This window comes from Clavibacter michiganensis (assembly GCF_002151125.1).
GTDB lineage: Bacteria > Actinomycetota > Actinomycetes > Actinomycetales > Microbacteriaceae > Clavibacter > Clavibacter michiganensis_C.
Genome location: NZ_MDJZ01000012.1, coordinates 1 through 112,639, shown reverse-complemented (window position 1 = coordinate 112,639; position 112,639 = coordinate 1). Strand labels below are relative to the sequence as shown.

The window sequence follows — 112,639 nt, the reverse complement described above, 5'->3', positions numbered from 1 at the left end:
CCACGTCGTCGACGGTCACCAGCCCGTCGGGGTCGCCGGGGCCGCGCCCGGTGCGGATGCCGTCTGCCTGGTCGTCTCGGTCGCTCATGCCCCCACCCTACGAGCGCTCCGGCGATGCGGCACGGCCGGTCGCGCCCCCGAAGCGGGGTCGCGGCATCGCCTCGCGGAGGGTCCCCGCGAGTCGTCGTCGACCGGGTTGCGTTCCCGTCCGAGCGCCCCCATATTAGGTGAGCCTTGCCTAACCATTCCTGATGCTCGTGACCCGGACACGGCTCCCCATCGAACCGACGAAGGACCCATGACCCTCTCCCCGCACGCCTCCCGCCCGACCGACCAGACCCTCGCGGACGCCCGCGCCGACCCGCGTGCGGAGGGCGCGGATCCCGCCGGCGAGCTGTTCTCCGACCGGACGCTCCCCGGCTGGGAGGCCGCCCTCCGCGCCGCCGCCGCCCACGTGCGCGCCGCGGCCCGCCGCGCCGATGGCCCCTTCACGGGGATCACGCCCGCGCGCCTCCGCGGATCCTTCGCGGGCCTCGACCTCGACCGTCCGCTCGGCGGCCTCGACGACGCCCTCGACGAGCTCGACGACCTGTACCTCCGCGACGCGGTCTGGTTCCACGACCCGTCGTACGTCGCGCACCTCAACTGCCCGATCCTCATCCCGGCCATCGCGGGCGAGCTCATCCTCTCCAGCGTGAACACGTCGATGGACACCTGGGACCAGAGCGCCGGCGCGACCCTCATCGAGCGTGCGCTCATCGACTGGACGACGGGCCGCGCCGGCCTCGGCGACGACGCGGACGGCGTCTTCACGAGCGGCGGCAGCCAGTCGAACCTGCAGGCGCTGCTGCTGGCGCGCGACGAGGCGGCGGCCGTGCACGGGCTGGCGCCGGCCGACCGGCAGCGCATGCGGATCCTCGTGAGCGAGGTCGGGCACTTCAGCGTCGAGAAGAGCGCCCGGATCCTCGGCCTCGCCCCCGACGCGGTCATCCGCGTCCCCGCCGACGACGCCATGCGGATGCGCGTCGACGCCCTCGAGCGCGAGCTCGCGCGCTGCTACGCGGCCGGGCTCCTGCCCGTCGCCGTGGTCGCGACCGCGGGCACCACCGACTTCGGCAGCGTCGACCCGCTGCCCGCGATCGGCAACGTCTGCCGGCGCGAGGGGATCTGGCTGCACGTCGACGCCGCCTACGGCGGCGGCCTCCTGACGTCGCTCCGGCACCGGCACCTGCTCGACGGGATCGAGCGCGCCGACTCCGTGACCGTCGACTACCACAAGACCTTCTTCCAGCCGGTGAGCTCCAGCGCGGTGCTCGTGCGCGACGGCCGCACGCTCCGGCACGCGACGCTGCACGCCGACTACCTGAACCCGGCGGATCGCGCGCACGAGGAGATCCCGAACCAGGTCGACAAGTCGCTGCAGACCACGCGGCGCTTCGACGCGCTGAAGCTGTGGCTCACGCTCCGCACGGTGGGCGCGGACGGGGTGGGGCGGATGCTCGACGACGTGATCGCGCTGGCCGACCGCGCCTGGCACGCGATGCGGCGGGATCCGGCGCTCGAGGTGGTGGTGCGCCCGGAGATCAGCGCGCTCGTGTTCCGGTACGTGCCGGCGGGCGAGCGGGACGGATCCGCGGGGCCGGACGCGGGGGCCCGCTCGGACGCCGTGAACCGCGGCATCCGGCAGGCGATCCAGGACTCGGGCCGGGCGATGGTCGCCGCCACGCGCGTGGACGGCCGCGCGCACCTGAAGCTCACGCTGCTGAACCCGGCGACGACGGACGCGCACATCGACGAGATCCTGCGCATGGTCGTGGCCGCGGGCGACGCGCTCGACGCCGGGCCGGGCGACGCGGAGGCTGCCGGCGTGCCCGCCGCCGCCGCCAACACCAGCGCCGGCGCGGAGGCCGGCCGATGACCGCCCCCGGCGCCGACACCGCCCCCGACCGCATCCGCGACGTCGTCGCCGTGGGCCTCGGCCCCGCGAACCTCGGCCTGGCCTGCCTCGCGGATCCCCTCGACCTCGACCTGGTCGTGCTCGAGCGGAAGCCGCGCTTCGACTGGCACCCCGGCATGATGCTGCCGACCGCGCACCTGCAGACGCCGTTCCTCGCCGACCTCGTCACGCTCGCGGATCCCACGTCGCGGTTCTCGTTCCTCGCGTACCTCAAGGACACCGGGCGGCTGTACTCCTTCTACATCCGCGAGGACTTCTTCCCCCTCCGCAGCGAGTACGTCGCGTACTGCCGGTGGGCGGCGGAGCGCGCGCGGGGCATCGAGATGGACCGCGACGTGCAGGCGATCTCCTTCGACGAGGCCGGTGGCGCGTACGTCGTCGAGTCGGTCGACGCCGCGGGCGATCGGCACGTGCACCGCGGCCGGGCCCTCGTCGTCGGCGTCGGCACCCCGCCCTGGCTGCCGGACGCCGTGCGCGACCTCCCGGGCGTCGTGCACAGCTCCGGGTACCTCGGCGCGAAGGCCGCGCTGCAGGAGCGGGACGCGATCACGGTGGTCGGCAGCGGGCAGAGCGCGGCGGAGATCTACCGCGACCTCCTCGAGGACGTGGACTCTCGCGGGTACCGGCTCGACTGGATCACGCGCTCGCCGCGGTTCTTCCCGCTCGAGTACACGCGGCTCACGCTGGAGATGACGAGCCCCGAGTACAGCGACCACTTCTTCGGCCTGCCCGCGCCCACCCGCGACGTGCTCCTGCGCGAGCAGCGGGCCCTCTACAAGGGCATCGACTCGGAGCTCATCGACGACGTCTTCCACGCGCTCTACCGGAAGCGGCTCGCCTTCGACGCGCTGCGGGCGGAGGGGCGGCTCGCGCCCGGCGGCGACGCGGGATCCGGCGTGCCCACCCGGCTGCTCACCAACGCGGAGGTCGTGTCGGCGCGCGTGACGCCCGACGGCGGTGCGGTCCTCGGGCTGCGGCACGCCGAGACCGGCGCGGAGCGGGAGTGGCCGACGGGCGCCGTGATCATGGCGAGCGGGTACGACGCACGGGCACCGCGGATCCTCGACGGGCTCGGCGACCGCGTGCACCGCGACGCCCGAGGCCGGCTCGACGTGGCGCGCGAGCACACGGTCGACGACGCCGGCAGGCTCTTCGTGCAGAACGCGGAGGTGCACACGCACGGCTTCGTCGCGCCCGACCTCGGCATGACGGCGCACCGCAACTCGCGGATCCTGCGCGCCATCACCGGCCGCGAGGCGTACCCGGTGGAGGAGCGGATCGCGTTCCAGGAGTTCGGGCTGCCGGACGACGTGCCCGCGGCCGGATCGGGGGTGCTCGCGTGAGCGCGCCCGCCACCGAGGCGCCCGCCGCGGAGTCCCCCGCCTACGGGCTCGACCTGAGGCCGCTCGACCCGGACGCCGACGCCGCCCTCGTGCACGCCTGGGTGACCGCGCCGCGCGCCCGCTTCTGGCAGATGGAGCACGCGACGCTCGACGAGGTGCGGGCCGAGTACCGGTCCATCGCGACGGATCCCCGGCGCGGGGCGTGGATCGGCCGGCACGACGGGGTCCCCGCGTTCCTCGTGGAGGCGTACGACCCGGCCGGCGACCCCATCGGCGCGCACCTGGATCCGCTCCCCGGCGACCGCGGCATGCACCTGCTCGTGGCGCCGCCCACGGGTGATCCGCTGCCCGGCTTCACGACCGCGGTCATGCGGCACGTCGTCCGGCACCTGCTGCGGGATCCGGACGTGCGGCGCCTCGTCGTCGAGCCGGACGTCCGCAACACCCGGATCCACCGACTCAACGAGCTCGTCGGCTTCCGGCCGCTCCGGGTCGTCGACCTCGGCGCGAAGCACGCGCTCCTCAGCGTCGCCACGCGTGACGACGCCCTCCTGCACGCCACCCCCACGGACGGACACGACATGACCCTGACCCACGACCGCCCCGCCGACCCCGACGCGGCATCACGAGCCCGGACATCGCTCGAGCCCGTGCCCGGCCCGGCGCCCGAGACCGCCGCCGAGCCGGATCCGCGCGTCCACCGCGCCGCGCACCTCCGCCCCGACGTCTGGGCCGCGGCCACGCGCCACCTCGTGCGCAAGGCGCTCGCCGAGTTCGCGCACGAGCTGCTCATCGAGCCGGAGCGCGTGGATCCGGAGAGGCCGCCCGGTGCGCCTCGCCGGATCCACGACCCCCGCGCCTGGGCCGACTACCGCGTCGCGAGCCCCGACGGCCGGAGCGCGTACGCGTACCGGGCCCGGATCCTCGAGCTCGACCACTGGGACATCGAGGAGCGGAGCATCGCCCACACGGTCGACGGCGCCCCCGCCGAGCTCGACGCGACCGACCTCGTGCTCGACCTCCGTGACCGGCTCGGGATCACCGACGAGGTGCTGCCCGTCTACCTCGACGAGATCCAGAGCACGCTGTCGGCCGCAGCGTTCTCCCGCCTCCGCGACGTGCCCGACGCCTGCGGCCTCCTCACGGCGTCCTACGCCGAGGTCGAGTCGACGATGGACGAGGGCCATCCCTGCTTCGTCGCGACCAACGGCCGCATCGGCTTCGACCTCGACGACCACGACCGGTACGCGCCCGAGGCGGGGGAGGACGTCCGGATCCTCTGGCTCGCCGTGCATGAGCGCCTCGCCCGCTTCACCGCGATCGAGGGCCTCGACCGGGAGGCGTTCCTCGATGCCGAGCTCGGCGGATCCGCCCGCGCCCGCTTCCGCGCGCGCATGGAGCGGCTCGGAATCGACCCCGCGGAGCGCGTGCTCGTGCCGGTGCACCCGTGGCAGTGGGAGAACGTCGTCACGGTGACCTTCGCGGGCCTCGTCGCGCGCCGCGACATCGTGCTGCTCGGCACGGGCGACGACGAGTACGGCGCGCAGCAGTCCATCCGCACCTGGGCCAACCGCACGAGCCCCGAGCGCTGCTACGTGAAGACGTCGCTCTCGATCCTCAACATGGGCTTCACCCGCGGCCTCTCGCCGGCGTACATGGCGGTCACCCCGGCGATCAACGACTGGGTGCACGCGCTCGTCGCGGGCGACGAGGAGTTCGCGCGGCTCGGCTTCGGGATCCTCCGCGAGGTCGCCGCGGTCGGCGTGCGCGAGGAGCGGGTCGAGTCCGCGCTGCCGCCCGGCCACTCCCACGGCAAGATGCTGTCCGCGCTCTGGCGGGAGTCGCCCGTACCGGGCCTCGCGGAGGGCGAGCGGCTCATGAGCATGACGAGCCTCCTGCACATCGATGCCCACGGGAGGACCGTGCTGGGGGAGCTCATCGACGCGTCCGGCATCGGCGCGGCCGCCTGGCTCCGCCGCTGGCTCGACGCGTACCTCGTGCCGCTCGCCCACGCGCTCCTCGCGCACGACCTCGCGTTCATGCCCCACGGCGAGAACGTGATCCTCGTCCTCCGCGACCACGTCGTCGTCCGCGTGCTCATGAAGGACATCGCCGAGGAGGTGGCGCTGTTCGACACGGAGCGCGAGCTGCCCGAGGACGTGCGGCGGATCCGCCTGGACGTCCCCGAGGACGAGCGCACCCTCACGGTCTTCACCGACGTGATGGACGGCTTCCTCCGCTTCGCCGCCGCGCTCCTCGAGGACCGCGACGACCTCGGACCCGACGGCCTGTGGCGCGTGGCGGCGGAGGCGCTCACCGACCACGAGCGCGCGCACCCGGAGCTCGCGGACCGCGTCGCCCGGTTCGACCTGTTCGCGCCGTCGTTCGACCGCTCCTGCCTCAACCGCCTCCAGCTGCGCGACAACCGGCGGATGGTGGACCTGCAGGCGCCGGTCATGCAGATCCACGGGTCGCTCCGGAACCCGCTCGCGATCCACGCGGGGCTCCGGCCGCGCATCGGCTGACGACGCGCGGCCCGCACGTGCGAGGAGCCGCCGCCCGCTGGTGCGGACGACGGCTCCTCGTGGTGCGGTGCGGGGATCAGCTCGCGGCGGGTGCGGCCTGCTCCACCCTCAGCGTCTGCGGCGACGCGTCCTGCCCGTTCGGCTCGTCGGACGTGACCTGGATCTTGCGCGGCTTCGCCCGCTCGCTCACCGGGATGGTGACGCTCAGCACGCCGTTGGCGTAGTGCGCCGAGATGCGCTCGGTGTCGATGCCCTGGCCGAGGGTCAGCTGGCGGAGGAACGTGCCGGCGACGCGCTCGCGCGTCAGCCACCGCACGTTCTGGTCGCCCGCGAGCGTGCGCTCGGCGCGGATGGTCAGCAGCTGGCCGTCCACGTCGATGTCGACCGATCCCGGGTCGATGCCCGGGAGGTCGGCGGCCAGCACGTAGGTGTCGCCCTCGCGGTGCAGGTCGATGGGCATGGGCCGGTTGGACTGGCGGGTCTCGGCCAGTGCGCCCATGGCGCGGTCCAGCTCGCGGAACGGATCGAAGGTCATGTTCATGCTCGACTCCTCTGATCGATGATCTGTGGATTGAGCCCCCTCGGCTCAACTGCGTCGAGATTAGCACTCGGCATGGGGGAGTGCCAAGGCGTTCGCCGACGGCGAATGCTGCTCTCACCACCTGTTCGTCAGCGGCGGCGGAGGTCCCGCTCCATGCGGCCGATGAGCGTCCAGACCGCGCGCGACAGGTCCGGGTGCTCGAGCGCGATGCCCCGCAGCAGCCGGTATTCGAAGCGCGCCACGACGCCGGGCTCGGTCGACGGGTGCCGCACCCGGGCCAGCTCCTCGGCCATCCCGTCGGCCTCGAGCGCGTCCTGGCGGAGGGTCGCGACCACGTGCTCGTCCACGGTCGGCAGCTGCGGGATCACCTCCCACGGGTCGTCGCCGTTGCGGCAGCGGTGCTCGATCACGGCGTCCAGCTCGTCGCGGGCCTCCTGGCGCAGCACCTCGAGGCTGGCGGGGAAGCGGGCGTGCACGGGCGGATCCTCTCGGGCGGCGGGCCGACGCGCCGGGCGGCCGCCGTCCCCTCACGGTACGTCATGCTCCCGGCGGCGCCCGACGGGTGCCCGGACGCCGTCGGTAGCCTGGAGGACCGCGACCCAGGAGGATCCATGACCGACCACGCCCGCCCCGTCGCCCTCGTCACGGGAGCCACCCGCGGCATCGGCCGCGCCATCGCGGAGGACCTCGGCCGCACCCACCGCGTGATCGTGCACGGCCGCGACCGCGACGCCGTCGACGCGCTCGCCGCGTCGCTCCCCGACGCCGCGGGCTGGGCCGCCGACCTCGCCGCGGGCGGCCTCGACGGATCCGTCCCCGCCCTCGACCGCCTCGACGTGCTCGTGCACTCGGCCGGCGTCATCGGCGGCGACGCGGTGGCCGAGACGCCCGTCGACGAGTGGCGCCGCGTGTTCGAGGTCAACGTGTTCGCGGTCGCCGAGGTCACGCGCGTCCTCCTGCCCGCGCTCCGGGCCGCGAAGGGGCAGGTCGTGCTCGTGAACTCCGGATCCGGCTTCACGGCGAACCCGACGGGCGGCGTCTACGCAGGATCCAAGTTCGCCCTCCGCGCGCTCGGCGACGCCCTGCGCGAGGAGGAGCGCCCGCACGGCGTGCGCGTCTCGAGCGTGCACCCGGGCCGCGTCGCCACCGACATGCAGCGCGAGCTCCGCGCCAAGGAGGGCGGCGAGTACGACGAGGCGCGCTACCTCGAGCCCGCGTCCGTCGCGCGCGCCGTGCGCCTCGTCGTCGACCAGACGCGCGACGGCACGCTCGAGTCGGTGTCGCTGCGGCCGTTCGGCGGCTGATCCGCCGGGCTCAGCGCCCGCGGAACGTCGCCCGGATGTCGTCCACCAGGGCCCCCGGCTGCTCGAGCAGCGCGAAGTGCCCGCCGCGCTCGACCTCGTGGAAGAGCACGAGGTCGGCGTACCGGCGCTCGGCCCAGCGGCGCGAGCGGCGCACGTACTCGCCCGGCATGACGCTGAGCCCGGTCGGCACCGTGATCGGCTCCTCGATCGTGCCCGGCGTGGCCCAGCCGACCTGCGCGGACTCCCAGTAGAAGCGGGCCGCGGAGGCGGCCGTGCCGGGAAGCCAGTGGAGCATCACGTCGTCGAGGATCTCGTCGAGCGGGAAGAGGGCCTCGGCGTCGCCGTGCTCGTCATGGGATCCGCCGACGTCCTGGAACATCGCGTAGATCCAGGCCGCGAGGCCCACGGGGGAGTCCTGCAGCGCGTAGCCGACGGTCTGCGGCCGGGTCGACATCTGCTGCGAGTAGCCGGACAGCTCCTGCCGGTAGCGCACGGTCTCCGCCATCATCCGCCGCTCCTCGTCGGTGGCGTCGCGCATCTCGTCGTCCGTCGGCATGAAGGTCGCCATGTTGAGGTGGATCGCCCGGAGCCCGATGCCCTCCGCGGCCTCGAGCGCCGCGAGCTCCGACGTGACGGTCGCCCCGAGGTCGCCGCCCTGCGCGTACCAGGCGTCGTAGCCGAGCCGGCGCATGAGCTCGGCCCACGCGCGGGCCGTGCGCCGCGCTCCCCAGCCCGTGCCGGTCGGCTTCCCGGAGAAGCCGAAGCCGGGGAGGCTCGGGATGACGACGTGGAAGGCGTCCTCCGCGGATCCGCCGTGTGCGACGGGGTCCGTGAGCGGCCCGATCGCGTGCCGGAACTCCAGCACGGAGCCCGGCCAGCCGTGCGTGAGGATCAGCGGGCGTGCGCCCGGCACGGGGGAGCGCACGTGCAGGAAGTGGATGTCCAGCCCGTCGATCCGGGCGGTGTGCTGCCCCCACCCGTCCAGGAGCGCCTCGGTGCGGCGCCAGTCGTAGCCGTCGATCCAGCGGTCGACGAGCCGGCGCATGCGCGCGAGCTGCGGCCCCTGCGACGTGTCGTCGACGGTCTCCGGCTCGGGCCAGCGGGTGGCGAGGAGGCGGCGGCGGAGGTCGTCGAGGTCAGCCTCGGGGATGTCGAGGCGGAAGGGGGTGATGGCGGGCATGCGGGCTCCGATCGGGTCGAGGAGCGCGGCTGATGCCTGCGCTCGAAGATGATCTTTGCACAATACGATCTCCTGGGTATACGATCTCGGCATGATCTCCTCCGCCTCGACCCGCGCCCGTGACCGCGCCGACACCGACGCGGACGCGTCCGGCATCGACTGGGGATCGGGCGGCATCGAGACGCAGCTCGGCTGGTCCATCCAGGCCGTCTACCAGGGCTTCGTGCGCACCGCGCAGACCGCCGTCGCCGACGTGCCCGGCGGGCCGCGCGGGTACCAGGTGCTCGTCGCGATCACCACGGAGGAGCCGTCGTCGCAGCTCGCGCTCGCGCAGCGGCTCGGCATCGACAAGACGCAGATGACGTACGTGGTCGACGCGCTCGCCGAGGGCGGGCACGTCGAGCGGCAGCCGCATCCGCGGGATCGCCGGATCCGGCAGGTCGTCCCGACCGACGCCGGGCGCGCCCTGCTGGCGACGGCCCGCGTCGCGCTCGGCGCGGTGGAGGACGGCCTGATGCGCGACCTCGCACCCGCCGAGCGCACCGCGCTCCGGCGCCTCCTCGCCCGCGTCGCGCTCGGCATCGGCGAGGCCCCGGCGGCCGCGCCCGACGCCGCCACGCCCGGCTCCGACGCGCCCGACGCCGCGCGGCTCGAGCAGCCCGTCGCCGCCCCCCACCGCTCGCGCCGCTCGGCGCGCCGCACCACCCGAGATGGAGAACCCGCATGAGCAGCTCGACCCCCGCATCCGCATCCGCGCCCGGCCCCGTCGTCGTCGCCGGCGCCACCGGCGACCTCGGCCGCCGCATCGTCCGTGAGCTCCTCGCGCAGGACGTGCGCGTCCGCGTCCTCACCCGCCCCGGCAGCACGGCTGCCACCGAGGCGTGGGGCGGGGATCCGCGCGTCGAGGTCGCCGAGGCCGCCTACACCGACCGGGCTGCGCTGATCCGCGCGGTCGCCGGCGCCCGCGTCGTCGTCTCCGCGGTGAGCGGCGCCCGCGCCGTGATCGTCGGGGCGCAGCGCGCGCTCCTCGCCGCGGCGGTCGCGGCCGGCGTGCCGCGCTTCATCCCCTCGGACTACTCCGCCGACTACCGCAGGGTCACGCCCGGCAGCAACCGCAACTTCGAGCTGCGGCGCGAGTTCGCGGCCGACCTCGACGCGGCGCCGATCCGGGCAACCTCGGTGCTCAACGGCGCGTTCGCCGACATGCTCACCGGGCAGGCGCCCATCGTGCTGTTCGACCGGCGCCGCGTCCTCTACTGGTCGTCCGCCGACCAGGTGCTCGACTTCACGACCAAGGACGACACGGCGCGCGTGACGGCGCTCGTCGCGCTCGACGACGACGCGCCCCGCGTGGTCGAGGTGGCGGGGGACCGGGTCACCGCCCGCGATCTCGCGAGGACCATGACGGAGATCACGGGCGCGCCGTTCGCGCTGCAGTGGGCGGGCTCCACGGGCGTCCTCTCCACGGCGAGCAAGGCGATGCGCCGCGTGGGCCGCGACGAGCAGGAGACCTTCCCCGCCTGGCAGGGGATGCAGTACCTCGTGAGCATGTACAGCGGCGAGGCGGAGCTCCTCCACGTGGACCGCGAGCGGTTCGGCGCGCACACCTGGACGAGCGTGCGGGACGTGCTGGCCGCGCACGTCGCCGCGCGCTCGGCGACGACCGCCGCGTAGCCGCGCGCGGATCGGACGGCCGGGCGGCGCGCCCGGCCGTCGCGTCACGAGGCCACGGCTCGCTGGATGCCGCGTCCAGCGGGCGGTGGAAGGGTGGGGCCGCGCCACGAGCGCCGCGGGCCGGCCGTCCGACCGCCCGCACCCGAGAACGAAGGAGACCCATGTCTGCACGCAGCATCCAGTGGCAGCTGGCGAAGCGCCCCACCGGCGAGCCCACCCCCGACGACGTCCGCCGCGTCGAGGTCGACCTCCCCGACCTGCAGGACGGCGAGGTCCGGGTCGAGAACGAGTTCATCTCCGTCGACCCGTACATGCGCGGCCGCATGAACGACGTGCCGTCCTACGTGCCGCCCTTCCAGCTCGACGAGGCGATGACCGGATCCGCGGTCGGCCGCGTCGTCGAGTCCCGCTCCGACGACCTCGCCGTCGGCACGCTCGTCAGCCACATGCTCGGCTGGCGCGACGTCGCCCAGGGCGACGCCGGCGGCTTCCGCCCCGTGCCCGAGGTCCCCGGCGTGGCGTCCTCCGCCCACCTCGGCGTGCTCGGCCTCACCGGCCTCACCGCCTACGTCGGGCTCACCCGCATCGCGTCCATCACGGAGGGCGACGTCGTCTTCGTCTCCGGCGCGGCCGGCGCGGTCGGCTCGATGGTCGGCCAGATCGCCCGCCTGCTCGGCGCCTCGCGCGTCGTCGGCAGCGCCGGATCCGCGGAGAAGGTCGAGCGCCTCACGTCGCACCTCGGCTTCGACGCCGCGTTCGACTACCACGGCGGCGACCTCGAGCGGAAGCTCGCGGAGGCGGCGCCCGACGGCATCGACCTCTACTTCGACAACGTCGGCGGCGACCACCTGTCCGCCGCGCTCGGAGCCCTGAAGGACTTCGGCCGCGTCGCCAACTGCGGGTCGATCTCGACCTACAACTCCACCGGGGAGGAGGTCGCGATCCGCAACACGGGCCGCATCGTCACGCGCGGCCTCACGCTCCGCGGCTTCACCCTCGGCAACCACCAGGACCTCGCGCCCGAGTTCGCGTCGAAGATGGGCCCGTGGCTGGCCGAGGGCCGCATCACCGCCGACGAGACCGTGATCGACGGCATCGACCGCGCGTTCGACGCCTTCACCGGCCTCATGCGCGGCGAGAACGTCGGGAAGATGGTCGTGCGGACCAGCGCCTCCGCCTGACCCGCACCTGACGGGCGTCGTCCTCGGGGAGCGTCGGCGGGGCATCCGCCCGGCGTTCCCCGTCGGCCGTCGCGTCGTCACCCGACCGCGCCTCGCGCAGGCGCCGCCCCTCGTCCTCGAGGAGGGCGCGACGCCGGGCGAGCCGGTCGGCGCGCGTCGTGTCGCGGACCGGCAGCCGCAGCGCGTGCTCGGCGGGGATCCCCGCCTGCAGCTGCCTCGCCCGGATGATCTCCACGTCGAGCTCGCCGCCGAGCACGAGCGACAGGTTCCCGATGTAGAGCCAGAGCAGCAGCACGATCACCGCGCCGAGCACCCCGTAGGTCGACTCGTAGCTCGCGAGCGACGTCACGTACCAGACGAAGCCCGCCGTGCCGAGGCCCCAGGCCACGATGGCGACGATGCTGCCCCACGTGAGCAGGTCGACGCGGCGGCGGCGGAGGTTCGGGGTCGCCGCGTACAGCACCCCGATGATCCCCGTGAGCAGCACCAGGAGCAGCGGCCACTTCACCACGGCCCACACCACGAGCGTCGTGTCGCCGATCCCGAGGTGCTGGCCGAGCGCGCGGGCGCCCTCGTCGGTGAGCAGCAGCATGCCGACCATCACGACGCTGACGACGAGCAGCGCCACCGTGACCCCGAGCATCAGCGCCCGGTACTTCACGAGCGGCCGGCCCTCCTCGGTCTCCTGCACGCGGTTCATCGCGCGGCCGAACGCCGTGACGTAGGCGGCCGAGGTCCAGAGCGCGCCGAGGAAGCCGACCGTGAACGCGATGCCCGAGCGCGGCCCGTCGGCGAGCTGCTCGACGGGGTCGCGGATCACGTCGACGGCCGAGTCCCCGAGCACCGCCGTGAGCACGCGGAGCACGCCCTCGACGCCGGCGCGCGTGTCGCCGACCAGCCCGATGAGGCTGAGCACCGCGACCGCGGCGGGGACGAGCGAGAGCGTGGAGTAGAACGTGAGGCTCGCGGCCATGTCGATGCCGCGGTGCTTCATGAAGCCGTACACCGCCCGGCGGCACGCGTACCAGCCGAGCTCGCGGCCGATGCGCTGGCGCCGGTGGAGGGCGGCCTCGTCGAGGTCCGCCTGGTCCGGGACGCCTTCGGGCGCGGCGCGGCGCGGACGGGTGGGCATGTCCGCCAGTCTGACCCACGCCCGGCGCGCGGACGGACCCGGCGGCCCTCGGCGGCTGGCCGCGACCGGCCGGGTGCGCTACACAGGGGGGATGGTGCACACATCCTCCGTCGAGATCGAGCGCAAGTACGACGTGCCGGAGGGGGTGCCGGTCCCGGCCTTCGAGGGCATCGAGGGCGTGGCCGAGGCGCGCGCCGCGGAGCCCGTCACGCTCCTGGCCGTCTACCTCGACACGGCGGACCACGCGCTCGCCGACCGCCGCATGATCCTCCGCCGCCGCGAGGGCGGGCACGACGCGGGCTGGCACGTGAAGCTCCCGGCCGACGGCGGCGAGGGCCGCACCGAGCTCGGCTGGCCGCTCGCGGACGGCGACGACGGCGACGGCGCGATCCCCGGCCCCGTGCTCGACCAGGTCGCCGTGCACGTGCGCGGCCGCGAGCTCACGCCGCTCGCGCGGCTCGAGACCGTGCGCACGACCGTCACGCTGCACGACGCCGACGGGCGGGCGGTCGCCGAGTTCGCCGACGACCGCGTCACCGGATCCGACGTGCGCGGCGGCACCGTGCGCGCCTGGCACGAGTGGGAGGTCGAGCTCCTGCCGGACGCGCCCGCGAAGCGGAAGCAGCGCACCGCGCTCCTCGACCGGATCGAGCGGCACCTCCTCGACGCCGGCGCCCGCCCCTCGGACAGCGCCTCGAAGCTCGCCCGCGCGCTCGGGGCCGACGCCCTCGGCCGGCAGGCGCCCGCGGGACCCGCCCTGCCGGATCCCGCGACCCTCACCAAGGAGAGCCCCGCCGCCGACGTCGCCCGCGCGGTCCTCGCCCGCGGCGTGCGCGACCTCGTGGCCGCCGACCCGCACGTGCGCGCCGACGAGCACGACGCCGTGCACCGCATGCGCGTGGCCGTCCGCCGCCTCCGCAGCGCCCTCCGCACGCACCAGGACGTCATCGACCCCGCCGCCACCGCGCCCGTGCGCGCCGAGCTCACCGCCCTCGGCGCCGTGCTCGGCGACGCCCGCGACATGGAGGTGCTGCGCGACCGCGTCGTCTGGTCCGTGGTGGAGCACGACACGGGGACCGTGCCGGACCACGTCGGCGACGCCCTGCACGACGTCCTCGACGAGCGCTACCACCGGGCCCGCGAGCGGGTGATCCGCGCGCTCTCGTCCGCGCGCTACGTCGCGCTGCTCGACGACCTCGACCGGCTGGTCGCGGATCCGCCGCTCACCCACGATGCCACCGCCCCCGCGGGCCCTGCCCTGCACGCGGCCCTCCGCCGCGACGCGGAGCGCGTGGGCCGCCGGGCGGCGGTCGCGCAGGAGGCGGTGGGCGAGGCCGCGCGCACCGAGGCGCTGCACGAGGTCCGCAAGGCCGCGAAGCGCCTCCGGTACGCGGCCGAGGAGGTCAGCGGACGCACGGTCACGGTCCTCGGGCGGAAGACCATGCGGCTCGCCACCGCGGCCGAGGAGGTGCACGACGAGCTGGGCGAGCACCGCGACGGCATCGCGATGCAGCGCCTCCTCCGCGAGGAGGCCAAGCGCCTCGCGGCCCGCGGAGAGGACTCCTTCGCGCTCGGCGTGCTGCACGAGGCGGAGCGGCTGCGCACCGAGTCCGCCCTGTGGCGCGCCGAGCGGGCCCTCGAGCGCCTGCTCGCGACCGCCGTCCCGGGAGCGTGAGGGCGGACCGTAAACTCGACGGGTGACCCCCGACGCCGATCCGCCCGCCCCGGCGTACGACCCGTCGGAGCTCGACGTGCGGGTCACGGGCGGCACCGTCCGGGGCGTGCGCGAGCGCGGGATCGAGGCCTGGCGCGGCATCCCGTTCGCGGCCCCGCCCCGCGGCGACCTCCGCTTCCGTGCCCCGCAGCCCGTCGTCGGCTGGGACGGAGCGCGCTTCGCGCAGCACTTCGGCAGGGTCGCACCGCAGGTGAGCGCGGGCGCCTTCATGGGCGCGCCGCAGGGCACGCCGATGGGGGAGGACTGCCTCACCGTCAACGTCATCGCGCCGTCCGGGCTCAGCCCCGACGCCGCGCGCGTGAACCGCGAGTCGCAGCTGCGGCCCGTCATGGTCTTCATCCACGGCGGCGCGTACGTCGTCGGATCCTCCCGCGAGAACCCCGTGCAGGGCGAGGGCCTCGTCCGCCAGGGCGGCATCGTCTACGTCAGCTTCAACTACCGGCTGGGCGCGCTCGGCTACCTCGACTTCAGCCGCTACTCCAGCCCCGAGCGCCCCATCGAGTCGAACCTCGGCCTCCGCGACCAGGTCGCGGCGCTCCGCTGGGTGCGCGAGAACATCCGCGCGTTCGGCGGGGATCCCGACAACGTCACGGTCTTCGGCGAGTCCGCGGGCGGCAACGCCGTCACCACCCTCATGGCGGTGCCGTCGGCGCACGGGCTCTTCGCGCGCGCCATCGCCCAGAGCTCGCCGACGAACGCCGTCTACCCGGCCGAGCAGACCGCGCGGTGGGCGGAGGAGTTCGTGGGCCTCCTCGCGGACCGGGCCGGCCGCGCGCCCGACGACGCCGAGGCCGTCCGCCTCCTCACCTCCGCGAGCGCGTCCACGCTCGCCGCGGCGGCGAACGAGCTGATGGTGCGGACGCCCGACGAGGAGCCCGGCACCATCACCTTCAGCCCCGTCATCGACGGCGACGTGCTCCCCGAGCGCCCGCTCGACGCGTTCAAGCACGGCCGTGCCGCCCGGGTGCCGCTCATCATCGGCACCAACGAGCGCGAGGGATCCCTGTTCACCGGCCGGCTCGACATCCTCGCGACCACGCCCGAGCGCATCGAGGCCGTGTTCGCCAAGACGGACGAGGAGCACCGCGAGGAGCTCGCGTCGCTGTACCCGGGCCTCCCGAAGCGCCGCGCCGCCCTCGACTTCGGCGGCGACTACGCCTTCTGGTTCCCGTCGATCAAGGTCGCCGAGCGCCACGCCCGCTACGCGCCCGTGCACTTCTACCGCTTCGACATCGCGCCGCGCCTCGTGCGCGTCATGGGCCTCGACGCCACGCACGGCCTGGAGCTGTTCGCGCTGTTCGACCGCATGGACACCCTGCTCGGCCGCGGCATGACCCTGCTCGGCGGGCGGCGCGCCTTCGTGGCCGCGGGCGAGCGGATGCGCATCGCGTGGCTCCGCTTCGCGCAGGACGGCACGGTCGACGACTCGTGGCCCGCGTACGTGGGCGGCGACGACGAGGCGCCGGGCGCCGGCCCGTCGGCCCCCGGGCAGCGGGCGACCCTCGTCTTCGACGTGGTCGACCGCGTCGAGCACGACCCGCACGCCGACCGCCGCGTCGCGTGGCGCGACTTCGTCCCGCACATCTGAGCCGCGGGACCCGGCGCCGGCTGTTCACCGGATCGCCATGCGCCGGACGCCCGTTCGAGGCGCCCGTGTGCAGGCCGTTAGGATCGACGACTGTGACATCCGCTCGAGGGATCCGGTAGTGGATCTCACCCTCATCGTCGTCCTGGTCATCGCCCTGGCCCTGTTCTTCGACTTCACCAACGGCTTCCACGACACGGCGAACGCGATGGCCACCCCCATCGCGACGGGTGCCCTGAAGCCGCGGGTGGCCGTCGCGATCGCCGCGGTCCTCAACCTCGTGGGCGCGTTCCTCAGCACCGAGGTCGCGAAGACCGTCTCCGGCGGCATCATCCGCGAGGGCGACGGGGGCGTGCAGATCACGCCCACCATGATCTTCGCGGGGCTGATGGGCGCCATCGTCTGGAACCTCGTCACCTGGCTCCGCGGGCTGCCGTCGAGCTCCAGCCACGCGCTCTTCGGCGGCCTCATCGGCGCGGCCGTCGTGGGCGCGGGCCTCGGGTCGGTCGACTTCGGCGTGGTCCTGTCGAAGGTCATCCTCCCGGCGATCCTCGCTCCCGTCATCGCGGGGCTCATCGCGTACGCCGCCACGAAGCTCGCGTACTCGATCACGCGCCGCTCGAGCGGACCGAACGAGCGCGGCGGCTTCCGCTACGGCCAGATCTTCACGTCGTCGCTCGTGGCCCTCGCGCACGGCACGAACGACGCGCAGAAGACCATGGGCATCATCACCCTCACGCTCATCGCGGGCGGCTTCCAGGCGGCCGGCTCCGGACCCGAGTTCTGGGTCATCGCGGTGTGCGCCGTCGCCATCGCGCTCGGCACCTACATGGGCGGCTGGCGCATCATCCGCACGATGGGATCCGGCCTCACCGAGGTCAAGCCGGCGCAGGGCTTCAGCGCCGAGGCGTCGACCGCGGCCACCATCCTCGCGTCCAGCCACCTCGGCTTCGCGCTGTCGACCACGCAGGTCGCCTCCGGATCCGTCATCGGCTCGGGCCTCGGCCGCCGCGGCGCGTCCGTGCGCTGGAACACGGTCGGCAAGATCGCGCTCGGCTGGCTGCTGACGCTGCCGTCGGCCGCCGTCGTGGGCGCGGTCGCGGCGCTCGTCGCGAGCACCGGCACGGTCGGCTTCCTCATCGACGCGGTCGTCGGCGTGGCCGTCATCGTCTGGATCTTCTGGCGCTCGCGCCGCAACGCCGTCGACGCGCGCAACGCCATCGTCGAGGTCGACGCCGCCGGCTTCGCCGTGCGGGGACGCAAGGCCACCAAGGCCGCACGGAAGGCCAGGGAGGCCGCATGATCGACTGGAGCGCGTTCCTCGTCGTGGCCGTGGCGGCCCTCATCGGCGCCGTCCTGGTCGTCTGCCTCTTCTCCCTCGGCGTCCGGCTGCTCGCGGTGGGCACCGAGTACGACGACGAGGGCGACAAGGTCTCGGTCACGGGCATCCGCCCGCAGGCCGCGACCGTGGGCGGCTACGTCTGCTTCGCCCTCAGCGGCATCGCCGTGCTCTACGGCGTGTACCTCATCGTCCCGGCCCTGCACTCCTGAGCCCGGGGGCGCGCATCCGCGGCTGGTGCCCGGCGCGCGCCCGCCCCTAGGCTCGACCCCGTCCCGACAAGGTAGTCGGCTCCTCTCCCTCCCGTCGCCCGACCCGACCCCTCGCGGAAGAAGCCCATGACCGAAGCGCGCACGTCGTCCCCCGCCCCCGAGACCCACGGCGAGCGCGGCGCGCTCGACCGGTTCTTCGAGATCACGAAGCGCGGATCCACGTACGCGCGCGAGATCCGCGGCGGCGTGCTCACGTTCGTGACGATGGCGTACATCGTCGTGCTCAACCCGCTGATCCTCGGCGGCTTCAGCGCGGACGCCGCGACGCTCGACGTGGAGGGCAACTGGCTGCAGGCCACGCAGGTGGGCGCCGCGACCGCCCTCACCGCGGGCGTCATGACGATCCTCTTCGGCCTCGTCGCCCGCCTGCCGTTCGCGTTCGCGGCGGGCCTCGGCATCAACTCGTTCCTCGCGGTCAGCGTGGTCGGCGAGGTCACCTGGCCGGAGGCGATGGGCCTCGTGGTCATCAACGGCCTCGTGATCGTGCTGCTCGCCACCACGGGCCTGCGCACGCTGATCTTCCGGGCCGTCCCGCGCGAGCTCAAGACGGCCATCACGGTGGGCATCGGCCTCTTCATCGCGTTCATCGGCTTCGTCGACTCCGGCTTCGTGCGCGGCACCGGCGTGCCCGCGTCGCCGCTCGCGCTCGGGATCGACGGCTCCATCGCGTCGCTGCCGACCGTCGTCTTCATCCTCGGCCTGGTGATCATGGGGGTGCTCATGGCCCGCCGCGTGCCCGGCGCGCTCCTCATCGGCATCGTCGCCACCACGCTCATCGCGATCGTCGTCGAGCAGGTCTTCCGCATCGGCCCGTCGAACACCTCCGGCGCCACCGGCTGGAACCTCAACGCGCCCGTGCTGCCCGCCACGCCCGTGTCGCTCCCGGACCTCGGGCTCGTCGGCGCCTTCGACTTCGGCGCCTTCGGCCGCATCGGCGTCATCTCGGCCCTCATGCTCGTCTTCACGCTGGTCTTCACGAACTTCTTCGACGCCATGGGCACCATGACCGGCCTCGCCAAGGCGGCCGACCTCTCCGACGAGCGCGGCGACTTCCCCCGCCTCAAGGGCGCGCTGGTCGTCGAGGGCTTCGGCGCGGTCGCGGGCGGCGCGACGTCGAGCTCCTCGAACACGGTCTTCATCGAGTCGGCGTCGGGCATCGGCGAGGGCGCCCGCACGGGCCTCGCGTCGATGGTCACCGGCGTGCTGTTCCTCCTGGCGATGTTCTTCACTCCGCTGACGCAGGTCGTGCCGCTCGAGGTCGCGGCCGCGGCCCTCGTGATCGTCGGCACGCTCATGGCGTCGCAGATCCGAGACATCGTGTGGACCGACTTCTCGGTCGCGCTGCCGGTCTTCCTCACCGTGCTCGTCATGCCGCTCACCTACTCGATCGCCAACGGCATCGGCGTGGGCTTCCTCTCCTGGGTGCTCGTCCGCTCGTTCTCCGGTCGCGTGCGCGAGGTGTCGCCGCTGCTCTGGGTCGTCTCGGCGGGCTTCCTGGTGTTCTTCGCGCGCGGGCCGATCGAGCAGCTGCTCGGCGTCTGATCCGCGGCGTCGCGCGGCCGTCGGGTCGGCGGGAGGCGCCCAGCCCTGCGTAAGGTGGACGGGACCCCCTTTCGACGACGCACGGGAGCCCGCACATGACCGACCTCGACAGCCGCGGCGACGTCCGCGAACCCCAGGAGTCGGCCAGGCGCTGGCGCGTCGTCGGCCCCGGCCTCGTGGTCGCCGCCACCGGCATCGGTGCGGGTGACCTCGTCGCGACCCTGGTGGCGGGATCCCGCTTCGGCTACGCCCTGCTGTGGGCCGCCGTGCTCGGCGTGATCATCAAGATCTTCCTCGTGGAGGGCGCCGGCCGGTACTCGCTCGCCACCGGCCGCACGATCTTCGAGGGCTGGCGCAGCATCGGCCGCTGGACCACGTGGTACTTCGGGCCCTACATCCTCATCTGGGGCCTCGTCTACGGCGCCGCGGCCATGAGCTCCTCGGCCCTCCCGCTCGCGGCGCTCTTCCCGGGCGTCGACCTCAAGGTGTTCGCGATCGGCTGCGGCCTGGTCGGCGCCGTCGTGGTCTGGTTCGGGCGGTACTCGGCGTTCGAGAAGATCATCGCGGTGTTCGTCGGGCTCATGTTCGTGACCGTCGTGGGCGCCGCGATCGTCACCGTGCCGAACGTGCCGGCGCTCCTCTCGGGCCTCGTGCCGACGATCCCCGAGGGCGGCCTCGTCGTCGCCCTCAGCATCGCGGGCGGCGTCGGCGGCACCATCACGCTCGCGGCCTACGGCTACTGGCTGCGCGAGAAGGGCTGGGTGGCGCCCCGCTGGATGAAGGTCATGCGCATCGACAACTCCGTCGCCTACGTGATGAGCGGGATCTTCGTGCTCTCGATGCTCGTCGTCGGCGCGGAGCTCCTGTACTCCGCGGACATCGCGCTGGCCGACGGCGAGGGCGGCCTCGTGCAGCTCGCCGACGTGCTGGGGGAGCGCTACGGCGCCTTCATGACGTGGTTCTTCCTGCTCGGCTTCTTCGCCACGTCGTTCTCCTCGATCCTCGGCGTGTGGAACGGCGTCTCGCTGATGTTCGCCGACTTCCTCGGTACGATCCGCGGTCTCGACGTCGACGACCCGCGCCGCCGTCTCGGCGGCAGCTACTACAAGGGGTTCATCCTCTGGCTGACGATCCCGCCCATGGGCCTGCTGTTCCTCGACCAGCCGATCGGCCTGATCATCGCGTACGGCGTGCTGGGCGCGCTGTTCATGCCGTTCCTCGCGATCACGCTGCTGGTGCTCCTCAACACCGACCGGACGCCGCGCGCCTGGCGGAACCGCCCGCTGAGCAACACGGTGATGGGCCTCTCGGCGCTGCTGTTCGTGGTGCTCGGCGTGCAGCAGCTCGTGACGGAGATCGGCAAGCTGCTCTGACGCCGGCCCCGCGCGGCCGTCAGTCGGCGGAGGCGGCCGCGCGGACGGCGGTCGGGCCCTCGACGTCGGATCCCGCGGGCGTCCGGAACACCACGAGCCGGTACAGCGTGAAGTTCCACACGAGGCCGATGAGGACCGCGGTGGCCTTGGCGATGTTGATCTCGAGGAACTCCTGCTCGGCGCTCGTGCCGAACATGATGAGCGAGCGGCCGAACGTCGTGTCGAAGCCGCGCTCGAAGAGCCAGATGACGCCGCTCTGCAGCAGCAGCGAGCTGAAGCCCGTGACCGCGAAGAAGCGGAGGAAGCGTCCCGCCGTGACGGGCTCGCCGTGCCGGAAGACGAAGAAGTGGTTGAGGAAGTAGGAGATGGTGATGCCGACCGTCACCGACACCAGGTTGGCGCCGAGCACGGGCATGGCGGCGACGAGGATCAGCAGGTTGAGCAGCACGAAGTCGAGGCCCGTGTTGAGGAGGCCCGCGAGGAGGAAGCGGACGCGGCGGTCGGCGAGGAGCTTCGTCACGCTGATCCTCCCGGCACCCGGCGCGCCCGCCGGTCGTTCCGGCGTGGGCGCACGGCGTCAGGGCGCCGGGCCTGGAGAAGCGTAACAAGCGGACGACGGGCGGCGGCCGTCCCTCGCGGCCACGTCGTCGGTCGCTGGCTAGACTCGACGAGGCCCGGATCCGGGTCGATCCCCGACTCGGAGACGGAACCACCAGCTTGAGCAGTCTCACGATCGTGATCCCCACCTACGAGGAGGCGCGCAACGTCGGGGAGCTGCTGCCCCGCCTCGCGGCCATGGCGGCGGAGAACCCCGACTTCACGATCACCGCGATGATCGTCGACGACTCGTCGCCGGACGGCACGGCCGACCTCGCCCGGTCGATCGCGCCGAGCGTCGAGACCGGCACGTTCCGCGTGCGCGTCGAGACCCGCGCGGAGAAGGCCGGCCTGGGCGCCGCGTACATCTGGGCCTTCGAGCTGCTGCTCGGCGCGGACGAGCCGCCCACGCACATCCTGCAGATGGACGCCGACCTCTCGCACGACCCCTCCTACATCACCGAGATGCTGCGCCGGGTGCGCGGGGGCGCCGACCTCGTGGTCGCGTCGCGCTACATCCGCGGCGGCGCGACGCCCGACTGGGACTTCAAGCGCCGCTTCCTCAGCGTGGGCGGCAACCTCTACACGCGCCTGTTCCTCGGCTCGCGGATCACCGACTACACGGGCGGCTTCAACCTCTACGAGACCGGGCTGCTGCGCAGGATCACGCCGTCCACCATCACGACGACGGGCTACGGCTTCCAGATCGAGATGAAGCAGCGGGCGCTGACGCACGCGAAGCGGCCCACCGAGGTGGCGATCGTCTTCATGGACCGCACCGAGGGCGAGTCGAAGATCCCGAGCGACACGCTGGTGAAGAACCTGCTGCTCGTGCTCCAGCTGCGCTTCGGGCTGCGCCGGGGCTGACACGCCCGATCCGCTCAGCCCCCGGGTGCGAAGAACGGATCGCCGGGTGCGCGCTGGTGGGGCCTCGCCGGCGCGATGATCGTGCCGCGCCGCCCGCGCTCGTCGACCACGGGATCCGCGGCGCCCAGCACCTGCGAGCGCGCGAGCCCGTGGCGGGCCCAGTACGCGGCGGTCCACGCGCAGATCAGGCCGTCGAGCAGGTCCTCGAGGTGCTTGTGCTGCCGCTCGACGATCGCGGGGCCGTCGGCGACGAGGGCGGCCGACCGCGGGTGCGTCGTCACGTCGAGCGGCGGATCCGCGTGGGCCAGCCCCGCCACGGCGTCGAGCACCGCGCGGAACTCCGCGGCCCGGTGCGGCCGGCGTTCGGCCGTCGCGAGCAGCGGCGCGAGGCGCTTGTACCGGGGCTTGGGGCCTGCGAAGCCGAGCTCGGGCGCGCCGACGAGCGTCGTGTAGGGGTAGCACTCGAGCATCGTGCGGGCGTCCGCGTCGCGCGCGGCGCCGGATCCGTCGTCGTACTCCCAGCCGGCGTCCTCCAGCCGCCGCCGGAGGGCGACCGTGCCCTGCGCGGGCAGACCCTGGTTCGACGGGTAGGCGGAGATGCCGAGGCGCCCGTAGCGGGACGCGACCTCCTTCTCCGCCAGGCGGCTGCCCGTGGCGTTCGCGACGACGAGCGGCCCGTCGACCGCGGCGACCGCTCCCGGGCCCTGCCAGCGGTCCACCCAGTCGACGACGGCGTCGATGCCGCGTGCCGTCGCGAGGTCGAGCACCCGGCCCGACGCGTCGATGCAGGCGAGCCCCGTCTCGCGCGCCGGGCGGGTCGCGGTGCCCTCCGCCCAGGCGAGGTCGATCCCGAGGAAGCGGCGCATCCGCCGAGCCTATCCGCGGGCCCGGGCGGCCTCGGCGGGGCCCGGGGCCGCTAGTAGGGTCGAGGGATCCTCATGCCACGAGCGACGAGACGATGGAGCCTCCCATGACACCAGTGAGCCCGAACGACGACCGCATCCCGCACCCGGACGGCCACCCCGTCCGCACCGAGACCGACAGCCTCGGGAGCCTCGACGTCCCCGCGGACGCGTACTGGGGGATCCACACGGCGCGGGCGCTGGAGAACTTCCCCATCAGCCTGCGGCCGTTGAGCGTGTACCCGGAGTTCGTCGTCGCGCTCGCGCAGGTGAAGCAGGCCGCGGCCCGCGCCAACGTGCAGATCGGCGTGCTGGACGCGCGGAAGGCCAAGCAGATCGACGAGGTCTGCTCCGAGATCATCGCCGGGCACCTGCACGACCAGTTCGTGGTCGGCGTGATCCAGGGCGGGGCCGGCACGAGCACCAACATGAACACCAACGAGGTCATCGCGAACCGCGCCCTCGAGAAGGCCGGCCACGCGCTCGGCGACTACCGGCACATGCACCCGCTCGACGACGTGAACCGCAGCCAGTCGACCAACGACACGTACCCGACCGCGCTCAAGGTCGCCCTCATCCACTCGCTCCTGCAGACGCTCGACGAGCTCGACCTGCTCCGCCGCTCGTTCCTCGCGAAGGGCGCGCAGTTCTCGCAGGTGCTCAAGGTCGGCCGCACGCAGCTGCAGGACGCGGTGCCCATGACGCTGGGTCAGGAGTTCCACGGCTTCGCGACCACGCTCGAGGAGGACCACGCGCGGCTCGGCGAGCTCGAGCCGCTGCTGTCGGAGATCAACCTCGGCGCGACGGCGATCGGTACGGGCATCACGGCGGATCCGAACTACGCCGCCGCCGTGCGCGGCCACCTCAGCGCAATCACGGGCTATACGCTCGTGACCGCGAGCGACCTCATCGAGGCGACGAGCGACGCGGGCGTGTTCATGACGCTGTCCTCGACGCTCAAGCGCGCCGCCATCAAGCTGTCGAAGATCTGCAACGACCTGCGGCTGCTGTCGTCGGGCCCGCAGGCGGGGCTCGGCGAGATCAACCTGCCGCCGCGCCAGGCCGGGTCGAGCATCATGCCGGGCAAGGTGAACCCGGTGATCCCCGAGGTCGTCAACCAGGTCGCGTTCTCGATTGCGGGCGCCGACGTGACGGTGACCATGGCGGCCGAGGGCGGGCAGCTGCAGCTCAACGCCTTCGAGCCGGTCATCGCGCACTCGCTGCTGCAGTCGCTGAGCTGGCTGCGGAACGCGGCGAAGACGCTGCGCGTGAACTGCATCGACGGGATCACGGCCAACACCGAGCGGCTCGCGGCGCAGGTGGAGTCGTCGGTCGGCGTCGTCACGGCGCTCACGCCGTACATCGGCTACGCGGCGTCCTCCAGCCTCGCGAAGACGGCGCTGATGACGAGCGCGTCGATCCCGGACCTCGTCGTCGAGGCGGGGCTGATGACGCGGACGCAGGTGGAGAAGATCCTCGCGCCCGACCGCCTCTCCGGGCTCGAGCCCGTGACGGCGGCGATGTCCGTGATCACGCCGGAGATGCTCGCGGCGCACGCGGCGGAGCAGAGCGGCGAGGCCGACTGAGACCTGCACGGACGACGACGGCGCGCCGCGGCCCGAGGGCTGCGGCGCGCCGTCGTCGGTGCGGGATGCGCGCGGGTCAGGCGTCCGGATCGGTGGACGTGCGGGCGGGCATGGTGCCGGTCGCGTCGTCGGTGGGGGCGGCGTGCGCGGGCTCCTCGCGGTGCACGGATCCGGCGATGTCGCCCGGGGTCGGCACGTGCGCGGCGTCGGACGGCTCCGCGGTCGACTTCGCCTTCGGCGCGGCCTTCCTCGCGGCGGCCTTCGGCTTCGCGGGGGTGGGAGCGGGGGCGGGCGTCGCCGTGGCGGTCTCGGTGGCGGTCTCGGTGGCGGCCTGCTCGTCCGCGGTCTGCTCGTCGGCGTCCGACGGCTCGCCCAGGTCGTCGGGGCCGAGCGTGTCGAGGTCCTCGTCGGCGTCGTCGGCGGTGCCGTCGGCGGAGGCGTCCTGCTCCCCGGCGCGGGCGGCCCCGTCCGCGGGGATGGCGACGGGACCGGTCTCGTCCTCGTCGTCGAAGGACGCGAGCGCCTCGTCGCGGGCCTCGGCCGCGGTGAAGACGGCACGGCGGCCGGCCTCCTCGCCGCGCTCGCGCAGGTCCTCGGCCGTGGCCTGGACGCGCGTGCGCGCCTCCTCGGCCGTCTCGACGACGCGGCCGCGCACGTCCTCCGCGGTCTCGGCGACGCGGTGGCCGACCTCGGTGGCCTGCTGGCCGACGCGATCGACGACGTGCTTGGTCTGGTCCGCCGTGCGGGTGCCGAGGTCCTTGGCGGTGTCGCCGACCCGGCCCGCGATGTCCTGCGTGGTGCTGCCGACGCGGCCCGCGACGTCCTGCGTGGTGGCACCGATGCGCTCGCCCACGGTGTGCGCGGTGCGGCCGACCGCGACCGCGGCGCCCTGCACCGCGTGGCCGACGAAGTCCGCGACCTCGCGGGCGGTCTCGACCGTGCGCTCGACGACGACCGGGCCCTTCTCGTCGAGCACGGCCTGCGCCTCGCGGACGCCGCGCTGGACGGGCTCGCTCGACCAGACGGTGCGCGACGTGCGGGCGATGCCCTCGTAGCGCTTGCGTCCGGCGCGCGCGCCGAGGACGTACCCGGTGCCGATGCCGGCGAAGAAGAGGAGTCGGTTGATCATGCGTCGAGCCTAGACGGGGCCCGCGGGGATCGGCCGGGAGCGGCTACGCGTCCTTCTCGCCCCGGCGACCGGTGGCGTCGTGCAGCTCGTCCGTCTCGGGATCCGCCGCGTCGGGCGCGGACAGGTCGGCGTCCTCCGGGATGGAGTGGTCGTGGATCGGGTCCTGCTGCTGGTCGGTCATGCGCTCGACCCTACGCGCGGGTCGCGCCTCAGAGGATGCGCGTGTGCGTCGTGAGCGAGCCGATGCCCTCGACCGACACCGTGACGGTGCTGCCGTCCTTGAGGAAGATCTGCGGGTCGCGCGAGTAGCCGGCCCCGCTCGTCGTGCCCGTGGAGATCAGCGTGCCGGGCTGCAGCGTGGAGGAGGTGGAGAGGTACGACACGAGGCGCGCGACCGTGCGGACCATGCCGCTCGTGCGGCCGTCCTGCACGGTCTCGCCGTCGAGGACCGTCGTGATGCGGAGGTCCTGCGGATCCGGCACCTCGTCGCGCGTGACGACGACGGGACCCGTGGGGGAGAAGCCGTCGAAGCTCTTGCAGCGGCTCCACTGCTGCTCCGAGAACTGCAGGTTGCGGGCCGTGATGTCGTTGACGACCGTGTAGCCGAACACGTGGTCGAGCGCGTCCTCCTCGGACACGTCGCGGGCCGCACGGCCGATGATCACGCCGAGCTCGACCTCGTAGTCGACCTCCTCGCTGAGCGAGCGCGGCCAGCTCGTGGTGCCCTCGTGGCCCGAGAGCGAGTTGGGCCAGAGCGCGAAGACGGTGGGGGCGGAGGCGCTCGTGATGTTGAGCTCCTCGGCGTGCGCGGAGTAGTTGAGGCCCACGGCGTAGACGGCCGGCGGGCGGAGGACGGCGGAGGCGTGCGTGAGGCCGTCGACCGGCGTGGTGCTGGTGCGGCTCGCGACGGCGCGCTCGACGGTGGCGCGGACGCGGGCCATCTCGTCGTCGCCGCGCTCGATGAGGTCCTGCAGGTCGCGCGGGGAGTCGTCGAGCACCTCGTCGAGGAAGAGCGCCTCGCCCTCGGAGACGATCGCGGCCAGTCGGGGGGTCACGCCGTCGTCGGCGAGCAGGTGGGCGAACTTCATGACCCGAGCGTATCGGGCGGGCGCGGCCCGCCGCGGTTGCGGTCATAACGTGCATGGGAAGGACCGCCTCACCCGCGGGTGGGCGCCATTCAGTCCTCGCGCACGACCTCGTCCGGGGACTTGTCGTGCCGCCAGCCGCGCCAGGACGCCTGGCGGAGGCGGCCCGTGGCGGTCCACTCGGCGAACTCGACCTCGCCGACGAGACGCGGCGTGATCCAGCGCGCGTCGCGGGCGTCGGCCGCGGGCACGTCGGCGAAGGGGCTCGTCTTCCGGGCGAGGGGACGGAGGCGGCGCAGCGCGTCGGCGAGGTCGCGCTCGGTGAAGCCCGTGCCGACGCGGCCCGCGTACTCGAGGCCGTCGGGTCCCGGGACGCCGACGAGCAGCGAGCCGATGCCGGAGGAGCGGCTGCCGGATCCGGGCCGCCACCCGCCGACCACGACCTCCTGCGCCCGATGGTGCTTGATCTTGATCCAGGCGCTCGACCGCCGGCCCGACTCGTAGGGCGCGTCGACGCGCTTGGCGACGACGCCCTCGAGACCGAGCTCGCGGCTGGTGGCGAGGGCCCCGTCGAGGTCGCCGTCGAAGGCGGGCGGGACCTGGATCCGGCCGCGGCCCGGCTCCCGGACAGCGTCGAGGAGCGCGGCGCGGCGCTCCCCGTACGGCTCCTCGACGAGCACGCGGTCGCCGACCGCGAGCGCGTCGAAGAGCATGAGGTGCACGGGCGCGGCCTTCCGGGCGCGCGCGACGTCCTTCTCTCCCGTGAGGCCGAGGCGCGTCTGCAGGAGGCCGAAGTCGGGGCGGCCGCCGGATCCGAGCACGACGATCTCGCCGTCGAGCACCGCGTCGTCGACGTCCAGAGCGTCGGGCAGCTCCGCGAGCTCGGGGAAGGCGGGCGTGAGGTCGACGCCGTTGCGGCTCGTGAGGGTGGCCCGGCCGTCGGCGACGACCGCGATCGCGCGGTAGCCGTCCCACTTCATCTCGACGGCCCACTCCTCGTCGGGGTCGAGGCCGGGGCCCGTCGCGGCGGTCGCGAGCATGGGCGCGGGGGCGGACGCGGCGCCGCCCTTCCGACGGCCGCCGACGCGCGTCCGGCCGCCGGCCCTCTCGAGCGCGGCGGGGCGTGCCGGCCTCGCATGCGGCTTCCCCGGGGCGTCGGCGGGCTCCATCAGGTGGATCAGCCAGTTCGCGTCGGCCTTCCCGTGGCCGCCCGTGTGGATGAGCGCGTACCGGCGCGGCCCGTCGATCCCGGTGCCGTCGCCCCGCCCGTGCAGCGTCGCGATGACCTCCTTCCCGTCGCGCCACTTCTCCAGCTCGAAGGTGCCGGCGTCCCAGATGGTCACCTCGCCGCCGCCGTACTCGCCCGCGGGGATCGTGCCCTCGAAGGACCCGTACTCCAGCGGGTGGTCCTCGGTCTGCACCGCGAGGTGGTTCGTGCCGTGCTCGGTGGGCACGCCCTTGGGGAGGGCCCAGCTCACGAGCACGCCGTCGTGCTCCAGCCGGAAGTCCCAGTGCAGCGCGCGGGCGTGGTGCTCCTGGATCACGAAGGACCGGCCCTCGGTGGGCGCCGGCGACTCCGCGGGCACCGGCTCGCTGGTCTTGGCGGCGTCGCGCTTGGCGCGGTACGTGGCGAGGCGGTCGTCGGCGGGTTCCGCGTCGGCGGGGTCCTTCCGCTCGAAGCCGGCGAGCCGCTCGCGCGTGGGCTCGAGGCTCTCGCGGTGGCCCTCCTCGACGGGGGCGAGCGGATCCGCGCGCTTGCGCACGCGCGCGACGACCTCGTCCATCTCCAGGTGCCGGAGCGTCGGCGACGACAGCTCGCGCCACGTGCGCGGCACGGCGACGGTGGGCCGGGACCGCCCGCGCAGCGAGTACGGCGCGACCGTCGTCTTGGCCGGGTTGTTCTGGCTCCAGTCGACGAGCACCTTGCCCTGCCGCAGCGCCTTCTTCATGTCGCTCACGACGAGGTCCGGGTGGTCGGCCTCGAGCGCGCGGGCGAGCTCGTGGGCGACCTCGGAGATGGCGTCGGCGTCGTGGCTGCCGTCGAGGGCGGCGTAGAGGTGGATGCCCTTGGATCCGCTCGTCACGGGGTGCGGGTCGAGGCCCATGTCGCGGAGGATCCCGCGGGCGGCCTTCGCGACCTCGACGCACTCGGGGAGGCCGGTGCCGGGCCCCGGGTCGAGGTCGAGCACGAGCCGGTCGGGTCGCCGCACGTCGCCCGTGCGGCCGAACCGCCACTGCGGCACGTGCAGCTCGAGCGCCGCGATCTGCCCGAGCCATGTGAGCGTCGCCACGTCGCCGACGAGGGGATAGTCGTTCGCGTGGTCCCTGTGCTGGATCGCCCGCCGCTGCACCCACTCCGGCGTGTGCGCGTCGAGGTCCTTCTGGAAGAACATCTTCCCCGGCTGCTCGTCCGTGCCGACGCCGTCGACCCAGCGCTTGCGCGTGACCGGCCTGTCGCGGAGGTGCGGCAGCATGTGCGGCGCGACGGCGGCGTAGTACGCGATCACGTCGCCCTTGGTCGTGCCGGTGGCCGGGTACAGCACCTTGTCGAGGTTCGTGAGCGCGATCCGGTGCCCGTCGACCTCGACCTGCTGCTTCGCCCCCGCCATCGCTCCAGCATGGCCCCGCCGGTGTTCACTTGACCCATGAGAGCCATCTGGAAGGGCGCCGTCACCTTCGGCCTCGTCAACGTGCCCGTGAAGGTCTACAGCGCCACGCAGGATCACGACGTGCCGCTGCACCAGGTGCACGACGCCGATGGCGGGCGGATCCGCTACCAGCGCCGCTGCGAGGTGTGCGGCAAGGTCGTGGACTACGCCCACATCGACAAGGCGTTCGACGACGGCGACCGCACCGTCGTGATCACCGAGGAGGACCTCTCCGCGCTGCCGGAGGAGAAGAGCCGCGAGATCGACGTGGTGGAGTTCGTGCCGAGCGACCAGGTGGATCCCGTGATGCTCGACCGCAGCTACTTCCTCGAGCCCGACTCGTCGAGCCCCAAGTCGTACGCGCTCCTCCGCCGGACGCTGCAGGAGACGGACCGCACGGCGATCGTGCACGTGACCCTCCGGCAGCGCACCCGGCTCGCCGCGCTGCGCGTGCGCGGCGACGTGCTCATGCTGCAGACGCTGCTCTGGGACGACGAGGTGCGCGAGGCCGACTTCCCGTCCCTCGACGCCGCGCCCAAGGTGTCGCCCCGGGAGCTGAAGATGTCGGCGCAGCTCGTGGAGGGCTTCGAGGAGGACTTCGACCCGTCGAAGTTCAGCGACGAGTACCAGGAGCAGCTGAAGACGCTCATCGACGCGAAGCTCGCGCAGGGCGACTCGCTCGACACCGACGCGACGTTCGGGGAGTCCGACGATGACGACGAGGGCGAGGGCGGGGAAGTGCTCGACCTCATGGACGCGTTGAAGCGCAGCATCGAGCGGAGCCGGGGCGGGGGAGGCGCGGCGAAGACGGCGCCCGCGCGGAAGACGGCGAAGACGGCGTCCGCGACGGGGAAGGCGGCGGCGTCCGACGACGTGAGCACGACGCGCGCGACGAAGAGGAAGTCGGCTGCGAAGAAGCCCGACGCGAAGAAGGCGGCGACCACCGGGAAGACGACGACCGCGAAGAAGACGACGACTGCGAAGAAGGCGGCGGGCGGCACGCAGAAGGGCGCCGCCGCGAAGGGCGCCGCGGAGCGGAGGAGCGCGTGATCGTCAGCCTGCCGCCGGCATCCCGTCGGTCATGACGCGCCAGAGGTGCAGGGTCGCGTAGGAGCGCCAGGGCGACCAGGCCGCGGCGCGCGCGTCGAGGGCGCGCGCCTCGTCGGGGAGCCCGAGCGCGGCGGCGCCGCGGCGGACGATGAGGTCGCCGGAGAGCAGGATGTCGGGCTCCCCGAGGGCGCGCATCGCGACGTAGTCGGCGGTCCACGGGCCGACGCCGTGGAACGCGACGAGCGCGGCGCGCAGCTCGGCGCGCGGCATGCCGTGCTCGACCACCAGCTCCCCCGTCTCGAGGGCCTCGGCGAGGCGGATCAGCGTGGCGGTGCGCCGTGCGGGTCCGCGCAGCAGCTCGGCGCCGTCGCGGGCGATGCGCGCGGCGGTCGGCGGGAGGCGGGTCACGGATCCGTGCGCCACCGACACGGGCAGGTCCTCCCCGAGGTCCGCCGTCATGCGGCCGTGGGTGGCGCGGGCGGAGGCGACGGAGATCTGCTGGCCGACGATGGTGCGGAAGAGGGTCGAGCGCGGATCCAGGGTGCCGGGGATGCGGAGGCCGGGAGTCGCGCGCACGGCGCCGGCGAGCGCGGGGTCGCGGGCGAGCTCGGCGTCGATGCGCGCGGCGTCGACGTCGAGCCCGAGCAGGCGGCGGGTGCCGGCGAGGAGCTCGGCGGCGTCGGCGGGGTGCTCGACGCGGGTGGTGACCTCGACGCGCGTCGACGCGTCCGGCGCACGGGTCGCCGCCTCCGCGTCCACGAGCCGCACCGTCACGGTCCCCGCGCCGTGCGCGAGCCGTGCCGACTGGGTGAACGACGTCGCGTCGCCCTCCTCGGCTCCCGTCACCGCGTGCCAGGAGAGGAAGCGGATCACGCCGCCGCCGTCGAAGGGCGCGGGGACCTCGATCACCGTCCGCTCGACGTGCGCGGGCGCGGCGGCGGCGTCGGCGGGGGAGTCCATGCGCCCAGCCTGCCCGACGCCCCCGACCGCGGCGGGCGCGCGACCTAGGGTGGATCGCATGATCGACGACGAGGTCCACACCCCCGCAGCCGGCGCCGCAGCCGCCGCCGTCCGCGCGCAGCTCGTCGCGGCCCTCGGCGACGTCGTCGCCACCGACCCGGCCTCCCTCGACGACGCGCGCTCCGACCGGTCCGGCTACCGCAGCCCGGCGGATCCGATCGCCGTCGTGCGGGCGACCGAGGTGGATCACGTCGTCCGGACGCTCCGCATCGCGAGCGCCACGGGCACCCCGGTCGTCACGCGCGGCGCGGGCACGGGCCTCGCGGGCGGTGCGACGGCGACCGCGGGCGAGATCGTGCTGTCGGTGCGGGGCATGGACCGGATCCTCGAGATCAGCGAGGCCGACGAGCTCGCGGTCGTGGAGCCCGGCGTCCTCAACGACGACCTCAACGCCGCGCTCGCGCCGCTCGGCCTCTGGTACTCGCCGGATCCCGCGAGCAAGGCCATCTCCACCATCGGCGGCAACATCGCCACGAACGCGGGCGGCCTCCTCTGTGCCAAGTACGGGGTCACCCGCGAGGCCGTCCTCGCGCTCACGGTCGTGCTCGCCGACGGCCGCGTGATCGACACAGGGCACCGCACCGTCAAGGGCGTGACCGGGTACGACCTCACGGCGCTCATGATCGGCTCCGAGGGCACGCTCGGCGTCATCGTGCGCGCGACCGTGCGCCTCCGCGCGCTGCCGACCGCGACGCCGTCGACCGTCGCCGCCTTCTTCCCGGACTCCACCTCGGCGGCGGCCGCTTCGTCGGCGATCACGGCCGCGCGCATCCGTCCCGCCGCCATGGAGCTCATCGACCCGGGCGCGCTCGTCGCCATCGACGCGTTCCTCGGCACCGACCACTCCTCCCGCGGATCCGCCCACCTCCTCGTGCGCTGCGACGGCCCGGACGCCGCGGACGAGGCCGCGCGCGTGGTCGACGTCGTCGTCGCGGGCGGCGGCACGGCCGACGTGACCGACGACGCCGACGAGGGCGAGCGCCTCCTCGCGATCCGCCGCGCCTTCCACCCGGCGCTCGCCGCCCGCGGCCGCGTGCTCATCGAGGACGTCGCCGTGCCGCGCTCGCGCCTCGCCGACATGCTCACGCGGATCCGCGAGATCGAGCGCGAGACGGGCCTGGAGATCCCGACCGTGGCGCACGCGGGCGACGGCAACCTGCACCCGAACTTCCTCCTCCCCGAGGACCCGACCACGCCCGACGGCGACGCGACCGGGATCCCGGACGACGTCTGGCGCGCGGCCGACCTCCTCTTCCGCGCGGCCGTCGACCTCGGCGGCACGCTCACGGGCGAGCACGGCGTGGGGCTCCTCAAGCGGCGGTGGCTGGCCGACGAGCTGGGCGAGGACGTCATGGGGCTCGCGGCCGGGATCCGCCGCGTGTTCGACCCGCAGGGGATCCTCAACCCGGGCAAGGCCGCCTGATCCGCGGGTCGCCCGGCCGCGTGTCCGCGTGCGTCGCAGCCCCGGACGGCCGCGGATCCCGCCGGTAGGCTGGCGACGCCGATCCGCCGAAGAGAGGGCCGTCGTGACCGACCCGTCCGTCCCCGTGACCGTCCACCGCCCCTCGCCGGCCGCGCCGCCGCCGTCCATGGAGCTGCCGACCCCGCAGCGGCCCTCGCGCATCACCGCGTCGGCCGTGCTCGGCGTGGCGGGCGTCGCCGTGCTGCTGCTCGTCGCCCTCGTCGTCGCGGCCTACCTCGTGCTCAGCCTGGGGATCGAGGCCGTCGCGATCTGCGCGCTCCTCGCCCTGATCCCGCTCGCCGGCGTGCTCCTCGCCATCCGCTGGGTCGACAGGTGGGAGCCCGAGCCGCGGCTGGCGCTCCTGTTCGCGCTGCTGTGGGGTGCGGCCGCCTCGGTGGCCATCGCGCTCGCCTTCGACCTCGTCGCGCAGTACGCGCGCCTCGCGATCGGCGTGCCCACGCGGTACACGGAGTTCCTGCAGCTCGCCGTCCAGGCGCCCGTCGTGGAGGAGTCGGCCAAGGCGATCGGCCTGCTCCTCATCTTCTGGGTCGCGCGCCGCCACTTCGACGGTCCGGTCGACGGCATCGTCTACGGCGCCACCATCGCGGCCGGCTTCGCCTTCACGGAGAACATCGTCTACTTCGGCGGCCCCCTCGTCTCGGGGACGACCGGCACGCTCGTCGGGACCTTCGTGCTGCGCGGCCTGTTCTCGCCGTTCGCGCACGTGACCTTCACGATGATCACCGGCATCGCCATCGGCTACGGCGCGCGCCGCGGTCCGGGCGCGGCCCTCGGGTTCGGCGCGCTCGGGCTCGTCGGCGCCATCGTGCTGCACGCGCTCTGGAACACGGGCGTCACCATCACGGGCGACTTCCTCTCCTTCTACGTGCTGCTGCAGGTGCCGATCTTCGCCTTCCTCGTGACCGTGGTGATCCTGCTGCGCCGCTACGAGATCCACCTCACGCGCCGCCGGCTCCGCGAGTACGCCGCCGTCGGCTGGTTCACTCCCGCCGAGGTCGAGATGCTGAGCACGTGGCAGGGACGGCGTCGCGCCCGGCTCTGGGCGCGCACCCGGGGCGGCGACGCCGGACGCGCCATGAGCCTGTTCACCCGCGACGCGACGCGGCTCGCGTTCGCGCGCCAGCGCATGCTCTCGGAGCGGCCCGCGGCGTCCGGGCGCTCGGAGGCCGGGCACCTCGACGACGAGCGGCGCCTGCTGCAGGCCGTCACCGGGCACCGCGAGGCGCTCCTGCGCGGCGGCCGGCGCTAGCCGCCCAGCGTCGGGGGAGGCGGCGGCACCCCGTCCGGTGTCGCCCGTCGCGAGTAGCGTCGGAGGCACCATACGAGGAGGCACCACCATGAGCGATGCGAACCAGGACACCACAGGCGGCGACGACACGGAGATGCTCGGCTCCTCCACGCCGACGCCGCCCCAGAGCGCCGAGAAGGACCCGAGCACGTGGGTCACGGGCGACGAGCCGATGACGGGCGCGCAGCGCAGCTACCTCGACTCGCTCGCCACGCAGGCCGGCGAGGAGATCCCCGCCGACCTGAACAAGGCGGAGGCGAGCGAGCAGATCGAGCGCCTGCAGGACAAGAAGGACACGGCGTCGCCGCAGTCCGACGACGCGAGCTGATCCGCGCGTGCACGGGACGGGCGGGCGCCTCACGGGCACCCGCCCGTCGTCGCGTGACGCGGGAGCGCACGCCATGAGGGGGGACGCATGACCACGCTCGTCGGATACGTCCGCGTCGCGCGCTCCGAGGAGCCCTACCAGGACCAGGTCGACGCGCTCGACGCCGCCGGATGCGAGCGGATCTTCGTCGACGTCGCCGGCGGCCCCAAGGCCCCGCGCCCCGGCCTGCAGGACGCGCTCGACTACCTCCGCGAGAACGACGAGCTCCTCGTCGTGAGCCTCGACCGGCTGGGTCCCGGCACGTCGGACGTGGTGCGGATCCTCAACGGGCTCGAGGCGCGCGGCATCGCCTTCCGCGCCGTCCGCGACGGGCTGGAGGCCGGCACCGAGGCCGGCCGCGGGCTGTTCGCGGCCACGCTCGCGCTCGCGACCGTGGAGGCGACGACCGAGGCCGAGCGGCACCGCCGCCGGTCCGGCGAGCGGTCCGCGCGCTCCGAGCCCGAGGCCGAGCCCGCGGCGCCCGCGGCGCCGGCCCTCCCGTCGCTGCCGAAGGGCATCACGCGGCGGAAGCTGCAGATCGCGGTCGAGGAGCGGTCCAAGGGACGCGACACCGCCGAGATCGCGCGCGTCCTCGACGTGAGCGAGCGCGTCGTCACGCGGGCGCTCGCGTGGGCCGAGTCGGGGCGCCAGGGCGGGCTGCTGCGCTGACGCGCGCCGATCCGCCGCGGGCCACCCGCGCGCTCGTCCGCGCGGCGGAGCGCGTCGGCACCCGCGGCCGACGTCCCCGCGCCCGCGGCTTCCTAGCCTGGGGACATGACCGGTTCCCACCCCGCGCCCGCCCGACGACCCACGGGTCGCTCCCGGTCGGTCCGCCGTCGCCGCGACGCCGTGCTCGCGGCCGTCGTCGCGACCGCGGTCGTCGGCGCCGGGCTGGTCACCGGGATCCTCCCGTCTCCTGCGGGCGGCCCGTCGGCTGATCCCGCGTCCTGCACCGTCGACGCGCTCACCGCCGGCTGGTCGACCGGCACCCTGCACCTCGCGGCCGCCGAGGTCGACGGCGACGCGGGGACCGCCGTCCTCGACGTGCGCGGCGACGTGCCCGCGCCGACCGCCAGCACCATGAAGGTCCTCACGGCCGCGGCGGCCGTCGAGGCGCTCGGCCCCGACCGCCGCATCGCCACCCGGGTGGTCGCGGGGGAGCGCGCCGACGCCGTCGTCCTCGTCGGCGGCGGCGATCCCACGCTCAGCCGCCTCCCGTCCGGCCAGGACGGCGTCTACCCCGGCCCCCCGCACCTCGACGACCTCGCGCGCCAGGTGCTCGACGCCCGCCGCCAGGATCCCGACCTCGCCGACGTCCCGATCCGCCGCCTGCAGGTGGACAGCAGCCTGTTCACGGGGCCGGCCTGGCTGCCCGAGTGGCCGCTCGAGGCCCGGCGCGGCGGATCCATGTCGAACATCACGGCGCTCATGGTCGACGGCGACCGCGACGACCCCGCCGTCGCGTACTCGCGCCGAGGCGAGGCGGCCGTCGCCCGGGCGGCCGACGCGTTCGCCCCGCTGCTCGGCGACGACGTGGCGGCCGACGGCACGCTGGTGACCGCGGCACCCGGATCCGCCGTGCTCGGCACCGTGGAGTCCGCGCCCGTGCGGGACCTGGTCGGCTACATGCTCACCCACTCCGACGACACGCTCGCGGAGACGCTCGCGCGCCTGGTCGCGATCGAGACGGGATCCGGGAGCGCGGCCGCCGGCATCCAGCGCGGCACGCCCGCGGCGCTCGCCTCGCTCGAGCTGCCCGTGGACGGCCTGGTGCTCGTCGACGGCTCCGGCCTGTCGGACGCGAACCGCGTCCCCGCCGCGCTCCTCACCCGGCTGATGGTGCGGATCGCGGAGCACCGCGGCGACCTCGCGATCGTCGACGCCGGCCTCGCCGTCGCCGGGCGCACGGGCACGCTCGCCGAGGGCGGCCGCTTCACGGGCGGGGCCGACGCGGCGGCCGGCCGGATCCGCGGCAAGACCGGCACGCTCGAGCGGATGCACGGACTGACCGGCATCGCGGACGCGGCGGACGGCACCGAGGTGGCGTTCACGATCTGGGCCGAGGACGTGGATCCGTCCGTCCCGGCGGATTCCGCCCGCGCCGAGATCGACGCGCTGGCCACCGAGCTGCACCGCTGCGGCGGGGCGCTCGGCGGCTGACCGCCGACGCCGGCGAGGCCGGAGACGGCAGCGCCGCCTAGGCGCCCGACCGCTCCACGAGCCGGTGGTCGTGCGCGTAGACGACCAGCTGCACGCGGTCGCGGAGCGCGAGCTTCGCGAGGATGCTGCTGACGTGGGTCTTCACGGTCGACTCGCTCACGAACTCGAGCGCCGCGACCTCCGCGTTCGACAGGCCGCGCGCGACGTGCCCGAAGACGTCCTTCTCGCGCGCGCTCAGCGACCGGAACTCGGGCGGCGCCACGGGCGCGGGGGCGGCGGTCGCGTCCGGGCTGAACAGCTGCGTGAGCTCGTCCGGCGCGAGCACGGCGCTGCCCGCGTGCACGGCGCGGATCGCGGCGGCGAGGAACGCGGGCGTCGCGTCCTTGAGGAGGAAGCCGCTCGCGCCGCCGCGGATGGCGGTGGCCGAGGCGCGGTCAAGGGCGAAGGTCGTCAGCACGATCACGCGCGGCGGCGCCTCCCGCGTCCCGTCGAACAGCGCCCGGACGGTCTCGAGCCCGTCCATCACGGGCATGCGCATGTCGAGGAGCACGACGTCGGGCCGCACCTCGTCGATCACGGCGAGTCCCTCGCGCCCGTCGCCGGCCTCGCCGACGACCTCGAGGTCGGGCTGGGCGTCGAGGGCGACGCGCACGCCGCCGCGGAACAGCTCCTGGTCGTCGACGAGCACGATGCGGATCACGGGCGGCCTCCGGGCACGGTGGGGATGGGGTGGGCGCCCGGCAGCGGGATGCGGGCGCGCGCGGTGAAGAGGTCGTCGACGGGCTCGGCCTCGAGGTCGCCGCCGACGGCGGCGAGGCGGGCGCGCATGCCCTCGACGCCGGTGCCCGCGCGCCGCGACTCGAGGCCGGGCGGGTCGGCGCGGTCGGGCGCGATGCCGCGCCGGGCGACCGGGTTCTCGACCTCGAGCACGACGTCGGCGGCGCGCCAGGTCTCACGGAGGCGGATCCGCCCGCCCGGCTCGCCGTGCCGCATCGCGTTGGTGGTCATCTCCTGCGCGACGCGGCGGATGACGACCTGGCGCGCGGGATCCACCTGCCGCCGCATGCCGCGCACCTCGTGCGCGAGGTCGACGCCGGCCGCCCGCACCTGCGCGACGACGGCGTCGAGGTCCTCGGGCCCGTCGTCGGCGTCGGCGGTGCTCGTGCCGCTCAGCACCTCGCGCACCTCGGCGAGCGAGCGGCGCGCGGTGTCGGCGATGGTGGCGGAGACGCCGCGGATCCGCTCCTCGTCGTCGAGGAACTGCACGGAGTCGGCCTGCGCGATGATGACCGCGAGCGAGTGCCCGACGATGTCGTGCACGTCGCGCGCCATGCTCGCCCGCAGCGTCTCGGCCTGCGCGAGGTCGACGGCCTTCACGGCGGTGTCCTCCGCCTGGACGCGGAGTCGCGACTCGGCGGCGCGGGCGCGCACCACGCGGATCACGACGCCGGAGAGCCACGCGATGAGCAGGGCGAGGACGGGGGCGGCCGCGAAGAGCTCGCCCCCGGGTCCGCCGGGCTGCGTGAGCTCCGAGAAGCGCGCGCCGGTCTGCAGCAGGTAGGCGGTGGCGACGGTGCCGCCGACGAGGGCGGACGCGGCCCCCAGGACGACGGTCGCGCGCGATCCGCGCCGGGCCGTCGAGTACAGGACGAGGAGGAGCGCGACGTCGGCGAAGCCGGGCCGCTCGCCGAGCTGCCACTGCGCGAGCGCCATGGCCCACGCGAGGACGAGGGCGGCACCCGGGAAGACCGACCGCACGATGACGGCGACGAGCGCCAGCACCGCGACGAGGAAGCCGGCCTCCTGCACGTCCACCGGCGGGAGCATGGCGAGCCCTGCGATGAGGAGCCCGAGGATGGCGTCGACGGACACCTCGACGCCGTTGCGGTGCCGGGGAGCCCGCGTCGACGTCGAGCGCGTCGCGGCGGCGGTCCCGGTGTCCATCGGCCACAGCCTAGGCGCGGCCTCGGGGCGGGTCGCCCTCCGCGGGTACCGGTCGCCGGTACCCGCGGAGGAGCGCGTGCCTACTTCTTCTTCGTCAGCGCGGATCCCTTGTGGGCCGCGGTCTTGCCGGACTTGTCGCTCTCCACGATGTACGCGGGCTCGTCGGACGACGCCGTGAAGTGCTGCCCGTCGTGCTGGAAGTCCTTCGTCTTCTCCTCGACGACCTTCCCGTGGGTCTCGCCCTGGGGCGTGTTCCAGGTGACGGCATCGCCCTTCTTGAGAGAGGCCATCAGATCGTCGCCACCGATCCGGAGTCGACGCGGTAGTTGGATCCGTTCACGAACGACGCGAGGTCGGAGCAGAGGAAGGCGACGACGTTGGCGACCTCGGTCGCCTCGCCGCGGCGCTTGAGCTCCATGTACGGGCGCTCCTCGTCCAGGAACGACTCGATGGCCTCGTCCGTCGAGGTGCCCAGCTGGTCGGCGCGCTTCTCCATCATCGCGTCGGTCATGGGCGTGCGGATGAAGGCGGGCGACACCGCGTTCACGAGCAGCCCCTCCTTCGCGTAGCTGCGAGAGAGGCCCTTCGACAGCGCGAGGATCCCGGCCTTGGCGGCGCAGTAGGGGAGCTCGTCGTCGTACGGCTGGACGGCGTCCTCGGAGGCGAGGAACACGATCCGGCCCCAGCCGCCCTTCCGGAGCGACGGGAGGAACTGCTTGACGAGCCGGACGGGTCCGAGCAGGTCGACCTCGATGGTGTTCGTCCAGCCCTCGTCGTCGATCTCGTGGAAGAGGCCCTGCGCGCCGGTGATGCCGGCGGACTGCACGAGGATGTCGATGTCGCCGACCGCCTCCTGCACCCTGTCGTGCAGCGCGGCGAGGGAGTCGACGCTCGTCACGTCGGCCGCGAACGCGTGCACGCGGTCGCCCCCGTCGAGCTTCGCGGCGGCCTCGTCGAGCGAGTCCTGGTCCTGGTCGCTGAGGACGACGGTCGCGCCCTCGCTGAGGAGGATGCGGGCGGTCTCCCACCCGATCCCCGAGTCGGCGCCCGTGATGAGCGCGGTCTTCCCTGTGATGCCGAGATCCATCTGGGTCTCCTCACTGCCCCGTCGGGGCGGTCGATGCGGTGCGGTGCGTCGCGTCCGGGGACGCGACGAGGGCCGCACCTGGTGGTGCGGCCCTCGATCGTGGTGCGGTGCTACTCGGCGGCTGCGCCGACGCGGCGGTTCTCCGCGGAGACCATCCACGCGTACTGCTCGAGCGCGGTGATGAAGCCGTGGAGCAGGTCCGCGGTGGTCGGGTCCTCCTCGTCGACGTCGTCGTGGACCTCGCGCATGGTGTGCACGGCGGCCTCGAGGCGCTGGGTGACGAGGTCGACGGTCTCGGCCGTGTCGACCTCGCCCTGCGGGTACTCGGGGAGCGTCGTGTTCTCGGCGACGGTGTCGCTGCGGCCGTCCGGCGTGGCGTGCAGGGCGCGCATGCGCTCGGCCAGGTCGTCGCTGAACTCGCGCGCCGACTCGATGATCTCGTCGAGCTGGAGGTGCAGGTCGCGGAAGTTCTTGCCGACGACGTTCCAGTGCGCCTGCTTGCCCTGGATGTGCAGCTCGATCAGGTCGACGAGCACCTTCTGCATGTTCTCGTGCAGCTGCTCGGAGGCCTTGAAGCCGCGCTCGGCGTTCTGGCGCTTGGTGGGCTTGGAGCCCTCGGGCTGGGTGGCCTTCTCGGAGGTGCGGGTGGGGCGTTCGACGGTCGTGGTCATGTGCGACTCCTCGTTCTGTTGCGTCGTGGGTCCGGGGGTTCCCGATCCGTGCGAGGCGGCGTCCGGTGGGACGGGGCCCCGCGGGCCGGGCGCGCTCGCGCGCGTCATCCGGCCGCTCTCCGACCGTACGCCCGCTGCTTCCTCTACGCACGAACGGTGAGGGCGCTCACAGACTGCCCCCAGGGTGGCGGGACCTCCCTTCGCTCGGGGGACGGGCGCGCGGTCCCGGTGCTTGGCTGGATCCATGAGCGCCCTCACCTCCGACCTCCGCGTCCTGCGCGACGCCCGCGCGATCCTCGTCGAGAGCCTCTGGTGGGATCCGTCGGGCGACGTCATGTGGAACGACATCACCGCGGGCACGCTGCACCGGAGCCCCTGGACGGGCGCGGCCGACGGATCCGACGACACCGTTCTCGAGCTGCCGCCGCCGCTCGCGTCCTTCCAGCCGGCCGACGACGGCGGGTTCGTCGCGGGACTCGGCGACCGCATCGTGCTCGTCGACCGCGCCGGCCGGATCACGCGCGAGCTCGCCCGGGTCGAGCACGCGCACGACGGCATGCGCATGAACGAGGGCAAGGTCGACCCCGACGGCCGCTTCGTCATCGGGTCCATGGACGTCACCGAGGGCGAGCCGGACGCCGCCGTCTACTCGATCGACGGATCGGGGACCCTCCGCACCCTCATCGGCGGCTTCGCCATCACCAACGGCTTCGAGTGGACGGACGGCGGCCGCACCATGGTCCTCACGGACACGAGCGAGAAGACGGTCTACCGGGCCCCCTACTCGGCCGACGGCGAGCTCGGCGACCTCGAGCACTGGATCCACGGCGAGATGAGCGACGGCCTCACGCTCGACGCCGACGGCTTCGCGTGGAACGGCATCTACGGCGCGGGCAAGGTGATCCGCTGGGCGCCCGACGGCACGAAGGACCTGGAGTTCGAGATCCCCGCGCCCAACGTCACCTCGGTCGCCTTCGCCGGACCCGACCTCCGCACCCTCGTCGTCGGCACCGCGCGTGAGAACCTCACGGAGGAGCAGCACGAGGCGCACCCGCTCTCGGGGGCCGTGTTCGCCATCGACACGGCCGTCTCCGGACGCCCCGTGAACGTCTTCCGCACCGTGGTCGACGGCGCCGCGCGGGCGTAGCGTCGAACGCGCCGTCCGACCGGGCGGCGACACTCTCACGAGGAGGAACGCACATGACCGGAGAGAGCATCCAGGGCCGCAAGGTGGCCTTCCTGCTGACGGACGGCTTCGAGCAGGTCGAGCTGACGGAGCCGTGGAAGGCCGTCCAGGAGGCCGGCGGCACGCCCGTCCTGGTGTCCCCGAAGGCGGACACCGTGCAGGGCCTCAACCACATCGACAAGGCCGACACATTCGAAGTCGACGTCCAGGTGAAGGACGCCGACGCGGCCGACTACGACGGCCTCGTCCTGCCGGGCGGCGTCGTGAACGCCGACGACATCCGCGTGGACGCCGACTCGGTCGCCTTCGCGAAGGCCTTCTTCACGGCCGGCAAGCCCGTCGCGTCCATCTGCCACGCGCCGTGGATCCTCATCGAGGCCGGCGTGGTCGACGGCCGCCGCATGACCTCGTACCCGACCCTCGCCACCGACCTCCGCAACGCGGGCGCCGAGTGGGTCGACGAGGAGGTCGTGGTCGACAGCGGCTTCGTCACGAGCCGCAACCCCGACGACCTGCCCGCGTTCAACGCGAAGCTGATCGAGGAGATCGCCGAGGGCGAGCACGACGAGCAGCACGCCTGACCCGATCCGGCACCGGCGCGCCTAGGGTGAGGGCGTGACCACGCCCTCACCCGACGCGCGCTTCCGCCAGACCACGCCCGCCCCGCGCGCCGTCCGCGTCGCCGGGCTCGTGATCGCGGTGGCGGGCCTCGTGGTGCTGGTCGCCACCGGGGGCGGTGCGCTCGGCGTGCTCGTCGCCCTGCTGCTCGTGGCGGCGGGCGCCGTGGTCGGCTCGCTGCGGATCCGGATCACCCTCGACCCGGACGCGGTCGAGGTGGCGCTCGTGCCCCTGAGGCGCATCCGCGTCCCGTACTCCGCCATCGCCGACTGCGCGGTCGTCGACCACCTCCGCCCGCGGACCGTCGGCGGCATCGGCGTCCGGCGGCTGCCCGGCGGCGGCGCCGCGATCCTGCTCGACGCCGGGCCCGCCGTCTCCATCGAGTCGGCCGACGGCACGCGGCACCTCGTCCGCAGCACCTTCCCGCGGGAGGCGGCCACGCGGATCCGCGACCGTGCCGCCGCGGCGCCGCTCGCGCCGCCCGTCGCCGACGACCCGGAGGATCCCGCAGCGACCACCGCCTAGGCTCGTCGCGTGACCACCGCACCCCCCGCCGCACGCCGTCCCCGCCTCTCCCGCCCCGTCGTCGTGGCGCTCGCGGTCGTGGTCGTGGTGGTCGGCTTCGTCCTCGACCAGCTCAGCAAGCGCTGGGCGGTGGACGAGCTCGGCGGCGGCGAGACGATCCCGCTCGTCCCGACCGTGCGCTTCGCGCTCGTCTACAACCCGGGCGTCTCCTTCGGCATGGGCGCGGAGGTCGGCCCGGTCCTCACCATCGGGATCATCGCGCTCGCGCTGGGTCTCGCCGTGTGGGTGGGCTGGCAGATCCGCCACCGCGCGTCGCTCCTGCAGGTGCTGCTGCTGTCGGCCGTGCTCGCGGGCGCGCTCGGGAACCTCTTCGACCGCATCACGCGCGCCGAGGACGGACCGCTGTCCGGCCACGTGGTCGACTTCATCGCCGTCGAGTGGTTCGCCGTCTTCAACGTCGCGGACATCCTCACGGTCTGCGGCATGATCGCCTGGGCCCTCACCACCGTCTTCGGGCGCGACCAGGCGGCCGACGCCCGCGACGCGGACGCGGATGACGACTCCGAGGTCGCCGACGCGCCCGCCGACGCCGGATGCGCGCCCACCGACCGCGCCTGACGCCCGGGCGTAGCGTGAGGGGATGACCACGATCCCCACACTGGAACTGTCCGACGGCAACCGCATCCCGGCCATCGGCCTCGGCACCTACGGGCTCGACGACGACTCGGGCGCCGAGCTCGTCTCCGGCGCGATCGGCGCGGGCTACCGCCTCCTCGACACGGCCCTCAACTACGGCAACGAGGCCGCGGTGGGCGAGGGGATGCGCCGCTCCGGCGTCCCGCGCGAGGAGCTCTTCCTCACCACCAAGCTGCCCGGCCGCCACCACGGCTACGAGGAGACGCTCGCGTCCTTCGAGGAGTCGCGCGCGCGACTCGGCGTCGACTTCGTGGACCTCTACCTCATCCACTGGCCGAACCCGAGCGTCGACAGGTACGTCGACAGCTGGCGCGCGTTCATCGAGCTGAAGGAGCGCGGGCTCGTCCGCTCCATCGGCGTCTCGAACTTCACGCCCGCGCACCTCACGCGCCTCCAGGACGAGACGGGCGTGCTGCCCGTCGTCAACCAGGTCGAGCTGCACCCGACGTTCGCGCAGGAGGAGCTGCGCGCCGTCCACGCCGAGCACGGCATCGTGACGGAGAGCTGGTCGCCGCTCGGCACGCGCGAGCAGCTGATGCAGGACCCGCACGTCGTGGCCGCCGCCGAGGCGCACGGCGTGACCCCGGCGCAGGCCGTGCTGCGCTGGCACGTCCAGTCCGGCGCCCTGCCGATCCCGAGGTCCACGGATCCCGAGCGCCAGCGCACGAACCTCGACGTCTTCGGCTTCGAGCTCACCGAGGACGAGGTGCGCGCCATCGGCTCGGGCCCGCAGTCGCGCCTCTGGGACGGCGACCCGGACACGCACGAGGAGATGTAGCGGACGAATCCCCGTCCCCGTCGGCCACCGCGTCCCTCCCGGGCGCGGCGGCCGCGTCGCGTGCGGGCCGACGGCTCCGGTCAGGCGCCGAGGAGCGCCGGGATCCCGAGCAGCACGACGCCCGCGACCAGGCACGCCGCCGCGACGAGCACGAGGACGCCGACCCACAGGATCCCCGGCAGGTGCGTGAGCCGCCCGAGCTGGTCGGCGTCGGACGCGCCGCCGCCGCGACGGGAGCGCGACCGCTGCAGCTCCAGCGTCGCCCGCAGCGCGCCGAGCAGCAGGAAGAGCGCGAGGGCATGCGCCGCGACGCCCTGCACCACGATCGGCGCCGCACCGGCGATCACCCCGACCACCACGCCGGCCACGAGGCACGACCACAGCCCGAACCAGTTGCGCACCTGGATCACGACGAGCGCGAGCAGCAGCAGCCAGAGCCAGAGGACGGCGGCGGAGCGCCCCTCGCCGGCGAGCCACGCGGCGCCGAGGCCCGCGAGCGCGGGGGCCGGGTAGCCCGCGAGCAGCGTCACGACCATGCCGGGCCCGCGCGGCCGGCCGACGCTCACGGTGAGGCCCGACGTGTCGGAGTGCAGGCGGATCCCCGCGAGCCGCCGCCCGCTCAGCGTCGCGGCGAGCCCGTGGCCGCCCTCGTGCACGATCGTCACGGCGTGCCGGGTGAGCCGCCAGGCGGCCGGCAGGAGCACGAGGACCGCGGCGAGCGCGACGGCGGCGAGCGCGGGTCCCGCCTCCAGCGGCGCCTCGACGGCGGTCGCGCGCGCGACGACGTCCCGGACGATCTCGACGGGGTCCATGGGCTCCTCGGTGCGACGGACGGGACGGGCGGGAGGCGCCCAGCCCACCACATCCGCCTGACGGACCGCCGCCGCCCCGCCACCGACTACCGTTGTCGGGTGCCCGACACCCCCGCGTCCGACCTCGTCCGATCCCTGCTGCTCACCGTGCCCGACTTCCCGCAGCCCGGGATCCTCTTCCGCGACCTCACGCCCGTCCTCGCCGACGGCGCCGGGCTCCGCGCCGTGGTCGACGACCTCGTGGCCGCCGGCGGCCCCGTCGACGCCGTCGCGGGCGTCGAGGCGCGAGGCTTCCTGCTGGCCGCGGCGGCCGCGTACGCGTCCGGCGTCGGCACGCTCGCGGTCCGCAAGGCCGGCAAGCTCCCCGGCGAGGTGCTGCGCGAGACGTACGACCTGGAGTACGGCGAGGCGGCCATCGAGCTGCACCCCGGCCAGCTCGCGCCCGGATCCCGCGTGCTCCTCCTCGACGACGTGCTCGCGACCGGCGGCACCCTCGAGGCGGCCGCCCGCCTGCTGGAGCGGGCCGGCTACGAGGTCGCCGGCATCGGGGTCGTGCTGGAGCTCGAGGGACTCGGCGGCCGTGCGCGCCTCGCGGGCCACGACGTGCACGCGATCCTCTCGCTCTGACCCGTCCGCGCGACGGCAGGGCCGGACGCGCGACGCGCCCGGCCCACCGTCGTCGCGGATCCGGTCAGCGCCAGAGCCGCCGGGTCGCGATCTCCGCGCCCTGCGCCAGGCTCTCCAGCTTCGCCCACGCGATCTGCGGGTGGATCCGCCCGCCGAGCCCGCAGTCGGTCGACGCGATCACGCGCTCCCGCCCCACGAGCCGCGCGTAGCGCTCGATCCGGTCGGCCACGAGCTCCGGGTGCTCGACCACGTTGGTCGCGTGCCCCACGACGCCCGGCACGATGACCTTCCCGTCGGGCAGCTCCACGTCCTCCCACACGCGCCACTCGTGCTCGTGCCGCGCGTTCGCGCCCTCGAACGAGTACGCGCCCGCGTCGATGTCGAGCATGGTCCGCACGATGTGCCGGAACTCGATGTCGGTCGTGTGCGGCCCGTGCCAGGAGCCCCAGCAGAGGTGGAAGCGGATCCGCTCCTGCGGCAGCCCGCGCAGCGCGTGGTTGAGCGCCTCGACCCGGATGCGCGTGAACGCCAGGTAGTCCTCCACGCTCGGCTCCGGGTCGATCTGGTCCCAGTTCTCCGCGATGGACGGGTCGTCGATCTGCAGCACCAGCCCCGCGTCGACGATCGCGACGTACTCCTCGCGCATCGCGTCGGCGCACGCCCAGATGAACTCCTCCTCGGTCGCGTAGTGCAGGTTGCCGATGCGGGAGGCGCTGCCGGGGGAGAGGGAGGTGAGGAAGCCCTGCTCGTACCCGTTCGCCGCGAGCCCCGCCTTCAGGTGCGCGATGTCGGCCTGGATCGCCTCGTGCCCCGTGTAGGAGACGGGCCCGGTGGCGCTCGGGAACTCGATGGGCGCGTCGCCCACCGTGATGCCGCTCGCGGGATCCCGGTAGGCGTCGGCGAAGATCGTCCAGTCGCGGCGGTCGGGGAAGGTCGTGAGCTTCACGTCGCCCGGCGAGCTGCGCACGGGCGCGGAGGAGAACGGGCCGCCGGGCACCAGCTCCAACCCGCTCAGCCGCTGGAACGAGTACGACCACCACGCACCGTAGTCGATGGCGCTCGACATGGCCTTGCCGTACTCGCCGTCGCCGGGCACGGTGATCCCGACCTCGCGCTGGCGGGCGACGAGCCCGTCGACCGCGTCGGCGAGGACGGCGTCGAGCCCGTCGTCGGACGGGGCGGACGATGCGTCCCCGCCAGCGATGGCGGCCTTCCTGCGGTCGGCGCGCGCCGCGTTGGCGGCGATGAGCGCGTCCGTCCGCGGGAGGCTGCCGGCGTGGGACGTCCGGATCCGGTCGGTGCTGTCGAGCATGGGGACCTCCGCGGGTCTCTCGTGCCGTCGGGCGGCCTCGCACGACCGCCCGCGGCGAGCGGGAACTGATCGCAGGCGGTGTCCGGCCGCGGATGCGGGCGGACGCGAGGCTTCGCGGGATGCGCTGCAGGCACATGCTCGCACCGGGTCATCCTCGCGGAGGGGCGGGACGCAACAGGGCGTCACGGAACCGGCACCTCCGGCGGATCCGGCACCCAGGGGGATGCCCGGATGATGGACGGATGCTCCTCCGCCACCCCGTCCTCGGAACCGCGACGGCCCTGTACCTCGGGCTGGTCGCGTGGATCACCCTGTCGCCGGAGCCCTACGACCGCCGCCTCGACGGCCTCCTCTTCCGCGCGCTCCGCGTCCTCCAGCGGCATGAGGGCACCTCCTGGATCACCTACTCGTTCGTCGAGGGCGCCGCGAACGTCGCGATGTTCCTGCCCGTGGGCATGTTCCTGGTGCTGCTGCTCGGCCGCTCGCGCTGGTGGCTCGCGATCGCGCTCGGCGTCGGCCTCTCCGCCCTCATCGAGACGGCGCAGGTGTTCCTCCCCACCCGCGTCTCCGACGTCCGCGACCTCTTGCACAACGGCCTGGGCGCGCTGCTCGGCGTCGTGCTCGTCCTGATCCTCACCGCCCGCTCCGAGAACGCCCGCCGCCGCGCGCTCCGCCGGCGCCCGCAGCCCGCCGCGCCCGACCGGCGGCACCTCGTCGGCACCTCCCGCTGAGCCCGTCCCGCTGAGCCCCGCCCTGCCCCCCCGGTCGGCACCGTCGGGAGCCCGCACGCGGTCAGGGGAGCCCCCTCGGCTCGATAGGATTGACGCCGGAATTCCAAGGGGTGTGCAGGTGACCGGTACGGAGCTGGAACGCGAGCGGGAGTACGTGTCGCGCCTCTACGGACGACTCGACGCGGTGCGCGCGGAGACCCGGGAGCAGCTGACGGCGGTCCGCGACAGCCCCACCGGCGGCACGCACCAGAACCGCTCCGAGCGGGACGCGTTCGCGCGCATCTACGAGGACCGTCTCCAGGCGCTCCGCGAGGTCGACGAGCGCCTCGTGTTCGGTCGCCTCGAGTTCGAGGACGGCCACCTGCCGGAGGACGAGGCGCGCGACGGCGCGCCCGCGCGGGCCGGCGCCGACGGGGATCCCGTCGACCGCGCAGCGCCCGTGTACAGGTACATCGGCCGCATCGGCCTCCGCGACGACGACCTCCAGCCGCTGCTCCTCGACTGGCGCGTGCCGCAGGCGAGCGCCTTCTACCAGGCCACCGCCGCCACTCCGCTCGGCGCGCGCGCCCGCCGCCACCTCACCACGCGCGGCCGCGAGGTCGTGCACGTGGAGGACGAGGTGTTCGACCCGACCCTGCTGGACGAGGGCCGCACCAGCCTCCAGGGCGAGGGCGCGCTGCTCGCCGCGCTCGCCGCGGGCCGCACCGGCCGCATGAACGACATCGTCGCCACCATCCAGGCCGAGCAGGACCGCATCATCCGCTCCGACCTCCGCGGCGTGCTCGTCGTGCAGGGCGGGCCGGGCACGGGCAAGACCGCGGTCGCCCTGCACCGCGCGGCGTACCTCCTCTACTCGCACCGCGACCGGCTCGCGTCCTCGGGCGTGCTCGTGGTCGGCCCCAGCCGCTCCTTCCTGCAGTACATCGAGGCCGTGCTGCCGTCCCTCGGCGAGACGGGCGTGGTGCTCGCGAGCGTCGGCCAGCTCTACCCGGGCATCGACGCGGCCGGCGAGGACGCGCCCGAGGTCGCGGCCGTGAAGGGATCCGCCGAGATGGCCGGCCTCCTGCAGCGCGCCGTGCGTTCCCGGCAGATCGTGCCCACCGAGGCCGTCACGCTCGACGTGAACGGCGAGCGCATCGTGCTCGAGCCGTCGCTCGTCGCCGGCGCGCTCCGCCGCGCCCAGGACAGCCGGAAGCCGCACAACGAGGCCCGGGTGGTCTTCAACAAGGCCGCGCTCGGATCCCTCGCGCAGGTCCTCGCGTCGCAGATGCGCCGCAACGGCAGCGCCCTCGACGACAGCGACCTCGCCATGCTGCGCGAGGACCTCCGCACCTCCTACGACGTGAAGGTCGCGCTCAACACCGCGTGGATGCCGCTCACCCCCGAGAAGCTGATCCAGGACCTCTACGCGCGGCCGAACTGGCTCGCGTCGCTCACCCCGCGCTGGAGCCCCGAGAAGCGCGCGCTCCTCCGCCGCGACCGCGACGCGCCGTTCACGATCGCCGACGTGCCGCTCCTCGACGAGGCCGCCGAGCTCCTCGGCGAGTTCAGCGCGCAGGCCGACGCGAGCGCCCGCGAGCGCGAGCAGCAGCGCCTGCGCGACATCGAGAACGCCGAGCAGGCCATCGAGAACATGGGCGTCGGCGGCATGGTCACGGCCGAGCGGCTCGCCGAGGGCTTCGCCGAGCAGGCCGCGCGACGCACCACGGCGGAGCGCGCCGCATCCGACCGCACCTGGACCTACGGCCACATCGTGGTCGACGAGGCGCAGGAGCTCAGCCCCATGCAGTGGCGCGTGCTCCTCCGCCGCTGCCCGCTGCGCTCGTTCACGATCGTGGGCGACGTGGCGCAGGCGAGCTCCGCGGTCGGCGTCACGAGCTGGCAGGACGCGCTCGGCCCGGTGCTCGGGCGCGAGTGGCGCCTCGAGGAGCTCACCGTCAACTACCGCACGCCCGCCCGGATCGCCGAGGCCGCCGAGCGCATGGCCATCGCGCACGGCCTCCCGGTCACCCGCTCGCGCGCCGTGCGCGAGGGCGAGCATCCGATCGACACGGTCGAGGTGGACGCCGACGAGGTCGTGTCCGCCGTCGTCGACGTGGTCGACGAGGAGCGCGAGGGCGGCGACACGGGCACGCTCGCGGTCATCGCCCGCGACGACCGCGTGGAGGAGCTGCACCGCGCGCTCGCCGAGCGGTTCGGATCCGCCGTCGGCATCGGAGTGGGCGGCCTCGGCCGGCCCATCGCGGTGCTCGGCTCGCAGGAGGCGAAGGGCCTCGAGTTCGACGTCGTCGTCATCGCCGAGCCCGACGAGATCCTCGCGCACACCTCGCGCGGCGCCGCCGGCCTCTACGTCGCCATGACCCGTCCCACCCAGCGCCTGCACATCGTCACGTCGACGGGCTTCGCCGCCTGATCCGCGCGCCCCGCGGCACCCGCCGCACGGCGCGCGTGAACACTATGAAGACAAGTGGCATCGGGCGCCGCGCGCGCGGAGGATGGGCCGGTCATGACCCCTCCTCCCGCATCCTCCGGTCCCTCGTCCGCCCCCGGAACCGGGACGGATCCGGCCCCGGGCGGAGCGCCGCGGGACGAGGCGGATCCGGCGCCTGACGGCGTCGCGTCGGTCGCGGAGGCGCCTGCTCCCGGAGGCGGAGCCGACGAGGCCTCGTCCTCCGCCCGCCGTGCCCGCCGCGCGCGCCTGATCCAGGTCGTCGTCATCGTTGCCGTCGCGGTCGCCATCGCGCTCGTGCCGCCGCCCGAGGGCGTCGACCCGCGCGGCATGCACATGGCGGGGATCTTCGTCGGCACGGTCCTCGCCCTCATCCTGCAGCCGCTGCCGACGGCGCCCGTCGCGCTCGTGGGCCTCGCGGTCGCCATGCTCACGGGCACCATGACCACGGACGGCGAGGCGCTCGAGGGCTTCGCGAACCCCACCATCTGGCTCATCGTGGCGTCGTTCTTCATCGCCGACGGCTTCCTCGTCACGGGTCTCGGCCGCCGCATCGCGCTCGCGTTCGTGGCGCGGCTCGGCGGATCGAGCCTCGGCCTCGCCTACGGCATGGCGCTCACCGACCTCGTGCTCGCACCCGCGACGCCGTCCAACACGGCACGGGCGGGCGGCGTCGTCTACCCGATCGTCGCGTCGCTCAGCCGGGTGCAGGGATCCACGCCCGGGTCGGATGCGTCGCGCCGCCGTCTCGGCTCGTACCTCGCTCTCACGAGCGTGCAGGTCAACACCGTCACCTCCGCCATGTTCGTCACGGCCATGGCCGGCAACCCCGTGGCGCAGAAGGCGGCGGCCGACCTCGGCATCGAGATCACCTGGGGCGGCTGGGCGCTCGCGGCCCTCGTGCCCGGGCTCCTCAGCCTGGTGGTCGTGCCGTGGGCGATGTCGCGCGTGTACCCGCCGACGCTCACGCGCACGCCCGAGGCGCCGGCCCACGCGCGCGAGGAGCTGCACGGCCTCGGCCCGCTGTCGGGCCACGAGCGGATCATGGCGGCGACGTTCGTCCTGCTGCTCGTGCTCTGGTGCGGCGGATCCCTGCTCGGCATCCCGGCGACGGCCGCGGCCTTCGGCGGCATCGCCGTCCTGCTCGTCACGGGCGTCCTCAAGTGGTCGCACCTCGCCGCGAACGCGTCGGCCTGGTCGACCCTCATCTTCTTCGCGGTGCTCGTCGGCATGGCCGACCAGCTCGACGCGCTCGGCGTCATCGACCTCGTGGGCGGCGCCGTCTCCGGATCCGTCGGCGGCCTGCCCTGGCCGTGGGCGTTCGCGGTGCTCGCGCTCGTCTACTTCTTCTCGCACTACCTGTTCGCGTCGAACACGGCGCACATCGTCGCGATGTACGCGGTGTTCCTGGGCGCGGCCGTCGCGACCGGGACGCCGCCGCTGTTCGCCGCGCTCGTGCTCGGCTTCATCGGCAACCTCTTCGGCGGCATCTCGCACTACGCGTCCGGGCCGTCGGGCGTGGTCTTCGGATCCGGCTACGTGACGACGAAGGAGTGGTTCCGCGTCGGCTTCGCCATGGCCGTGGTGCTCATCGTCATCTGGGGCGTCGTGGGCACCGCGTGGATGGGCGTGCTGGGCCTCCTCGGCTGATCCGCCGACCGCGCGACGGCGCGGAGATGGGCCGACCCGATGACGGGCCGGCCCTGCGATCGTGGTCCCGGCGCCGAGACCCCTCTGCATGCGCCGTCCGTGCGACCGCTCTCCCCATGACATCCGGACCAGTGGTGCATCGCGTCTCTGATGGTCCGGCGCACTGCAGTGTGTTCGGACCGGGCGCGCGATCGGTTGGGGACACGAGGTGACGGATCCCTGTACCGGGGTCAGCGCGCGGGCGCGGGCCAGCGCACGTCGTCGGAGGTGAGGAGCGGCGCGTCCGCGCACCCGTCGAGCACGCGCGCCATGGCGTCATGCTCCGCGCGGGTCACGCTGAGCTCCGTGCGCACCTTGATCGCGACCTGCCGGGCCACGAGCGCGCACGCGTCGGTCTGATCCTCGGGCAGCCACTCGTCTGCCGTCGCGTCCGACTTCGCCGAGTTCTCGGCGGCGGACGCGGCCACCAGCTCCAGCGGGTCGTTCGCGAACGTCGCGCGGTAGTCGGCGTCCCAGCGCCACGCGCCGGACGACCACGCGTCGGACAGCGACACCACGTGGTCGATCTGCACGGCCTCCGGGTCCCTGGACCTGTCGAAGGACACGCGCGCGCCGGAGTACGGATCCTCCAGCACGCCGGACTCCACGACGCAGCCGTCCGTGCCGCCGCGGATCCCCACGTCGGCGAGGTCGCGCCGGAGCACGTCGTTGCGGGTGTCGCAGCCGTTGCGGTCCACGTCCGTGCGCCAGGCGAAGGACTCGCGGTCGTAGCCGGGCACGCGCTCCTCGGCGCGCACCTCGAGGGAGTCGAGGGCGAGGCGCGCGGATCCGGACGACCCCGGCTCCGCGCCGAGCCCCGACGTGCCGCCGACCTGGCCCGATCCGGCGCCGGGATCCCCCCGCCACTGCACGACCGCGGCGACGATCACGAGCACGAGCGCCGCCAGCGTCACGAGCGCGGGCGTCCGCCGCCGCCTCCGCCGGGTCACGGCGTCGGGTTCCGGGCGTCGTAGTGCTCGAACGATGGCAGCGAGCGGATCAGGATCCACACGACCACCGCGATCAGCAGCCCGCCCACGAGCGACGGCACCCACAGCGCCGCGAACAGCGTCACGATGCCGATGTAGGCGTCGCCGAGCCGCGGCCCGCCCGTCACGACGACGATGAAGATGCCCTGCAGCCGCCCGCGCATGTTGTCGGGCACCGCGGTCTGCAGCATGGTGTTGCGGAAGATCGAGGAGATGTTGTCGGCCGCGCCCGTGAGCGCCAGCAGCACGGACGCCGCGACGATGCCGGGGATGCTCGCGTCCTCGATGCGCGAGCCGATGCCGTGCAGCACGCCCGGCTTCGACGCGAGGAGCAGCACCACGCCGAAGCCCGCGGTGGAGAGGCCGTACGCGACGATCGCCCACCGGATCGCCCGGCCGTGGCGCGTGACCCGCCCGACGGATCCGCTCAGCACGCTGCTCACCAGGCTGCCGACCGCGCCGGCGGCCGTCAGGATCCCGACGGTGACCGGCCCGCCGCCGAGCACCACCGCGCCCACGGCCGGGAACAGCACGCGCGGCTGCCCGAGGGTCATGGCGATGATGTCGACGATGAACGACATGCGGATGTTCGGCGCGGTCCGGAGGAACCCGATCCCGTACCTGATCGACGCCAGCCCCGGCCGCTGCACCTCGCCCTCGGGCGCGATCCGCGGCAGCGCGAGCACCCCCGTGAACGCCGCGAGGAACAGCACCGCGTCGACCGTGTAGGTCCACTGGAACCCGACCGACGCCACGAGCACGCCCGCGAGCGCCGGCCCCACCGTGACCATGACGCCCAGGCTGATGCCGCCGAGCGCGCTGGCCGCGGGCAGCAGGTGGGGCGGGAGGATGCGGGGGAGGATCGCCTGCCTGCTGGTGCCGATCACGGTCGCCGCGACCGCGTTGACGATGCTCAGCGCGTAGAGCGACCCCACCGTCTCCGCGTGCGTCCACGCGAGGGCGGCCAGGACGATGGTCGAGCCCCACGCCACGCACGAGGCGACGAGCGCGACCTTCCGCCGGTCGAACGCGTCGGCGAGCATGCCGCCGTAGAGGCCCGCGATGATCATCGGCAGGAGCGACAGCACGCCCACGAGCGCGACCGAGCCGGTGGATCCCGTCAGCTCGTACACGTGCAGCCCGATCGCCACGACGGTCATCTGGCTGCCGATGCCCGCGATCGCGTTGCCCGCCCAGAGCCGCGCGAACGCCGGGCTCTCCTTCAGCGGCGACAGGTCGACGAAGTGGCTGCCGCGCACCTGCCGCTCGTCGGGGATCGGGATGGGGGAGGTGTCGGGCGGGGTGCTCACGTGTCGCTGCGTCGTCTCTCTAGAGTGGTTCTCCACGCTAGCCGAGTCCACCGACCCCGCCCCGTCGCGCGGCCGTCCGCCCGCGGGAGCGCCCCGCCCCTCCTGCTATGCTCGTGCGGTTGCCGTCTGAACGGCCGCGGATCAAGAGAGCTCGCACATCCTGTGACGGGCGCCGCGCAACGAACACGAGAGGGGATCATCACATGGCTCTGGAAGCAGACGTCAAGAAGGCGATCATCGACGAGTACGCGACCCACCCCGGTGACACCGGATCCCCCGAGGTGCAGATCGCGCTCCTCACCAAGCGGATCACGGGCCTCACCGAGCACCTCAAGGAGCACAAGCACGACCACCACACGCGTCGTGGCCTGCTCCTCCTGGTCGGCCAGCGTCGTCGTCTCCTCGGCTACCTGTCCAACGTCGACATCGAGCGCTACCGCGCCCTGATCGTGCGCCTGGGCATCCGCCGCTGACACGCACCGCGCGTCGCTGATCGCATCACGACGAGCCGGACGAGCCGTCACCCTCCGGGGTGGCGGCTCGTCTCGCGTTAAGCGCACCGTCGACCGACCGACACCCGGCGACGCCCGTCCTCCGGGGCCGGCGAGGGGCCGGGTGCTACCATGGTGGGAGTGATCCAGCGGACGCCCAGCGTCACGATGCGATCACGACAGATGGAGCTGGCCGGCAGGAGCTGGTCGTTGGTGGTGGTATTCCGAGTCGCTCGGAGCATTCCCACTGATGGCCAGACATGCGCCCGCCGCCGTCGGCCACCGGCCGGTGAGCGGAACCAGCCGCGCACGTGCACCCGGATCCCGCATCAGGCGGATTCCGACGTGTCGCCTCGCCCGCTCCTCCTCTGTCGCAGGAGGTCCGCATCCACACGGGATGCAGGACGAGCGCCCGACGGGCGTCGCCGAGAGGCGCAACACGAAGGAGAGAGACCTCAATGGAAGGTCCAGAGATCAAGTTCGCCGAGGCAGTCCTCGACAACGGCAAGTACGGGACCCGCACGGTCCGATTCGAGGCCGGCCGCCTCGCGCAGCAGGCGCAGGGCGCGGTCGCCGCGTACCTCGACGAGGACACGATGCTGCTGTCCGCCACCTCGGTGGGCAAGCACCCGAAGGACAACTTCGACTTCTTCCCCCTGACCATCGACGTCGAGGAGCGCAGCTACGCCGCGGGCAAGATCCCCGGCTCGTTCTTCCGCCGCGAGGGCCGCCCCTCCACCGAGGCGATCCTCGTCTGCCGCCTCATCGACCGGCCGCTGCGCCCGTCGTTCATCACGGGCCTCCGCAACGAGGTCCAGGTCGTCATCACCGTCCTCAGCATCGCGCCGGACGAGTTCTACGACAGCCTCGCCATCAACGCGGCGAGCGCCTCGAGCATGCTCTCGGGCATCCCCTTCTCCGGCCCCATCGCGGGTGTGCGCCTCGCGCTCATCGGCGACCAGTGGGTCGCCTTCCCGAAGCACTCGCAGCTCCAGGAGGCCGTCTTCGACATCACCGTCGCCGGCCGTGTCGTCACCGACTCCGAGGGCAACGAGGACGTCGCGATCATGATGGTCGAGGCCGAGGCCACCGAGGGTGCCTGGGACCTCATCCAGGGCGGCGCCACGAAGCCCGACGAGGCCGTCGTCGCGCAGGGCCTCGAGGCCGCGAAGCCGTTCATCCACCAGCTGGTCGCCGCGCAGGCCTCGCTCGCGCAGCAGGCCGCGAAGCCCACGGTCGACTACCCCGTCTTCCTGCCGTACGCGCAGGAGACCTACGACGCGGTCAGCGAGCTCGCGCTCTCCGACCTCGGCGACGTCTACAAGATCGCGGACAAGATCGAGCGCCAGGACGCCGACGACGCGCTCAAGACCCGCACCAAGGAGGCCGTGGCCGCCAAGGTCGAGGCCGGCGAGCTGCCGCAGTCGGCGCTCACCGAGTTCTCGGCGGCGTACAAGTCGGTCACGAAGACGGTCGTCCGAGGCCGGATCCTCCGCGACGGCATCCGCATGGACGGCCGCGGCCTCGCCGACATCCGCCCGCTCGACGCCGAGGTGCAGGTCATCCCGCGCGTCCACGGGTCGGCCATCTTCCAGCGCGGCGAGACCCAGATCCTGGGCGTCACCACGCTGAACATGCTCAAGATGGAGCAGCAGATCGACTCGCTGAGCCCCATCAAGAAGAAGAAGTACCTGCACCACTACAACTTCCCGCCCTACTCCACCGGCGAGACCGGTCGCGTCGGGTCGCCGAAGCGCCGCGAGATCGGGCACGGCTTCCTCGCCGAGCGCGCCATCGTGCCCGTGCTGCCCAGCCGCGAGGAGTTCCCCTACGCGATCCGCCAGGTGTCGGAGGCCCTCGGGTCCAACGGCTCCACGTCGATGGGCTCCGTCTGCGCCTCGACCCTGTCCCTGCTCAACGCGGGCGTGCCGCTGCGCGCGCCGGTCGCCGGCATCGCCATGGGCCTCGTCTCCGACACCGTCGACGGCCAGGTCCGCTACGCGGCCCTCACCGACATCCTCGGTGCGGAGGACGCGCTCGGCGACATGGACTTCAAGGTCGCCGGCACGGCGGAGTTCGTCACGGCCATCCAGCTGGACACGAAGCTCGACGGCATCCCCACGTCGGTCCTCGACGGTGCGCTCAAGCAGGCGAAGGAGGCCCGCACGGCCATCCTCGGCGTGCTGAACCAGGCCATCGACGGCCCCGACGAGATGGCCCCGACCGCGCCCCGCGTGATCTCGGTCAACATCCCCGTCGACAAGATCGGCGAGCTGATCGGCCCGAAGGGCAAGACGATCAACGCCATCCAGGACGAGACCGGCGCCGACATCTCCATCGAGGAGGACGGCACCGTCTACATCGGCGCCGTCGACGGCCCGTCGGCGGAGGCCGCGCGTGCGCAGGTCAACGCCATCGCGAACCCGACGAACCCGGAGGTCGGCGAGTCCTTCCTCGGCACCGTCGTCAAGATCGCGACGTTCGGCGCGTTCGTCTCGCTGCTCCCCGGCAAGGACGGACTGCTGCACATCAGCGAGGTCCGCAAGCTCGCCGGCGGCAAGCGCGTCGAGAACGTCGAGGACGTCCTCGGCGTCGGCCAGAAGATCCTGGTGGAGATCACCAAGATCGACGACCGCGGCAAGCTCTCGCTCGCTCCCGTGATGGAGGAGGCCGCCGATCAGGAGGGCCGCGACGCCGCGAGCCACGGCACGGACCTCCCCGCGGAGGGCTAGGCCCTCTCGCAGTCGCACGAAGCGGATGCCCGTCCCACCTCGGTGGGGCGGGCATCCGTCGTGTGCGGCCTACTTGCCGTCGTTCGGATCCGTCGGGTACGGGACGTCCTCCGCCGGCGGTGCCGAGAGCGACGGCTCCGGGGTCGGATCGGCCGACGGGCTCGGCGCGGGCGTCGGCGCCGGCTCGTCCGTCGTCGTCGGCGTCGGCTCGGGACCGGTCGTGACCTCGGGCGTCGTGGCCGGCGCGCTGCTGGCCGGCACGGGAGCGGGGGGCGCGGAGCCCCCCGGTGACAGCGCGACCACGGCGATCACGACGGCCACGACGACGGCCACGACCGCCAGGGCGAGGATCAGCGCGAGCCGGGAGCGGCGGAGACGGGCATCCTCGCCCGCCCCATCCGTCGGTCGGTCGACGCCGTCCTCGGCCATGGCGTCCCCCTCGTCCTCGCGCCTAGTCCTCGACGGTGATCGCCGTGCCCATGAGCTGGGCGCGCCCGATCACGTGGGGCAGCATCAGGAAGCCGAGGACGGCCGGGGTCGCGCCCTCCGGGACGTCCAGCGACTCGACGTCGAGCGCCGTGACGGTGAAGAAGTAGCGGTGCGTGCCGTGGCCCGCGGGCGGCGTCGCCCCGGCGAACCGCGTCTCGCGCGACTCGTTGTGCATGGTCACGGCGCCCTCGGGGAGCAGGCCCGCGTCCGGGTCGCCGGCGCCGGCGGGCAGCGCGGTCGTGGATGCGGGGATCCCGCGGACCGCCCAGTGCCAGTAGCCGCTCCCCGTCGGGGCGTCGGGGTCGTACGCGGTGAGGACGTAGCTGCGCGTGGCGGCGGGCGCGCCCGTCCAGGTGAGCGCGGGGGAGCGGTCCTCGCCGCCCTGTGCGGCGCCGCGCGCGGACAGGGGCAGCGGTGCGCCGTCGGCGAAGTCGGGGCTGGTGAGGTGGAAGGGGGCGGCATCCGGCAGGCGGTGCAGCGGGTCGTTGGTCACGGGGTTTCCTCTCGGTCGTGCTGACTCCTCAGCCTCGCACGGCGGGCGGGGAAGCGTCCGGGTCCCTGCTCACCGGCGACGTCGGTCCCCCGCGCCCGGCGCACGTCACGGTCGCGGGGCCCCCGAAGAGGGGCTGGGTCCCGACGCGGATGCCTCGTTAGCGTGGTCGATGCGGGCCGGTCCACGTGATCGCCCGCCTCCGGGGGACGCATCGGGGGATGCAGACCGCCGAGGGGTGCCGGGGTCGGGGGATCCACGGCACCCCTTCCGGCGTCGCCGCCGTCGAGGCAGCGTCGAGGCAGAACGGCCCGTCGGCCCATCGGCCCATCGGCCCGTCGGGCCGTCTCGCGGTCGATGTCCCGCGGACGAACCTTCGCGGGTCTGGACCGTTGGTACGCAAACGTTTAGCGCGCTGGGCGGTACGCTCGCCTGTGTGACGTCCTCTCCTCCCACCGCCTCGGACGTCGCTCCCGGCGCGCAGCCCCGCCGGCGTCGCGCCGCATCACCCGCCACCCGCCGTCCGCGTGCGGCCGGGGTCGTGTCGGAGCCCGCCACGGTCGTGGACGCGACCGTGGAGGCGGCAGGCGCCCTGGTCCTCGAGGCCGTCGAGACCGGCCTGCGCCGCGGCGGGAGCATCCCGCAGCCGGCCCTCCGTCGCGTCATCGGCGACACCGACCTCCGGGTCTTCCCGCTGGCGCTCGGCGGCAACGTCTTCGGGTGGACGGCCGGATCCGAGGACACCTCCGCGATCCTCGACCGCTACCAGGAGGCGGGCGGCAACTTCATCGACACCGCCGACTCCTACGCGAGCGGCCGCAGCGAGCACATGATCGGCTCGTGGATGCGCCACCGCCGCAATCGGGACTCCATGGTCGTCGCCACCAAGATCGGCAAGAGCGAGGACTTCCCGGGTCTCGGCGGATCCGGCATCGAGCGCGCCGTCGACGCCAGCCTGTCGCGGCTCGGCACCGACTTCATCGACCTCCTCTACTTCCACTGGGACGACCTCGACGTGCCGCTCGAGGAGAGCCTCGCCGCTGCCGGCCGTCTCATCGCGTCCGGCAAGGTGCGGCATCTCGCGGCATCCAACTACGCGGCCGAGCGGCTGCTGCATGCGCGGATCATGGGCGGGCTGTACGACGCGCCCCGCTTCGTCGCCCTGCAGACGCACTACAACCTCGTCAACCGCGCGCCCTACGAGTCGGAGTACCTCGACGTCGTGCGCGGGCAGCAGCTCGCGGTGATGCCGTACTTCGCGTTGGCGAACGGCTTCCTCGCGGGCAAGTACCGCACGCGGGACTCCGTCCGCGAGGGCGCACGCGGTGCTCGGGCGGCGAAGTACCTCAACCGCCGCGGCCTCCGGGTGCTGACCGCGCTCGACGAGATCGCCGAGCACCACTCGACGAGCGTCGCGACGATCGCGCTGGCGTGGCTCCTCGCGAAGCCGGGTGTCGTCGCGCCGGTCGCGAGCGCGAGCCGGCCGGAGCAGGTCCACGACCTCGTGCAGGCGGCCCACGTCCAGCTCTCGCGGCACGACGTCGCCCGCCTCGACCGCGCGTCGGAGTAGTCGTCCCCACGGCGTCGCGCCCGTGATCGCTCCCGAGATGTGGAGGGGCGCGATAGCGGTCGCGTTCGTGCGGCTACCTTGCGGGGACCCGCGATGCCCGGCGCTCCTGCGCCCGCCTGTCCACGCGGGATCCGTAGCGCCCGGGGGAGACGACCTTGCACGAGCGACCGCGCATTCCGCTGCGACCACGCAACAGGCTGCGACCACCCGGGGGAGCGGCGGCGGCGTCGCTAGCCGTCCTCGCCGCGAGCCTGCTCCTCGCCGGGTGCACCGCAGCATCAGCCCCGGCGCCCCCGCCGGCTCCGGCCCCGTCGCTGACGCAAGAGCAGCAGGACGACGCGGCGTTCCGCGATGTCTTCATGCGGTACGTCGAACTCGACGCGAATACTGATACTGAACAAGATCTAGCCGACCTGCTCACGGGGAACGTCTTGGACCGCGAGAAGTCGGGGTTGGCGGACGAACGGCAGTCTGGGGAGCGCCAGGTAGGCAATGCGACGACGTCGGGCTTCGAAGTGACCGACCGTGGTACGGACCCCGCGGGACTCCAGTACATGACAGCGCAGGCCTGTTTGGACTCAAGCGGTGCCCGTCTTCTGGACCGAGACGGCAAGGACATCACGCCTCAGCGAGACACGCGTCTCTCGCTTCAGCTAAAGGCGGTGAGATCCGAAGATGCGCATTGGCGCATCAGCGACATCGTGCGCAATGAGGACGTGCGCGCATGCGGTTGACAGGACTCGTCTGCCTCTCATTGATCGTCGTCATGGTCGGTGTTCCCGTCTCCGCGGCTCGAGCCTCGACTGAGGACTGCTCCGCTGTGCACGGACTTTTCGGACCGTGCACGGGTGGCGTTATCCGCGGCGATGGCGTGTCGATCCGCGCCCGGGAGGACAAGTCCGCGTCTGCCGATCAGCCTTCAACGCGCCCTGAGAGATCAGAAGGGTCCAGTGACGCGGAGAGGCCGTCCGGGCCGCCGCCCGTGCGGCGGGATCGTCTGGCGGCGGATGCGGATTCGCCGTGCCGGCCGGGCGTGGGTCTGTGCGCGGACGGGCAGCACGCGTTCCTGCCGCCGGCCAAGGCGCCGACGAAGCCCGCGGATCCGGTTCCCGTGGCGACCGTGGTGCCGGGGGTCACCTTGGAGGATGTGGCGCAGTTCGTTCCACGGGATGCGTCGATCCGGTCGCAGCCGAATGGGTGGGCGATCGTGGGGGCGCCGGTCAACCTGTTCACCGACGCGACGCCGCAGGTGGGCGGCGGGACGCTGCTCGGTCGTCCGGCGCAGGTGCGGTTCGTGCCGGTGTCGTTCACGTGGGATCACGGAGACGGCACGTCGACGACGGTGGTGGGTCCGGGTGCGTCGTGGCGGCAGCTGGGTCAGCAGGCCTTCACTCCCACGGACACGAGCCACGTCTATCCGAGCATCGGTGACCGGCAGGTATCGCTGACAATCGGCTACTCGCCCAGCTACCGGTTCGACGGGGGTGCGTGGCAGCAGATCCCGGGCACGCTCCCGGTCCAGGTCGGGCCGGTGACTATCCACGTCCTGCAGGGCTCCACGGTCCTGGTCGGCGGGGCGTGCGGGACGCGGACCGCCGGACCTGGATGCCCGTGACCCACCCGTCGCCCGCCCTCGCTCCCCGGGCTCGCGCAGAGCCCGTGGCGTAGGGTGACGCTGATGTCCCGCGCCGTAGAACTCCCCCTCGACCTCCCCGAGCTCACCGTGCAGTCGTCGGGCGGCGCCCGCGTGCGGCGCTCGGTCCTGCCGTCCGGCGTGCGCATCCTCAGCGAGGACGTGCCCGGCAGCCGCAGCGCCACGATCGGAATGTGGGTCGCCGTCGGATCCCGCGACGAGCAGCCGGGCGACCTCGGGTCCACCCACTTCCTCGAGCACCTGCTCTTCAAGGGCACCCCGTCGCGCACGGCCCTCGACATCGCCGTGTCCTTCGACGCGGTCGGCGGCGAGCACAACGCCGTCACGGCCAAGGAGTACACCTGCTACTACGCCAAGGTGCAGGATCGCGACCTCGGCATGGCGGTCGACGTGCTGGCCGACATGGTCACCTCGAGCCTCATCGACGCGGACGAGTTCGAGACCGAGCGCGGGGTCATCCTCGAGGAGCTCGCCATGGCGGACGACGACCCGGGGGACGTCGTGAGCGAGCGCTTCTTCGAGGCCGTACTCGGGGATCACCCGCTCGGCCGCCCCATCGGCGGCAGCCCGGAGGACATCGAGGCCGCCGAGCGCGACGCCGTCGTCGCGCACTACCGCCGCAACTACCGCCCGCAGGACCTGGTCATCACGGCGGCGGGCTCCGTGGACCACGACGAGCTCGTCGCCCGGGTCACCGCCGGCCTCGAGCGCGCGGGCTGGGACCTCTCCGTCCCGGCGGCGCCTGTCGCACGCCGCACGGGCGCCACCCCGGTCATCACGCGCGGCAGCGACCTCGTCGTCGTCGACCGTCCCATCGAGCAGACCAACATCCTGCTCGGCGTCCCCGGCCTCGCGGCGTCCGACGACCGTCGGCCCGCCCTCGCCATGCTCAACTCGGTGCTCGGCGGCGGCATGTCGTCGCGTCTGTTCCAGGAGGTGCGCGAGAAGCGCGGCCTGGCGTACTCCGTCTACTCGTTCGGCGCCTCCTACTCGGACGCGGGCGTCTTCGGCCTCTACGCCGGATGCACGGCCGCCAAGACCGAGCAGGTCTCGCGTCTCATGGTCGACGAGTTCCAGAAGCTCGCCGACGAGCACGTGACCGACGAGGAGCTGACCCGCGCCTTCGGCCAGCTCTCCGGTCAGTCCGCGCTCGCGCTCGAGGACTCGGACACGCGCATGTCGCGGCTCGGCCGGTCGGAGATCACGACCGGCGAGTACGTCGACCTCGACGAGACGCTCTCCCGCCTGTCCCGCGTCACCGCCGAGGACGTCCGCGCCCTCGCGGCCGACCTGGTCTCCCGTCCGCTCTCGATCGCCGCAGTCGGCACCGTCGGCGCCGACGCGTTCGCCCCGCTGCTCGAGACCCGCTCGCTCCTCTAGGAGGAACCGTGTCCCACTACATCTACCTCGTGCGTCACGGCGAGCAGCAGGATGCCGAGCACGGCCTGCCGGACGGACCGCTGTCCGGCCGCGGCAAGCGCCAGGCCCACTGCATCGCCGACCGGCTGAGCGGCGTGCCGTTCACCTCCGTGCGCCACTCGCCGCTGGCCCGCGCGGAGGAGACGGCGGCGATCATGGCGGAGCGCATGCCCGCGATGGAGCCGGAGCCGTCGTCGCTCCTGTTCGACTGCATCCCGTCGGGGCCCGTGCCGGACATGCCGCATGCGTTCGAGTCGTTCTTCGGCGGGATCACCGAGGAGGAGATCGACGCCGGCCGGGCCCAGATGGCCGACGCGGTCAGCGAGTTCCTCGCTCCCGCGCGCGGCGACCGGCACGACCTGCTCATCACCCACAACTTCGTCATCGCGTGGTTCGTGCGGCACGTGTTCGATGCGCCGGAGTGGCGGTGGATGGGCATCAACCAGGCCAACTGCGGCCTCACCATCATCCGCGTGCGCTCCGCCAAGCCGCCGGTCCTCGTGGTGCACAACGACCTCGGGCACCTCCCGGTCGAGCTGCGCACCGGCCTGCCGGAGCAGCAGCCCTACTAGCCGCCCGTCCGCGCGGCCGGCCAGCGTCGCCGTGGAGCGCGCCGGTACGCTGGGCGGATGACAACCACGGTCGCCGTCGTCGGCGCAACGGGACGCATGGGCCAGCTGATCACGCAGATCGTCGAGTCGAGCAGCGAGTTCGAGCTCGTCGCCAGCCTCGACTCCAAGGACGAGCTGTCGGACATGCTGGGCGCCGACATCGCGGTCGACGTGACGCTCCCGGCGGTCAGCCAGGGTGTCGTCGAGTACGCGGTGGCGCACGGCATGAACGTGCTCGTGGGCACGAGCGGCTGGACGGGCGAGCGGATCACGGAGCTCGAGCGGCGGATCACCGGCAACCTCGCCGTGGGCGTCGTCATCATCCCGAACTTCTCCGTCGGCAGCGTCCTCGCCACCTCGTTCGCGCAGATGGCGGCGCGCTTCTACGACTCCATCGAGATCGTCGAGGCGCACGGGGCGTCGAAGATCGACTCGCCCTCGGGCACGGCCGTCCGCACGGCGGAGCTCATGTCGCAGGCGCGCGGCAGCCGGGGTCCGGTGCAGGCGCCGCACACGGACCAGCGGGCGCGCGGCCAGCAGGTGGCGAGCATCCCCGTGCACAGCCTCCGGATGCAGGGCGTCGTGGCCAAGCAGGACGTCGTCTTCGGCGGCAACGGCGAGGTGCTCACCATCAGCCACGACACGCTGGCGCCGAGCGCCTACGAGGCCGGGATCCTGCTCGCCCTCCGCGCCGCCCGTACCGCGCGCGGCGTCGTCGTCGGGCTCGACCGCCTCATCGACCTCGACGGCTCGCGCGAGCGAGCCGCGCAGGCGACCGGTGCGGCGTCGGGTCCCGTGGACGACGGCGGGCCGAGCGGCCAGGCCGCCACCGTCACGAGCGCCTGATGGGGACGCGCATCGGCGTCGCCGTCATGGCGGTGCTCATGGTGCTCTACCTGGCGCTGGCCGGCCAGATCGCCGTCCTGCTCCTGATCTCGGGCGAGCCCGTCGGCGTCGTGTTCGGGCTCGCGCTCCTGGTCCTCCCACTGCTCGGCGTGTGGGCGCTCGTGCGCGAGCTGTCCTTCGGCATCCGCAGCGCGCGCCTGGTGCGGATCCTCGACGGGGAGGGCGGACTCCCCGTCGCCGACCTGCCGACACGTGCGAGCGGCCGCCCCATCCGGGATGCAGCCGACGAGGCCTTCCCCGCGTACCAGGCCGAGGTGGAGCAGGATCCCGCCAGCTGGCGCGCGTGGTTCCGGCTCGGCCTCGCGTACGACGCGAGCGGCGACCGGCGCCGGGCACGCGGGGCCATCCGCCGCGCGATCGCGCTGCAGGGCGCCGAGCCCTCCGCCTGAGCGACCTGCGACGCGGTGCGCGCCGCCCGGCAGCTGGGCTCAGCCCTTCGCGAGCAGACGGTCGATGGCGAGCTCGACCGTGGGGTCACGGAAGGCGAACCCGTCGGCGAGCAGCTTGTCGGGGCGCGCGGGCTGGCTGGAGAGCAGCAGCTCCTGCCCGGCCTCCTGCAGCGCGAGACGGATGAGGAACTCGGGCGCGGGCACCAGGTAGGGCCGGTGCATGCGCTCGGCCAGGTGCCGCATCAGCCGGTCGGCCATCACGGGCTCGGGGCCGGTGAGGTTCACGGGGCCGGAGATCGACGACGTCAGCAGGTGCACGATCGCGGCGGCCTCGTCGCGGAGCGAGATCCACGGCCACACCTGGCCGCCGGTGCCCAGCTTCCCGGCGAGCCCGAGGTTGGTGAGGAGGCGCAGCGGCGCGAGGGCGCCGGCCTGCGCGAGCACCAGCCCGGTGCGCAGGGTCGCGACGCGCACGTCGGCGGACGCCTGGAACGCCTCGGCTTCCCACGCCTCCACGACCTCGGCGAGGAAGCCCTTCCCGCGCGGCGAGTCCTCGGTGAGGCGCTCGGCGGGGCGGTCTCCGTAGAAGCCCACGGCGGATCCGTTCAGCAGCACCCGCGGCGGATTCGACGCGGACGCGATCGCGCCGACGATGGTGCGCGTGGCCTGCACACGCGAGGAGCGGATCTCCTCCTGGTACGGCTTCGTCCACGGCAGCCGGCTGATCGAGGCGCCCGACAGGTTGACCACGGCGTCGACGCCGTCGAGCACCGCGGGATCCAGCCGGCCCTGGGCGGGCTGCCACTCGTGCTCGTCGGGCGACGACGGCGCGCGCCGCACGAGCGTCTGCACGCGGTGCCCGGCGGCGTGCAGCTGCGCCTGCAGCTCGGTGCCGATCGTGCCCCCTGCCCCCGAGACGAGGACGGTGAGCGGGGTGGCGGATGCGGTGCTGTCGGACATGGTCGAGCCCTTCGTCGGTGCCCCTCACCCTAGGACGCGGTCCCGCACGTCGACCGGGAGGAGGCGCACGCCGGTCGGTCGCGAGCGGTCGCGTACAGTGACGGTCGTGCCCCACGACGACATCGCCTTCCGCTCCGACATGACCGTGGAGCTCGTCCGCTCGAGCGCCCACGACTCCGACGTGATCTTCGCCGCGCGCGTCTCCACCGCCGGCGAGAAGACCCTCGAGCGCGCGCTCGACGAGCCCGACGGCCAGGACCGCGCCCTCGAGGGCGACGTCGACACGGAGGCGGAGGAGAAGCGGGTCAAGCGCGACCGCGGCCTCATCAACTACCTCATGCGCGACCGCCACGGCTCGCCCTTCGAGCACAACTCGATGACGTTCTACGTGCAGGCGCCGATCTTCGTCTTCCGCGAGTTCATGCGCCATCGCATGGCCTCCTACAACGAGGAGTCGGGCCGCTACAAGGAGCTCGACGCGGTCTTCTACGTGCCCGGCCCCGAGCGCAACCTGGTCCAGGTCGGCAAGCCCGGCGCCTACGAGTTCCACGCGGGCACCCCCGAGCAGACCGCCCTCGTGCAGGAGGAGACCCGTCGCACCTCCGCCGAGGCGTACGCCTCCTACCAGCGGATGCTCGAGCAGGGCGTGGCGCGCGAGGTCGCCCGCATCGTCCTCCCGCTCAACATCTACTCGTCCATGTACGTCACGCTCAACGCGCGCGCGCTCATGAACTTCCTGTCGCTGCGCACCAAGCACGAGGACTCGACCTTCCCGAGCTTCCCGCAGCGCGAGATCGAGATGTGCGCCGAGAAGATGGAGGCCGAGTTCGAGCGGCTCATGCCCCTGACGCACGCGGCCTTCCAGAAGAACGGCCGCGTCGCGCCGTAACGGCACCGGGCTCGGGCGTCCGTCGCCCGATACGATGGAGCGCGTGTCCACAGAGAACCCGTTCGGCCAGGTCCTGGTGGCGCTCGTCACCCCGTTCACCGCCGACGGCGAGGTCGACTGGGCGGGCGTCGAGAAGCACATGGACGACGTCATCGTCGCGGGTGCCGATGGCATCGTCGTCACGGGCACCACGGGCGAGACCAGCACGCTGACCGACCCGGAGAAGATCCGGCTCGTCGAGGTCGGCCGGTCCGTGAGCGCCGGTCGGGCGAAGATCATCACGGGCGGCGGATCCAACGAGACCGCCCACGCCATGCAGCTCGCCCGCCAGAGCGAGAAGGCCGGCGCCGACGGCAACATGATCGTCACGCCGTACTACAACAAGCCCACGCAGGCCGGCGTCCTCACGCACTTCCGGATGATCGCGGACGCGACCGACCTGCCGGTCATCCTCTACGACATCCCCGGCCGCACGGGCATCCCGATCCAGTACGAGACGATCCTGCGCGCCGCGAAGCACCCGAACATCCTCGCGGTGAAGGACGCCAAGGGCGACCTCGCGCAGGCCAGCCGCGTGCTGAACCAGACCGGCCTCATGTACTTCGCGGGCGACGACGCCAACGCGCTCCCCACTCTCGCCATCGGCGGCACGGGCCTCATCGGCGTCACCGCGAACATCACCGCGACGCCGTACCGCACCATGGTCGACGCCGTGAACGCGGGCGACCTCGCCGCCGCGACGCACGCGCACCAGCAGCTCGAGCCGCTCGTCCGCGCCGTGATGACCCACGTGCCCGGCACGGTCGCGGCGAAGTACATCCTCCACGGCCTCGGCCGCATCGGCAGCCCCCGCGTCCGCCTGCCCCTCGTGGGCCCGGAGGAGTGGGAGGCCGCGCAGATCGAGGACGAGATCGACCTCGTCCGCGACGTGCCCGGCGTCGACTTCCGCAACTTCCGCCCCGACCGCAACGCCGCCGCGGGCGGAGCCCTGCCGCAGGTCGCCGGCACCACGCGCTGACGCGCGCCCCGAGCACCCACCGTCGGCCCGCGGGCCGCACCGTCACCAGAGGAGTCCCATGCCCCAGGGCGTCTACGATCCGCCGGAGCTCAAGCCCGGCACCCTGCGCATCACGCCCATCGGCGGCCTCGGCGAGATCGGCCGGAACATGACCACGTTCGAGATCGACGGCAGGATCCTCGTCGTCGACTGCGGCGTGCTCTTCCCCGAGGAGCACCAGCCGGGCGTCGACCTGATCCTCCCCGACTTCTCCTCCATCGCGGACCGGCTCGACGACGTCGTCGGCATCGTCCTCACGCACGGCCACGAGGACCACATCGGCGCGGTCCCGTACCTCCTCAAGCTCAAGCAGGACATCCCGCTGATCGGCTCCGGCCTCACGCTCGCCCTCATCGAGGCGAAGCTCAAGGAGCACCGGATCACGCCGTACACGTTCCAGGTGAAGGAGGGCGACCGCGAGCGCCTCGGGCCGTTCGAGCTCGAGTTCGTGGCGGTCAACCACTCCATCCCGGACGCGCTGGCCGTCGCCATCACGACCGAGGCGGGCCGCGTGCTGCACACCGGCGACTTCAAGATGGACCAGCTGCCGCTCGACGACCGGATCACCGACCTCCGCGCGTTCGCCCGCCTCGGCGAGGCCGGCATCGACCTCTTCATGTCCGACAGCACGAACGCCGACGTCCCGGGCTTCACGCCCACCGAGCGCTCCATCGGCCCGGTGCTCGAGGCCGTCATCTCGAAGGCGCCCCGCCGCGTCATCGTGGCGAGCTTCTCGAGCCACGTGCACCGCGTGCAGCAGGTGCTCGACGCCGCGCACGCGAACGGCCGCCGCGTCGCGTTCATCGGCCGGTCGATGATCCGCAACATGACCATCGCGGCCGATCTCGGCTACCTCCGCGTGCCGGAGGGCGTCCTCATCGACTCCAAGAGGGCCGTCGACCTGCCCGACGACCGGATCGTCTACATGAGCACGGGGTCGCAGGGCGAGCCGATGGCCGTGCTCAGCCGCATGGTCAACCAGGAGCACCAGATCGAGATCGGCCAGGACGACACCGTCATCCTCGCGTCGAGCCTCATCCCCGGCAACGAGAACGCCGTGTACCGGATCATCAACGGGCTCACGAAGCTCGGCGCGAACGTGGTGCACAAGGCCAACGCGAAGGTCCACGTCTCGGGCCACGCGGCCGCGGGCGAGCTGCTGTACTGCTACAACATCCTCAAGCCGCGGAACGTGCTGCCGGTGCACGGCGAGTACCGCCACCTGGTCGCGAACCAGCAGCTGGCGATCCAGACCGGCGTGCCCGAGCGCAACACCTTCCTCGCGGAGGACGGCACCGTGCTCGACATGAAGGACGGGCACGTGCGCGTCACCGGCCAGCTCGACATCGGCTACGTCTACGTGGACGGTTCCACCGTGGGCGCGATCACCGACGCCGACCTCAAGGACCGCCGCATCCTGTCCGAGGAGGGCTTCGTCACGATCTTCGCGGTCATCGAGCCGCAGACCGGCAAGGTCATCGTGGGCCCCGAGATCGAGGCGCGGGGCTTCGCCGAGGACCCGAAGGTCTTCGACAGCGTCAAGCCGCTCGTCGTCCGGGCGCTCGCGGAGGCCGCGGCCAACGGCACGCGCGACACCCACGCGTACTCGCAGGTCGTGCGCCGCACGGTCGGGCGCTGGGTCAACTCCTCGCACCGCCGGCGTCCGATGATCATCCCGGTGGTCATCGAGGCGTAGCCCCGCCCGACGTACGAGGCCGGTCCTCCGCGCGGCCCCCTGTCGGGGGTGCGCATGTCATCCGCGCGGACGACCCGCCGCGCCGGGCCCCGCCCCTAGCGTCGGAGGCGACCGGACGGGCCGCTGGGGACCGCCGGGGAAGGAGCGGCCGTGGGCATCTGGCGGAGATGGATCCTCCCGATCACGAGGCTCGTGGTCCTGGCCGCCATCGCGGTGGCCCTCGTGCGGATGGCGTTCTTCGGGACGACGGCCGAGGAGGCCTCCGAGGTGCCGACCGGCTCAGTCGTCGTGTCGCAGGTGCCGGCGTCCATCGCGACGGTGGTCAACGACGTGACGGTGAAGGGCAGCATCCAGCCGGATCCTGACGTGACCGTGAAGGCGACGCTGCAGGGGAAGGTCTCCAAGCTCGTCGCCGGACAGGGCGCCACGCTCGCGGCCGGCGACCCGATCCTCGTCATCCGCCAGGAGACGCCGGTGGATCCGGTGGTCGCCGCGGACGGCACGGTCACCCAGCCGAAGCCGAAGGTGGTCACGGAGACGGTCACGGCGTCCGCCGCCGGATCCCTCGCGGAGCTCGGCGTGCTCGTCGGCCAGGAGGTCGCCGTGGGCGACGCGGTCGGCCGGATCGCGCCGCCCACCTTCCGCGCGACCGCCCCGCTCACCGCGGAGGAGCAGTACCGGCTCGTCACGCAGCCGTCGTCCGCGAAGGTCGCCATCGCCTCGGGCCCGGCGCCGTTCGAGTGCGGGGAGCTGCGGATCGGCCAGCAGGCCGCGGCGAGCGGTTCCGGCGCCACCGGCGCGGCGGGCGACGGCGGGTCCGCCGGGTCGGACGGAGCGGCGGAGTCCGCATCCACGGGCGCCACCGTCTCCTGCGCCGTGCCCGCAGGGACGCGCGTCTTCCCCGGCCTCGCGGCCGAGATCACGATCCCCGCGGGCGAGGCGCCGGACGTGCTGACGCTCCCGACGACCGCCGTGGAGGGCCTCGCCGACACGGGCAACGTCTGGCTCGCGTCGGACGGCGGCGAGCCGGAGGAGCGCGCGGTCGGCCTCGGCATCAGCGACGGGAAGGTCGTGCAGATCACCTCGGGCCTCGCGGAGGGCGACATGGTGCTCGAGTTCGTGCCGGGCGCGCCCGCTCCCGAGGAGGAGGCCGTGACGATGCCGGGCGGGTACGGCGGATGAGCCTCATCCGCCTGGAGCAGGTGACCCGCACGGTCGAGCGTCCGGACGACGAGCCGCTCACGATCCTGCACGGCGTGGACCTCGACGTCTCGGTCGGCGACCACGTCTCGATCGTGGGCCGCTCCGGATCCGGCAAGTCGACGCTGCTGAACATCCTCGGCCTGCTCGACACCCCCACCACCGGCGAGGTGCACCTCGACGACGTGCCGATGGCGCGCGTGTCCGGGTCCCGGCGCGACCGAGCCCGGGGTGGCGACATCGGCTTCATCTTCCAGCAGTTCAACCTGCTCCAGGGCCGCACGGCGCGCGAGAACGTGATGACGCCGCTGCTGTACTCGACCGGCCGCACGTTCTGGCGGCGCGCATCGATCGCGGCGGACATGCTCGAGCGCGTGGGCCTCGGCCACCGGATCGACTCCATGCCGGAGACGCTGTCCGGCGGGGAGCAGCAGCGCGTCGCGATCGCCCGAGCCTTGGTGCGCTCGCCGCGGCTGATCCTCGCGGACGAGCCGACGGGCGCCCTCGACATCGAGACCGGTGCCACCGTGATGACCCTGCTCGCCGAGGTCGCGCACGCGTCGGGCGCGGCGCTGGTCACGATCACGCACGACCCGACCGTCGCCGCGCGCGCGGACCGGCACCACCGTCTCGAGGCGGGCGTGCTCGCGCCGGCCGAGGCGCTCACCCGCGGGGTCCTCGCGTGAGCGGCGGGCTCTCCCGCGCGGCCACGGGCCTCGTCGGCGCGGTCGTCGAGGCGTGGGCGGAGCTGCGGATCCACCGCACGCGGGTCCTCCTCTCCCTGATCGGCGTCGCGGTCGCGGTCACCGCCCTCACCTCCGTCGTCGGCCTCGGCGGCGTGGTGCAGCAGGCGCAGACCGAGCAGATGGAGCGGCAGTCGGGGCGTCCCGCGTCGCTGTCGGTGTCGATGTACTCCGAGACGGGCGCGGGGATGGCGTACGCCGACCAGCGCGCGCTCCTCGCGGAGGTCGCCGACCGGTACGGCATCACGTGGTCGACCGTCATCGGCTCCGCACCGTTCCCGGTCGAGCTGCCCGGCGGCACCGTGGAGGTCTACGCGACCGTGGTGGATCCCGACTACGGCGAGATGCGCCGCGTCGACGTGATCGAGGGCCGCTGGTTCGACGATCGCGACGCGGAGCTCCTCGCGCCCACCCTCGTCGTGAACCGGGCGTTCCTCGCCCGGCTCGGCGCGTCCGACGTCGCCGCCCACCCCACGGTCGTGCTGCAGGGGGAGCAGGGCGAGCAGACGGGCGTCGTCGTGGGCGTGGTGCCGGACCTCTACTCGGGGGAGGATCCGTCGATGATCGTGCTGTCCTCCACCGCCGAGCGGCTCCTCGGACCGGAGGCGCTCGCCGCGATGCAGCCGCAGATGGAGCTGTGGGTGCCGGAGGCGGAGGCCGATGGGCTCTCCGCCGCCATCCAGTCCGACATCGCGGCCTCGGCGCCTGAGGGCGTGCAGGCGGGTGTCGGCCGTGCCGACTACGGCACCTATGACTACGACCCGCTGCTCGCGCTGAAGATCCTCGTCGGGGGAGTGGCGGGACTCGTCCTCCTCCTGGGCGCCCTCGGCCTCGTGAACATCTCGCTCGTGACCGTGAAGCAGCGGATCCGCGAGATAGGCGTCCGGCGCAGCTTCGGCGCCAGCGCGGGCCGCGTGTTCTTCGCGGTGATGATGGAGAGCGTCGTCGCGACGGTGGCCGCGGGTGTCGTGGGGGTCATGGCCGCGGTCGCGATCGTGAAGAACCCGTGGATCCTGTCGTTCGTCGCCTCGGGCGTCACTGAGTTCCCGCCGTTCCCGCTCTCGGCGGCGCTCCTCGGGCTCGGCGCGTCGCTCGCCGTCGGCGCGATCGCGGGTCTGCTGCCCGCCCTGGTGGCCGTCCGCGTGTCCGTCATCGACGCGATCCGGTACTGATGTCCCCGCCGGGCGGTGAGGGTCGCGCCCGGCCCGGCGGACCGCCCGCGACGGCGGTGCGGGATAACGTGGGTCGCATGGCTACGAGCACCAGGTCGACCAGCCGCGCCGGTAAGACCTCCTCGGGCGCGCCGCGCGCCACGCCCCCGCGCAAGGGGCGTGCCGCCGAGACGAAGCAGCAGACCGTCGCCTACCCCGTCCAGGGCGAGCGGCGCGGCCCGCTCGTCGCCGCGTGGATGGGCCTCGCGCACGCCACCGGCGCGCTGTTCCGAGCCCTCGGACCCGAGAAGCTCGCGAAGGAGGAGCGCCGCGACGGCATCCCCTTCCTCCTCGTGGTGCTCGCGATCGCGGGCGTCGTCGTCGAGTGGTTCAACCCGCTGAACGACGTGGCCATGGCCTTCGACGCGTACACGTTCGGCGGGCTGTTCGGCCGCGTCGCGTTCGCGCTGCCCATCGTGATGGTGCTGCTCGCGCTCTGGCTCTTCCGGCACCCGTCCTCGGTGAGCGACAACGGGCGCATCGGCGTGGGCGTCTCGCTCTTCCTCGTCTCCATCGCCGCGCTCTGCCACATCTTCAACGGGGCGCCGGATCCGCGGGACGGCATGCTCGCGCTGGCCCGCGCCGGCGGCGTCCTCGGCTGGGTGCTCGCGGCGCCCCTGTCCCTGCTCATCACGCCGATCGGCGCGGGCATCGTGGCCGGGATCCTGCTGGTGCTCTCCCTCTTCATCATCACGCGCACGCCGCCGAACCGCGTCGGCATGCGGCTCCGCGAGCTGTACTCGTACCTCTTCGGCGCCCCGCCCGTGGACGAGGAGCAGCGCGCCGCCGACCGCGCGGCCCGCAAGGCGCAGGCGACCGAGCAGGTCGAGCTCGACGGGCTGGACGACGAGGGCCCCGTCGACACCGACAGCCTCCCGTGGTGGCGCCGCAACCGCAGCCAGCGCGAGGACGCGCCCGCCTTCGACAGCCCCGTCCTCGCGCCGCACGCGGGATCCGACGACGAGCCCGCCCGCGCGGCCGCGGAGGCCCCCACGACCGTCATCGACCGCACGGTGGACCCCGACGCCTCCCGCCCCGAGCCCGGCTCCTTCGCGGGCGACGACGCCGCGACCCGCCGCATCGACCTCGACGCCCCCGTCGACGCAACCGCGACCGCGATCCTCCCCTCCGTCCCCGTGCACCCCACCGGCATCCGCGACGACGACGAGCCCGCCGTCCTCCCCGGCTTCGAGGACGACGGCTCCGACGCGGCCGTCGTCACGGGGGAGTCGGACACCCCGCAGGCGCCCTACCGCCTCCCCGCCGCGAGCACGCTGTCGCCCGGGACGCCGGCGAAGTCCCGCTCGTCGGTCAACGACGAGGTGGTGCGCGCGCTCACCGAGGTGCTCACCAACTTCCAGGTCGACGCCACCGTCACGGGCTTCTCGCGCGGCCCGACCGTCACCCGCTACGAGCTCGAGCTCGCGCCCGGTGTGAAGGTGGAGCGCGTCACGGCGCTCGCGAAGAACATCAGCTACGCGGTCGCCTCCAACGAGGTCCGCATCCTCTCGCCCATCCCGGGCCGCAGCGCCATCGGCGTGGAGATCCCGAACACCGACCGCGAGATCGTCTCCCTCGGCGACGTGCTCCGGTCGTCGGCCGCGACGAACAGCGCGCACCCGATGACCATCGGCGTCGGCAAGGACGTCGAGGGCGGCTACGTCATCGCGAACCTCGCCAAGATGCCCCACCTCCTGGTGGCGGGATCCACGGGCTCGGGCAAGTCGAGCTTCGTCAACTCGATGATCACCTCGCTCCTCATGCGCGCGAAGCCGAGCGACGTGCGCATGGTGCTCATCGACCCCAAGCGCGTGGAGCTCACCATCTACGCGGGCGTGCCGCACCTCATCACGCCCATCATCACCAACCCGAAGAAGGCGGCCGAGGCGCTGCAGTGGGTGGTGAAGGAGATGGACATGAGGTACGACGACCTCGCCAGCTTCGGCTTCCGCCACATCGACGACTTCAACAAGGCCGTCACGAGCGGGTCCATCGTGCTCCCCGAGGGCAGCGAGCGGACGCTGCGCACGTACCCCTACCTCCTCGTGGTGGTCGACGAGCTCGCCGACCTCATGATGGTCGCGCCGCGCGACGTGGAGGACTCGATCGTCCGCATCACGCAGCTCGCGCGCGCGGCCGGCATCCACCTGGTGCTCGCCACGCAGCGCCCGTCCGTCGACGTCGTCACCGGCCTCATCAAGGCCAACGTGCCGTCGCGCCTCGCGTTCGCGGTGTCGAGCATGACGGACTCCCGCGTCATCCTCGACCAGCCGGGCGCCGACAAGCTCATCGGCCAGGGCGACGGCCTCTTCCTCCCCATGGGCGCCAACAAGGCCGTCCGCGTGCAGGGCGCGTGGGTCCAGGAGGCCGAGATCGCCAAGGTGGTCGAGCACGTGACGCGCCAGGCCCGCCCCGAGTACCGGCAGGACGTCGCCGTCGCGGCCGAGAAGAAGGAGATCGACGCGGACATCGGCGACGACCTCGAGGTGCTCCTCGCGGCCGCCGAGCTCGTGGTCAGCACGCAGTTCGGATCCACGTCCATGCTGCAGCGGAAGCTGCGCGTCGGGTTCGCGAAGGCCGGCCGCCTCATGGACCTCCTCGAGGCGCGGGAGATCGTCGGCCCGTCCGAGGGATCCAAGGCACGCGACGTGCTCGTCTCGGCGGAGCAGCTGCCCGGCGTCCTGGCTACGCTGCGCGGCGAGACGCCGGCCGCCTCGGCTCCGGCTGCCCCGGCAGCTGCGCCGCCCGTCGTGGACGCGGACGAGGCGGACCGCTACCCGTCGGATCCGCTGCACAAGGACCTGGACGCGTACGAGCAGGTGGAGGCCGAGGGCGACGACGACGCCTGGGGCCTGACGGGCAGGGACTGACGATGGCCGAGCGGAGCGCGTCCGGCGCGGCCGGCACCGGGGCACCGCGCGTCTGGCGGGCGGGCGACTCCCCGGCGAGCCCGTGGAACGTCGCCAACGTCCTCACGATCGTGCGGATCCTGCTCGCCCCCGTCTTCGTCGTCCTCCTCGTCGCGGACGACGGCGACGACGGCGCGCTCCGCTACGCAGCCGCGGCGCTGTTCATCGTGGCGATCGCGACCGACGGCATCGACGGGCACATCGCCCGCAGCCGCAACCTGGTGACCGACCTCGGCAAGCTCCTCGACCCCATCGCCGACAAGGTGCTCACGGGCGCCGCGCTCGTGATGCTCTCCGTGCTCGGCGAGCTGCCGTGGTGGGTCACCATCGTGATCCTCGTGCGCGAGCTCGGCATCACGGCGTACCGCTTCGCGGTCCTGCGCGACCGCGTCGTGGCCGCCTCCCGCGGGGGCAAGCTCAAGACCGTGGCGCAGGCCGTCGCGATCAGCGTCGCGCTGCTCCCGCTGTGGGACGTGGTGGGGGACGGGATGCACGTCGTCAACACGGTGCTCATGTCGATCGCCTTCGTCCTCACGGTCCTCTCCGGCCTCGACTACATGCGCCAGGCCCTGCGGGCGGAGCGCGCCTCGTGAGCGCCGCCGCCGACGTCCCCGACGACGTGACCGACGAGCAGCTGGCCGAGCGCGTGATCGTCGCCCTCGTCGCGAGCGGCCGCCGCATAGCCGTGGCCGAGTCGCTCACCGGCGGCCTGCTGACGGCGGTCCTCGTGGGCGTCCCCGGCGCGTCACGCGCCCTCCTCGGCGGCATCGTCTCCTACGACACGGCCCTCAAGCGCACGATCCTCGGCGTCGAGTCCTCGATCCTCGCGGTGCACGGCGCGGTCCACCCGGACGTCGCCCGGCAGATGGCCAGGGGCGTGCGCCAGGCGTGCGCCATCGACGGTCGCCCCGCGGACATCGGCGTCTCCACGACGGGCGCCGCGGGCCCGGACCCCCAGGACGGCCAGAAGCCGGGCACGGCCTTCGTCGGCCTGTCCATCGACGGCGACTCCCGCGCCATCGCCCTGCACCTCGACGGGGACCGCCAGGCGGTCCGCGCCGGGGTCGTGCACGAGGCCCTCGTGGCGCTCGTCGAGGCCCTGGATCCCGCCGGGAACATCTGATGCGGATCCCGCGTTGTCGTAATCACGTTCACAAGCAATGCCCAGTGCCCCTGCTTAGCCTGAGTCCTCGGCCAGATGCTCACCCATCAGCCCCGGACCTCCGGTTCGATCAGGCACCAGGCGCAACGAGGAGGCTCCCGTGGTTCTAGTCCGTCAGGAGATCGGCGACGTCCTTCGGGACTTCCGCCTGCAGAAGGGGCGCACGCTCCGTCAGGTCGCCAGCAAGGCCAGCGTCGCGCTCGGCTACCTCAGCGAGGTCGAGCGGGGCCAGAAGGAGGCCTCGAGCGAGATCCTCGCGTCCGTCGCGGAGGCCCTCGACACCCCCATCTCCGTCATCATGCGCGAGGTCGGCGACCGCCTCGCCGTCATCGAGGGCCTCAACCCCATCCCCGACACCATCCCGGACGACCTCGTCGCCGGCTTCGACAGCGACCTCGTCGCGCGCTGATCCCCTCCGCACGGCCTCCCGCCCCGCCCGTCCTCGCGACGGGCGGGGCGTCGTCGTCCAGGCGGCAGCGGGTAGCGTGGCCGCCATGCGACTGAGCGAGTTCCAGCGGGCCGTCTCCGACGAGTTCGGCGCCGGCTACGGGCCGGTGCTCGTCGCGGACCTCGTGCTCGGCGAGCTCGGCGGCCGCACGTCCGCGCAGGCGCTGAAGGACGGCACGCCGGCCCGCGAGGTCTGGCTCGCCCTGTGCCGTGCGCAGGACGTGCCGCGCTCGCGCTGGAACGGCGCCGGGGTCCCCGAGCCGCGCATCTGACGCCGCCCGCTCGAGGCGCGCTCGGATCCGGGCACGACACGCGGCGCGCCGTTCGAATATCCCTTCGAACGCGCGTAGTCTCCCCACAGGAGCGATTCGAAGCGCGGACTGCACAGGTCCGGCCCCGCCGGCAGCGATGTCGGCGCCGCCGCATAACGTGCACCTCGCGGAGATCACCCGTCGCCTTGTCGGCACCGGACCCCGCGGCCAGCGGGAGCGGAGCGACAGCCTGCAGGCAACCCACCTTCGACACGAGGAGCACCCCATGGCATCATCGGCAGACCGCGAGAAGTCCCTCGAGACCGCTCTCGCCCAGATCGACCGGCAGTTCGGCAAGGGCTCGGTCATGCGACTGGGCAGCGACGAGCGCGCGCCCGTCGCCGTCATCCCCACCGGCTCCGTCGCGTTGGACGTGGCCCTCGGCATCGGCGGGCTCCCGCGCGGCCGCATCGTCGAGATCTACGGCCCGGAGTCTTCGGGAAAGACCACGCTGACGCTGCACGCCATCGCCAACGCGCAGCGCGCCGGCGGCATCGCGGCGTTCATCGACGCGGAGCACGCGCTCGACCCCGAGTACGCCAAGAAGCTCGGCGTCGACATCGACGCCCTCCTCGTGTCCCAGCCGGACACGGGTGAGCAGGCCCTCGAGATCGCCGACATGCTCGTGCGCTCCGGGTCCATCGACCTCGTCGTCATCGACTCCGTCGCGGCGCTCGTGCCGCGTGCCGAGATCGAGGGCGAGATGGGCGACTCCCACGTCGGCCTCCAGGCGCGGCTCATGTCGCAGGCGCTCCGCAAGCTCACCGGTGGGCTCAACCAGACGCAGACCACGATGATCTTCATCAACCAGCTGCGCGAGAAGATCGGCGTGTTCTTCGGCAGCCCGGAGACCACCGCGGGTGGCAAGGCGCTGAAGTTCTACGCCTCGGTCCGCCTCGACATCCGCCGCATCGAGACCCTGAAGGACGGCACCGACGCGGTCGGCAACCGCACCCGCGTGAAGGTCGTCAAGAACAAGATGGCGCCGCCCTTCAAGCAGGCGGAGTTCGACATCCTCTACGGCACCGGCATCTCCCGCGAGGGCAGCCTCATCGACTTCGGCGTCGAGCACGAGATCGTCCGGAAGTCCGGCGCCTGGTACACCTACGACGGCGACCAGCTGGGCCAGGGCAAGGAGAACTCGCGCAAGCACCTCCTGAACAACCCGGAGATCGCGGCCGAGATCGAGCAGAAGATCAAGGTGAAGCTCGGCCTCGTCAAGGACCCGAACGCCGACGCCGCTGCCGCGGCCGACACGGCTCCGGCCCCCGTCGCCGCCGCGGCGCCCAAGGCGTCCGCACGCAAGAGCGCCTGAGCCGGCGCTCACTCGGCGGGGTGCGTCCGCGACGCACCCCGCCTCCGCACGACACCGGCCCGATCGCACCTCATGCACCCCGCGTGACGCAGGTACGGGCCTCCTGAGGACGGAAGCACCATGGTCAGATTCCCCTCCGAGGGCGAGCAGGGCACGGGTCCCGGACCCGACGAGATCGCGCCCGTCGCCTCGCTCGCCGATCGGCGTTCGCGCCGAGCGGCATCCCGCCCGCTCGTCGAGCCGGCGCCGCCCGCCGAGGAGCCGCCGGTGGCGGAGATCGAGCCGACGCATCCCGCCCGGGGCCGCGCGGTCACCGAGGTCGACGGCATCGTCACGATCGGCGCGGCGGTCGACGAGTCCGAGGCCGGCCGTGCGCTGGCCGCGCAGGAGCGCATCGCGGAGGCGCGACGCGTGCTCGCGGAGGCCGAGGCCCGGGCGGCACGTGGCTCCGGGGGAGCGGATGCCCCTTTCCCGGCCGAGGATGCGCCCGCGCCCGCGGAGGATCCGACCCCCGCCGCATGGCGGGCCGAGCAGGAGCGCGCCGAGCGGGCGCGCGCGAAGGCCGAGCAGGACGAGGCGTACCGGCAGGACATGATCCGGCTCGAGGAGGATCGCGTCGAGGACGAACGCCGCGAGGCCGAGGCGGAGGAGGAGCGTGCCGCCGAGCGCACGCCCGAGCGCCAGCGCCGTCGTGCCGACAACGTCCTCGCCAACCGCCTGCGCGGCCGTGGGCTCTCGCTCGCCGAGGCGCGCGAGGTGCTCGACGGAGCGGAGATCGACCCGGACATCGCGGAGGAGACGCTCGCGAGGTACGTGTCCCTGCAGTACATCGACGAGGCGGCGCTGGCGGAGCAGATCCTGCACACCCATCTCGACCGGAAGGGCCTCGGCCGGCGATCGGTGGAGATGGAGATGAGGCGCCGGAAGCTGGATCCCCTCGTCATCGAGGAGGCCATGGCGGAGCAGCCCGACGACGAGCTCGCGCGCGCCACCGAGGTCGCGATGAAGCGGGTGGGGCAGCTCTCGTCCTACGACGACGAGACGGCGGATCGCCGTCTCACCTCCTTCCTCATGCGTCGCGGATACGGGGGAGCAGTCGTGCGGGATGCGGCGAAGGCCGCGCTCGCCACCCGCCGCGGCTCGTCCCGCGTGCGCTTCCGCTGACGCGGTCCCGGGGCAGTCGGAGGCGTCCCCGCACGTAGGATCGAGTCATCATGAGCACCGTCGCCGAGCACGTCCGCGTCGTCCCGTCCGCAGCCGACCGGCCTCGGACGTACGAGGTCCGCACCTACGGCTGCCAGATGAACGTCCACGACTCGGAGCGCCTCACCGGTTCGCTCGAGGCCGCCGGGTACGTCTCCGCCGAGGGCGCCGAGGCCGACATCGTCGTCATCAACACGTGCGCCGTCCGCGAGAACGCGGACAACAAGCTCTACGGCAACCTCGGCCACCTCGCGGGGGTCAAGCGCCGTCACGAGGGCATGCAGATCGCGGTGGGCGGCTGCCTCGCGCAGAAGGACCGGGCGACGGTCCTCGAGAAGGCGCCCTGGGTGGACGTCGTCTTCGGCACGCACAACATGGGCGCGCTGCCGACCCTGCTGGAGCGCGCGCGGCACAACGGCGAGGCGCAGCTCGAGATCCTGGAGAGCCTCGAGACGTTCCCGTCGACGCTGCCCACCAAGCGCGACGAGATCGCGAGCGGCTGGGTCTCCATCTCGGTGGGGTGCAACAACACCTGCACGTTCTGCATCGTCCCCGCGCTCCGCGGCAAGGAGAAGGACCGTCGGCCCGGCGACATCCTCGCCGAGATCCAGGCCCTCGTCGACGACGGCGCGGTCGAGGTCACGCTGCTCGGCCAGAACGTGAACTCCTACGGCGTCGAGTTCGGCGACCGGCAGGCGTTCGGCAAGCTGCTGCGGGCCGCGGGCGCCATCGAGGGGCTGGAGCGGATCCGCTTCACGAGCCCCCACCCGGCCGCGTTCACCGACGACGTCATCGACGCGATGGCCGAGACGCCGGCCGTGATGCCGCAGCTGCACATGCCGCTGCAGTCGGGATCCGACCGGATCCTCAAGGCCATGCGCCGCTCGTACCGGTCCGAGCGATTCCTCGGGATCCTCGACCGGGTCCGCACCCGCATCCCCGACGCGGCGATCACGACCGACATCATCGTGGGCTTCCCCGGCGAGACGGAGGAGGACTTCCAGGAGACCCTCCGCGTCGTCGAGGCCGCACGCTTCTCGTCGGCGTTCACGTTCCAGTACTCGATCCGCCCCGGCACGCCCGCCGCGACCATGGACCAGCAGGTGCCCGCGGACATCGTGAAGGAGCGCTACGGGCGCCTCACCGCCCTGCAGGAGCGCATCAGCCACGAGGAGAACCAGCGCGTCGTCGGCCGCACCGTCGAGGTGCTCGTGAGCGCGCACGAGGGCCGCAAGGACGGCGACACGCGCAGGGTCACGGGGCGCGCGCAGGACGGCCGCCTCGTGCACCTCGACGTCCCGGAGGGCAGCGGCGAGCCGCGCCCCGGCGACGCGGTCGAGGTCGAGATCACCCGGGCGGCGCCGTTCCACCTCATCGCCGACTCGGTCGACCGGGCTCCGCTGCGCATCCGACGCACCCGCGCGGGCGACGCGTGGGAGCGCGCGCAGGCCGACTCCTGCGGTGTGCCCGCTCCCGCGACCGCGCCGAGCGCGGGCGCCACGCCGCGGGTGTCACTGGGGCTGCCCACGCTCCGCGTGCCCTCGAGCGCGGACGACGGGTCCGGGCACCCGCGCCACCGCGCGTGATGCCCGTCGTCGCGGTCGTCGGCGCCACCGGCACCGGCAAGTCCGCGCTGTCCCTCGACATCGCCGAGCGGTTCCGGGCGGAGGGTCGTGCGGCGGAGGTGGTCAACGCCGACGCCATGCAGCTGTACCGCGGCATGGACATCGGCACGGCCAAGCTCCCCGAGGCCGAGCGGCGCGGCGTCCCGCACCACATGCTCGACGTCCTCGACGTGACCGCGGAGGCGACCGTCGCCGCCTACCAGGAGGAGGCGCGCGCCGCGATCGGCGGCATCCTCGAGCGCGGGGCGGTCCCGATCCTCGTCGGCGGATCCGGGCTCTACGTCTCGTCGGTGCTCTTCGACTACGACTTCCCCGGCACCGACCCCGAGATCCGGCAGCGCCTGGAGCGGGAGCTCGCGGAGACCGGCCCGGGCATGCTCCACCGGAGGCTCCGCCAGCTCGACCCGGCCGCCGCCGAGCGGATCGGCGCCCACAACGGGAGGCGCCTCGTGCGCGCGCTGGAGGTCGTCGAGATGACCGGCCCGCAGCCCGAGCGCGCGTCAGCGGAGCCGCGCCCGTGGCATCCGGCGCGGATCCTGGCGCTGACGCTGCCACGCGAGGAGCTCGTGCCGCGGCTCGACGCCCGCGTGTCCGGCATGTGGGACGACGGTCTGGTGGACGAGGTCGCCGGCCTGCTGCCCGCCGGACTCGGCGACGGGGTGACCGCATCGCGCGCCATCGGCTACGCGCAGGCGACGCGGCAGCTCGCAGGTGACCTCACCGAGGAGCAGGCGATCGAGGAGACGCGCGCGCTCACCCGTCGCTACGCCCGCCGCCAGGTCTCGTGGTTCGGCCGCTACGCCGACGCCGTGCGTCTCGACGCGCGGGACGACCGCCTGCTCGAGCACGCGCTCGACGCCCTCCCGTCGTCGCGCCCGTAGGCTGGCGGGATGGCAGACCTGCAGTTCACCAAGGGCCAGGGCACGGGCAACGACTTCGTGCTGTTCGCGGACCCCGCGGGCGAGATCGACCTGACCGACACGCAGGTGCAGGCGCTCTGCGACCGCCACTTCGGCATCGGCGCCGACGGCACGATCCGCGCCGTGCTCTCCAGCCGGATCCCCGAGGGCCGCGCCGCCCTCGACGAGGACCCGGCCGCCGAGTGGTTCATGGACTACCGCAACGTCGACGGCAGCCCCGCCGAGATGTGCGGCAACGGCATCCGCGTCTTCACGCTCTTCCTCATCGAGAACGGCCTCATCGAGCTGCCACCGGGCCGGACCGTCCCCATCGGGACCCGAGCCGGCGTCCGCGACGTGCAGCGCAGCGGATCCGGCTTCCAGGTCGACCTCGGCCGCTGGGAGCTCGCGGGCGGCGAGCCGCTCGTGCGCGCGAAGGACCTCCAGGTCGCCCGCCCCGGTCTCGGCATCGACGTGGGCAACCCGCACGTCGTGGTCGCGCTGTCGAGCGAGGACGAGCTGGCGGAGGCGGACCTCGCGTTCGTGCCGCAGCTGGATCCCGAGCCCGCCGACGGCGCGAACGTCGAGCTCGTGGTGCCCGCCGACCCCCTCGTCGTGGACGGCATCGGCCACATCACCATGCGCGTGCACGAACGCGGCAGCGGCGAGACGCTCAGCTGCGGGACGGGCGCCGCGGCCGCCGCCCTCGCGACCCGTCACTGGGCAGGTGCCGCCGCACCGCACCAGTGGCGCGTGCAGGTCTCCGGCGGCGTGCTCGGCGTGCGCATGTTCCCCACCGAGGACGGCGAGCACGTCGGCCTCTCGGGACCCGCGGAGCTGGTGTTCGACGGGGTCGTCGCGCTCGCCTGATCCCCGTCCCGCCAGCGGGCGCCGCGACCGAGGCGGCCGCGGCGGAGAGCGGGCTAGGAGTCCCCGCCGCGGTGGACCCGCAGCACCCGGAATCCCTTGTCGGACGCGGCGCGGGTCGTCTCCAGATCCGCGGGCAGCGCCTCGGTCAGCCAGCGCTGGAGCGAGTCGGAGCCGAGGTTCCGCTGCACGACGAGCCATGCGTCCGCGGAAGGCGCGAGCCGCGGCATCCAGTCGAGCAGGATGCCGTGCAGCGCCTCCTTGCCGACGCGGATGGGCGGGTTCGACCACACGGTGGCGAACGCGAGGTCGACGGGAACATCCCCGGGCAGCACGGCGTTGAGGTTCTCGAGACCGAGGGACCGGGCGTTCGCCCGCGTCAGCTCGAGCGCCCGCTCGTTCACGTCGACCGCCCACACGGTGGCCGACGGCGATCGCATCGCCAGATCGAGCGCCACGGGACCCCAGCCGCAGCCGACGTCCAGCAGATGCCCCTCGGCAGGGGGCTGCGGGACGTTGCGCAGCAGCACCAGGGTCCCCTGGTCCACGTGCTCGGGGCTGAAGACACCGCCGGCGGTCTCGACGTCGACCGTCCGTCCGCCCAGCTCGACCGTGATCGTGCGGGTGCGCAGGGGGCCGGCCGGCGACGAGGAGAAGTAGTGCGCGTCGGCCATACCGAGACGATATCGGACGCCGACGCTACGATGGGAGCACATGATCACGCACGACGAGCACGACCACGAGCCCGCGGACACGACGACGACGTCCACCGAGAACACCGACCGGGACGACGTCGTCGCGCGCGTCCTCGCCCGGGCCGACGACCGGTCCGCCGGCTACGCCCTCTTCCGCGGGTCCGGCGCGCAGGCGCTGTCCGCGAACCCCGACACCGAGCAGGGGTCGGACGGCGACCAGAGCGAGCGCGCCGACCGGCAGGCGCTCCGGCGGGTCGCCGGGCTCTCCACCGAGCTCGAGGACGTCACGGAGGTCGAGTACCGGCAGCTGCGGCTCGAGAACGTCGTGCTCATCGGCGTCTACTCGCAGGGGTCCGTCGACGACGCCGAGAACAGCATGCGCGAGCTCGCCGCCCTCGCCGAGACGGCCGGCGCCGTGGTCCTCGACGGCCTCCTGCAGCGTCGGCCGACACCGGATCCGAGCACCTACTTCGGACGGGGCAAGGCGGAGGAGCTGCGCGCGCTCGTGGCCGCGGTCGGCGCGGACACCGTCATCGCCGACACCGAGCTCGCCCCCAGCCAGCGGCGCGCGCTCGAGGACGTGGTGAAGGTCAAGGTCATCGACCGCACGGCCGTGATCCTCGACATCTTCAGCCAGCACGCCAAGAGCCGCGAGGGCAAGGCCCAGGTCGAGCTCGCGCAGCTCCAGTACCTCCTCCCGCGGCTCCGCGGGTGGGGCGACTCGATGTCCCGCCAGGCCGGCGGCCAGGTCGGCGGCGCGGGCGCGGGCATGGGATCGCGCGGTCCGGGTGAGACGAAGATCGAGCTCGACCGCCGACGCATCAACACGCGCATGGCCCGCCTCCGCAAGCAGATCGCCGCCATGAAGCCCGCGCGCGACACCAAGCGCGCGAACCGGGACCGGAACTCGGTGCCGTCGGTCGCGATCGTCGGCTACACGAACGCCGGCAAGTCATCGCTGCTCAACCGGGTGACGAAGGCGGGCGTGCTCGTGGAGAACGCGCTGTTCGCGACCCTCGACGCCACGGTCCGCAAGACCGAGACCGACCAGGGCCAGCTCTACACGCTGGCCGACACGGTCGGCTTCGTGCGGAACCTGCCGCACCAGCTGGTGGAGGCGTTCCGTTCGACGCTGGAGGAGCTCGCCGACTCGGACGTGCTCGTGCACGTGGTGGACGCGTCGCACCCCGATCCCGCGGCCCAGCTCGCGACCGTGCACGAGGTCATCGCCGAGGTGGACGCGTCGTCCATCCCGGAGATCGTCGTGTTCAACAAGAGCGACCTGGCGTCGGACGGCGATCGCGTCGTGCTCCGCGGCCTCGCGCCGCAGGGCGTGTTCGTCTCGGCCCGCACGGGCGAGGGCGTCGAGGAGCTGCGCCGCCGCATCGCGGAGCTCCTGCCGCAGCCGACCATCGAGGTCGACCTCCTGGTGCCGTTCGAGCACGGCGAGGTCGTCGCGATGCTGCACGACGGCGCGAAGGTGCTCGAGACCTCGTACGTCGAGGAGGGCACGCGGGTCCGCGCGCTCGTCACCGCCGAGCAGGAGGCGCAGGTCCAGGCCTACGCGGTGGTGCCCGCCGTCTGATCCGCACCGCCCCGCGCATGCGAGAGCGGCCGGCCCCTCGGGGACCGGCCGCTCTCGTGCGTCGTGCGGGGATCAGACGGAGCGCATGACCGCCACGACCTTGCCGACGACCTCGGCGAAGTCGCCGAGGATCGGCTCGAACGCGCTGTTGCGCGGCAGGAGCCACGTGTGCCCGTCGCGCTGGCGGAACACCTTGACGGTGGCCTCGTCGTCGAGCATGGCCGCGACGATGTCGCCGTTCTCCGCGGTCTTCTGCTGGCGGACGACCACCCAGTCGCCGTCGCAGATCGCGGCGTCGATCATGGAGTCGCCGACGACGCGGAGCATGAAGAGGTCGCCCTTGCCCACGAGCTGGCGGGGGAGGGGGAAGACCTCCTCGACCATCTGCTCCGCGGTGATGGGGATGCCCGCGGCGATGCGGCCGACCATGGGCACCATCGCGGCGTCGCCCACGGGCGTGGACGGCTCGCCGCTCTCCGCGGCACCCGAGCCCGGCAGGTCGATGAGGACCTCGAGCGCGCGCGGCCGGTTCGGATCGCGTCGGAGGTAGCCGGAGAGCTCCAGCTGGTTGAGCTGGTGCGTGACGCTGGAGAGCGAGGCGAGGCCCACGGCGTCCCCGATCTCGCGCATGCTCGGCGGGTAGCCCTGGCCGGCGATGGTGCGCTGGATGAACTCCAGGATCGAGATCTGCTTGTCGCTGAGGCTCTTGCGGCGCCTCGTCGCGCCGCCTCCCGCTGCTCGCTCGTCCGTCATGACGCGGCCCGCCTCTCGTCGCCGACGCCTCCGCGGCACGTGCGACCCGGCGGGCCGACGCCCTCGCGGGGCGATGTCGGTGGTACCCGGTGGGATGGACACCAGGCACTCGAAACTGTATCCAGCCGAGGCACCCCGGGCAAACACCTGTTCGAGCGTGTCGCGCACCTGGCGACCGGATCGAGGCTATGGGGGCTTGCGGAGCCCGCATTTCGAATGTATGTTCGGAACACAGCTTCGCACCCGGCTCTCCCGGCCGAGAGCCGGGTGCGAGCTGCCCGACCCGCATCGCATGCCGTACCGCACTGCACCGCCGGGCGCGTCGCATCGACGCCCCACCGTCTCGCACGAGAGGTCACCATGAACACCGCAGACACCACCCCCGCATCCGCGGCCACGCTCGACGCGCACGTCGCGGAGGCCCCCGTCGCCCCCCGCACGCGCCTGCGCATCACGCGCCGCGGCCGCCTCGTCCTCACCGCGCTGGTCGCGGCGCCCCTGGCGCTCGGCGCCGGCCTCGTCGCCCTCAACGGCGGCGCGGCCGTCGCCTCGAAGGACGCCTCGGGCACCGCGTTCGAGTACGTCACCGTCTCGAGCGGCCAGTCCCTGTGGGACCTCGCCGAGGAGATCGCCCCGTCCGCGGACCCGCGCGACGTCATCGCGTCCGTCGTCGACCTCAACCGGCTGCCCACGTCGGACGTCGCGGCCGGCCAGCAGCTCGCCGTCCCGGTCGAGTACGCACACTGACCTCGCGCCCCCTCGTGGGAGAGGCGCACGGGCGGCCGCTCCGTCGTCGCTCCCGGTGGCGGCCGGGAGCGCGGCGGTCCGACGGGAAGCGATCGGTAGCATGGAGACCATGAGCACCCTCGCGCGCACCGCGCACGTCACGCGGCAGACCAGCGAGTCCCGCATCGATCTCCAGCTCGACCTCGACGGCACCGGCGCCTCCGAGATCAGCACCTCGGTGCCGTTCTACGACCACATGCTCACCGCGTTCGCGAAGCACTCGCTCACCGACCTGAAGGTCACCGCGACCGGCGACACCCACATCGACGTGCACCACACCGTGGAGGACGTGGGCATCGTCCTCGGGCAGGCCATCCGCGAGGCGCTCGGCGACAAGTCCGGCATCGCCCGCTTCGGCGACGCGCTCGTGCCGCTCGACGAGGCGCTGGTGCAGTCGGTGGTCGATATCTCCGGCCGGCCGTTCCTCGTCCACTCGGGCGAGCCCGCGGGCTTCGAGATGCACCTGATCGGCGGCCACTTCACCGGATCCATGGTGCGTCACGTCTTCGAGGCCATCACGTTCCACGCCGGCCTCACCGTGCACGTCACGGTGCTCGGCGGGCGCGACCCGCACCACATCGCGGAGGCGGAGTTCAAGTCCTTCGCGCGCGCATTCCGTCTCGCCAAGGAGCTCGACCCGCGGGTGTCCGGCATCCCCTCCACGAAGGGCGCGCTGTGACGCGCCCGTCCGTCGTCGTCCTCGACTACGGCAGCGGCAACGTGCACTCCGCCGTCAAGGCGCTCGAGCTGGCGGGAGCCGACGTCGAGCTGACGGGCGACCCGGGGCGCGCGCACGAGGCCGACGGCCTCCTCGTCCCCGGCGTCGGGGCGTTCTCCGCCGTGATGACCGCGCTGCGGGCTGCCGGCGGGGACCGCGTCGTCGACCGCCGCCTCGCGGGAGGGCGTCCCGTCCTCGGCATCTGCGTGGGCATGCAGGTCATGTTCGACCGCGGCGTCGAGCGCGACGTCGACGTCGCGGGCCTGGGGGAGTGGCCCGGCACGGTCGACCGGATCCGGTCCGACGTGCTCCCGCACATGGGCTGGAACACCGTGGAGGTCCCCGAGGGCTCGTCGCTGTTCGCGGGCCTCGAGGAGGAGCGCTTCTACTTCGTGCACTCCTATGCCGCGCGTGCCTGGGGGATCGACCCGCTCCCGCCGCTGCCGTCGCCTCGCGTCACGTGGGCCACCCACGGCGAGCGGTTCGTCGCGGCCGTCGAGAACGGCCCGCTCAGCGCGACGCAGTTCCACCCCGAGAAGTCGGGGGAGGCCGGCATCCGGCTGCTCGCCAACTGGCTCGGCACCCTCCGCGCCGCCTGACGCCCACGTACCCGCCGTCGCCGACGGCCTCCCGCACGTCCGTGCCCCATCGATGGAAGGCCCCCATGAGCGAGTTCACCCGCACACCCCGCCTGACCCTCCTGCCCGCCGTCGACGTGGCGGGCGGCCAGGCCGTCCGCCTGACGCAGGGTGCGGCCGGCACCGAGACCGGGTACGGCGATCCCGTCGACGCCGCCCGCGACTGGGCCGAGCAGGGCGCCGAGTGGCTGCACCTCGTCGACCTCGACGCCGCGTTCGGCCGCGGCGACAACCTGGCGGTCATCTCCCGCGTGATCCGCGCCATCGACGGCGTGCAGATCGAGCTGTCCGGTGGCATCCGCGACGACCGCTCGCTCGACGTGGCGCTCGAGAGCGGCGCGACCCGCATCAACCTCGGCACGGCGGCGCTGGAGAACCCCGAGTGGGCGGCCAGCGTCATCGCGCAGCACGGCGAGGCCGTCGCGGTCGGGCTCGACGTCCGCGGGCGCACGCTCTCGGCCCGCGGCTGGACGCAGGACGGCGGCGACATCTGGGAGGTGCTGGAGCGCCTCGAGGACGCCGGGTGCGCCCGCTACGTCGTCACCGACGTCACGAAGGACGGCACCCTCCAGGGCCCGAACCTGCAGCTCCTCCGCGACGTGCTCGAGCGCACCGAGCGGCCCGTCGTCGCCTCCGGCGGCGTCTCGAGCCTCGACGACATCGCCGCGCTCCGCGAGCTCGTGCCGCTCGGCCTCGAGGGCGCCATCGTCGGCAAGGCCCTCTACGCCGGGGCGTTCACGCTCGGCGAGGCGATCGACGTCGCCGGGGAGCGATGACCGGATCCGATCCGCGTGCCGACTCGGCCGGGACCCCGTGGGCGGGCCGGTCGTTCGAGCCCACTCCGTTCCCGGACGACGACGGCTCCGCACCGCCGGCCCTCGCCGACGCACTCATGCGGCACGGTCGCGGCGAGGTCGGCCAGGCGGCGGTCGTGGACACCCTCCGCGACGCGCGGCTGCTGATCCCGCTGGTCGCCCGTCTCGGCGAGGAGGGCGCGGGCGCACACGGGCTCAAGGCCGACAAGAGCGCCGAGCTGTCGATCATCACCGTCGCCGGCCCCGACGGGCGCACCGTCATGCCGGTCTTCACGTCCGTCGCCGCGATGGGCAGGTGGAACCCCGCCGCGCGCCCCGTGCCCGCCGACGCCGTCCGCGTGGCGCTGGCCGCCGCGAGCGAGGAGACCGACCTCGTGGTCCTGGACCCGATGTCGGACACCGAGTTCGTGCTGCGTAGGCCCGCGGTGTGGGCGGTCGCGCGATCGCTGCCCTGGATCCCGAGCCCCGAGGACCCCGAGGTCGCAGCGACGCTCCAGGCGAGCGTCGCCGAGGAGCCCGCGGTCGTGGCCCTGCGGCTCGCGTCGGGGGATCCGCGCGCGCGCCTCGAGGGGCCGGAGCTGATGATCGCGCTCGAGCTCGTCGACGGCCTCGACCGCGCGGCGCTCGACGCGCTGCTCGCCCGCCTGCAGGGGGAGTGGTCGCGGAGCGCGGTGCTCGCCGACCGCGTCGACAGCATGGGGCTCCGGATCACCACCGCGCGCTGAGGCGCTGGGCGCCCGGCCGGACGCGAGGGCCCGGAGGCCGCTCCTAGGAGACGGGCCCGGTGTACTTCTCGCCCGGGCCCTTGCCGACGGCGTCGGGATACGGCGACGCCTCGCGGAAGGCGAGCTGCAGGGAGCGCAGTCCGTCGCGCAGGCTGCGCGCGTGCTGGTCGCCGAGCTCAGGGGAAGCCGCGGTGACGAGCCCGGCGAGCGAGATGATGAGCTTCCGCGCCTCGGCGAGGTCGGTCTGGGTCGCGGGGTCGTCGGCGAGCCCGCACTTCACGGCCGCAGCGCTCATGAGGTGGACGGCCGTGGTCGTGATGACCTCGACGGCGGAGACCTCGGCGATGTCGCGCGCGTACTGGTCGGCCACGAAGTCGGCCGTGTCGTCGTCGGCGACGCCCGCGGGCGTGCTCCCCGCGCCGTCGCCGGCCGGGGAGGCGGGCTCCTCGAAGCGGTGGACGTGGGCGTCGGCCGGTCCGGCGGACGCGGGGTCGGCGGGCGCGGGCGCCTCGTGGTCAGGGCGGGGCGAGTCGGTCATGTCTGTCCTCGGGCTCGGTGGCGGTGCCGGATGGCGGCGGGAGGCGGCGGGAGCCCGGCGTCGCCCGCCCTTCCGGGGCGGGGTCGGCGTCTGCTATGCTGATCGACGGCTCCGGGGCTGTCACAGTCCCGGTTCGAAAGAGGATTGATCTCCCACCCGCGCTTGACCGCCTCCATAGGTTACCGGGTCGATTTCGCTCCCCCGTCCGAACGGATCCCCTCACCGGGACCGGAGGGCGGGAGCCCCGCGTCAGCGGGGAACGGGCGTGTTGCCGAGTACGACGGATCCGTCGCACCCTGGTGAAGAACCCTCCTCGTCTCGAATCCGAGCGGCTCCCCCGAGAGCCGCCGGGCCACCCGAAGACACGAATAGGAGCAGTCCATCAGCGATCCCCGTACCAACGATCGAATCCGAGTTCCCGAGGTTCGCCTCGTTGGCCCAGCAGGCGAGCAGGTCGGCGTCGTATCCATCGACGTCGCACTCCGGCTCGCGCAGGAAGCCGACCTCGACCTCGTCGAGGTCGCGCCCAATTCCAAGCCCCCCGTGGCGAAGATCATGGACTACGGCAAGTTCAAGTACGAGGCCGCGCAGAAGGCCAAGGAAGCGCGTCGCAACCAGGCGAACACCATCCTCAAGGAGGTGCGCTTCCGCCTGAAGATCGACAAGCACGACTACGAGACCAAGCGCAAGCGCGCCGAGGGCTTCCTTCAGGACGGCGACAAGGTCAAGGCCATGATCCTGTTCCGCGGGCGCGAGCAGTCGCGTCCCGACCAGGGCGTGCGACTGCTCAAGATGTTCGCGGAGGACGTCGCCGAGTTCGGCAGCGTCGAGTCCACCCCCACGATCGACGGCCGCAACATGGTCATGGTCATCGGACCGCACAAGAACAAGTCCGAGGCCAAGGCCGAGGCCAACGCGAAGCGCGACGCCACCAAGGCGAGCGCACGAGAAGCGAGAGAAGAGAACAATGCCTAAGCAGAAGACCCACTCGGGTGCCAAGAAGCGTTTCAAGGTCACCGGCAGCGGCAAGATCATGAAGCAGCAGGCGGGCATGCGGCACAACCTCGAGGTCAAGTCCTCCGGGCGCAAGGCGCGACTCAACCAGGACCAGCCGCTGGCCAAGGCCGACATGAAGGTCGCCAAGAAGCTCCTCGGCCGCTAGGCCCCTCGTCGTCCGCGACACCTGAACTCGAATAGGAATCACTGAAATGGCAAGAGTCAAGAGGGCCGTCAACGCCCACAAGAAGCGTCGGGTCATCCTCGAGCGCGCCGCCGGCTACCGCGGGCAGCGCTCGCGCCTGTACCGCAAGGCCAAGGAGCAGGTCACCCACTCCCTCGTCTACGCGTACCGCGACCGCCGCGCCAAGAAGGGCGAGTTCCGCCGCCTCTGGATCCAGCGCATCAACGCCGCCGCGCGTGCGAACGGCCTCACGTACAACCGCCTCATCCAGGGCCTCTCGCTCGCCGGCGTCCAGGTCGACCGCCGCATCCTCGCGGAGCTCGCGGTCCACGAGCCCGCCACCTTCGCGTCGCTCGTGCAGACGGCCAAGACGGCCCTGCCCGCGAACACCTCGGCCCCCAAGGTCGCGGCCAACGCGTAGCACCTCCCGCAGCACCGCCGACGGCGCGTCCCCGACAGGGGGCGCGCCGTTAGTGTTGGGGCCATGCTCGACAACCCCCGCTCCCCGCGTGTCCGTGGCGTCGCCAAGCTCGCGAAGCGGGACGCGCGCGCCGACACGGGCCTCTTCCTCCTCGAGGGGCCGCAGGCCGTCTCCGAGGCGCTCGCGTTCCGGCCCGACCTCGTCCAGGAGCTCTTCGCGACGCCCACCGCCCTCGACCGCTACCCGGACCTCGCGCGCGCGGTCCGCGAGTCCGACGTCGAGGTCGAGTTCGTCACCGAGGACGTGATCGCGTCGATGGCGGACACCGTCACCCCCCAGGGCGTCGTCGGCGTGTGCCGGCAGTTCCCGACCTCGCTCAAGCAGATCCTCGGCGACGAGCCGCGGCTCATCGCGATCCTGGAGGAGGTGCGCGACCCGGGCAACGCGGGCACCATCATCCGCGCGGCCGACGCCGCGGGCGCCGACGCCGTGATCCTCACCGGCCGCTCGGTCGACCTCTACAACCCCAAGGTCGTGCGCGCCACCACGGGCTCGCTCTTCCACCTGCCGGTCGCGATCGTGCCCGAGCTCGACGTCGTGCTCGAGCGGGTCAAGGCCCAGGGGCTGCAGGTCCTCGCCGCGGACGTGAAGGGCGACGACCTGCTGGCCGAGCGCACCTCCGGGGGCCTCTCCGCGCCGACCGCGTGGCTGTTCGGCAACGAGGCGCGCGGCCTCCAGGACGACCACCTCGCACTCGCCGACCGCGCCGTCGTCGTGCCGATCTACGGGCAGGCCGAGTCGATGAACCTCGCGACCGCCGCCTCCGTGTGCCTCTACGAGTCGGCGTTCGCGCAGCGCGCCTGACACGACGGATCCGCCGACACCTCACGGCCGTCAGGCGGTCGCGGGCCCGGCCGCACCCCTCCTGATCGGCGCAAACGCGGCTACCGCGTCACGATGGGGTGACGATGCCCCGCGGAAACGCGGACGAAACACCGTCATGGATATGGTGTTCGCATGGAGCAGAGCCCGACGGCGGACCCCGCCTCGCCCGCCGCAGCAGCGGTCGGCGAGCCCCTGGTCGTCGTATCCCACGTCAACAAGCACTTCGGGGACCTGCACGTCCTCAAGGACATCTCGACCACCGTGAACCGCGGCGAGGTCGTCGTCGTCATCGGCCCGAGCGGTTCCGGCAAGTCGACGCTGTGCCGCGCGATCAACCGGCTCGAGACGATCGACGACGGAACCATCACGATCGACGGCCAGGAGCTGCCCTCCGAGGGAGCCGAGCTCGCGCGCCTCCGCGCCGACGTCGGCATGGTGTTCCAGTCCTTCAACCTCTTCGCGCACAAGACCGTGCTCGAGAACGTGACCCTCGGGCCGATCAAGGTCCGCAGGAAGGGCAAGGCCGAGGCGGAGAAGCGGGCGATGGAGCTCCTCGACCGCGTCGGCGTGGCCAACCAGGCGCAGAAGATGCCGGCCCAGCTCTCCGGCGGCCAGCAGCAGCGCGTCGCGATCGCCCGGGCGCTGGCCATGGACCCGAAGCTGATCCTCCTCGACGAGCCGACCTCGGCGCTGGACCCCGAGATGATCACCGAGGTCCTCGACGTCATGGTCGGCCTCGCGAAGGACGGCATGACGATGATGGTCGTCACCCACGAGATGGGCTTCGCCCGCAAGGCCGCCGACCGCGTGATCTTCATGGCCGACGGCGCCATCGAGGAGGACACGAGCCCCGCCGAGTTCTTCGACCACCCGCAGAGCCCGCGCGCGAAGGACTTCCTCTCGAAGATCCTCGCCCACTGACCCGCGCGGAGGGCCCCGGTCCTCCCGCTCACCCCCGTCCGGCGTCGAGGCAGGCCCGGCCGGGCATCGCACCACAGGCACCACCACGCACCGGGACGCGACCCCCTCGCCGACCGTCACCACCCGCACCAGCAGAGAAACGGGAACCATGAAGAACAGGAAACTGACCATCGGCGCGGCCGCCGCGATCGTCGTCGTCGCCCTCACCGGCTGCGGCGCGCCCGGCAGCTCGTCCGGCGGCGCCGTCGACGCCGGCACCGACGCCCCCGAGAACGGCGACGGGCCCTACGCGCTCGAGCTCACGGAGGACCCGACGTTCGACGAGGGCACCACGATGGCGCGCCTCGCCGCGGCCGGCGAGATGAAGGTCGGCACCAAGTACGACCAGCCGCTGTTCGGCCTCGCGGGCCTCGACGGCAAGCCCGCCGGCTTCGACGTCGCGATCGCGGCGCTCGTCGCCAGCAAGATGGGCATCCCCTTCGACGGGATCGACTTCACGGAGACGGTGTCCGCGAACCGCGAGCCCTTCCTGCAGAACGGCTCGGTCGACGCGGTCGTCGCGACCTACACGATCAACGACAAGCGCAAGGAGGTCGTGGACTTCGCGGGCCCGTACTACGTCGCCGGCCAGGCGCTGATGGTCCTCGCGGACGACACCACGATCAACACGCCCGAGGACGTCCGCGGCAAGCAGGTCTGCTCCGTCGCCGGATCCACCCCCGCCGCGAACATCGAGGCCACCTTCGGGGCGGTCGTCGTGCCCACCGACGTCTACAGCAAGTGCCTCGACCCGCTGCGCAACGGCCAGGTCGCCGCGGTCACCACCGACAACGTGATCCTCTCCGGCTTCATCGACCAGAACGAGGGCGAGTTCAAGCTCGTCGGCGACGGCGAGACCTTCACGGAGGAGCCCTACGGCATCGGCATCGCCAAGGACGACGAGGCGTTCCGCACCTTCATCAACGACACGCTGGAGGAGGCCTACGAGGACGGCACCTGGGCGCGCCTGTTCGAGGCGACGGCCGGCACGGTCATCGACACGCCGGAGCCCCCGGCGGTCGACCGCTACTAGCACGACCGGGTCCCGCACGCCTCGCGCGTGCGGGACCCGCCCCTGTCCGGGCTCCCCGAGAGCCCGACCCGACCCCGCCCGGCTCCGCCGGGTGCCTAGCCAGGAGGTGTGCCGTGGACGTGATCCTCGACAATCTCGACGTGTTCCTGCGGGGGTTCGGCGGCACGCTGCGCCTCCTCCTCACCACGGTGCTGTTCGCGCTCCCGCTGGGGGTCGTGATCGCCGCGATGAGGATCTCGCCCGTCGCGAGCCTCCGCGCCACCTCCACCATCTACGTCGAGCTGCTGCGGAACACCCCGCTGCTGCTCGTGTTCACCTTCTTCAGCGTCGTGATCACGTCGATCTCGGGCGCGCTGCCGTTCATGACGGCCGCGGTGCTCGCGCTCACGCTCTACACGGCGCCGTTCTTCGCCGAGGCGATCCGCTCCGGCATCAACAGCGTGCCCGTCGGCCAGGCCGAGGCCGCGCGCAGCATCGGCCTGACGTTCTCGCAGACGCTCGGGCACGTGATCCTGCCGCAGGCTCTGCGGACGGTCGTGCCGCCGCTGATCAACGTGGTCATCGCACTCACCAAGAACACGTCGATCGCGGGCGCGTACTTCATCTACGAGCTGTTCAACGTGGGCCGCGACGTCGCGAACGCCAACGGCAACGCCGTCGTCTGGGTGTTCGTGGGCGTCGCGTTCTTCTACCTCATCATCACGGTCCCGCTCGGCCAGCTGGCGGACCACCTCGAGAAGCGAGTGGCGGTCTCCCGATGAGCCAGGTCCTCTACGACGTCCCCGGCCCCCGCGCCCGCCGACGCTCCCGCATCCTCTCCATCGTCACCGGCGTCGTCGTCGTGGCCGTGCTGGCCTTCGCCGCCGTGCAGCTGCAGCAGGCCGGTCAGTTCAGCGCCGAGCGCTGGCTGGTGCTCAACGACCCGCTGGTGTGGAACCTCCTGCTCCAGGGCCTGTGGGTCGTCGTGCAGTCGGCGGCGGTCGCCGCGGTGCTCGCGATCCTCCTCGGCATGGTCCTCGCGCTCCTCCGCATGAGCGAGCACCGCGTGATCCGCTACGCCGTCACCGTGGTGCTCGAGTTCTTCCGCGGCATGCCCGTGCTGCTGATGATGCTGTTCATCTACCTGATCTTCCCCATCGGCCCGTACTGGTCGGTCGTCACGGCGCTCACGCTCTACAACGGCGCGATCATCGGCGAGGCGCTGCGCTCCGGGATCCTCGGCCTGCCGCGCGGACAGCGCGAGGCGGGACTGGCGATCGGGCTCCGGCCGCTGCAGAACCGGCTGCTCGTGGAGTTCCCGCAGGCGTTCCGGACGATGCTGCCGATCATCGTCGCCCAGCTCGTGGTGCTCATCAAGGACACCGCGCTCGGCACCATCGTCAGCCTCGTGGGCCTCACCAAGCAGGGGGAGCTGATCCTGGAGGCCACGAGCCGCGCCAACTCCCTGCCGATCTTCGTGGTGATGGTGGGCATGTACCTCGTGCTCAACCTCACGGTGTCGACCGTCGCGCGGCGGCTCGCCCGCAAGCGCGGACCGCGCGCGGCGAAGACCGTCGCGGCCGGGACGTCGCAGGGCGCCTAGCCGTCCCTCCGAGCCGATCGCGGCTCGCCCCACGGGCCCGTCGACTCCCGAGCGACGGGCCCGTCGTGCGACCGCTCGCCGGGCCCGTCGGAGGCGGGGACCGGCACCCCCGATCGGTAGACTCGGGCCTCATGTCCGAACCCCAGATCTCCGAGGCGAGCGTCGCCGCCGCAGTGGACGAGGCGATGTCCGCGCTCGCCGCGACCACCGACTCCGCGTCGCTCGCCCAGGCCCGCTCCGCCCACATCGGCGAGGCGTCCCCGCTCGCCCGGCTGAACGGATCGCTCCGCTCGCTGCCGCCCGAAGAGCGCAAGGACGCCGGGAGGCTCGTCGGCCAGTCGCGCGCACGCGTCACGCAGGCGTTCCAGGCCCGCGAGGCGGAGATCCAGGAGCAGGAGGCCGCCGCGCGCCTCGTCGCCGAGGCCGTCGACGTCACCGCGCTGCCGAGCCGGTGGCGCGCGGGCGCCCGTCACCCGCTCACCATGCTCGAGGAGCGCATCGCCGACATCTTCGTCGGCATGGGCTGGCAGGTGAACGAGGGCCCCGAGCTCGAGAGCGAGTGGTTCAACTTCGACGCGCTCAACTTCCCGCCCGACCACCCGGCGCGCGCGATGCAGGACTCCTTCTACGTGGATCCGACCGACGCGCACCTGGTGCTCCGCACGCACACCTCGCCCGTGCAGATCCGCACGCTTCTCGCCGACGAGCTGCCGGTCTACACGATCGCGCAGGGCCGCACCTTCCGCAGCGACGAGCTCGACGCGACGCACACGCCCGCGTTCCGACAGATCGAGGGCATCGCGATCGACCGCGGCCTCACCATGGCCCACCTGCGCGGCACGCTCGAGCACTTCGCGCGCTCCATGTTCGGGCAGGACGCGCGCATCCGCCTCCGCCCCAACTACTTCCCCTTCACCGAGCCGAGCGCCGAGATGGACGTGTGGCACCCGGCCGCCGCGGGCGGACCCCGCTGGATCGAGTGGGGCGGCTGCGGCATGGTGAACCCGAACGTGCTGCGCTCCGCGGGCATCGACCCGGACGAGTACCAGGGCTTCGCGTTCGGCATGGGCACCGAGCGCACCCTCATGTTCCGCAACGACCTCTCCGACATGCGCGACATCGTCGAGGGCGACATCCGATTCGGCGCGCAGTTCGGGATGGTGGTGTAGTCGTGAGGATCCCGATCAGCTGGCTCGGCGAGCACGTCGAGCTCCCCGCGGGGATCACCCCCGAGGACGTCCACGCCTCCCTCGTGAAGGTGGGCCTCGAGGAGGAGGACGTCCATGCGTTCTCGATCTCCGGCCCCGTCGTCGTCGGGCAGGTGCTCGAGGCGAGCCCCGAGCCGCAGACCAACGGCAAGACCATCAACTGGTGCAGCGTCCGCGTCGCGCCCGAGGGCGCCACGGCCGCCGACGGCGGCGAGGACGTCCGCGGCATCGTCTGCGGCGCGCACAACTTCGCCGTGGGCGACAAGGTCGTGGTGAGCCTGCCCGGCGCGGTGCTCCCCGGCCCGTTCCCCATCAGCGCGCGGAAGACGTACGGCCACGTGTCCGACGGCATGATCGCGTCGTCCCGGGAGCTCGGGCTGGGGGAGGAGCACGACGGGATCCTCGTCCTGTCCTCGCTCGGGCTCGACCCGGAGGTCGGCACGGACGCGCTCGCGCTCCTGCACCTCGACGACCGCGCGGTCGAGGTCAACGTCACGCCCGACCGCGGCTACGCGTTCTCCATCCGCGGCATCGCCCGCGAGTACGCGCACGCCACGGGCGCCGCGTTCACCGACCCCGCGGACGCGCTCGCGCTGCTCGCCGCCGACGCGCCCGTCGCGGGTGTGGAGGTGCGCGTCGACGACGACGCCCCGATCCGCGGCCGCTCGGGCGCCGACGTGTTCGTGACGCGCGTGGTCTCCGGCCTCGACCTGTCCCGGCCCACGCCGCCGTGGATGGTGTCGCGTCTCACGCTCGCGGGCGTCCGGTCGATCTCGCTCGCCGTCGACGTCACCAACTACGTGATGCTCGAGCTCGGCCAGCCGCTGCACGGGTACGACCTCGACCGGCTGCAGGGCGGCATCGTCGTCCGCCGCGCGACGGAGGGCGAGAGGCTCGTGACCCTCGACGGGCGCGAGCGCGCCCTGCACGCCGAGGACCTCGTCATCGCGGACGACTCGGGGCCCGTCGGGCTCGCGGGCGTCATGGGCGGGGCGGCCACCGAGATCGGCGCGGGCACCAGCCGCGTGCTGATCGAGGCGGCCGGCTTCGATCCCGTGTCGATCGCGCGGACCGCCCGCCGCCACAAGCTGCCGAGCGAGGCGTCCAAGCGGTTCGAGCGGGGCGTGGATCCGCGCATCGCCCCGGCCGCCGCCGCGCGCGCCGTGCAGCTCCTCGAGGAGCTCGCCGGCGGCCACGCGGAGGGCCTCGGCTCGATCCTCGACACGACCGTGCCCCCCGCGGCCGTCGAGCTCCCGCTCGGCTACCCGGCGTCGCTCGTCGGCGTCGACTACACCGCGGACGAGGTGCGCCACGCGCTCGTCGACGTGGGCTGCGCGCTGGAGGAGCGGGACGGCGTCCTCGTCGTCACCCCGCCCACCTGGCGCCCGGACCTCCGCGACCGCGCCGACCTCGTAGAGGAGGTCGCGCGCATCGTCGGCTACGACCGGATCCCCGCCGTGCTCCCCGTCGCGCCTCCCGGACGCGGGCTCACCGCGGCCCAGCGCCTCCGCAGGCAGACCTCGATCGCGCTCGCCGCTTCCGGGCTCACCGAGGTCATGGGATCGCCGTTCACGTCCGAGGCGCAGAACGCGCGGTTCGGCGCCGCCGACCGCGAGGACGCCCCCGCCGTGCGCCTCGCGAACCCGCTCGACGTGGCGTTCCCGTTCCTCCGCCGCTCGCTGCTGCCGGGGCTCATCGACATCGCGCGGCGCAACCTGTCGCGCGGATCCACCGACCTCGCGCTCTTCGAGACGGGGACGGTGTTCCTGCCCCGCGCGGGGGTCGCCTACGGATCGCCCGAGATGCCGCCCGGGGCCGCGCGTCCCGACGCGGATGCGCTGCGCGCGCTCGACGCGGGCATCCCGCCGCAGCCGCGCCACGTGGGCATGCTGATCCTCGGCGACGCCGTCCCGAAGCAGCCGGGCACCCCCGCGCAGCGGGCCGGACTCGTCGACGCGCTCGACGCCGTGCGGCAGCTCGCGCACGCGGTGGGCGTGGAGATCCGCCTCGAGCAGGGCGCGCACATCGCCATGCACCCGGGGCGCACGGCCGCGGTCGAGGCGGTGACCGCCGACGGCCCCGTCATCGTCGGGTTCGCGGGCGAGCTCCTGCCCGCGCTGGCCGCCGAGCTCGACCTGCCCGAGCGCGTGGCGCTCGCCGAGGTCGACCTCGACCGGCTCGTCGAGCTCGCGGGCGGCGCGGTCGAGGTGCGCACGCTCACCTCGATGCCCGTCGCCACCCAGGACCTCAGCCTGGTGGTGCCGCTCGAGATCCCGGCGGGGGAGATCCTCCGCACCGTGGTCGAGGGCGCGGGCGAGCTGCTCGAGACCGCGCGGCTCGTGGACGACTACCGCGGGCCCGGCGTCGAGGAGGGCACGCGCTCGCTCACGTTCGCGCTGCGCTTCCGCGCACCGGACCGCACGCTCACGGCGGCCGAGGCCAGCGAGGCGCGCGACGGATCCGTGCGCCTCGCCGCCGAGCGCTTCGGCGCCGCGCTCCGCGAGTAGCGGCCGCCGCAGCACGCGCCATCCGCGCGGGCGGGCTCCTCCTCAGGGCCCGCCCGCGCGTCCGTCCCCGGGCACCGCCCCGGCGGGACCCCTCCGGCACCGGCACTAGATTTGATGCATGTCATTCTCAGTCGCCGTCGCGGGCGCCAGCGGCTACGCGGGCGGGGAGCTCCTCCGCCTGCTCGCCGACCACCCGCGCCTCGAGGTCCAGACGCTCACCGCCTTCCAGAACGCGGGCGAGCGTCTCCGCCAGGTGCACCCGCACCTCACCTCGTACGCCGACCGCACCTTCGTGGAGACGACCGCCGAGCAGCTCGCCGGCCACGACGTCGTCTTCCTCGCGCTCCCGCACGGCAGGTCGGGCGCCATCACGGCCGAGCTCGACGACCAGACCCTCGTGATCGACTGCGGGGCCGACCACCGTCTCGTCGACGAGGCGGCATGGGACGCGTTCTACGGCGGCGAGTTCGCGGGCGCCTGGCCGTACGGGCTCCCCGAGCTGCTGCACGCGGAGGAGGGCGGTACCCAGCGCACGCGTCTGTCCGGCGTGAAGCGCATCGCGGTGCCCGGCTGCAACGTCACCGCCATCACGCTCGGGCTCCAGCCGGGCATCCGCGCGGGCGTCATCGAGCCGGAGGACATCGTCGCCGTGCTCGCCGTCGGCCCGTCCGGCGCGGGCCGCGCCCTCAAGACGAACCTGCTCGCGAGCGAGATCCTCGGCTCGGCGAGCGCGTACGCGGTCGGGGGCACCCACCGCCACACCCCGGAGATCCGCCAGAACCTCGAGACGGCGGGCGGCGGGCACGTGAGCGTCTCGTTCACGCCCGTGCTCGTGCCGATGGCCCGGGGGATCCTCGCCACGGCCACCGCGCGCCTCGCCCCCGGCTTCTCCGCGCACGACGTGCGCGCCGCCTGGGAGCTCGCCTACGCCGACGAGCCGTTCGTCCACCTGCTGCCGGATGGGTCGTTCCCGAACGTGTCCGACGTGACGGGCTCGAACACGGCGCTCGTCGGACTCGCGATCGACGAGGCCGCGGGTCGGGTCGTCACGGTCACGGCCATCGACAACCTGGTCAAGGGCACGGCGGGCGCGGCGATCCAGTCCGCCAACATCGCGCTCGGGCTGCCCGAGGCCATGGGCCTCCCGGTCAACGGGGTGGCACCGTGAGCGTCACCGCGGCGCGCGGCTTCGTCGCCGGCGGGGTCGCCGCCGGCCTCAAGTCCACCGGCGCCCTCGACGTCGCCCTCGTCCGCAACACCGGGCCGTCGCAGGCGGCCGCCGCCGTCTTCACGAGCAACCGCTGCCAGGCGAACCCCATCCTCTGGTCGCGCCAGGTCATCGGCGACGGGCTCGTGAGCGCCGTCGTGCTCAACTCGGGCGGCGCCAACTGCTACACGGGATCCCGCGGGTTCCAGGTCACGCACGCCACCGCCGAGGCGGTCGGCCGCGCGCTCGACGTCTCGAGCGGCGACGTGCTCGTCTGCAGCACGGGCCTCATCGGCGAGCAGCTGCCGCTCGAGAAGCTCGAGGACGGGGTCGCCCGGGTCTCGGTCGCGCTCTCCGACGACGGCGGGGACGACGCGGCCCGCGCCATCATGACCACCGACACGGTGCCCAAGCAGTCCGTCCGCGCGTCGGACGCGGGCTGGACGGTCGGCGGCATGGCCAAGGGCGCCGGCATGCTCGCGCCGGGCCTCGCGACGATGCTCGTCGTGATCACCACCGACGCCGACCTCGACGCCGCCGCGCTCGACGCCGCGCTCCGGGAGGCCACGCGCGTGACGTTCGACCGCCTCGACTCCGACGGCTGCATGTCGACCAACGACCAGGTCACGCTCCTCGCGAGCGCCGCGTCCGGCGTGGCGCCCGACGCGGACGAGTTCCAGGCCGCCCTCACCGCGGTGTGCGCCGACCTCGCCGAGCAGCTCCAGGCCGACGCCGAGGGCGCGGCCCACGACATCGCCATCGAGGTCGTGCACGCGGCGTCCGACGACGACGCCGTCGAGGTCGGGCGCGCGGTCGCGCGCAGCAACCTCTTCAAGGCCGCCGTCTTCGGGAACGACCCCAACTGGGGTCGCGTGCTCGCCGCCGTCGGCACGACCGGCGCCGCCTTCGACCCCTACGGCATCGACGTCGCCATCAACGGCGTCCAGGTGTGCCGCGCGGGCGAGCCGCACGAGAGCCGCGACCTGGTGGACCTCCACCCGCGCGCCGTGCACGTGCTCATCGACCTGCACGCGGGCGACGCCACGGCGACCATCCTCACCAACGACCTCACGCACGACTACGTGCACGAGAACAGCGCGTACGCCAGCTGATGGGCGACGCAGACGGGACGGACGTGACCGCCATCACGCAGGAGGCCGCCGACCTCGACCAGGCGCAGGCCGAGTCCAAGGCCGCGACCCTCATCGAGTCGCTGTCGTGGCTCCAGCGCTTCCACGACCGCATCGTGGTCGTGAAGTTCGGCGGCAACGCCATGGTCGACGAGGAGCTCACGCGCACCTTCGCGGAGGACGTCGTGTACCTCCGCTACGCCGGGCTCCGGCCCGTCGTCGTGCACGGCGGCGGCCCGCAGATCAGCGCCATGCTCACGCGCCTCGGCATCGAGAGCGAGTTCCGCGGGGGATACCGCGTCACCACTCCCGAGGTGCTCGAGGTCGTCCGCATGGTGCTCACCGGGCAGGTCAGCCGCGACGTCGTGCGCGGCATCAACGCGCACGGCCCGCTCGCGGCCGCCGTCTCCGGCGAGGACGCGGGGCTGTTCACCGGCCGTCGCCGCGGAGCCGTCGTCGACGGCGTCGAGGTCGACCTCGGCCTCGTCGGCGACGTCGTTGCGGTGGATCCCACGGCCGTGCTCGCGCAGCTCGACGCGGGGCGCATCCCGGTCGTCTCCTCCATCGCGCCCGACGAGTCCGACGCGTCCGTGTCGCTCAACGTCAACGCCGACGCCGCGGCCGCCGCGCTCGCCGTGGCCCTCGGGGCCGAGAAGCTCGTGATCCTCACCGACGTCGCCGGCCTCTACCGCGACTGGCCCGACCGCGGATCCCTCGTCTCCCACATCCGCGCGGACGAGCTCCGCGCCCTGCTGCCGTCGCTCGAGTCGGGCATGATCCCCAAGATGGCCGCGTGCCTCGAGGCGGTCGACGGGGGAGTGCCCAAGGCCGCGATCATCGACGGCCGCATCCCGCACTCGATGCTCCTCGAGATCTTCACCACGAACGGAATCGGAACGGAGGTCGTGCCCGCATGACCACGACCCAGCCAGAGCGCCGCACCACGCAGACCGAGAGCGAGTGGTCCGACCGCTTCCAGGCCGCGATGATGCGCTCCTCCCCGCCGCCGCTCGCGATGCTCGTGCGCGGCGAGGGCTGCCGCGTGTGGGACTCGACCGGCCGCGAGTACCTCGACTTCCTCGCCGGCATCGCCGTCAACTCGCTCGGGCACGCGCACCCGGCGCTCATCCGCGCCGTCACGGAGCAGGTCTCCACGCTCGCGCACGTGTCCAACTACTTCGCGACGCCGCCGCAGATCGCGCTCGCCGAGCGCCTCCGCCGCATCACGGGCGCGGGCGACACGGGCCGCGTCTACTTCGGCAACTCCGGCGCCGAGGCGAACGAGGCCGCGTTCAAGCTCGCGCGCCGCAACGGATCCGAGCGGCGCACGCGCGTCATCACGCTGCAGGGCTCGTTCCACGGCCGCACGATGGGTGCGCTCGCGCTCACCGGCCAGCCCGCGCTGCAGGCGCCGTTCCTCCCGCTGCCCGGCGGCGTCGAGCACATCGCGCCCACTCTCGAGGCGCTCGAGGCCGCGATCGACGACACCGTGCAGGCGCTCATCCTCGAGCCGATCCAGGGCGAGGCCGGCGTGGTCGACCTGCCGGCCGGCTTCCTCCGCCGTGCCCGCGAGCTCACGCGGGAGCACGGCGCGCTGCTGATCCTCGACGAGATCCAGACGGGCGTCGGCCGGACGGGCCGCTGGTTCGCGTACGAGCACGAGGGCGTGCGGCCCGACGCGGTCACGATCGCCAAGGGGATCGCCGGCGGCGTGCCGATCGGCGCGCTCGTCGCGTTCGACGCCGCGGCCGACCTCCTGCAGAAGGGCCAGCACGGATCCACCTTCGGCGGAAACCCGCTCGCGACCGCCGCGGGGAACGCGGTGCTCGCCGAGATCGAGGACGCCGGGCTCGTCGAGAACGCCGCCCGCCGCGGCGAGGAGGTCCGCGCCGCCATCACCGGCCTCGACTCGCCCCTCGTCGCCGAGGTCCGCGGCCGCGGCCTCCTCATCGGCGTCGGCCTCCACCACGAGGACGGCGGGCGCATCGCGGCCGCCGCGCTCGGCGAGGGCCTCATCATCAACGCCCCCAACGCGCGCAGCCTCCGCATCGCGCCGCCGTTCATCGTCGGCGACGCCGAGGTGCGCGACTTCCGCGAGCGGTTCGGCCGCGCGCTGGCGCGCCTGCGCTGATCTCGGCCGCGCGGATCCGCGTCGGAGCGCCGATCCCACCCGTCCCGCCGGCATCTCCCGCCGGTCGCCCGCCGACGGGGCGGCCCCCGCACGTCCCCTAGGCTTGTCCAGTCCCGAGTCCCCCCGAGAGCGAGCGATGCGATGACCCGCCACTTCCTGCGCGACGACGACCTGAGCCCGGCCGAGCAGGCCGAGGTGCTGGATCTGGCGGTGCAGCTGAAGCGCGAGCGCTGGTCCGAGCGCCCCCTCGCGGGTCCCCAGACGGTCGCGGTCATCTTCGACAAGTCCTCGACCCGCACGCGCGTGTCCTTCGCGGTCGGCATCGCGGACCTCGGCGGCGTCCCCCTCGTCATCAGCACCGCCAGCAGCCAGCTCGGCGGCAAGGAGACCGCGAGCGACACCGCGCGCGTGCTCGAGCGCCAGGTCGCCGCCATCGTCTGGCGCACGTACGGACAGGCGGGCCTCGAGGAGATGGCCGCGGGCACGACGGTCCCCGTCGTCAACGCGCTCTCCGACGACTTCCACCCGTGCCAGCTCCTCGCCGACCTGCTCACGATCCGCGAGCACCGCGGGGACCCGGCCGGCCAGACCCTCACGTTCCTCGGCGACGGCGCCTGCAACATGGCGCAGTCCTACCTGCTCGCCGGCGCGACCGCGGGCATGCACGTGCGCATCGCCGCACCGGCCGGCTACGTGCCGTCGGAGTCCGTCGTCGCGGACGCCGAGCGCATCGCCGCGTCCACGGGCGGCTCCGTCCGCATCCTCACGGATCCGGTCGAGGCCGTCACCGGCGCCGACGTCGTGGTCACCGACACCTGGGTGTCGATGGGCCGCGAGGAGGAGAAGGCCGTGCGCCTGGCCGAGCTCGGCGCGTACCAGGTCACGACCGAGCTCATGGAGCACGCGGTCGATGACGCGATCTTCCTGCACTGCCTGCCCGCCGACCGCGAGTACGAGGTGGCCTCCGAGGTCATCGACGGCCCGCGATCGGTGGTCTGGGACGAGGCGGAGAACCGCCTCCACGCTCAGAAGGCGCTGCTCGTCTGGCTCCTGCGCCAGTCCTGACGCAGCCCGCACACCCGAGACACCTCAGCAACGAAACGGAGAACGGCATGGCCGAACGCGTGGTACTGGCATATTCCGGCGGACTCGACACCTCGGTCGGCATCGGCTGGCTCAAGGACGCGACCGGCAAGGAGGTCGTGGCCCTCGCGGTCGACGTCGGCCAGGGCGGCGAGGACATGGAGGTCATCCGGCAGCGCGCGCTCGACTGCGGCGCGGTCGAGGCCGTGGTGGTGGATGCGAAGGACGAGTTCGCGGACGACTACATCGTCCCCGCGCTCAAGGCCAACGCGCTGTACCAGAAGCGCTACCCGCTGGTGTCGGGCCTCAGCCGCCCGCTGATCGCGAAGCACCTCGCGCGCGTCGCCCACGAGCTCGGCGCGAACAGCGTCGCGCACGGCTGCACCGGCAAGGGCAACGACCAGGTGCGCTTCGAGGCCGCCGTCGCCGCCCTCGCGCCCGACCTCACCTCCATCGCGCCCGTCCGCGACCTCGCGCTCACGCGCGACAAGGCCATCGTGTACGCGAACGAGCACGACCTGCCCATCGAGCAGAGCAAGAAGAGCCCGTACTCGATCGACAAGAACGTCTGGGGCCGCGCGGTCGAGACCGGCTTTCTGGAAGACCCGTGGAACGGCCCCATCGAGGACCTCTACGAGTACACGCAGGACCCCGACGTGCTGCGCGACCCGACCGAGGTCACCATCACGTTCGAGGCCGGCGTCCCCGTGGCGATCGACGGCGTGCGCTACTCGCCGCTCCGCATCGTCCAGGAGCTCAACGCCGCGGCCGGCGCGCACGGCATCGGCCGCATCGACGTCGTCGAGGACCGTCTGGTCGGCATCAAGAGCCGCGAGGTCTACGAGGCGCCCGCCGCCATGACCCTCATCGAGGCGCACGAGGAGCTCGAGGCGCTCACCATCGAGCGCGATCTCGGCCGCTACAAGCGCGGCGTGGAGAAGGACTGGGCGAACCTCGTCTACGACGGACTCTGGTTCTCCGGCCTCAAGCGCTCGCTCGACGCCTTCATCGAGGACTCGCAGCGCCACGTCTCCGGCGACATCCGCATGACGCTCCGCGGCGGACGCGCGGTCGTCACCGGCCGCCGCAGCGAGACGAGCCTCTACGACTTCGACCTCGCCACCTACGACACCGGCGACACGTTCGACCAGTCGCTGTCCAAGGGCTTCATCGAGCTGTGGTCGCTGCCGAGCAAGATCTCCGCGCGCCGCGACCTCGCGGTCGAGCAGGCGGCGCTGGCCGCCGACGACGCGACGACCGCCGCCGCGCCCGCCGCGGAGTAGCGCATGACCGAGAGCACGGATCCGTCCTCCCGGGCCGGCGAGGCGGGCGCCCTCTGGGGCGGCCGCTTCGCCGGAGGTCCGTCCCCGGAGCTCCAGGCGCTCAGCCGCTCGACGCACTTCGACTGGCAGCTCGCGCCGTACGACATCGCGGGGTCCCGGGCGCACGCCCGGGCCCTGGCGGCGGCCGGCTACCTGTCGGACGCCGAGCGGCAGGCAATGCTGCAGGCGCTCGACACCCTGGAGGACCGCGTGCTCTCGGGAGCCCTCGTCGCGTCCGACGCCGACGAGGACGTGCACGGCGCCCTCGAGCGCGGACTCATGGACATCGCGGGTCCCGAGCTCGGCGGCAAGCTCCGCGCGGGCCGCAGCCGCAACGACCAGATCGCGACGCTCGTCCGCATGTACCTGCGCGACCACGCGGCGACCATCCACGCGATGCTCGTGCAGCTCGTCGACGCCCTGGCCGCGCAGGCGGAGACCGCGGGCGGCGCGATCATGCCCGGCCGCACGCACCTCCAGCACGCGCAGCCCGTGCTCCTCGCGCACCACCTGCTGGCGCACTGCTGGCCGCTCGTCCGCGACCTGGAGCGCCTCGCCGACTGGGACGCGCGCGCCGACGTGTCGCCCTACGGATCCGGCGCCCTCGCGGGCTCGACCCTCGGCCTCGACGCCGGCGCCGTCGCCCGCGACCTCGGCTTCGCGCGCAGCTCGGAGAACTCCATCGACGGAACCGCGGCCCGCGACGTCGTCGCCGAGTTCGCGTTCGTGCTCGCCCAGGTCGGGATCGACCTCTCGCGGCTCAGCGAGGAGATCATCCTCTGGAACACGCGCGAGTTCGGCTTCGTCACGCTGAGCGACTCCTTCTCGACCGGGTCGTCGATCATGCCGCAGAAGAAGAACCCGGACATCGCGGAGCTCGCGCGCGGCAAGTCGGGTCGGCTCATCGGCAACCTGGCCGGCCTCCTCGCGACGCTCAAGGGCCTCCCGCTCGCGTACAACCGCGACCTGCAGGAGGACAAGGAGCCGGTCTTCGACTCCGTGCAGACCCTCGAGGTGCTGCTGCCGGCGTTCACCGGCATGATCGCGACGCTCCGCTTCGACGTCGACCGCATGGCCGAGCTCGCGCCGCAGGGCTTCTCGCTCGCGACCGACGTCGCGGAGTGGCTCGTCAAGCACCGCGTGGCCTTCCGCGACGCGCACGAGATCACGGGCGAGCTGGTCAAGCTGGCGGAGTCCCGCGGGGTGGATCTCGATGGCCTCACCGACGACGACCTGCAGGGCGTCTCGCCGCACCTGGTGCCGGAGGTGCGCGAGGTCCTGAGCATCGAGGGATCCGTGGCGAGCCGCGACGGCGTGGGCGGCACCGCGCGCGTCCGGGTCGACGAGCAGCGCGCCGAGCTGGTGCGCCGCGTGGCCGAGCTGCGCGCCCGGGCGGACGCCGCGGCCGAGCGCCGCGCGGCGGCATCCGCGGAGGCGTCCGCGTGACGCTCTCGAACGGTCGTCGTCCCGAGCGGCCCGAGCCGCGGCACCGCTGGCTCCTGCCGCTCGTGATCGGCGTGGCCGTCGCGGTGCTCGTGTTCGTGGTGGTCGTCGCGAGCCTCAACGGCGAGCTGCTCTGATCCCCGCGTGATCGACGCCGACTTTTTCGCGCGCGACGCGGTCGAGGTGGCGCCCGCGCTCCTCGGCGCGGTGCTGTCGCGCGACTCCGAGGAGGGCCGGGTCTCCGTGCGCCTCACCGAGGTGGAGGCGTACCGCGGGGTCGGCGAGGATCCCGGATCGCACTCCTTCCGCGGGCGGCGGGTTCGCAACGCCACCATGTTCGGGCCTCCCGGGCACCTGTACGCGTACTTCACGTACGGGATGCACACGTGCGCGAACGTCGTCTGCGGCCCGGAGGGCACGAGCGCGGGCGTCCTGCTGCGCGCGGGCGAGGTCGTCGAGGGCGCGGAGGTCGCGCGGGCCCGTCGGGGTGCGGCCGTCCGCGACCGCGACCTCGCGCGCGGGCCGGCGCGCCTCGCCGTCGCCCTCGGCATCCCGCTCTCGGACGACGGCGCGGCGCTCGACGCGCCGCCGTACCGGCTGGTCCTGCCGGACGAGCCGCTCGCCCTCCCGGCCGCTGGCCCGCGCGTCGGCGTGTCCGGACCCGGTGGCTCCGGTGAGCTCTTCCCCTGGCGGTTCTGGGTGCCGGGCGACCCGACCGTCTCGCCGTACCGGGCGCACGTCCCGCGCGTCCGCCGCTGAGCGGTCCGCTGGACCGCGGCCGCCCCGCGGCTACCGGACGACGAGCACGACGGCCGCGCACGTCGCGGCCCACAGCCAGCTCACGAGCGTGCCGATGATGAACCGCTCGCGGGCCTCCGCGGCCTCGCCGAGCTCCGTGAACCGGCCGACGCCCTTGATGGCGATCACGACGGCCAGCGCCTCGGGGTACCCCGCGAGGATCACGGCCACGACGGCCAGCCGCTCGAGCATGCCGATGGTGGCGCCGCCGCGCAGCACCTCGCGGGTGGGCCGACGCAGCGCGGACGGGTCGTCCTCGTGTCCGCGCGGCGCCACCAGGATCCCGCCGAAGGCCCCGGGCGGCACCGAGCCGCGGGTCGCGAGGTCCAGCACGACGGTGGCCGCGGATCCGCCGCCCAGCACCGCGAGCACGACCGCGACCAGGCCGAGGAACCCGACGACGAGCGGGGACGCGGGGCCCGCGAGCGCGAGCCCCAGCACGAGCGCGGCCGCCGAGGCGCCCGCGGCGCCGACGACCCGACCCGTCCGGGGCGACCGCACCGCCAGGAGGGCGAGCACGAGGGCCGCCGTGACCAGCACGCACAGCGCGGCCCACGCCGCGATCTCCGCGGGCGTCCCGACGGGGATCACGAGCCGCTCCCTTCGCGTGTCGACCGCCGGGAACCCGCGCCCGGCTCCCCGCCCGCCGACGCGTGCTCGTCGAGGTGCGCGAGCAGCGCGACGAGCCCGGGGATCGCGGCCCGCTCCGCCCGCCACGCGCTGGTGCGCAGGCGCGTGCTCACGGCCTGCGGGGTGATGTCGAGCGCCGCGGCGACCTCGCGCTGCGTGCCGCCGTCGGCCATGCGGTCGACGACGTCCCAGCCCTGGGGGGTGCGGCGATCCCGCGCGAGCAGCAGCAGGGTGACGAGGGCCTCGACCTCGTCGGCGCCCGGGAGCCCCGAGCCCCGGTCGTCGGGGACGGAGGGAGACGGCGGATCCACCGCGAGGGCGAACCGCGTCGCGCTCCGCTTGGCCGCGGTGACCGCGTCGCGCGCGGCGATGAAGGCCGGGCCCGTCGCCTCGCGGGTGGCCCGGGGGAGGGGGGTGCGCACGGCGCCGACGCCGAGCCCGACGCTCCAGTGCCCGGCGCGGGTGAGCACCAGCACCATGTCGAGGGCGGTGTCCGCGTCGGCGACGAGCGCCTGTACCTCGTCCCCGGACGTGCGGTCGACAGGCAGCACGAGCCGACCCTCGAAGCGGGCCGCGAGATCGTCCCGTCCCGTCCCGGCACGGTCGACGTCCGTGCGACTGGCCTTCTGGTCGGCGGTGATGACGAACAAGCGGATCCCCCTCGAAGCCCGGCGCGCGAGACGCGCACATCAAGGCTATGCACTTGATATCTACAGATCAAGCCCCTGGGCCTGATTCGTTTGCCCGGTGCGCTCTTCGAGCATGGCTTCCACCACCGACAGCCGCCTCGCCGGGCCGCGGTGCTCGCATGTCGCCGGCGCGGCCGCGTCCCGGCGTCCCGCGGATGCCGCGCTGATACCGTGATCGGGTGACGAACGCCGATCCCGCCCGCCTCACCCCCCAGCGCAACGACCCGTCCTTCCCGGACGTGTGGGAGGAGATCGTCTGGCGCGGCTACGTGCACGTCTCGACGGACCAGGAGGCGCTGAAGTCGCTCCTGGCCGGTCCGCCGATCACGTACTACTGCGGCTTCGACCCCACGGCGCCGAGCCTGCACCTCGGCAACCTGGTGCAGCTGCTCCTCATGCGCCGGCTCCAGCTGGCCGGGCACCGTCCGCTCGGGCTCGTCGGCGGATCCACGGGCCTGATCGGCGATCCGCGCCCGACGGCGGAGCGCACCCTGAACACCCCCGAGGTCGTGGCGGAGTGGGTGTCCCGTCTCCAGGGTCAGGTGTCCTCGATCCTCGGAGCCGAGGGCGACAACGCGCTCCGCATCGTGAACAACCTGGACTGGACGGCGCCGCTCAGCGCGATCGACTTCCTGCGGGAGGTGGGCAAGCACTTCCGCGTGGGCACGATGCTCAAGAAGGACGCCGTGAGCGCGCGGCTCAACTCCGACGAGGGCATCAGCTACACCGAGTTCAGCTACCAGATCCTCCAGGGCCTCGACTTCCGTGAGCTGCACCGCACCTACGGCTGCGTGCTGCAGACCGGCGGCAGCGACCAGTGGGGCAACCTCACGAGCGGCACCGACCTGATCCGGCGCAGCGAGCGGGCCACGGCGCACGCCATCGGCACGCCCCTCATCACGAACTCCGACGGCACCAAGTTCGGCAAGAGCGAGGGCAACGCCGTCTGGCTCGACCCGGAGCTCACGAGCCCGTACGCCTTCTACCAGTTCTGGCTCAACACGGACGACGCCGACGTCATCCACCGCCTGCGCATCTTCACGTTCCTGGATCGCGCGCGCATCGAGGAGCTCGCCCGAGCCGTGGCGACCGAGCCGTTCCGACGCGAGGCGCAGCGCGCGCTCGCCTGGGAGGTGACCACCTTGGTGCACGGCGTCGAGGCGACGGAGTCCGCGATCGCCGCGGCGCAGGCGCTGTTCGGGCAGGGGGAGCTGGCGGCCCTCGACGAGGCGACGCTCCGTGCCGCCCTCGGGGAGCTGCCGTCGGCGGACATCGCCGTGGGCACGTCGGTCATCCAGGCCCTCGTCGACACCGGCCTCGTGCAGAGCGCGGGCGAGGCCCGGCGCGCGATCACGCAGGGCGGGGTCTACGTGAACAACGTGGCGGTGGGGGATGCGGCGGCCGTGGTGGACGACCTCCTGCACGGCCGTTTCGCCGTGATCCGCCGGGGGAAGAAGACCCTCGCCGGCCTCACGGTCGCCTGAAACGGCCACTGACCGGGTCTTCTCCTCGGAGGCCGTCGCGACACGCCCGGGATGCGGGTTGTTTTGCGGGGGTGGGGTGGTCCGCGTAATGTCTCCTCTTGTCGCCGGAACGGGCGGGGAGCGAAAAGCTTCCGGAGCTGTTCTGGCGGGTGATGATCC

Annotated in this window: 110 protein-coding genes (1 of these 110 cut by a window edge); 81 read left to right on the top strand and 29 right to left on the bottom strand. The window is 73.3% G+C overall.

Translation table 11 applies throughout. The features are described from left to right. A protein-coding gene (locus BFL37_RS07355; RefSeq protein ID WP_086514491.1) for a hypothetical protein crosses the window boundary here: on the bottom strand, positions 1 to 88 show its beginning. The gene continues 224 nt to the left of window position 1, outside the view; 88 of the gene's 312 nt are visible here — the first part of the coding sequence; its start codon is at positions 86 to 88; the stop codon falls past the left edge of the window. A 210-nt stretch (positions 89 to 298) separates the two neighbouring features. On the opposite strand from BFL37_RS07355, the gene BFL37_RS07350 reads away from it, so the two are divergent. From BFL37_RS07350 to BFL37_RS07340, 3 genes are read left to right on the top strand one after another with little or no spacing between them, the layout of a single operon-like run. Beyond that, positions 299 to 1,918, top strand: a complete 1,620-nt coding sequence (locus tag BFL37_RS07350; RefSeq protein WP_086514490.1) for a pyridoxal phosphate-dependent decarboxylase family protein — start codon at positions 299 to 301, stop codon at positions 1,916 to 1,918. Then, positions 1,915 to 3,300 carry a lysine N(6)-hydroxylase/L-ornithine N(5)-oxygenase family protein gene (locus tag BFL37_RS07345; RefSeq protein ID WP_086514489.1) on the top strand — a complete coding sequence of 462 codons (1,386 nt, stop codon included), beginning with the start codon at positions 1,915 to 1,917 and terminating at the stop codon, positions 3,298 to 3,300. The genes BFL37_RS07350 and BFL37_RS07345 overlap by 4 nt, the downstream gene beginning before the upstream one ends. After that, entirely contained in the window at positions 3,297 to 5,825 is a 2,529-nt protein-coding gene (locus BFL37_RS07340) for a GNAT family N-acetyltransferase (protein ID WP_086514488.1), read from the top strand. Before BFL37_RS07345 ends, BFL37_RS07340 begins: the two co-directional genes overlap by 4 nt. A 76-nt stretch (positions 5,826 to 5,901) precedes the next feature. Here the strand turns inward: BFL37_RS07340 and BFL37_RS07335 are convergent, their stop codons facing one another. Together BFL37_RS07335 and BFL37_RS07330 are read right to left on the bottom strand one after the other, a co-directional pair. Continuing rightward, positions 5,902 to 6,366 carry an Hsp20/alpha crystallin family protein gene (locus BFL37_RS07335; RefSeq protein WP_086514487.1) on the bottom strand — a complete coding sequence of 155 codons (465 nt, stop codon included), beginning with the start codon at positions 6,364 to 6,366 and terminating at the stop codon, positions 5,902 to 5,904. A gap of 128 nt (positions 6,367 to 6,494) precedes the next feature. Continuing rightward, entirely contained in the window at positions 6,495 to 6,842 is a 348-nt protein-coding gene (locus BFL37_RS07330; RefSeq protein WP_086514486.1) for a hypothetical protein, read from the bottom strand. A gap of 135 nt (positions 6,843 to 6,977) precedes the next feature. On the opposite strand from BFL37_RS07330, the gene BFL37_RS07325 reads away from it, so the two are divergent. Beyond that, entirely contained in the window at positions 6,978 to 7,670 is a 693-nt protein-coding gene (locus BFL37_RS07325; protein WP_086514485.1) for an SDR family oxidoreductase, read from the top strand. A gap of 10 nt (positions 7,671 to 7,680) precedes the next feature. Here BFL37_RS07325 and BFL37_RS07320 read toward each other — a convergent pair whose 3' ends face one another. Next, positions 7,681 to 8,850 carry an epoxide hydrolase family protein gene (locus BFL37_RS07320; RefSeq protein ID WP_086514484.1) on the bottom strand — a complete coding sequence of 390 codons (1,170 nt, stop codon included), beginning with the start codon at positions 8,848 to 8,850 and terminating at the stop codon, positions 7,681 to 7,683. Positions 8,851 to 8,941: 91 nt separating this feature from the next. Between BFL37_RS07320 and BFL37_RS07315 the strand changes: the two genes are divergently transcribed. The 3 genes from BFL37_RS07315 (at position 8,942) to BFL37_RS07305 (ending at position 11,705) form a co-directional block, all read left to right on the top strand. Then, entirely contained in the window at positions 8,942 to 9,577 is a 636-nt protein-coding gene (locus BFL37_RS07315) for a MarR family winged helix-turn-helix transcriptional regulator (RefSeq protein WP_086514483.1), read from the top strand. After that, on the top strand, positions 9,574 to 10,524 hold the full coding sequence (locus BFL37_RS07310; RefSeq protein WP_086514482.1) for an NmrA family NAD(P)-binding protein: 951 nt from the start codon (positions 9,574 to 9,576) through the stop codon (positions 10,522 to 10,524). Before BFL37_RS07315 ends, BFL37_RS07310 begins: the two co-directional genes overlap by 4 nt. 161 nt (positions 10,525 to 10,685) lie before the next feature. After that, positions 10,686 to 11,705, top strand: coding sequence for an NADP-dependent oxidoreductase (locus BFL37_RS07305; protein ID WP_086514481.1), 1,020 nt, complete (start codon positions 10,686 to 10,688; stop codon positions 11,703 to 11,705). Here the strand turns inward: BFL37_RS07305 and BFL37_RS07300 are convergent. Further along, positions 11,650 to 12,837, bottom strand: coding sequence for a YihY/virulence factor BrkB family protein (locus BFL37_RS07300; RefSeq protein ID WP_086514480.1), 1,188 nt, complete (start codon positions 12,835 to 12,837; stop codon positions 11,650 to 11,652). The two genes, BFL37_RS07305 and BFL37_RS07300, sit on opposite strands and share 56 nt — an antisense overlap. 91 nt (positions 12,838 to 12,928) lie before the next feature. On the opposite strand from BFL37_RS07300, the gene BFL37_RS07295 reads away from it, so the two are divergent. From BFL37_RS07295 to BFL37_RS07270, 6 genes are all read left to right on the top strand, one after another. Further along, complete coding sequence (locus tag BFL37_RS07295) at positions 12,929 to 14,512, top strand: CYTH and CHAD domain-containing protein (protein WP_086514479.1); 1,584 nt, start codon at positions 12,929 to 12,931, stop codon at positions 14,510 to 14,512. Positions 14,513 to 14,534: 22 nt separating this feature from the next. Continuing rightward, entirely contained in the window at positions 14,535 to 16,160 is a 1,626-nt protein-coding gene (locus BFL37_RS07290) for a carboxylesterase/lipase family protein (protein WP_086514478.1), read from the top strand. A gap of 118 nt (positions 16,161 to 16,278) precedes the next feature. After that, a complete protein-coding gene (locus BFL37_RS07285; RefSeq protein ID WP_086514477.1) occupies positions 16,279 to 17,460 on the top strand; it encodes an inorganic phosphate transporter in 1,182 nt (393 codons plus the stop codon). Continuing rightward, the gene (locus BFL37_RS07280) at positions 17,457 to 17,708 is read left to right on the top strand and encodes a hypothetical protein (protein WP_086514476.1); all 252 of its coding nucleotides are present in this window, start codon (positions 17,457 to 17,459) and stop codon (positions 17,706 to 17,708) included. Before BFL37_RS07285 ends, BFL37_RS07280 begins: the two co-directional genes overlap by 4 nt. 126 nt (positions 17,709 to 17,834) lie before the next feature. After that, entirely contained in the window at positions 17,835 to 19,310 is a 1,476-nt protein-coding gene (locus BFL37_RS07275; protein ID WP_086514475.1) for an NCS2 family permease, read from the top strand. A 95-nt stretch (positions 19,311 to 19,405) separates the two neighbouring features. Beyond that, positions 19,406 to 20,683: an Nramp family divalent metal transporter gene (locus BFL37_RS07270; protein WP_086514474.1), complete on the top strand. Its 1,278-nt coding sequence runs from the start codon at positions 19,406 to 19,408 to the stop codon at positions 20,681 to 20,683. A 19-nt stretch (positions 20,684 to 20,702) separates the two neighbouring features. On the opposite strand, the gene BFL37_RS07265 is transcribed toward BFL37_RS07270, so the two are convergent. Then, positions 20,703 to 21,203, bottom strand: a complete 501-nt coding sequence (locus BFL37_RS07265; protein ID WP_086514473.1) for a GtrA family protein — start codon at positions 21,201 to 21,203, stop codon at positions 20,703 to 20,705. A 197-nt stretch (positions 21,204 to 21,400) separates the two neighbouring features. Between BFL37_RS07265 and BFL37_RS07260 the strand changes: the two genes are divergently transcribed. Then, the gene (locus tag BFL37_RS07260; protein ID WP_086514472.1) at positions 21,401 to 22,147 is read left to right on the top strand and encodes a polyprenol monophosphomannose synthase; all 747 of its coding nucleotides are present in this window, start codon (positions 21,401 to 21,403) and stop codon (positions 22,145 to 22,147) included. A gap of 14 nt (positions 22,148 to 22,161) precedes the next feature. On the opposite strand, the gene BFL37_RS07255 is transcribed toward BFL37_RS07260, so the two are convergent. Continuing rightward, positions 22,162 to 23,013: a DUF429 domain-containing protein gene (locus BFL37_RS07255; RefSeq protein WP_086514471.1), complete on the bottom strand. Its 852-nt coding sequence runs from the start codon at positions 23,011 to 23,013 to the stop codon at positions 22,162 to 22,164. Between the two features lie 104 nt (positions 23,014 to 23,117). Here BFL37_RS07255 and BFL37_RS07250 point away from each other — a divergent pair, with 104 nt between their 5' ends. Continuing rightward, positions 23,118 to 24,635 (top strand): aspartate ammonia-lyase, encoded by a 1,518-nt coding sequence (locus BFL37_RS07250; RefSeq protein ID WP_086514470.1) that lies wholly within the window; start codon positions 23,118 to 23,120, stop codon positions 24,633 to 24,635. 76 nt (positions 24,636 to 24,711) lie between these two features. Here the strand turns inward: BFL37_RS07250 and BFL37_RS07245 are convergent, their stop codons facing one another. From BFL37_RS07245 to BFL37_RS07235, 4 genes are all read right to left on the bottom strand, one after another. Then, a complete protein-coding gene (locus BFL37_RS07245; protein ID WP_086514469.1) occupies positions 24,712 to 25,764 on the bottom strand; it encodes a hypothetical protein in 1,053 nt (350 codons plus the stop codon). A gap of 43 nt (positions 25,765 to 25,807) precedes the next feature. Beyond that, positions 25,808 to 25,945 (bottom strand): hypothetical protein, encoded by a 138-nt coding sequence (locus tag BFL37_RS14580; RefSeq protein WP_172403762.1) that lies wholly within the window; start codon positions 25,943 to 25,945, stop codon positions 25,808 to 25,810. Positions 25,946 to 25,973: 28 nt separating this feature from the next. Beyond that, positions 25,974 to 26,852 carry a fumarylacetoacetate hydrolase family protein gene (locus tag BFL37_RS07240; protein WP_086514468.1) on the bottom strand — a complete coding sequence of 293 codons (879 nt, stop codon included), beginning with the start codon at positions 26,850 to 26,852 and terminating at the stop codon, positions 25,974 to 25,976. Positions 26,853 to 26,941: 89 nt separating this feature from the next. Beyond that, positions 26,942 to 29,458 (bottom strand): ATP-dependent DNA ligase, encoded by a 2,517-nt coding sequence (locus BFL37_RS07235; RefSeq protein ID WP_086514467.1) that lies wholly within the window; start codon positions 29,456 to 29,458, stop codon positions 26,942 to 26,944. Positions 29,459 to 29,494: 36 nt separating this feature from the next. On the opposite strand from BFL37_RS07235, the gene BFL37_RS07230 reads away from it, so the two are divergent. Continuing rightward, entirely contained in the window at positions 29,495 to 30,547 is a 1,053-nt protein-coding gene (locus BFL37_RS07230; protein ID WP_086514466.1) for a Ku protein, read from the top strand. 3 nt (positions 30,548 to 30,550) lie between these two features. Here the strand turns inward: BFL37_RS07230 and BFL37_RS07225 are convergent, their stop codons facing one another. Next, entirely contained in the window at positions 30,551 to 31,507 is a 957-nt protein-coding gene (locus BFL37_RS07225) for a DNA-3-methyladenine glycosylase family protein (RefSeq protein ID WP_086514465.1), read from the bottom strand. Positions 31,508 to 31,565: 58 nt separating this feature from the next. Here BFL37_RS07225 and BFL37_RS07220 point away from each other — a divergent pair, with 58 nt between their 5' ends. From BFL37_RS07220 to BFL37_RS07200, 5 genes are all read left to right on the top strand, one after another. Then, entirely contained in the window at positions 31,566 to 32,990 is a 1,425-nt protein-coding gene (locus tag BFL37_RS07220; RefSeq protein WP_086514464.1) for an FAD-binding oxidoreductase, read from the top strand. A 103-nt stretch (positions 32,991 to 33,093) separates the two neighbouring features. Continuing rightward, positions 33,094 to 34,299, top strand: a complete 1,206-nt coding sequence (locus BFL37_RS07215) for a PrsW family intramembrane metalloprotease (RefSeq protein WP_086514463.1) — start codon at positions 33,094 to 33,096, stop codon at positions 34,297 to 34,299. Positions 34,300 to 34,387: 88 nt separating this feature from the next. Beyond that, entirely contained in the window at positions 34,388 to 34,666 is a 279-nt protein-coding gene (locus BFL37_RS07210) for a DUF3072 domain-containing protein (protein WP_086514462.1), read from the top strand. An 87-nt stretch (positions 34,667 to 34,753) separates the two neighbouring features. Then, positions 34,754 to 35,374 (top strand): recombinase family protein, encoded by a 621-nt coding sequence (locus tag BFL37_RS07205; protein WP_086514461.1) that lies wholly within the window; start codon positions 34,754 to 34,756, stop codon positions 35,372 to 35,374. Positions 35,375 to 35,479: 105 nt separating this feature from the next. Further along, positions 35,480 to 36,865: a D-alanyl-D-alanine carboxypeptidase/D-alanyl-D-alanine-endopeptidase gene (locus BFL37_RS07200; protein ID WP_086514460.1), complete on the top strand. Its 1,386-nt coding sequence runs from the start codon at positions 35,480 to 35,482 to the stop codon at positions 36,863 to 36,865. A 37-nt stretch (positions 36,866 to 36,902) separates the two neighbouring features. Here BFL37_RS07200 and BFL37_RS07195 read toward each other — a convergent pair whose 3' ends face one another. The 5 genes from BFL37_RS07195 to BFL37_RS07175 all read right to left on the bottom strand — a co-directional run bounded on the left by BFL37_RS07195 (position 36,903) and on the right by BFL37_RS07175 (position 40,567). Next, a complete protein-coding gene (locus BFL37_RS07195; RefSeq protein WP_086514459.1) occupies positions 36,903 to 37,565 on the bottom strand; it encodes a response regulator in 663 nt (220 codons plus the stop codon). Then, positions 37,562 to 38,809 (bottom strand): sensor histidine kinase, encoded by a 1,248-nt coding sequence (locus BFL37_RS07190; RefSeq protein ID WP_086514458.1) that lies wholly within the window; start codon positions 38,807 to 38,809, stop codon positions 37,562 to 37,564. The genes BFL37_RS07195 and BFL37_RS07190 overlap by 4 nt, the downstream gene beginning before the upstream one ends. Positions 38,810 to 38,889: 80 nt before the next feature. After that, positions 38,890 to 39,099 (bottom strand): DUF2945 domain-containing protein, encoded by a 210-nt coding sequence (locus BFL37_RS07185; protein WP_086514457.1) that lies wholly within the window; start codon positions 39,097 to 39,099, stop codon positions 38,890 to 38,892. Continuing rightward, positions 39,099 to 39,896: an SDR family NAD(P)-dependent oxidoreductase gene (locus tag BFL37_RS07180; RefSeq protein ID WP_086514456.1), complete on the bottom strand. Its 798-nt coding sequence runs from the start codon at positions 39,894 to 39,896 to the stop codon at positions 39,099 to 39,101. Before BFL37_RS07180 ends, BFL37_RS07185 begins: the two co-directional genes overlap by 1 nt. Before the next feature lie 110 nt (positions 39,897 to 40,006). Next, positions 40,007 to 40,567: a Dps family protein gene (locus BFL37_RS07175; protein ID WP_086514455.1), complete on the bottom strand. Its 561-nt coding sequence runs from the start codon at positions 40,565 to 40,567 to the stop codon at positions 40,007 to 40,009. Positions 40,568 to 40,811: 244 nt separating this feature from the next. Between BFL37_RS07175 and BFL37_RS07170 the strand changes: the two genes are divergently transcribed. The 5 genes from BFL37_RS07170 to BFL37_RS07150 are packed head-to-tail and all read left to right on the top strand — an operon-like array spanning position 40,812 to position 44,370. Continuing rightward, positions 40,812 to 41,714, top strand: coding sequence for an SMP-30/gluconolactonase/LRE family protein (locus tag BFL37_RS07170; protein ID WP_086514454.1), 903 nt, complete (start codon positions 40,812 to 40,814; stop codon positions 41,712 to 41,714). Between the two features lie 53 nt (positions 41,715 to 41,767). After that, a complete protein-coding gene (locus tag BFL37_RS07165) occupies positions 41,768 to 42,334 on the top strand; it encodes a type 1 glutamine amidotransferase domain-containing protein (RefSeq protein ID WP_086514453.1) in 567 nt (188 codons plus the stop codon). 34 nt (positions 42,335 to 42,368) lie between these two features. After that, a complete protein-coding gene (locus tag BFL37_RS07160; protein ID WP_086514452.1) occupies positions 42,369 to 42,896 on the top strand; it encodes a conserved secretedl protein in 528 nt (175 codons plus the stop codon). A 9-nt stretch (positions 42,897 to 42,905) separates the two neighbouring features. Next, the gene (lspA, locus tag BFL37_RS07155) at positions 42,906 to 43,514 is read left to right on the top strand and encodes a signal peptidase II (protein WP_086514451.1); all 609 of its coding nucleotides are present in this window, start codon (positions 42,906 to 42,908) and stop codon (positions 43,512 to 43,514) included. A 22-nt stretch (positions 43,515 to 43,536) separates the two neighbouring features. Next, on the top strand, positions 43,537 to 44,370 hold the full coding sequence (locus BFL37_RS07150) for an aldo/keto reductase (protein ID WP_086514450.1): 834 nt from the start codon (positions 43,537 to 43,539) through the stop codon (positions 44,368 to 44,370). Positions 44,371 to 44,450: 80 nt separating this feature from the next. Here BFL37_RS07150 and BFL37_RS07145 read toward each other — a convergent pair whose 3' ends face one another. Further along, positions 44,451 to 45,182 carry a M50 family metallopeptidase gene (locus BFL37_RS07145; RefSeq protein ID WP_086514449.1) on the bottom strand — a complete coding sequence of 244 codons (732 nt, stop codon included), beginning with the start codon at positions 45,180 to 45,182 and terminating at the stop codon, positions 44,451 to 44,453. 99 nt (positions 45,183 to 45,281) lie between these two features. Between BFL37_RS07145 and BFL37_RS07140 the strand changes: the two genes are divergently transcribed. Beyond that, positions 45,282 to 45,809 (top strand): adenine phosphoribosyltransferase, encoded by a 528-nt coding sequence (locus BFL37_RS07140; protein WP_086514448.1) that lies wholly within the window; start codon positions 45,282 to 45,284, stop codon positions 45,807 to 45,809. Positions 45,810 to 45,873: 64 nt separating this feature from the next. Here the strand turns inward: BFL37_RS07140 and BFL37_RS07135 are convergent, their stop codons facing one another. Beyond that, entirely contained in the window at positions 45,874 to 47,121 is a 1,248-nt protein-coding gene (locus BFL37_RS07135) for a cobalamin-independent methionine synthase II family protein (RefSeq protein WP_086514447.1), read from the bottom strand. Between the two features lie 242 nt (positions 47,122 to 47,363). On the opposite strand from BFL37_RS07135, the gene BFL37_RS07130 reads away from it, so the two are divergent. From BFL37_RS07130 to BFL37_RS07120, 3 genes are all read left to right on the top strand, one after another. Then, entirely contained in the window at positions 47,364 to 47,852 is a 489-nt protein-coding gene (locus tag BFL37_RS07130; RefSeq protein WP_086514446.1) for a VanZ family protein, read from the top strand. 118 nt (positions 47,853 to 47,970) lie between these two features. After that, entirely contained in the window at positions 47,971 to 50,265 is a 2,295-nt protein-coding gene (locus BFL37_RS07125; protein WP_172403761.1) for a HelD family protein, read from the top strand. Between the two features lie 93 nt (positions 50,266 to 50,358). After that, positions 50,359 to 51,951 carry a DASS family sodium-coupled anion symporter gene (locus BFL37_RS07120; RefSeq protein WP_086514444.1) on the top strand — a complete coding sequence of 531 codons (1,593 nt, stop codon included), beginning with the start codon at positions 50,359 to 50,361 and terminating at the stop codon, positions 51,949 to 51,951. 230 nt (positions 51,952 to 52,181) lie between these two features. Here BFL37_RS07120 and BFL37_RS07115 read toward each other — a convergent pair whose 3' ends face one another. Further along, positions 52,182 to 52,940: an HNH endonuclease family protein gene (locus BFL37_RS07115; protein WP_086514443.1), complete on the bottom strand. Its 759-nt coding sequence runs from the start codon at positions 52,938 to 52,940 to the stop codon at positions 52,182 to 52,184. Continuing rightward, positions 52,937 to 54,289, bottom strand: coding sequence for an MFS transporter (locus BFL37_RS07110; RefSeq protein WP_241533904.1), 1,353 nt, complete (start codon positions 54,287 to 54,289; stop codon positions 52,937 to 52,939). Before BFL37_RS07110 ends, BFL37_RS07115 begins: the two co-directional genes overlap by 4 nt. 203 nt (positions 54,290 to 54,492) lie before the next feature. On the opposite strand from BFL37_RS07110, the gene rpsO reads away from it, so the two are divergent. Together rpsO and BFL37_RS07100 are read left to right on the top strand one after the other, a co-directional pair. Next, on the top strand, positions 54,493 to 54,762 hold the full coding sequence (gene rpsO, locus BFL37_RS07105; protein WP_086514442.1) for a 30S ribosomal protein S15: 270 nt from the start codon (positions 54,493 to 54,495) through the stop codon (positions 54,760 to 54,762). Positions 54,763 to 55,238: 476 nt separating this feature from the next. After that, complete coding sequence (locus BFL37_RS07100; protein ID WP_086514441.1) at positions 55,239 to 57,512, top strand: polyribonucleotide nucleotidyltransferase; 2,274 nt, start codon at positions 55,239 to 55,241, stop codon at positions 57,510 to 57,512. 69 nt (positions 57,513 to 57,581) lie between these two features. Here the strand turns inward: BFL37_RS07100 and BFL37_RS07095 are convergent, their stop codons facing one another. Together BFL37_RS07095 and BFL37_RS07090 are read right to left on the bottom strand one after the other, a co-directional pair. Then, a complete protein-coding gene (locus BFL37_RS07095) occupies positions 57,582 to 57,941 on the bottom strand; it encodes a hypothetical protein (RefSeq protein ID WP_086514440.1) in 360 nt (119 codons plus the stop codon). 22 nt (positions 57,942 to 57,963) lie between these two features. Further along, positions 57,964 to 58,494, bottom strand: a complete 531-nt coding sequence (locus BFL37_RS07090; protein ID WP_086514439.1) for a YbhB/YbcL family Raf kinase inhibitor-like protein — start codon at positions 58,492 to 58,494, stop codon at positions 57,964 to 57,966. 433 nt (positions 58,495 to 58,927) lie between these two features. On the opposite strand from BFL37_RS07090, the gene BFL37_RS07085 reads away from it, so the two are divergent. The 7 genes from BFL37_RS07085 (at position 58,928) to BFL37_RS07055 (ending at position 65,040) form a co-directional block, all read left to right on the top strand. Continuing rightward, entirely contained in the window at positions 58,928 to 60,061 is a 1,134-nt protein-coding gene (locus tag BFL37_RS07085) for an aldo/keto reductase (protein WP_086514438.1), read from the top strand. Between the two features lie 359 nt (positions 60,062 to 60,420). Further along, on the top strand, positions 60,421 to 60,795 hold the full coding sequence (locus BFL37_RS14725; protein ID WP_241533903.1) for a hypothetical protein: 375 nt from the start codon (positions 60,421 to 60,423) through the stop codon (positions 60,793 to 60,795). A gap of 377 nt (positions 60,796 to 61,172) precedes the next feature. Beyond that, positions 61,173 to 61,676 carry a hypothetical protein gene (locus BFL37_RS14720; protein WP_241533902.1) on the top strand — a complete coding sequence of 168 codons (504 nt, stop codon included), beginning with the start codon at positions 61,173 to 61,175 and terminating at the stop codon, positions 61,674 to 61,676. 63 nt (positions 61,677 to 61,739) lie between these two features. Further along, on the top strand, positions 61,740 to 63,095 hold the full coding sequence (locus BFL37_RS07070; RefSeq protein WP_086514436.1) for a M16 family metallopeptidase: 1,356 nt from the start codon (positions 61,740 to 61,742) through the stop codon (positions 63,093 to 63,095). A gap of 8 nt (positions 63,096 to 63,103) precedes the next feature. Beyond that, entirely contained in the window at positions 63,104 to 63,706 is a 603-nt protein-coding gene (locus BFL37_RS07065; protein ID WP_086514435.1) for a histidine phosphatase family protein, read from the top strand. Between the two features lie 57 nt (positions 63,707 to 63,763). Continuing rightward, a complete protein-coding gene (gene dapB / locus BFL37_RS07060) occupies positions 63,764 to 64,591 on the top strand; it encodes a 4-hydroxy-tetrahydrodipicolinate reductase (RefSeq protein WP_086514434.1) in 828 nt (275 codons plus the stop codon). Next, positions 64,591 to 65,040, top strand: a complete 450-nt coding sequence (locus BFL37_RS07055; protein ID WP_086514433.1) for a hypothetical protein — start codon at positions 64,591 to 64,593, stop codon at positions 65,038 to 65,040. The genes dapB and BFL37_RS07055 overlap by 1 nt, the downstream gene beginning before the upstream one ends. Before the next feature lie 39 nt (positions 65,041 to 65,079). Here BFL37_RS07055 and BFL37_RS07050 read toward each other — a convergent pair whose 3' ends face one another. Further along, on the bottom strand, positions 65,080 to 66,000 hold the full coding sequence (locus tag BFL37_RS07050; RefSeq protein ID WP_086514432.1) for a TIGR01777 family oxidoreductase: 921 nt from the start codon (positions 65,998 to 66,000) through the stop codon (positions 65,080 to 65,082). Positions 66,001 to 66,097: 97 nt separating this feature from the next. Here BFL37_RS07050 and thyX point away from each other — a divergent pair, with 97 nt between their 5' ends. From thyX to dapF, 16 genes are all read left to right on the top strand, one after another. Next, a complete protein-coding gene (gene thyX / locus BFL37_RS07045) occupies positions 66,098 to 66,889 on the top strand; it encodes an FAD-dependent thymidylate synthase (protein WP_086514431.1) in 792 nt (263 codons plus the stop codon). 34 nt (positions 66,890 to 66,923) lie between these two features. Further along, positions 66,924 to 67,907: a 4-hydroxy-tetrahydrodipicolinate synthase gene (dapA, locus tag BFL37_RS07040; protein ID WP_086514430.1), complete on the top strand. Its 984-nt coding sequence runs from the start codon at positions 66,924 to 66,926 to the stop codon at positions 67,905 to 67,907. Between the two features lie 58 nt (positions 67,908 to 67,965). Continuing rightward, the gene (locus BFL37_RS07035) at positions 67,966 to 69,642 is read left to right on the top strand and encodes a ribonuclease J (protein WP_086514429.1); all 1,677 of its coding nucleotides are present in this window, start codon (positions 67,966 to 67,968) and stop codon (positions 69,640 to 69,642) included. Positions 69,643 to 69,792: 150 nt separating this feature from the next. Beyond that, a complete protein-coding gene (locus tag BFL37_RS07030) occupies positions 69,793 to 70,824 on the top strand; it encodes a hypothetical protein (protein WP_086514428.1) in 1,032 nt (343 codons plus the stop codon). Then, complete coding sequence (locus BFL37_RS07025; protein WP_086514427.1) at positions 70,821 to 71,528, top strand: ABC transporter ATP-binding protein; 708 nt, start codon at positions 70,821 to 70,823, stop codon at positions 71,526 to 71,528. Before BFL37_RS07030 ends, BFL37_RS07025 begins: the two co-directional genes overlap by 4 nt. Then, positions 71,525 to 72,757 carry an ABC transporter permease gene (locus tag BFL37_RS07020; RefSeq protein ID WP_086514426.1) on the top strand — a complete coding sequence of 411 codons (1,233 nt, stop codon included), beginning with the start codon at positions 71,525 to 71,527 and terminating at the stop codon, positions 72,755 to 72,757. The genes BFL37_RS07025 and BFL37_RS07020 overlap by 4 nt, the downstream gene beginning before the upstream one ends. A 77-nt stretch (positions 72,758 to 72,834) precedes the next feature. Continuing rightward, a complete protein-coding gene (locus tag BFL37_RS07015; protein ID WP_086514425.1) occupies positions 72,835 to 75,666 on the top strand; it encodes an FtsK/SpoIIIE family DNA translocase in 2,832 nt (943 codons plus the stop codon). 2 nt (positions 75,667 to 75,668) lie between these two features. Beyond that, positions 75,669 to 76,298, top strand: a complete 630-nt coding sequence (gene pgsA, locus BFL37_RS07010) for a CDP-diacylglycerol--glycerol-3-phosphate 3-phosphatidyltransferase (RefSeq protein WP_086514424.1) — start codon at positions 75,669 to 75,671, stop codon at positions 76,296 to 76,298. Beyond that, positions 76,295 to 76,828, top strand: coding sequence for a CinA family protein (locus tag BFL37_RS07005; protein ID WP_086514423.1), 534 nt, complete (start codon positions 76,295 to 76,297; stop codon positions 76,826 to 76,828). The genes pgsA and BFL37_RS07005 overlap by 4 nt, the downstream gene beginning before the upstream one ends. A gap of 139 nt (positions 76,829 to 76,967) precedes the next feature. Next, the gene (locus BFL37_RS07000; RefSeq protein ID WP_043671362.1) at positions 76,968 to 77,276 is read left to right on the top strand and encodes a helix-turn-helix domain-containing protein; all 309 of its coding nucleotides are present in this window, start codon (positions 76,968 to 76,970) and stop codon (positions 77,274 to 77,276) included. A gap of 85 nt (positions 77,277 to 77,361) precedes the next feature. Then, positions 77,362 to 77,586 (top strand): DUF3046 domain-containing protein, encoded by a 225-nt coding sequence (locus BFL37_RS06995; protein WP_172403759.1) that lies wholly within the window; start codon positions 77,362 to 77,364, stop codon positions 77,584 to 77,586. A gap of 265 nt (positions 77,587 to 77,851) precedes the next feature. Next, positions 77,852 to 78,940: a recombinase RecA gene (gene recA, locus BFL37_RS06990; RefSeq protein WP_086514421.1), complete on the top strand. Its 1,089-nt coding sequence runs from the start codon at positions 77,852 to 77,854 to the stop codon at positions 78,938 to 78,940. A gap of 120 nt (positions 78,941 to 79,060) precedes the next feature. Then, positions 79,061 to 80,104, top strand: coding sequence for a regulatory protein RecX (locus BFL37_RS14715; RefSeq protein ID WP_241533901.1), 1,044 nt, complete (start codon positions 79,061 to 79,063; stop codon positions 80,102 to 80,104). Positions 80,105 to 80,154: 50 nt separating this feature from the next. After that, positions 80,155 to 81,729 (top strand): tRNA (N6-isopentenyl adenosine(37)-C2)-methylthiotransferase MiaB, encoded by a 1,575-nt coding sequence (gene miaB, locus BFL37_RS06980; RefSeq protein WP_086514420.1) that lies wholly within the window; start codon positions 80,155 to 80,157, stop codon positions 81,727 to 81,729. Then, positions 81,726 to 82,649, top strand: a complete 924-nt coding sequence (gene miaA / locus BFL37_RS06975) for a tRNA (adenosine(37)-N6)-dimethylallyltransferase MiaA (protein ID WP_086514419.1) — start codon at positions 81,726 to 81,728, stop codon at positions 82,647 to 82,649. Before miaB ends, miaA begins: the two co-directional genes overlap by 4 nt. Positions 82,650 to 82,658: 9 nt before the next feature. After that, positions 82,659 to 83,537, top strand: a complete 879-nt coding sequence (dapF, locus tag BFL37_RS06970; RefSeq protein WP_086514418.1) for a diaminopimelate epimerase — start codon at positions 82,659 to 82,661, stop codon at positions 83,535 to 83,537. A gap of 53 nt (positions 83,538 to 83,590) precedes the next feature. Here the strand turns inward: dapF and BFL37_RS06965 are convergent, their stop codons facing one another. Continuing rightward, on the bottom strand, positions 83,591 to 84,208 hold the full coding sequence (locus tag BFL37_RS06965) for a class I SAM-dependent methyltransferase (RefSeq protein WP_086514417.1): 618 nt from the start codon (positions 84,206 to 84,208) through the stop codon (positions 83,591 to 83,593). Positions 84,209 to 84,248: 40 nt separating this feature from the next. Between BFL37_RS06965 and hflX the strand changes: the two genes are divergently transcribed. Further along, a complete protein-coding gene (hflX, locus tag BFL37_RS06960) occupies positions 84,249 to 85,814 on the top strand; it encodes a GTPase HflX (RefSeq protein ID WP_086514416.1) in 1,566 nt (521 codons plus the stop codon). 72 nt (positions 85,815 to 85,886) lie between these two features. Here the strand turns inward: hflX and lexA are convergent, their stop codons facing one another. Then, complete coding sequence (gene lexA, locus BFL37_RS06955; protein WP_012038705.1) at positions 85,887 to 86,567, bottom strand: transcriptional repressor LexA; 681 nt, start codon at positions 86,565 to 86,567, stop codon at positions 85,887 to 85,889. A gap of 360 nt (positions 86,568 to 86,927) precedes the next feature. Between lexA and BFL37_RS06950 the strand changes: the two genes are divergently transcribed. From BFL37_RS06950 to BFL37_RS06930, 5 genes are all read left to right on the top strand, one after another. Next, positions 86,928 to 87,314, top strand: coding sequence for a hypothetical protein (locus tag BFL37_RS06950; protein WP_086514415.1), 387 nt, complete (start codon positions 86,928 to 86,930; stop codon positions 87,312 to 87,314). 109 nt (positions 87,315 to 87,423) lie between these two features. After that, positions 87,424 to 88,032 carry an imidazoleglycerol-phosphate dehydratase HisB gene (gene hisB / locus BFL37_RS06945; RefSeq protein WP_086514564.1) on the top strand — a complete coding sequence of 203 codons (609 nt, stop codon included), beginning with the start codon at positions 87,424 to 87,426 and terminating at the stop codon, positions 88,030 to 88,032. Next, positions 88,029 to 88,670 (top strand): imidazole glycerol phosphate synthase subunit HisH, encoded by a 642-nt coding sequence (hisH, locus tag BFL37_RS06940; RefSeq protein ID WP_086514414.1) that lies wholly within the window; start codon positions 88,029 to 88,031, stop codon positions 88,668 to 88,670. The genes hisB and hisH overlap by 4 nt, the downstream gene beginning before the upstream one ends. A 65-nt stretch (positions 88,671 to 88,735) precedes the next feature. Next, on the top strand, positions 88,736 to 89,485 hold the full coding sequence (priA, locus tag BFL37_RS06935) for a bifunctional 1-(5-phosphoribosyl)-5-((5-phosphoribosylamino)methylideneamino)imidazole-4-carboxamide isomerase/phosphoribosylanthranilate isomerase PriA (RefSeq protein WP_086514413.1): 750 nt from the start codon (positions 88,736 to 88,738) through the stop codon (positions 89,483 to 89,485). Continuing rightward, positions 89,482 to 90,249 (top strand): SseB family protein, encoded by a 768-nt coding sequence (locus tag BFL37_RS06930; RefSeq protein WP_086514412.1) that lies wholly within the window; start codon positions 89,482 to 89,484, stop codon positions 90,247 to 90,249. Before priA ends, BFL37_RS06930 begins: the two co-directional genes overlap by 4 nt. Before the next feature lie 43 nt (positions 90,250 to 90,292). Here the strand turns inward: BFL37_RS06930 and BFL37_RS06925 are convergent, their stop codons facing one another. Then, a complete protein-coding gene (locus tag BFL37_RS06925) occupies positions 90,293 to 90,787 on the bottom strand; it encodes a DUF1844 domain-containing protein (protein ID WP_143331597.1) in 495 nt (164 codons plus the stop codon). 381 nt (positions 90,788 to 91,168) lie between these two features. Here BFL37_RS06925 and infC point away from each other — a divergent pair, with 381 nt between their 5' ends. The 19 genes from infC to BFL37_RS06835 all read left to right on the top strand — a co-directional run bounded on the left by infC (position 91,169) and on the right by BFL37_RS06835 (position 109,638). Then, positions 91,169 to 91,762 (top strand): translation initiation factor IF-3, encoded by a 594-nt coding sequence (gene infC / locus BFL37_RS06920; protein WP_015490649.1) that lies wholly within the window; start codon positions 91,169 to 91,171, stop codon positions 91,760 to 91,762. Beyond that, on the top strand, positions 91,755 to 91,949 hold the full coding sequence (gene rpmI, locus BFL37_RS06915) for a 50S ribosomal protein L35 (protein WP_015490648.1): 195 nt from the start codon (positions 91,755 to 91,757) through the stop codon (positions 91,947 to 91,949). The genes infC and rpmI overlap by 8 nt, the downstream gene beginning before the upstream one ends. Before the next feature lie 46 nt (positions 91,950 to 91,995). Continuing rightward, complete coding sequence (gene rplT / locus BFL37_RS06910; protein ID WP_012298617.1) at positions 91,996 to 92,388, top strand: 50S ribosomal protein L20; 393 nt, start codon at positions 91,996 to 91,998, stop codon at positions 92,386 to 92,388. A gap of 63 nt (positions 92,389 to 92,451) precedes the next feature. After that, a complete protein-coding gene (locus BFL37_RS06905) occupies positions 92,452 to 93,252 on the top strand; it encodes a TrmH family RNA methyltransferase (RefSeq protein WP_086514411.1) in 801 nt (266 codons plus the stop codon). Between the two features lie 153 nt (positions 93,253 to 93,405). After that, a complete protein-coding gene (locus tag BFL37_RS06900) occupies positions 93,406 to 94,194 on the top strand; it encodes an amino acid ABC transporter ATP-binding protein (protein ID WP_086514410.1) in 789 nt (262 codons plus the stop codon). A gap of 148 nt (positions 94,195 to 94,342) precedes the next feature. Continuing rightward, on the top strand, positions 94,343 to 95,266 hold the full coding sequence (locus tag BFL37_RS06895; protein ID WP_086514409.1) for a glutamate ABC transporter substrate-binding protein: 924 nt from the start codon (positions 94,343 to 94,345) through the stop codon (positions 95,264 to 95,266). 113 nt (positions 95,267 to 95,379) lie between these two features. After that, positions 95,380 to 96,027 (top strand): amino acid ABC transporter permease, encoded by a 648-nt coding sequence (locus BFL37_RS06890; RefSeq protein ID WP_086514408.1) that lies wholly within the window; start codon positions 95,380 to 95,382, stop codon positions 96,025 to 96,027. Next, positions 96,024 to 96,848, top strand: a complete 825-nt coding sequence (locus BFL37_RS06885; protein WP_086514407.1) for an amino acid ABC transporter permease — start codon at positions 96,024 to 96,026, stop codon at positions 96,846 to 96,848. Before BFL37_RS06890 ends, BFL37_RS06885 begins: the two co-directional genes overlap by 4 nt. A 131-nt stretch (positions 96,849 to 96,979) precedes the next feature. Then, a complete protein-coding gene (pheS, locus tag BFL37_RS06880) occupies positions 96,980 to 98,017 on the top strand; it encodes a phenylalanine--tRNA ligase subunit alpha (RefSeq protein ID WP_086514406.1) in 1,038 nt (345 codons plus the stop codon). 2 nt (positions 98,018 to 98,019) lie between these two features. Further along, positions 98,020 to 100,563 carry a phenylalanine--tRNA ligase subunit beta gene (pheT, locus tag BFL37_RS06875; protein ID WP_086514405.1) on the top strand — a complete coding sequence of 848 codons (2,544 nt, stop codon included), beginning with the start codon at positions 98,020 to 98,022 and terminating at the stop codon, positions 100,561 to 100,563. Positions 100,564 to 100,681: 118 nt separating this feature from the next. Next, positions 100,682 to 101,731 carry an N-acetyl-gamma-glutamyl-phosphate reductase gene (gene argC / locus BFL37_RS06870; RefSeq protein WP_086514404.1) on the top strand — a complete coding sequence of 350 codons (1,050 nt, stop codon included), beginning with the start codon at positions 100,682 to 100,684 and terminating at the stop codon, positions 101,729 to 101,731. Beyond that, positions 101,728 to 102,882, top strand: coding sequence for a bifunctional glutamate N-acetyltransferase/amino-acid acetyltransferase ArgJ (gene argJ / locus BFL37_RS06865; RefSeq protein WP_086514403.1), 1,155 nt, complete (start codon positions 101,728 to 101,730; stop codon positions 102,880 to 102,882). The genes argC and argJ overlap by 4 nt, the downstream gene beginning before the upstream one ends. Positions 102,883 to 102,905: 23 nt before the next feature. Continuing rightward, positions 102,906 to 103,817, top strand: coding sequence for an acetylglutamate kinase (gene argB, locus BFL37_RS06860; protein WP_172403767.1), 912 nt, complete (start codon positions 102,906 to 102,908; stop codon positions 103,815 to 103,817). After that, entirely contained in the window at positions 103,814 to 105,031 is a 1,218-nt protein-coding gene (locus tag BFL37_RS06855; RefSeq protein WP_086514401.1) for an acetylornithine transaminase, read from the top strand. The genes argB and BFL37_RS06855 overlap by 4 nt, the downstream gene beginning before the upstream one ends. 141 nt (positions 105,032 to 105,172) lie before the next feature. Then, positions 105,173 to 106,096, top strand: a complete 924-nt coding sequence (gene argF, locus BFL37_RS06850; protein WP_086514400.1) for an ornithine carbamoyltransferase — start codon at positions 105,173 to 105,175, stop codon at positions 106,094 to 106,096. 47 nt (positions 106,097 to 106,143) lie between these two features. Beyond that, positions 106,144 to 107,397: an argininosuccinate synthase gene (locus BFL37_RS06845; RefSeq protein ID WP_086514399.1), complete on the top strand. Its 1,254-nt coding sequence runs from the start codon at positions 106,144 to 106,146 to the stop codon at positions 107,395 to 107,397. A 3-nt stretch (positions 107,398 to 107,400) separates the two neighbouring features. Then, on the top strand, positions 107,401 to 108,882 hold the full coding sequence (gene argH, locus BFL37_RS06840; RefSeq protein ID WP_086514398.1) for an argininosuccinate lyase: 1,482 nt from the start codon (positions 107,401 to 107,403) through the stop codon (positions 108,880 to 108,882). After that, positions 108,879 to 109,016, top strand: coding sequence for a hypothetical protein (locus tag BFL37_RS14575; protein ID WP_172403758.1), 138 nt, complete (start codon positions 108,879 to 108,881; stop codon positions 109,014 to 109,016). The genes argH and BFL37_RS14575 overlap by 4 nt, the downstream gene beginning before the upstream one ends. Before the next feature lie 7 nt (positions 109,017 to 109,023). Next, a complete protein-coding gene (locus BFL37_RS06835) occupies positions 109,024 to 109,638 on the top strand; it encodes a DNA-3-methyladenine glycosylase (RefSeq protein WP_086514397.1) in 615 nt (204 codons plus the stop codon). Between the two features lie 30 nt (positions 109,639 to 109,668). Here the strand turns inward: BFL37_RS06835 and BFL37_RS06830 are convergent, their stop codons facing one another. Together BFL37_RS06830 and BFL37_RS06825 are read right to left on the bottom strand one after the other, a co-directional pair. Further along, complete coding sequence (locus BFL37_RS06830) at positions 109,669 to 110,268, bottom strand: hypothetical protein (RefSeq protein WP_086514396.1); 600 nt, start codon at positions 110,266 to 110,268, stop codon at positions 109,669 to 109,671. Further along, positions 110,265 to 110,957, bottom strand: coding sequence for a DNA-binding protein (locus BFL37_RS06825; protein WP_086514395.1), 693 nt, complete (start codon positions 110,955 to 110,957; stop codon positions 110,265 to 110,267). The genes BFL37_RS06830 and BFL37_RS06825 overlap by 4 nt, the downstream gene beginning before the upstream one ends. Before the next feature lie 218 nt (positions 110,958 to 111,175). Between BFL37_RS06825 and tyrS the strand changes: the two genes are divergently transcribed. Continuing rightward, positions 111,176 to 112,480 (top strand): tyrosine--tRNA ligase, encoded by a 1,305-nt coding sequence (tyrS, locus tag BFL37_RS06820; RefSeq protein ID WP_086514394.1) that lies wholly within the window; start codon positions 111,176 to 111,178, stop codon positions 112,478 to 112,480. Positions 112,481 to 112,639 lie beyond the last annotated feature (159 nt).

Excerpts from the sequence above, each read along its gene's own strand:
- BFL37_RS06895 (WP_086514409.1), top strand. The coding sequence starts at position 94,343 with ATGAAGAACAGGAAACTGACCATCGGCGCGGCCGCCGCGATCGTCGTC.
- BFL37_RS07310 (WP_086514482.1), top strand. The coding sequence starts at position 9,574 with ATGAGCAGCTCGACCCCCGCATCCGCATCCGCGCCCGGCCCCGTCGTC.
- BFL37_RS07180 (WP_086514456.1), bottom strand. The coding sequence starts at position 39,896 with ATGGATCTCGGCATCACAGGGAAGACCGCGCTCATCACGGGCGCCGAC.
- BFL37_RS07170 (WP_086514454.1), top strand. The coding sequence starts at position 40,812 with ATGAGCGCCCTCACCTCCGACCTCCGCGTCCTGCGCGACGCCCGCGCG.
- BFL37_RS07055 (WP_086514433.1), top strand. The coding sequence starts at position 64,591 with ATGGGGACGCGCATCGGCGTCGCCGTCATGGCGGTGCTCATGGTGCTC.
- BFL37_RS06995 (WP_172403759.1), top strand. The coding sequence starts at position 77,362 with ATGCGACTGAGCGAGTTCCAGCGGGCCGTCTCCGACGAGTTCGGCGCC.
- BFL37_RS07165 (WP_086514453.1), top strand. The coding sequence starts at position 41,768 with ATGACCGGAGAGAGCATCCAGGGCCGCAAGGTGGCCTTCCTGCTGACG.
- BFL37_RS07220 (WP_086514464.1), top strand. The coding sequence starts at position 31,566 with ATGATCGACGACGAGGTCCACACCCCCGCAGCCGGCGCCGCAGCCGCC.
- BFL37_RS07200 (WP_086514460.1), top strand. The coding sequence starts at position 35,480 with ATGACCGGTTCCCACCCCGCGCCCGCCCGACGACCCACGGGTCGCTCC.
- BFL37_RS07250 (WP_086514470.1), top strand. The coding sequence starts at position 23,118 with ATGACACCAGTGAGCCCGAACGACGACCGCATCCCGCACCCGGACGGC.
- argC (WP_086514404.1), top strand. The coding sequence starts at position 100,682 with ATGTCATTCTCAGTCGCCGTCGCGGGCGCCAGCGGCTACGCGGGCGGG.
- BFL37_RS07100 (WP_086514441.1), top strand. The coding sequence starts at position 55,239 with ATGGAAGGTCCAGAGATCAAGTTCGCCGAGGCAGTCCTCGACAACGGC.
- BFL37_RS06930 (WP_086514412.1), top strand. The coding sequence starts at position 89,482 with ATGACCGGATCCGATCCGCGTGCCGACTCGGCCGGGACCCCGTGGGCG.
- pgsA (WP_086514424.1), top strand. The coding sequence starts at position 75,669 with ATGGCCGAGCGGAGCGCGTCCGGCGCGGCCGGCACCGGGGCACCGCGC.
- argF (WP_086514400.1), top strand. The coding sequence starts at position 105,173 with ATGACCCGCCACTTCCTGCGCGACGACGACCTGAGCCCGGCCGAGCAG.
- hflX (WP_086514416.1), top strand. The coding sequence starts at position 84,249 with ATGATCACGCACGACGAGCACGACCACGAGCCCGCGGACACGACGACG.
- BFL37_RS07095 (WP_086514440.1), bottom strand. The coding sequence starts at position 57,941 with ATGGCCGAGGACGGCGTCGACCGACCGACGGATGGGGCGGGCGAGGAT.
- BFL37_RS14715 (WP_241533901.1), top strand. The coding sequence starts at position 79,061 with ATGGTCAGATTCCCCTCCGAGGGCGAGCAGGGCACGGGTCCCGGACCC.
- BFL37_RS06905 (WP_086514411.1), top strand. The coding sequence starts at position 92,452 with ATGCTCGACAACCCCCGCTCCCCGCGTGTCCGTGGCGTCGCCAAGCTC.
- BFL37_RS07315 (WP_086514483.1), top strand. The coding sequence starts at position 8,942 with ATGATCTCCTCCGCCTCGACCCGCGCCCGTGACCGCGCCGACACCGAC.
- dapF (WP_086514418.1), top strand. The coding sequence starts at position 82,659 with ATGGCAGACCTGCAGTTCACCAAGGGCCAGGGCACGGGCAACGACTTC.
- BFL37_RS07035 (WP_086514429.1), top strand. The coding sequence starts at position 67,966 with ATGCCCCAGGGCGTCTACGATCCGCCGGAGCTCAAGCCCGGCACCCTG.
- BFL37_RS07120 (WP_086514444.1), top strand. The coding sequence starts at position 50,359 with ATGACCCCTCCTCCCGCATCCTCCGGTCCCTCGTCCGCCCCCGGAACC.
- BFL37_RS06855 (WP_086514401.1), top strand. The coding sequence starts at position 103,814 with ATGACCACGACCCAGCCAGAGCGCCGCACCACGCAGACCGAGAGCGAG.
- BFL37_RS07245 (WP_086514469.1), bottom strand. The coding sequence starts at position 25,764 with ATGATCAACCGACTCCTCTTCTTCGCCGGCATCGGCACCGGGTACGTC.
- pheS (WP_086514406.1), top strand. The coding sequence starts at position 96,980 with ATGTCCGAACCCCAGATCTCCGAGGCGAGCGTCGCCGCCGCAGTGGAC.
- BFL37_RS06845 (WP_086514399.1), top strand. The coding sequence starts at position 106,144 with ATGGCCGAACGCGTGGTACTGGCATATTCCGGCGGACTCGACACCTCG.
- BFL37_RS07230 (WP_086514466.1), top strand. The coding sequence starts at position 29,495 with ATGAGAGCCATCTGGAAGGGCGCCGTCACCTTCGGCCTCGTCAACGTG.
- BFL37_RS06950 (WP_086514415.1), top strand. The coding sequence starts at position 86,928 with ATGAACACCGCAGACACCACCCCCGCATCCGCGGCCACGCTCGACGCG.
- BFL37_RS07255 (WP_086514471.1), bottom strand. The coding sequence starts at position 23,013 with ATGCGCCGCTTCCTCGGGATCGACCTCGCCTGGGCGGAGGGCACCGCG.
- BFL37_RS07185 (WP_086514457.1), bottom strand. The coding sequence starts at position 39,099 with ATGGCCTCTCTCAAGAAGGGCGATGCCGTCACCTGGAACACGCCCCAG.
- hisB (WP_086514564.1), top strand. The coding sequence starts at position 87,424 with ATGAGCACCCTCGCGCGCACCGCGCACGTCACGCGGCAGACCAGCGAG.
- BFL37_RS14725 (WP_241533903.1), top strand. The coding sequence starts at position 60,421 with ATGCGGTACGTCGAACTCGACGCGAATACTGATACTGAACAAGATCTA.
- BFL37_RS07345 (WP_086514489.1), top strand. The coding sequence starts at position 1,915 with ATGACCGCCCCCGGCGCCGACACCGCCCCCGACCGCATCCGCGACGTC.
- BFL37_RS06885 (WP_086514407.1), top strand. The coding sequence starts at position 96,024 with ATGAGCCAGGTCCTCTACGACGTCCCCGGCCCCCGCGCCCGCCGACGC.
- dapA (WP_086514430.1), top strand. The coding sequence starts at position 66,924 with ATGGAGCGCGTGTCCACAGAGAACCCGTTCGGCCAGGTCCTGGTGGCG.
- BFL37_RS07295 (WP_086514479.1), top strand. The coding sequence starts at position 12,929 with ATGGTGCACACATCCTCCGTCGAGATCGAGCGCAAGTACGACGTGCCG.
- BFL37_RS06965 (WP_086514417.1), bottom strand. The coding sequence starts at position 84,208 with ATGGCCGACGCGCACTACTTCTCCTCGTCGCCGGCCGGCCCCCTGCGC.
- BFL37_RS07275 (WP_086514475.1), top strand. The coding sequence starts at position 17,835 with ATGACCGAAGCGCGCACGTCGTCCCCCGCCCCCGAGACCCACGGCGAG.
- BFL37_RS07135 (WP_086514447.1), bottom strand. The coding sequence starts at position 47,121 with ATGCTCGACAGCACCGACCGGATCCGGACGTCCCACGCCGGCAGCCTC.
- BFL37_RS07305 (WP_086514481.1), top strand. The coding sequence starts at position 10,686 with ATGTCTGCACGCAGCATCCAGTGGCAGCTGGCGAAGCGCCCCACCGGC.
- BFL37_RS06925 (WP_143331597.1), bottom strand. The coding sequence starts at position 90,787 with ATGACCGACTCGCCCCGCCCTGACCACGAGGCGCCCGCGCCCGCCGAC.
- BFL37_RS07145 (WP_086514449.1), bottom strand. The coding sequence starts at position 45,182 with ATGGACCCCGTCGAGATCGTCCGGGACGTCGTCGCGCGCGCGACCGCC.
- BFL37_RS07235 (WP_086514467.1), bottom strand. The coding sequence starts at position 29,458 with ATGGCGGGGGCGAAGCAGCAGGTCGAGGTCGACGGGCACCGGATCGCG.
- BFL37_RS07175 (WP_086514455.1), bottom strand. The coding sequence starts at position 40,567 with ATGACCACGACCGTCGAACGCCCCACCCGCACCTCCGAGAAGGCCACC.
- BFL37_RS07270 (WP_086514474.1), top strand. The coding sequence starts at position 19,406 with ATGACCGACCTCGACAGCCGCGGCGACGTCCGCGAACCCCAGGAGTCG.
- BFL37_RS06900 (WP_086514410.1), top strand. The coding sequence starts at position 93,406 with ATGGAGCAGAGCCCGACGGCGGACCCCGCCTCGCCCGCCGCAGCAGCG.
- BFL37_RS07280 (WP_086514476.1), top strand. The coding sequence starts at position 17,457 with ATGATCGACTGGAGCGCGTTCCTCGTCGTGGCCGTGGCGGCCCTCATC.
- BFL37_RS07335 (WP_086514487.1), bottom strand. The coding sequence starts at position 6,366 with ATGAACATGACCTTCGATCCGTTCCGCGAGCTGGACCGCGCCATGGGC.
- BFL37_RS07240 (WP_086514468.1), bottom strand. The coding sequence starts at position 26,852 with ATGAAGTTCGCCCACCTGCTCGCCGACGACGGCGTGACCCCCCGACTG.
- BFL37_RS14580 (WP_172403762.1), bottom strand. The coding sequence starts at position 25,945 with ATGACCGACCAGCAGCAGGACCCGATCCACGACCACTCCATCCCGGAG.
- BFL37_RS07015 (WP_086514425.1), top strand. The coding sequence starts at position 72,835 with ATGGCTACGAGCACCAGGTCGACCAGCCGCGCCGGTAAGACCTCCTCG.
- BFL37_RS07070 (WP_086514436.1), top strand. The coding sequence starts at position 61,740 with ATGTCCCGCGCCGTAGAACTCCCCCTCGACCTCCCCGAGCTCACCGTG.
- BFL37_RS07205 (WP_086514461.1), top strand. The coding sequence starts at position 34,754 with ATGACCACGCTCGTCGGATACGTCCGCGTCGCGCGCTCCGAGGAGCCC.
- BFL37_RS07300 (WP_086514480.1), bottom strand. The coding sequence starts at position 12,837 with ATGCCCACCCGTCCGCGCCGCGCCGCGCCCGAAGGCGTCCCGGACCAG.
- argH (WP_086514398.1), top strand. The coding sequence starts at position 107,401 with ATGACCGAGAGCACGGATCCGTCCTCCCGGGCCGGCGAGGCGGGCGCC.
- BFL37_RS07325 (WP_086514485.1), top strand. The coding sequence starts at position 6,978 with ATGACCGACCACGCCCGCCCCGTCGCCCTCGTCACGGGAGCCACCCGC.
- BFL37_RS07320 (WP_086514484.1), bottom strand. The coding sequence starts at position 8,850 with ATGCCCGCCATCACCCCCTTCCGCCTCGACATCCCCGAGGCTGACCTC.
- BFL37_RS07190 (WP_086514458.1), bottom strand. The coding sequence starts at position 38,809 with ATGGACACCGGGACCGCCGCCGCGACGCGCTCGACGTCGACGCGGGCT.
- BFL37_RS07025 (WP_086514427.1), top strand. The coding sequence starts at position 70,821 with ATGAGCCTCATCCGCCTGGAGCAGGTGACCCGCACGGTCGAGCGTCCG.
- rpsO (WP_086514442.1), top strand. The coding sequence starts at position 54,493 with ATGGCTCTGGAAGCAGACGTCAAGAAGGCGATCATCGACGAGTACGCG.
- priA (WP_086514413.1), top strand. The coding sequence starts at position 88,736 with ATGAGCGAGTTCACCCGCACACCCCGCCTGACCCTCCTGCCCGCCGTC.
- BFL37_RS07350 (WP_086514490.1), top strand. The coding sequence starts at position 299 with ATGACCCTCTCCCCGCACGCCTCCCGCCCGACCGACCAGACCCTCGCG.
- miaB (WP_086514420.1), top strand. The coding sequence starts at position 80,155 with ATGAGCACCGTCGCCGAGCACGTCCGCGTCGTCCCGTCCGCAGCCGAC.
- lexA (WP_012038705.1), bottom strand. The coding sequence starts at position 86,567 with ATGACGGACGAGCGAGCAGCGGGAGGCGGCGCGACGAGGCGCCGCAAG.
- recA (WP_086514421.1), top strand. The coding sequence starts at position 77,852 with ATGGCATCATCGGCAGACCGCGAGAAGTCCCTCGAGACCGCTCTCGCC.
- BFL37_RS07225 (WP_086514465.1), bottom strand. The coding sequence starts at position 31,507 with ATGGACTCCCCCGCCGACGCCGCCGCCGCGCCCGCGCACGTCGAGCGG.
- dapB (WP_086514434.1), top strand. The coding sequence starts at position 63,764 with ATGACAACCACGGTCGCCGTCGTCGGCGCAACGGGACGCATGGGCCAG.
- rpmI (WP_015490648.1), top strand. The coding sequence starts at position 91,755 with ATGCCTAAGCAGAAGACCCACTCGGGTGCCAAGAAGCGTTTCAAGGTC.
- BFL37_RS07150 (WP_086514450.1), top strand. The coding sequence starts at position 43,537 with ATGACCACGATCCCCACACTGGAACTGTCCGACGGCAACCGCATCCCG.
- BFL37_RS07130 (WP_086514446.1), top strand. The coding sequence starts at position 47,364 with ATGCTCCTCCGCCACCCCGTCCTCGGAACCGCGACGGCCCTGTACCTC.
- BFL37_RS07210 (WP_086514462.1), top strand. The coding sequence starts at position 34,388 with ATGAGCGATGCGAACCAGGACACCACAGGCGGCGACGACACGGAGATG.
- rplT (WP_012298617.1), top strand. The coding sequence starts at position 91,996 with ATGGCAAGAGTCAAGAGGGCCGTCAACGCCCACAAGAAGCGTCGGGTC.
- BFL37_RS07050 (WP_086514432.1), bottom strand. The coding sequence starts at position 66,000 with ATGTCCGACAGCACCGCATCCGCCACCCCGCTCACCGTCCTCGTCTCG.